Source organism: Streptomyces sp. NPDC006332 (assembly GCF_040612855.1).
Taxonomy (GTDB): Bacteria; Actinomycetota; Actinomycetes; order Streptomycetales; family Streptomycetaceae; genus Streptomyces.
The window spans coordinates 56,149-153,590 of the sequence record NZ_JBEXRA010000020.1 but is presented as its reverse complement, the minus strand read 5'-3'; the positions used below and the strand labels follow the sequence as shown (position 1 = coordinate 153,590).

Genomic DNA, 97,442 nt, shown 5'->3' with positions numbered 1-97,442 from the left:
CCCCTCCCTATGGGGCCTGCCCGGTTAGCCACACCCGCCCCCCCCCCTGCGCGGGGTGGGGGCCCCCCCGGTTCCCCGGCCCGGGCCCACACCGCGTGCAACGGGTTCCCGCCACCGTTGCCCTGCAGGATCCGGGTGACACCGAAGCGCAGACGCTTGGGCGGCCCGTCCTCCTTCACGGGGCGTCGAAGACGGCGGGTGAACTCGCCCAAGGGGGCGGAATCCCCTCAGCACATCCGACACCCTCTGCCTCCACGCCGTTCGGCAGCCAGCCGACCGGTGATGACAGCGCCACCGGTCGTCACGGCCAGGGACATCTGGTTGCTCTGGCCGGACTTCGCCAGGGCGGCAACGTCAACCAGCAACTCGTCGGGCTGCGCATGAGGCGGGCCATGTTCGCCGGCCATCCGGCTGCTTGAGCGGTGACGCCACGGGGCAAGGAAGGTGCTCACGGCAGACCACAGTGTCCGCCGCGTCACGAGCCACAGCCGGCTGCTGCAAACCTTCGAGGGAGGCCAGGCCCGTGCCCTATCGGGTGCGTCGGCAAGGGCTGTGGTGGAACGGACGGCTGCGGCGACGGCAATCACCGTGATCATCACGGTCACCCTGGTCTCTGAATCGTCCATGCGCGTGCCCCTGGCTACCGAACCCCTCTGGCCCACCCCGCCACCTGCCAACCCCGCAGAGTCCCAGTGCTTGCCTGAAGGGGGTGGAGGACCAAAGTCGACGCATGACGGCACCTGCTGCCGTGAGCCCGTGTCAGGGGCCGTGCCGGTTCGCCACCAGCTGCTCGATCATCCTGGGATCGTCGAGGGCGGCGCCGGGCCTTCTGCCACGCTCGTCAACGGCCGACCTGGGGGCGTCACGGCTGGCAACGTCCGTGCCGGTCGGTGGTGTTCTCACGAGACGCAGTGTTGGCCGGTGCCGCCGACGGTAGCCGCGGTGCAGGCGGCGACGCCACGCCCAGCCCGACTGCCACACGGTGGCGGGTCACTGTGAGCGCCGGACAGAGCCTCGCAGCTGCTTGAACCATCCCTGGGGCCGGTCGAGGCGGACTACCTCATCTTCAAGCGCGCGGAAATCTGTACCCGCTGGAGTAGACATTCGGCGGCGGTGTAGTTACCGTTTCTCTCGTAGTCGAGATCGAGCGAGGCTCGGCAGAGATGAACTGCCGGGCAGTAGTACGCAGTTGCAGTTGGCATGACGGTGCGGTGGTGGAGTTCCGAAGCCAGAGTGGTCGCAGGACGGCGACGGGACTGACAACCGGACCGGGTGGCCCGCAGTGATCAGGGGCCGCCATAAGCGGCACCGCAGTGGCGGTGCCAGCAGTTCGCAGTTTCCGTCAGTGAGTAGTCGATCAAGAGGGAAGAACGGAGGAGCCGAGCGCCATCAGGATCGCCCGGGTGGAGTCTTTGACCCGGGTACCGCAGGACATCGATAGTGAGGTGGTCTCCGGTCGAGCAACCGCGATCCCCGCGCCCCCGACAACGTCTCGGTCGGGTCTGCGGAAACACAGGGCCGGCGCAGTATCAGGGCCGGCGGATGGTGTAGCAGTTCCTTCGGGGCCCTGGTGCCAGTACGGCGCCAGGGCCCCTCAACGCGTGCCACAGAACAGAGAGGTGCAATGACAGCAGACGACACATTCGGCCGTCTCGATGACGACGACTACCCCGCCTACACCCGCCTCATCACCCCACTGCGCTCCGCGGGCGGCCACCGCCGCTACTCCCGCTATCAGCTGCGTATCGCCGCCCGCGCCCGGGAACTCGTAGACCACGGCACCCCCATTGAGGCCGCCTGCCGCATCATCATCCTCGAAGACCAGCTCGAGGAAGCCCAGCGCCTCAACGCCGAAAATCACCGCGCCACCGAATCAGCGAAACCGACCGCAGCAGCATGAGATGAGCGTGCCCGCCCGCGTCGGCGGGCACCGCACGCACGGTCTGCCGTGCGGTGTGATCGTTTCCTGTGTGACGCGGCGTGTGGGCGTGTAGCGTTCTGTGTCAGCTGTCGTGGTTCGGAATTCCCCTGCCCGCGCCTTTGGTGTGGGCGTTTTGCTGTGCTGTGCCGCAGGAACCAGGGCGACCACCTCCGCTTTCCGCATGGAGCGGGAGGCGTTCATCGACTGGAAGGCGTCAGACATGGCGACGGGAACTGTGAAGTGGTTCAACGCGGAGAAGGGCTTCGGCTTCATCGCCCAGGACGGCGGCGGCCCGGACGTCTTCGCGCACTACTCCGCGATCAACTCCACAGGCTTTCGTGAGCTCCAGGAGGGCCAGGCCGTGACGTTCGACGTCACGCAGGGCCAGAAGGGTCCGCAGGCCGAGAACATCAACCTGGTCTGACCTCGCAAACCTGCCCGAGGGATCGCGCACACTGTGTCCGGTGAGCGCCACCCGTGCGGGCTTTGCCGCCCACCGGGCGCAGCGCCTGCTCTCGTGCCGGGCGTGCACACGATCAGAGGCCGCGCAGCCATTGCTGCGCGGCCCCTGATCTGTTGAGGCGGAGGATGGGGGATGCGAGCTCGGCCTCAACTTCCTGACCTCAGTTGCTTCGATCGTCGTCCGGTTCGGGTGCCGCATGCCCTGCGCCTCTGTTCGCGCAGATTGAAGCAGCGGACGGTCAGGTGCCCGTCCGGGCGTCGAGGAAGGCTTGCCGCCCAACCGGATCGTCCCATCTGCGGTCCGCATGCAGAACGCGCCAGGCGGTGAGCTCGAGATCTCGGAGCCACAACTCGCCGATGACCTGTGTCTTGAGGTCAGGCAAATGGTCGGACTCGGCGAGGGCTTGACCGATCACGTACCCGGCCGCTACGCGCTGGGGCGGAGTCATCTCATCGACGGCCGAGAGGATCTGCCTGGCCAGGGCGGTTCCCTCTCCGTCCAGAGAACGCAGCACCGGAGCCTCCATGTTGACGGGTAGCAGGTACGCGGTGCCCGAGACCGGTTTGCGATGACGATGTAAGCCAGGGCGTGCGCGGTCTCGGCCGAGCGCCCGTCCCTGGTCGCTGGTGTCGGTGTCCAGGTGGGTGGCTGCTGACTCCCGTGCCGGGCCGCGACGCCGGCAAGACCGTGACCGGTGCCGGGGACCCGGCTGCCGGGCCCCCGGACTCAGGCGTCGATGATGACGGGGATGATGAGGGGCTTGCGGCGGTGGGTTCGAAAGGCCCAGTTCGCCACTGCGCGGGCGACGAGTTGTTCGAGCTGGCGGGCGTCCCCGACGCCTTCCTCGGCCGCGGTGGCCAGGGTCTTCTCGATGACGGGGATGACCGGCTCGAAGGTGGTGTCGTCGTGGACGAAGCCCCGGGCCAGGAAGTCGGGGGCCTCGGCGAGGGCGCCGGTGTCCGCGTCGACGATCGCCACCACCGTGACCACGCCTTCCTCCGCGAGGGTGAGGCGGTCCTTGAGGGACGCTTCGGTGGCGCCGCCGACTTCCATGCCGTCCACGTAGACGTTGCCGGCGGGGACCTTGCCGGTGATGGACGCGCGCCCGTCGACGAGGTCGACGACGACGCCGTCCTCGGCGATGACGACCCGCTCGGGGTCGACGCCGGTACGGATGGCGAGGTCGCCGTTGGCCCGCAGATGGCGCCATTCGCCGTGCACGGGCATGACGTTGCGGGGCTTGACGATGTTGTAACAGTAGACGAGTTCGCCGGCGCTGGCGTGCCCGGAGACGTGCACCTTGGCGTTGCCCTTGTGGACCACATGGGCGCCCCACCGGGTGAGTCCGTTGATCACCCGGTAGATGGCGTTCTCGTTGCCGGGGATGAGGGAGCTGGCGAGCAGGACGGTGTCGCCCTTGCCGATGCGGATGAGGTGGTCGCGGTTGGCCATCCGCGACAGCGCGGCCATCGGCTCGCCCTGGGATCCGGTGCACACCAGGGTGATCTTGTGGTCCGGGAGCTTCTCCAGCTCCTTGGTGCTCACGACCAGCCCGGAGGGGACCTTCAGATAGCCCAGGTCACGGGCGATGCCCATGTTGCGGACCATCGAGCGGCCGACGAAGGCGACCTTGCGGCCGTGCTGGTGGGCGGCGTCCAGTACCTGCTGGATGCGGTGCACATGGCTGGCGAAGCTGGAGACGATGACGCGGCGCGGAGCGGTGCGCATCACCTGCTCGATCGCCGGGTTCAGCTCCCGCTCCGAGGTGGTGAAGCCGGGCACTTCGGCGTTGGTCGAGTCGGTGAGGAACAGGTCCACGCCCTCCTCGCCGAGGCGGGCGAAGGCGCGCAGATCGGTGATGCGGTCGTCGAGGGGGAACTGGTCCATCTTGAAGTCGCCGGTGTGCAGCACCATCCCGGCTTCGGTCCGGATCGCGACCGCGAGGCTGTCCGGGATGGAGTGGTTGACCGCCACGAACTCGCAGTCGAAGGGGCCGAAGCGCCGCCGGTCGCTCTCCCGTACCCGCACTGTGCGCGGCCGGATGCCGTGTTCCTTGAGCTTGGCCTCCAGGAACGCCAGTGTCAGCTTGGAGCCGACCACGGGGATGTCGGACCGCTCGCGCAGCAGGTACGGCACGCCCCCGATGTGGTCCTCGTGGCCGTGGGTGAGGACCACGGCCACGATGTCGTCCAGCCGGTCCCGGATCGAGGTGAAGTCCGGCAGGATCACGTCCACGCCGGGCTGGGTCTCCTCGGGGAACAGCACACCGCAGTCGACGACGAGCAGTTTGCCGGCATGCTCGAAGACGGTCATGTTGCGGCCGACTTCACCCAGGCCGCCCAGGGCGATGACTCGCAGCCCTCCTTCGGGAAGGGGAGGGGCGGCTTTAAGTTCGGGGTGCGGATGACTCATACCCTGACGGTACCCGTAGAGCGGGAGGGCATGATCCGTTGCCTGTCGCGGGCCGTCGCGCGGGATGCCAACCGGCTCACGCGGCTCGTGCGGGTTCTACTCGCTCGTCCTCGCTCCACCGGAGCTCGATAGAAGTCCACAACCTGGCCAGAACGGTATCCAGAGTCCCCCTTAGGGGCATCCGTGACAGGAATGGCGCTGCATACCCCCCACTGGCTGGCCTTCATCTGGCGGGGCTCCGTGATCGCCGAGGGCCCGGCCGACGCCGGGACGGCGAAAAACCTGGTGTGCGGGGCCGACGGAACCGGGTAACGTCTTGGGCATGTTCTTCCAGACGCCGATTCACGAGTGAGAGCGTGATGGGCCCTTGCTGACGTCCTTGGACGTCGCCGCGCCTGTCCCCCACCAATGAATCCGTAGATCACTTCACCTCTTTCCGGGAGAACCCGTGAGCAAGAACATCAACAACCCCGTGGGCATGGGCGGCGGCCAGCGCAAGAAGCTGTCCCGTGCCGAACGGCAGAACAACGGTCCGCACCGCAACCTCGACCGCCAAAATGCCGCCGACCAGAAGGCGGAGCTGGTGCGCAAGATGCGCGAGAAGGCAGGCGCAGCCGAGGGCGCCGGGCAGACGAGCGACGGCACCGCACAGAGCTGACGCACCGCCGCCGCAGGGCGGCACCGCACGGGGCAGGGCCCGGACCGCGACGCGCGGTCCGGGCCCTGCTGCCGTACCGGGCGCGGCCGGTGCCGCTCAGCTCTCGGCCGAGCACCCGCGTCTCAGCCGGCCACCCGGGGCAGCTGGTCCCGACGCTTCTTGGTGCTGTTTCGCCTGGTCAGCAGCGCACGCCTGGTACTCGGTCGTGCTGATGACGCTCTGTATCGTTCAGTCCTCTGTGGTCCGGACGGCAAGCGGGCACCACTGATCAGGGCGTGGGTCGCAAGGTGTAGTCGTCGGTGCAGGACTGGACCTGCGAGGTCGTGCCGCTGCCGAGGATTGGTCTTCGTGATGCCGGCGTCGAGGACGACGTGCTTGGTGGCGATGTTGGTGACGCAGTGATTGGTGGAGATGAATGTGGCGTCGCCGCCGGCGACCAGGTGAGGCTGGAGGTGGTACCCAACAGTTTCACCGAGTCGGCGGGCCAGGTTTGTAGTCGATGAGGTTGGTGGAGATCACGGTGTTGTCGCCGACGAGGTGGATCAGACCGTAGAGGTCGTCCTTGCCGTTGTCGGAAGTTGTCGGAAGTTGTCGGTCACGTCGAAGGCGTCCGCACCGTTGTTGACCGGGGCGCGTTCGAGGTGGACGAAGCCCATGCCGGTGACCTTGCACGCGTCGTTGTCGGACGCGAACCGGATGCCGACCTTGCCGTTGGTGTGGGAGTTCTGCGTCGGGGTGAAAGGTTTAGAGGTGAGTCACACCGAGCCTCGTCTGTGCCACCACACTTGATGCTGCGACGCGAGCCGCCTGGAGGCCGTGATCAAAAAGGAAAGCGTTGCCCGTAGCGGCTGAAGGAGGGTACGTGCCCAGAGGGCCCACTGCCGACACGGCCATGAGTACATGCCGGAGAACGTATACCTGGGCTCTCGTCGGCTGTCCGGCAGTGCGGAGCGAGGCAAGGCCCGCTACGTTCACCCCGGCGATGTGACATCTCGTGACAGATGAGAGGCTCAGGCGGGTGAGCGAGACACCACCGAACACCCTGCAATACCGATTCGACGGACCAGAAGACGCCCCAGTCCTGATCCTCGGTCCCTCACTGGGTACCACCTGGCACATGTGGGACCGCCAGGTCCCCGAGCTGACGAAGCAGTGGCGGGTCTTCCGGTTCGACCTGCCCGGCCACGGCGGCGCTCCCGCGTACCCGGCGGGCGCGGTGGGCGACCTCACCGCGCGGCTGCTCGCCACCCTCGACGGTCTCGGCGTGCACCGCTTCGGCTACGCGGGCTGCGCGCTCGGCGGCGCCGTCGGTATGGAGCTGGCCCTGCGCCATCCCGAGCGCCTCGCCTCGCTCGCGCTGATCGCGGCCTCGCCCCGCTTCGGCACGGCCGACGAGTTCCGCCAGCGCGGCGTGATCGTACGGACGAACGGGCTCGACCCGATCGCCCGGATGTCCCCCGATCGCTGGTTCACCGGCGGGTTCGCAGCGGCGCAGCCCGCGATCACCGAGTGGGCCGTGCAGATGGTGCGTACCACCGACCCCGGCTGTTACATCGCCGCCTGCGAGGCGCTCGCCTCGTTCGACGTGCGGGGCGAGCTCGCGCGCGTGGGCGTGCCCACCCTGGTCCTCGTCGGTTCGGACGACCAGGTCACCGGCCCCGCCGAGGCCCGCACCCTGGTCGCGGGCATCCCGGACGCCCGGCTGGCCGTCGTCCCCGGCGCTTCCCACCTGGTGCCGGTCGAGCAGCCGACCGCCGTCACCGACCTCCTGGTCAGACACTTCTCCACCGCCTGGCAGCCCGCCTTCGACTCCACCACCGGTATGACGGCGATCCAGGCCACCCCGGTAAAGCCGGTCCTGGCCGCCGCGCCGCCGCAGCCCGCACCGGTCGCCGAGATCGCCGCGGCCGTCGCGGGCCCCGAGGTCTTGGGCCGCCCCGACCCGTACGACGCCGGTCTGAAGGTGCGCCGCGAGGTGCTCGGCGACGCCCACGTGGACCGGGCCCTGGCACAGGCCGACGACTTCTCCGGCGACTTCCAGGAGTTCATCACCCGCTACGCCTGGGGCGAGATCTGGGACCGGCCCGGTCTGGACCGGCGCTCACGCAGCTGTGTCACCCTCACCGCCCTGGTCGCGGGCGGCCACCTCGACGAGCTCGCCTTCCACACCCGCGCCGCCCTGCGCAACGGTCTCACCCCCATCGAGATCAAGGAGGTGCTGATGCAGGCGGCCGTCTACTGCGGCGTCCCGGCGGCCAACAGCGCCTTCAAGGTGGCCCAGCAGGTCATCCGCGAGGAGACGACCCCCAGCGAGTGAGCCTGCCGCGAGTCCAGGACACGTCGGAGGCAGGATGGAAACCATGAAGCTCACGAAGAAGTCCCATGCCTGTGTCCGCCTCGAGAAGGACGGCCGGACACTCGTTCTCGACCCCGGCGGATTCAGCGAGCGGGACGCCGCGCTCGGCGCCGACGCCATCCTCGTCACGCACGAGCACCTCGACCACTTCGACGAGGAGCGACTGCGGGCCGCATTGGAAGCCGACCCGGCCGCCGAGATCTGGACCCTCCGGTCCGTCGCGGAGAAGATCTCCGCCGCTTTCCCCGGCCGCGTACACACGGTCGGCCACGGCGACACCTTCACCGCGGCCGGCTTCGACGTCCAGGTCCACGGAGAGCTGCACGCGGTCATCCACCCGGACATCCCACGCATCACCAACGTCGGCTACCTCGTCGACGGCGGCAAGGTCTTCCACCCCGGCGACGCGCTCACCGTCCCCGACCACGCCGTCGAGACGCTGATGCTCCCGGTCATGGCCCCCTGGAGCAAGATCTCCGAGGTCATCGACTACGTCCGCGAGGTCAAGCCGCGGCGCGCCTACGACATCCACGACGCCCTGCTCACCGACCTCGCCCGCCCCATCTACGACAACCAGATCGGCGCCCTCGGCGGCGCCGAACACCTGCGGCTGGCGCCGGGCGCATCGACGGACGTGTGACGGGCGGTCCCGCCAGCCCGGTCGGCCGGCGCCGACCGCGTTGTCAGACCCGCCCGGTAGGTTGTGAGACATGCGCATCGCGACCTGGAACGTGAACTCGATCACCGCCCGCCTGCCGAGGCTGCTGGCCTGGCTGGAGAGCAGCGGCACCGACGTGCTGTGCCTCCAGGAGGCCAAGGTCGCCGAGGCGCAGTTCCCGCTCGACCAGCTGCGCGAGCTGGGCTACGAGGCGGCGGTACACGCCACCGGCCGGTGGAACGGCGTGGCGGTGATCTCCCGCGTCGGCATCGAGGACGTGGTCAAGGGCCTGCCCGGCGACCCCGGCTACGACGGGGCGACCGAGGCCCGGGCCCTCTCCGCGACCTGCGGCCCGGTCCGCGTCTGGTCGGTGTACGTGCCGAACGGCCGTGAGGTGGACCACCCGCACTACGCCTACAAGCTCCAGTGGTTGGAGGCCCTGAAGGCGGCCGTCGCCGGGGACGCGGCCGGCGGCCGCCCCTTCGCGGTCATGGGCGACTACAACGTGGCGCCCACCGACGACGACGTCCATGACGTCGCCGCCTTCGAGGGCCTCACCCACGTCACCCCGGCCGAGCGCGCCGCCCTGGCCTCCCTGCGCGAGGCGGGCCTGTCCGACGTGGTCCCGCGCCCCCTGAAGTACGAGCACCCCTTCACGTACTGGGACTACCGCCAGCTCTGCTTCCCCAAGAACCGGGGGATGCGCATCGACCTGGTGTACGGCAACGAGCCGTTCGCCAAGGCGGTGAAGGACGCTTACGTGGACCGCGAGGAGCGCAAGGGCAAGGGGGCCTCCGACCACGCGCCGGTCGTGGTCGACCTCGACGTGTAGTCCGACAGCAGCCGCAGATCCACCGACTCCGCGAGCGCGGCCAACCCCGCATCGGACGGGTGCAGATGGTCGCCGCTGTCGTAGGCGGGCAGCATGTGGTTGGGGGAGGCGGGGTCGCGGACCACACCGTCGAAGTCCAGCACGCCGTCGAACACCCCGGCGTCCCGGATCCAGGCGTTGACCGCGACCCGCTCGGCGTCCACCGCCGCCGTGCACCGTGTGTGGCCCCCGCACGGCAGGAGCGTGGCTGCCAGCGTGCGCAGACCACGGGCGCGGCCCCGGTCCGTGAACTCCCGCAGCCCCGCGATCACCTGCTGGGCCGAGGCACCGCCCAGCACGTCGTTCACACCCTCGAACAGCACCGCCGTACGCGCCGACGTCTGGGCGTGGACATCGCGGTCGAACCGGTTCAGGGCGCTCACTCCGGCCGAGTCCGTGGCGACCCCGTCCCCGGGATAGCGGTCGGTCACCACACGGTTTCCTGAGATCCCCAGGTTCAGCACCCCGTAGCGGGGGACCACGCTCTGCCCCAGCAGCCGGGTGGCCAGCACATTGGGCCAGCGCCGGTTCGCGTCCACGGTGGACCGGTCCCCATCGGTGATCGAGTCCCCGACCAGCACCACCGACCCCGGCCCGCAGCCCACGTCCACCCCGGTCAGCAGGGGCCAGTTGGTCAGCGTCGAGGTGTACGCGGCGGCCGAACCGTCCGCCGTATGGTCGCCCGCGTCGCTCAGGTACGACCGCTGCCGTGCGAGCCGGTGCACGGGCGCCGCCGGCACCGTCCCGGGCAGATGGAAGCTCACCAGCAGGTTGGCGTCCGCCGGTACCGCGAAGACCAGCGGATCACTGAACGACTGTGCCCCGGCCGGGATCTCGACCCCCGCCGCGCCGTCGAAGGTCAGCCGCTCCGGCGCACCCCGCGCCGTCGCACCCGAGGCCTGCACCGCCACCGTGGCGCCACCGATCCGCACCGGAGCCGTCGCGAAGGTGTTGTCGAACCGCAGCCGCAGCCGTGGCCCGCCCACGGAGGTGTGCACGACCAGCCGCAGTGTCCGGTCCGTCCACGGGCCGAGGGCCTGGTAGCCGGTGGTCGCGGTCGCCCAACTCCCGGTCCACTCCGGTGTGGCGGCCCGTACCGACATCGCGAACACATGCAGGTCGGTCGCGTACGGCAGCTGCACCGAGACCACCTCGCGCCCCGCGACCAACGGCACCGTCACGACGTACAGCCGTGCCTTCTCGACGAGTTGGCCACCGGGTGTGTTGACGTGCGGCAGTGCCACCGCCTTGGTGGCGAGCGGTCCCCGGCGCCAGTCGGAGGCGGTCAGCCGGTACGGGGAGACGGTGCCGTCCGCGTACTCGACCGTGCCCGTGCCGCCTGTGTCGGCGCCGCCGGTGCCGGCCACCAGGAAGGCGAGCCCGTCGCCGTGCCCGTGCAGGCGGACGTCCTGCCCGGCGGCCCGCACGTTGTCCGGTACGCCCGGCCGCCACCGCGGCCAGGTCAGCCGCGCGCCCAGCACGGTGAGGGGGCGCCCCGGCGTCCAGCCGGCGGCCGTGAGGTCCTGGGCCGACAGGGAGGCGCCGAGGCCGTCGAAGTCCGCCTCGCAGGGACGGGCGTCATCACTGACCGCCGTCGTGTCGAACAGTTCCTCCAGCGGGAGAGGCCCCGCCGCGCCCGCCGGGGCAGCAGGCATCGAGCTCGTGGGCACGAGGACCGCGCACAGGGCGAGAACGGCCACCCACCACCGGATGCTTCGGCGCACGGCCGTCTCCTTGGCAGAGAAGAGCAGAGAGGGGCAGAGGTAGGAGAGACAGGAGGTAACAGAGAGTCCTGGTAGAACAAAAGTCGCATACCGAAACTAAAGAGACACCGGGTACATGTCAACGAGCCATGCGTCGAGTCGCGGCGAAGTCGACCGGAATCCAGGGTCCGCGCGCCTGTGGTGCGTACGGCAGGGTGAATGACACGCTGGGCATATGAAGATCCCTTTTCTGGGCAACAGGCACGCGAAACCCGGCGCCCGCGACCCCGAGGGCATCGCCGAACTCCTCTCCGAGTGTGAGCTGCTGCGCTCCCAGGCGTCCCGGGAGGGCGTCCAACTCGACGACACCGCGGCCTCGTTGGAGGCGCTGGATCAGCTGGTGCCGCGCTGGCGGGACGACGCGGAGGTCCTGCCCTGGCTCGGTAACGACGCCGGGCTCTATCTCGGAACGGTCATCGTACGGACCGTCCCGGGGGCCTCCTGGGATCTCCGGCCGGACGGTCAGCCCGTGATCCGACTCGCCTCGGGGCGTGAGTTCGACATCGTCGACTCCGGTCACGAGTGGGCGTCGAGCGGTGCGCCCGAGCTCTCCCAGCTGTACGCCGAAGTCGCTGAAGCGTGAATCTCTGGCCCACAGATCGACGTAAATACGGCTAATGCCCGAAAAGTGCGTGTCGTGCATTTACGTCGATCTTGCCCCGATAAGTTGCGGGACCTACGACACAGCTGAGAGTGGGTAGGGCTGGGCATGGCCGTCGATCCGTTGATCGAACTGTGTGACGTCTACAAGTACTACGGGGGGCCGCGTGTCCGGCAGGACATCCACCTCACCGTCGGCAAGGGGGAGGTGGTCGTTGTCATCGGCCCTTCGGGTTCGGGGAAGTCGAGGCTCCTCGCCCTGCACCGACCCGCGCGGTGAGCGTGCCAGGGGCGTCCTGTCCAAGATCCTCAAGCACTGAGCGGACGGCGTCCTTCCCCCCGGCGCCCCGCCGCATCCTCCCCGGCGGAGAGTTCCCCGACGCGGGTCGGCCCGGCGCGCCGAACCTGGACTACGATGTGCCGTTCATGCCCACGGTGTCGGTCTCGCCGGCCCGCGTCGGGATGTGTGCGTTGCTCTTCCGGTTCGCCGCCCGGCTGTCCCGGCGGGAGCGGCGCGGTCAGAGGACCGAGGTCGCGGCGGTCACCGCGGCCGGACCGGGGACGCTGCTGCCGGGTGGGGGTCCCCCCACGGCCCCGAAACCGTAGGGGGGTGGCAGCTCACAGAGCCCATACCCGGCCGGCGGCAGCCGGAGATCACTGCTCGCGCAGCGGGATCGACACGTACGACGGGTCGTTCACCGGCGAGGAGAAGGTCAGCTGTGCGCCGGACGGGTTGTGCTCGATGTAGAGCGGGTCGACCGTGTCGACCACCAGGGCCAGCCGGTGCCCTGCCGGGACGTCGTAGGCCGTGGAGAACAGCTCCAGGTCGACGTCGAACGGCTTCCCGGGCGTTCGCCCGTGGAAGGTGTACGGCGCGTTGCTGACCAGCTTGCCGAGGCCGAGCGGCCCCACGTCGTAGAGGTACGCGACGAGGGTGCCGCTCTCCTTGGTCGGGGTGAGAGTGGTGTGCAACTCGGCCGTTCCGCGCACCCGTTGCGTGCTCGGGTACTTCTCCGACTGCCATACGGCGGCCCAGCGGCGGGGGAGCAGGGGGATCGAGGCGACGGGGGGCAGCCGGGCCACCTGGTCGAGAATGCTGGACAGGAAGACGACCCCGCCGTCCGCGCCCGAGTCGACGTTCGTGTGCAGGGTGGTCGTGCCCGCGAGGGCGATCTTCTTCCGGGTCGCGCCGACCGACTTCCAGTCCGGGTAGCCCTCGTAGCCGCCCGTGGAACGGGACTTGAGCCGCACGGGCTGCTCGCGGTCGACGCCGTTGTCGGCGCCCTTGAGGTAGTGGTCGAACCAGCGCTCGGTGTCGCTCCAGACGTCGTTGGGCAGCCCGAACAGGCCGGTGATCTCGGCGGTGGCGTGGTCGCCGGGGCGCAGCTCCAGCCTCTTCGGGCCGGTCAGCTTCTCGTAGAAGTCCGCGTACTGGTTGGGCGGGAAAATGGTGTCGCCCCAGGCGTTGGCCATCATGACCGCGGTGTCGTTCTTGTTCAGCTGATCGACGTAGGTCACTGCTGAACGCTTCTTCCCCCAGGCGACGAGCTCGGGTTCCGCGGCCAGGTTCGAGGCGTAGAAGTCGTCGAAGATCTGCCGGAGTTCGGGGCTCTGACGCCCGGTGACCAGGCTCGCGCCGTCCAGCAGGGCGGACGCCTGGACGTGCTGGGTGCGGCCGGAGTAGATGGAGCCGACCAGGTCGGCCCAGCCACTGAGGGCGGCGACCGCCTTGACGCGCTGGTCGTGCGCGGCGGCCAGCAGGCTGATGCCGGCGCCGTACGAGACGCCCGCCATGCCGACCTTCCGCGGGTCTGCCGGTGTGTGGGCGAGCGCCCAGTCGATGACCTCGGACGCGTCCGCCACGTCGGGCGGGCCGGCCACTTCTATCTCGCCGCCCGACTGCCAGAAGCCGCGCACGTTGTAACTGACCACGATGTAGCCGGAGTTCGCGAGCTTCTGGGCCTGGGCGAGGTACTCGACCTGAGGCAGGCCCCAACTCGTGGGCAGGACGAGCAGCGGGTAGCGGCGGGTGCCGTCGGCGTCGGCGGGTGTGATGACGTTCGCCTTGAGGACCGTGCCGCCGTCCCCGGCGATGTCGACGAATCGGATGCCGGTCGCCGCCTGGGCGCCGGGGGCGAGCCCCAGGGAGCCGCCGGCGATCAGCGTCGCGGAGACGGCACCCGCGGCGGCGGTGCGCAGGGCCTTGCGGTGGCGATGTCCCACGGGTCACTCCCTCGTACGGTCACTCGTGTCAGTGCAAAGTGACCCGACAGTAACCTCGATTCCTTACCGCAAGTAACCCGTCGGTAAGTTACGTGGGAGTAACGATAGTTGGAATGTGTACGACCCTGGGGGAGCCCGCCCTAGGAGGCCCGGTGGGAGTTGCGCCCCATCGCCGGGGTCGGCAGCGGCGCCTGTGCCGCCCGTGTCACGTCCGCGACCAGTTCGACCACATCGGGGCCGTACGCCGAGGAGTTGACCACCTTCAGAAGCACCACGAAGGAGTTGTGGCCGTGCTTGCGGGCCAGCCGCTCGTGGTTGCGGGCGAGATAGCGGGTCGCGGCCTGGTTGGTGATCGCACGCTGGCCGCAGAACAGGAACACGGGCCGGGTCCGGCCCGGATCTCCCGCCGTGAGCCGGGCCAGCAGCACGTACTCGGTCAGGCCGGTCTCCATGCGATAGCGCTCGCTGCCGATCTGGAAGGCCGATCGGTCCGGGCCCGGATCCGGGTCGGTGTTCACCCGCACCCCGGGCAGCATGGCGTGCATATGGGCCGCCATGCGCCGATTCGACCCCGGCCCGCCCACACAGAACTCCGTCCGGTCGCCGAAGCCCTGCCGGGCGGCGTCCTGGGTTATCACCTCGGCGTGCGCGCCGCAGTCCTTGATGAGCGCGGCAAGCTCCAGGAGCGCGAACACGTCGAAGCGGTGCACCGCGAGGTCGGGGCTGCCCGCGTCGCGGTTGACGACCAGCAGGGACTCGGAGTTGTCGGGCAGCCCGAAGAAGGCCTGCTTGCGGCGGAGCTTGCGCTTCCACAGGTAGGTCCGGGCCAGCCAGCCGAGCGTGGCACTGATACCGGCGGCCACCACACCCAGGACGATGTTGCGCACGTCGTCATTCATGGGCGGGCATGCTATCCGGCGAACGCCAACCCGTGTTTCCAGAGCGGTCGACGTGCCTTCCTGACGGGGGCATGGCGATCGCATAGGCTGCGCGGACGGTCTCTTGCTGGAGGTTCGGATGCGTCGCCCTGTCGCACGGAAACTGTCGGTGCTGGCGGTCTCGGCCGCCGTGGTGTCGGTGGGGGCGGCGGCTCCGCCCGCCGCTTCCGGCGCACCCGTCGAGAAAGTCCCCGTGGCCGTCGGCTACGGCGGTGCCGTCTCGAGCGTCGACGCGGACGCCTCCGCGGCCGGCATCGAGGTCCTGAAGAACGGGGGCAACGCCGTCGACGCGGCCGTCGCCACCGCCGCCGCGCTCGGCGTCACCGAGCCGTACTCCTCGGGTGTCGGCGGAGGCGGCTACTTCGTCTACTACGACGCCAAGTCCCGTACCGTGCGCACCATCGACGGACGGGAGACGGCACCGCTCACTGCCGGGCCCGACCTCTTCCTGGAGAACGGCAAGCCGCTCGCCTTCGCGGACGCCGTCAGCAGCGGCCTGAGCGTCGGCACACCGGGCACGCCGGCCACCTGGCAGACGGCGCTCGACAAGTGGGGCAGCAGAAAGCTCGGGACGGTGCTCAAGCCCGCCGAGCGCATCGCCCGGGACGGATTCGTCGTCGACGACACCTTCCGCTCGCAGACCGCCTCCAACGAGACCCGGTTCCGCTACTTCCCGGACACCGCCAAGCTGTTCCTGCCCGGCGGGCGGCTGCCGGTCGTCGGCTCGACCTTCAAGAACCCCGATCTCGCCCGCACCTACGCCGAGTTGGGCAAGAAGGGCGTCGGCGCGATCTACCACGGCGACCTCGGCGACGACATCGTGGACACCGTGAACCACCCGCCGGTGGACCCGAGTTCGGGCTGGAACGCCCGCCCCGGCGACCTCTCGGAGAAGGACCTCGCCGCCTACCGCGCCAAGCTCCAGGCGCCAACGAAGACCTCGTACCGCGGCCTCGGCGTCTACTCGATCGCGCCCTCCTCCTCGGGCGGCACCACGGTCGGTGAGGCCCTCAACATCCTGGAGAACACGGACCTTTCCAAGGCGAGCGAGGTCCAGTACCTGCACCACTTCATCGAGGCGAGCCGGATCGCGTTCGCGGACCGGGGGCGCTGGGTCGGCGACCCCGCCTTCGAGGACGTACCGACGAAGGAGCTGCTGTCGCAGCGGTACGCCGACTCACGGGCGTGCCTCGTCAAGGACGACGCCGTGCTCACCAGCCCGGTCGCACCCGGCGACCCGCGCCACCCGGCCGCCTGCGGGGCAGGGGGTACGGCGGCGCCGACGACGTACGAGGGCGAGAACACCACCCATCTGACGGTGGCCGACAAGTGGGGGAACGTCGTCTCCTACACCCTCACCATCGAGCAGACCGGCGGCAGCGCGATCACCGTCCCGGGACGCGGGTTCATCCTGAACAACGAGCTGACGGACTTCTCCTTCGCCCCGGCCAACCCGGCCGTCCACGACCCGAACCTGCCGGGCCCCGGCAAGCGGCCACGCTCGTCGATCTCCCCGACCATCGTGCTCGACCGGCACAACAAGCCGGTGGTGGCGCTGGGTTCGCCCGGCGGCGCGACCATCATCACCACCGTCCTGCAGACGCTGACCGAGTTCCTCGACCGGGGACTCCCGCTCGTGGACGCGATCGCCGCGCCGCGCGCCAGCCAGCGCAACGCGGCCCAGACCGAACTCGAACCCGGCCTCTACGACAGCAAGCTGCGCGCGCGACTCGAAGCCATCGGGCACTCCTTCAAGCTGAACCCCGAGATCGGCGCCGCCACCGGCGTGCAGCGGCTGCCGAACGGGAAGTGGCTGGCCGCCGCCGAGACGGTACGGCGGGGCGGCGGCTCGGCGATGGTGGTACGCCCCACCAAGCGGTAAGGCCGGTCACAACTCGGGGGCGGGCGGCAGGTCCTCGGCACGGAACGCCAGCCGCCCGTCCGCCACGTCCACCGTCACCGTGCCGCCCTCGGCGACCCGGCCGTCGAGCAGCAACCGGGAGAGCTGGTTCTCCACCTCCCGCTGGATGGTGCGGCGCAGCGGCCGGGCGCCGTACTCCGGCTGGTAGCCACGCTCGGCGAGCCAGTCGACGGCCGGGTCGGTGAACTCGACCGCGACGCCCTGCGCGTGCAGCAGCCGACGCGTCTTCTCCAGCAACAGGTTGGTGATCTCCCGCAGTTGGCCGCCGGTGAGCTGACGGAAGACGACGATCTCGTCGATCCGGTTGAGGAACTCGGGCCGGAAGTGCTCCCGCAGCGGCCGCAGGATCTGCTCGCGCCGCGCCTCCTCGTCCGCCTCCGGGCCACCCGCGCCGAAGCCGATGCCGGCGCCGCGCCGGGTGATCGCCTCGGAACCGAGGTTGCTGGTCATCACGATGACCGTGTTGGTGAAGTCGACCGTGCGGCCCTGGGAGTCGGTCAGCCGTCCGTCGTCGAGGACCTGCAGCAGGATGTTGAAGACGTCCGGGTGCGCCTTCTCCACCTCGTCGAGCAGGAGCAGCGAGTACGGGTGCCTGCGTACCACCTCGGTGAGCTGGCCGGCTTCCTCGTGGCCGACGTACCCGGGCGGGGCGCCGACCAGGCGGCTGACGGTGTGCCGCTCCTGGTACTCGCTCATGTCCAGGCGGACCATGCGTTCCTCGCTGCCGAACAGGGCCTCGGCGAGGGTCCGCGCCAGCTCCGTCTTGCCGACGCCGGTCGGGCCGAGGAAGAGGAAGCTGCCGATCGGGCGGTCGGGGCTGGCGAGCCCGGCGCGGGAGCGCAGGACGGCGTCGGCGACCACGCGGACCGCCTCGTCCTGGCCGACGACCCGCTCGTGCAGGTGCTGCTCCAGGCCGAGCAGGCGGTGCTTCTCCTCCTCGGTGAGGCTGCTGACCGGGATGCCGGTCAGCCGCGACACGACTTCGGCGATGGCCTCGGCGGTGACCTTCAGGTCCATCCCCTCGTCGGCCTCGGTGCCGCCGTCGGCCTCGCCGATCCGCTGCTTCAACTCGCCGATCCGGTCACGCAGTTGGGTGGCCTGCTCGTACTGCTCGTCGGCGACCGCCTGGTCCTTGTCCCGGGTGAGCTGTTCGACCTCGCGCTCCATGGCGCGCACGTCCGTGCCCTTGGTCCGGGCCCGCAGCCGCACCCGGGCACCGGCCTGGTCGATGAGGTCGATCGCCTTGTCGGGCAGACGGCGGTCGGTGAGGTACCGGTCGGACAGCTCGACCGCGGCCACGAGGGCCTCGTCGGTGTAGCGGACCTGGTGGTGCGCCTCGTAGCGGTCGTGCAGACCGCGCAGGATCTCGATGGCGTCCGCGGCGCCGGGCTCGGCTACCAGGATCGGCTGGAAGCGGCGGGCCAGCGCCGCGTCCTTCTCGATCCGGCGGAACTCCTCCAGCGTGGTCGCGCCCACGATGTGCAGTTCACCGCGGGCCAGGGCGGGCTTGAGGATGTTCCCGGCGTCCATGGATCCGCCCTCGCCGCCGCCTCCGGCGCCGACGACGGTGTGCAGTTCGTCGATGAAGACGATCAACTCGTCGGAGTGGGCGCGGATCTCGCTCACGATCGCGTTCAGCCGCTCCTCGAAGTCCCCGCGATAGCGGGTGCCCGCGACCACACCCGTCAGGTCCAGGGCGAACACCCGCCGTCCGGCGAGCACATCGGGCACGTCACCGTCGACGATCCGCTGGGCGAGCCCCTCCACGATCGCTGTCTTGCCGACACCGGCGTCACCGATGAGCACCGGGTTGTTCTTGCCGCGCCGGGACAGCACCTCGATGGTCTGCTCGATCTCCTCCTCCCGGCCGATCACCGGGTCGATGCCGCCCTGCCGGGCCAGGTCGGTGAGGTCGCGGCCGTACTTGTCCAGCGTGGGCGTGCCGGTGGAGCGCGGCCGTTCGCGGCGGGCCTGACCGCCGTCCGGGGCCGGCTCGGGCGGCAGCCCGGAGGTCGCGAAGTGGGCCGAGTTGAGGATGTGCCCGGCGGCCGAGTCCGGGTTCGAGGCGAGGGCGGTCAGCACATGCTCGGGGCCGATGTAACCGGCGCCGCGCGTCCGGGCCAGGTCGTGCGCGTCCAGCAGGGCGCGCTTGGCGGCCGGGGTCAGGGACAGCGAGGTCGGCGGCGGGACCTCGCCGGGCGGGTGCTGGGCCGGTCCGGAGCGCTGGTCGATCTCCGTGGCGAGCGAGTCGGGATCCGCGCCGGCCCGGCTCAGCAGCGTCCGGGTGGGCTCCGCGGACAGCGCGGCCCGCAGCAGGTGCTGGGTGTCCAGGTCCCTGCTGCCGTGCTCGGCGGCGTACTGGGCGGCGCCCCGCACCAGCTCCCGAGCGGGCTGACTGAGCAGCCGCCCGATGTCGATCTGGCGTGGACCTTGGCGCGGCCCGCCGAAGAAGCGGGCGAGGAATTCTCCGAAGGGGTCATAGCCTTCTGAGCCGGTGAAGCCGCTGGTCATGGCCTTCCCATCCGGCGTCCCGACGGGGGGTGCCGCCCGGTTCGGGGCAAGCCCTGGAACTGGGGCAGGGCCCGGGACGCCCTCGCTGATCGACGTGCCGGACTCGGGTAACCCGAGTGGCAGCCGGTTACACCCCTGGGCGCGCCTTCGTAGAACACCCTCGCACGAACTAGGGGAGGGGGCACCTCCGCAGGCCCCCGGTGGACGGCCGTCCCGGGGTTCCCCCACCGATACGCGCCGAACGGGGCCGTGCCGCGTCGCGCCGCGCCGAGCGGCGTCGACCGGCACCGGGGGCGGAGTGGCAAAGGGCAGCCGGGGAAGGCGCCCCCGCTCTGTGACGCAGAGTGACCAGCCCGCGGCGACGGCCGGGCTCAGCGAGCCGTCAGGATCCGTGGCCCCGAGTCCGTGATGGCCACGGTGTGCTCCACGTGCGCCGCGCGCGAACCGTCGTTCGTCCGCAGGGTCCAGCCGTCGGGTGCCTCGTGGTAGCCGTCCGTACCGCCGCCGATGAGCATCGGCTCGATGGCGAGGGCCATGCCGTGTCGCAGTCGGAAGCCCCGCCCCGGCCGTCCCTCGTTCGGGACCGGGGGGTCCTCGTGCATGTGGCGGCCGATGCCGTGGCCGCCGAAGCCGTCCGGGATGCCGTATCCGCCGGCGCGGCACACGGTGCCGATCGCGTGCGCGATGTCGCCGATGCGGTTGCCGACCACCGCCGCCTCGATGCCGGCCGCGAGGGCCCGCTCGGCGGTCTCGATCAGCCGGAGGTCGGCCGGGCGCGGCGTGCCGACCACGAAGCTGATCGCGGAGTCACCTGCCCAGCCGCCCAGTTCGGCGCCGAAGTCGACGGACACCAGGTCGCCGTCGCGCAGCCGGTAGGCGGTCGGGATGCCGTGCACGATCGCGTCGTTCACCGAGGTGCAGGCGACGGCCGGGAAGGGGGTGGGAGCGAAGGACGGGCGATAACCGAGGAAGGGTGAGGTGGCACCCGCCCCGCGCAGCACCTCGTGCGCCAGCTCGTCCAGCTCCAGCAGCGAGACACCCACGTCGGCGGCCTGTCGTACGGCCGTCAGGGCACGCCCGACCACCTGGCCCGCCTCGTACATGGCATCGATCGATGAGTCCGTCTTCAGTTCCACCATGCCAATTACTATACCGGTATTAGAATGACGGCATGGTGCGCACCCCTCTCACTCCCGAAGAGCGCGAACGCGGCGAACGGTTCGGCAGGTTGCTGCGCGAGGCGCGCGGTGGCCGCAGCATGACCGAGGTCGCCGCGAGCGCCGGTATCTCCGCCGAGACGCTCCGCAAGATCGAGACCGGGCGAGCCCCGACGCCGGCCTTCTTCACAGTGGCCGCGCTTGCCCACGCGCTCGGCCTGTCCATGGACGACCTGGCGGCGCGGTGCGTGCCGGTGGAGGTGTGACAGGCGCCGGCCGGCAGTTCGCGGGGCGGGGTCCGGGCCGCCGCCCGTCGGCCCGGGCCCCGCGATGAGGCTCCTGCACGGTCCCGGAAAACTTCCCGTAGCGCGCCCGTAACACGGCTGGTGTTGCCTACCAACCGGAAGGGCTCCGGTCGGGCGGGAGTTGGGCGATGACTGTGGATCAACTCCCCAGGCAGGTGCGGGAGTTCGTGAACCACCTGGACGGTCTGCTGGCGCGCCTCGACCAGGGCGGCGGCTGGTGCGGGGTGTTCTGGCAGCGCGACCCCGACGGTATGCGGGCCTGCCTCGACGGGCGCGAGATGCCCCCGTGGGACGTCGTGGAGGCACTGCTGCAGGACCTCGCGGGGGCGTACGGCCCTCAGGTCGCCGCGGCGGAGACGGAACGGGCCCGTGCCCTGCACGCCGCCTCGCTCATCGCGTACGACGCCCGTCCCGGGGCCCGTGACGCCCTCGGTGACCGCTTCGACGTCATGCTCCGTGAGCAGCGGTACGCCGCCGACCGGCAGACGGAGCTGCGTCGGTCACTGGCCTCGGCCGCCACCCAGGAAGAGGCCGACGCCCTCCGTGTCGACCTCGCCTGGGCCCATGACGACCACGAACGCGCCACCCGCCGCTGCGCCGAACTCCGGTCCCGGATGGCGCGACTGGACCGACGTGCCACCGACCTGAGCATGCCGCGGCAGCGCGACCGCGATCGCGAGGTCGGGGCCGGGCCCGGCGCGGGCGGCGGGGCCCGGTCGGACACCGACGGTTTCTTCCGCTCCGCGGCCCGCACCCACGATGCCGAGCGGGCCGCGGAGCCCGCGTACGACCCCGATGTCCACGTCCCGCGACAGTCGGCCCCCGCCGAACCCTCCGCCCAGTGGCAGCCGACGCCCACCGACCACCCCACCCTCCAGCACCCCACAAACCCCCCTGCCGAACAGCACCCCGCCCCCAAGCAGCGCAAGCGGCGCCGGGGCGGTGCCCGGTTCGCCGGGGTGGTCGAGGAGGAGGCCGCCCCCGTCGTCGTACCGCCGACCGCCGTACCGGACCTTCCCGCCGCGCCCGTCGCGAGTGGCCGTACCCCGCGTGGGGCCCGGTTCGCCGGGGCCGCGCGGGCCGAGGCCCGGCCGGAGCCGCGGGTCGAGCCGCTGGACGCGGCAGGCGGGCGGGAAACGGCGCAGGTCGTGGAGCGGCTGGTGCGGCTGCGCGGTGCGGGCCGCAGCGGCGAGGCGCACGCGTTGCTCGCCGAGATCGCCCGTTGGCCGGCCGTCCGCTATCCGCTGCTCGCCGTCCAGATGGAGCGGGCCGGTCTGGGCGCCGACTGGACGAGCCTGCTGTGGGAGGCGGCCTCGCTGCCCGCCGAGCGGCTGGTCGCCGCCGCTGACGCGCTGGTCGCGGCCGGTCGCGGCACCGACGGACAGCAGATCCTGCGCCAGGGTGTGGCCCGGCCCGCCGACGAGATCGGGCAGGCGGTACTCGCGCTGTCCACCGAGGGTCGTCACCGGGAGGTGGGGGCGCTGCTCGACGCCTACGTCCGGGTCCGCACCCCGGAAGAGGCCGCCCGCAGCGCCGAGCCCGACCCGCGCACGCTGGTCCCGCTCCTCGTGCGGGCCGCCCGGGCTGTCTCGGAGGAGCGCCACTGGGACTTGGTGCACGCACTGCGCGTCGCCGGATTCACCGCCTGACCCTGCTCTGACGCGCACCTGACACTCGCGGCGGACTCCGCCCACCGGCCGAGCGGCTCACCCACAGGAGTGCGAAACGAGATCGACTCCGCGGGTTGACGACGATGGTCTTGGCAAGGCCCGCCGAGAGGCTTACGTTCGTCCCTCTATGGCCTGCGTCTACGGGCGTAGACGCTCTGGACGTCCCGTCGAAGGAGCAGCTCATGGCCAACGTCGTACGTGCCGCCCTGGTCCAGGCCACCTGGACCGGCGACACCGAGTCCATGGTGGCGAAACACGAGGAGCACGCCCGCGAGGCCGCCCGCCGGGGCGCCAAGGTCATCGGCTTCCAGGAGGTCTTCAACGCCCCCTACTTCTGTCAGGTCCAGGATCCGGAGCACTACCGCTGGGCCGAGGCGGTGCCCGACGGGCCTACCACCCGTCGTATGCGGGAACTCGCCCGCGAGACCGGCATGGTGATCGTGGTCCCCGTCTTCGAGGTCGAGCAGTCAGGCTTCTACTACAACACCGCGGCCGTGATCGACGCCGACGGCACCTTCCTCGGCAAGTACCGCAAGCACCACATCCCGCAGGTCAAGGGCTTCTGGGAGAAGTACTACTTCAAACCGGGCAACGTCGGCTGGCCGGTCTTCGACACCGCCGTCGGCAAGGTCGGCGTCTACATCTGCTACGACCGGCACTTCCCGGAAGGCTGGCGGCAACTCGGCCTGAACGGCGCCCAGTTGGTCTACAACCCGTCGGCCACCCACCGCGGGCTCTCCTCCCACCTGTGGCGACTGGAGCAGCCCGCCGCCGCGGTCGCCAACGAGTACTTCGTCGCCGCGATCAACCGGGTGGGCGTCGAGGAGTACGGGGACAACGACTTCTACGGGACCTCGTACTTCGTCGACCCGCGCGGACAGTTCGTGGGGGAGGCGGCCAGCGACAAGGAGGAGGAACTCGTCGTCCGGGACCTCGACTTCGACCTCATCGAAGAGGTCCGGCGGCAGTGGGCGTTCTACCGCGACCGCCGGCCCGACGCGTACGACGGGCTGGTGCGGCCATGACCAGGGACCTGCTCGGCCGTCATCGAAGCGTGCTGCCCGACTGGCTCGCCCTGTACTACGAGGACCCACTGGAGATCACCCACGGCGAGGGCCGCCACGTCTGGGACGCCGAGGGCAACAGGTACCTCGACTTCTTCGGCGGCATTCTGACGACGATGACCGCGCACGCCCTGCCCGAGGTCACCAAGGCGGTGACCGAGCAGGCCGGACGGATCATCCACTCCTCCACGCTCTACCTCAACCGGCCGATGGTCGAACTCGCGGAGCGGATCGCCAGGTTGAGCGGCATCCCGGACGCGCGCGTCTTCTTCACCACCTCCGGCACCGAGGCCAACGACACGGCCCTGATGCTGGCGACGACGTACCGCCGCAGCAACACCATCCTGGCGATGCGCAACAGCTACCACGGCCGCTCCTTCAGCGCCGTCGGCATCACCGGCAACCGCGGCTGGTCCCCGACCTCGCTCTCCCCCCTCCAGACCCTGTACGTCCACGGCGGCGTCCGCACCCGCGGTCCGTACGCGCACCTCGATGACGACGACTTCATCGCGGCCTGCGTGGACGACCTCGAGGACCTGCTCGGTCACACCCGCCCGCCCGCCGCCCTGATCGCCGAACCCGTGCAGGGCGTCGGCGGCTTCACCTCGCCCCCGGACGGCCTGTACGCCGCCTTCCGTGACGTGCTGCACCAGCGCGGCATCCTGTGGATCGCCGACGAGGTGCAGACCGGCTGGGGCCGCACCGGCGACCACTTCTGGGGCTGGCAGGCGCACGCCCAGAACGGCCCGCCCGACATCCTCACCTTCGCCAAGGGCATCGGCAACGGCATGTCCATCGGCGGGGTGGTGGCCCGCGCCGAGATCATGAACTGCCTGGACGCCAACAGCATCTCCACGTTCGGCGGCACCCAGATCACCATGGCGGCCGGTCTCGCCAACCTCACGTACCTGTTGGAACACGACCTCCAGGGCAACGCCCGACGGGTCGGCGGACTGCTCGTCGAGCGGTTGCGGGAGGCCGGGGCGCAGACTCCGGGCGTCCGGGAGGTGCGGGGCCGCGGACTGATGCTCGGCATCGAACTGGTGAGACCAGGCACCGACGAGGCCGACCCCGACGCGGCGGCCGCCGTGCTCGAAGCCGCCCGCGCGGGCGGGCTGCTCATCGGCAAGGGTGGCGGGCACAACACCAGCGCGCTGCGGGTCGCCCCACCGCTGTCCCTGACCGTCGCGGAGGCCGAGGAAGGCGCCGCGATCCTCGAAGACGCTCTGCGGAGCATCCACTAGTGCCTCGGCAGGCGACGTTTGCCCATCAAGGAGCCGCGAACGTTGCCTGTCGCGGCACCAGCAGCACCCACCAGCAGTACGTCGGACAAGGCCCGAACAAGGGAAGCCCGCCATGACCACCACCTGGGAGCCGTCCACGTCCCTGGAGCCGACCCTGTCGGTCCGGCAGGTCCTCACCCTGGAGCGGGTCCTCGCCGGGGAGCCCGAGGTGGTGGCCGGAGCGAGCCACCTCGACCGGGCCGTGCGCTGGGTGCACGTCGCCGAGGCCGCCGACGTCGGGGTGATGCTCAGCGGCGGTGAGATGGTGCTCACGACCGGGGTGCTGCTCGCCGGTGACGAGGGCGCGCAGGCCGAGTACGTGCAGTCCCTGCACCGCGCGGAGGCCGCCGCGGTGGTGCTGGGTCTGGGACGGGCGTTCCCGGCCGCGCCGGACGTGATGCGCCGGGCGGCCGAGCGGTGCGGACTGCCGATGGTGGTCCTGCACCGGCCCTTCCCCTTCGCCGAGTTGACCGAGGAGGTGCAGGCGCGCCTGATCCGGCGGAAGTTCGCGGCGGTCAGCATGTCCGAGGCCGTGCGGACCGCGCTCACCGGACTCATCACCGCGGGCGCGCCCCTGCAACGCCTGCTGGACGAGGTCGCCCAGCACAGCGGCTGCCCCCTCGTCGTCACCAATCTCGCCCACCGCGTCCTGGCCACCGCGGGGGAGCGGCCGGCGGTGGCCGACGTGCTGCGCGACTGGGAGCGCATCGCCCGGCAGGCCGGAGGCACCGAGGGCGACGGCTGGATCCGCGCCGAACTCGGTGGGCGCGGGGAGCGCTGGGGCCGGATCATGCTGTGCGGCTACCGCGGCGACCACGGCACCGGGCGGCTGCTCGCCGACCGTGCCGCCGAGGCCCTCGTCCTGCACCGCATGCTCGGCGGCACCTCCGCGCACACCTGGGAGGAGCAGTCCGCGCAGAGCCTGCTGACCGACCTGGTCAGCGGGGTCGTCCCCGCGCGGCAGCTGCTGCCCCGGGCCCGGGCGGCCGGACTGCCGGTCAACCGGCGCGCCTTCGTCCCGCTGGTCGTCCGGCACGGTGATCCGGCGCGCCTGGACCGGGTGCTGCGGCTGCTCGGGCTGTCCGGGATCGTCGCCGAGATCGCCGACGGCGCCACCGCGGTGCTGCTGAGCCTGGCCCCCGACCAGGACGCCACCGTACTGACGGCGAACCTCGCGGCCCGGGTGCGTACGGAGACGGGCGGGACGGTGATCGCCGCCGCCGACGCGCGCACCGACTGGGACGACGTCCCCGCCGGGCTGCGCGAGGCCCAGCACGTCGCCGACGCCGTGGCGGACTCGTCGGCGGTCCTGGACCTTCCCCCGGTGGTACGTCTCAAGGACGTCCATCTGCGGGGCCTGATCCGGCTGCTGCGCGACGACCCTGATGTGCAGTCCTTCGCGGAGCGGGAGCTGGACGGGCTGCTGTGCGCGGCGGGGGAGGACCTGCTCGCCGTCCTGCGCACCTACCTCGCCACCGGACGCAACAAGTCCCGCACCGCCCAGCTCCACCACGTCTCCCGCCCGGCCCTGTACCGCCGGCTGGAGGCGATACAGGCGCGGCTGGGCGTGGACCTCGACGACTTCGAACAGGCCGCCTCGGTGCACATAGCGCTCCTCGCGCACGACGCGCAACAGGGCTGACACAAGCATCGGCAGGCCACTCGGAAACAGCGGAGAAACACTGGACCACCTGGGAGAACGGCGGTGAAACATGCGCTCGCGACAGGGTGACACGGTGGCACGCCACAGGCCCGCAGACGTGACACCGTGCACCTCAAACCGCCCCAGCGGACTTCCTAAGCTCACCGCACACCGAGCGACCGGAGGTCCCGATGAGCACAGTGATCCGTGCCGCCCTCTTCCAGACCGCCTGGACCGGCGACAAGGAATCGATGATCCAGGTGCACGAGCAGGCGGCCCGCGACGCCGCCGCACAGGGTGCCCAAGTCCTGTGCTTCCAGGAGCTGTTCTACGGACCGTACTTCTGCCAGGTCCAGGACAAGGCGTTCTACGAGTACGCCGAACAGATCCCGGGCGGCCCGATCGTCAGGCGGTTCCAGGCGCTGGCCGAGGAGTTGGGCCTCGTCCTGATCCTGCCGATGTACGAGGAGGAGCAGCCCGGCGTCCTCTACAACACGGCCGCCGTGATCGACGCCGACGGCTCGTACCTCGGCAAGTACCGCAAGCACCACATCCCGCAGGTGCCGGGCTTCTGGGAGAAGTTCTACTTCCGTCCGGGCAACCTCGGCTGGCCGGTCTTCGACACCAAGGTCGGCAAGATCGGCGTGTACATCTGCTACGACCGTCACTTCCCCGAGGGCTGGCGGGCGCTGGGTCTGGCGGGCGCCGAGATCGTCTTCAACCCGTCGGCCACCTCGCGCGGTCTGTCCGCCTACCTGTGGCAGCTGGAGCAGCCTGCCGCGGCCGTCGCCAACGAGTACTTCGTCGGCGCGATCAACCGGGTGGGTGTCGAGGAGCTGGGCGACAACGACTTCTACGGCACGACGTACTTCGTCGACCCCGAGGCCCAGTTCGTCGGCGAGGTGGCGAGCGACAAGGAGACCGAACTCGTCGTCCGCGACCTGGATCTGGCCAAGCTGCGCGAGGTGCGCGACCGCTGGCAGTTCTACCGCGACCGCCGCCCGGACGCGTACGAGCCGCTGACGGCGCCGTAGTCGGGCGGTACCCGCGCCCCTTAGGGGCGCGGGGCTGTGCCCGACATGCGGCCTCCGCCGCGTGGGCGCGACCAGCCACAGACGACCCACAGATATCCGATCGCGTTCTGGAGAGGGACCATGAGCAGCCGTACCGTCATCCGGAATGGCCTCGTCATCACCGCGTCCGACGAGATCCACGCCGACATCCTGATCGAGGACGGCCGTATCGCCGCCCTCGCCGCCTCCGGAACGTCCGCCGCCGAGGCATGGACGGCCGAGCGCACCATCGACGCCACCGGGAAGTACGTCATCCCGGGCGGCGTCGACGCCCACACCCACATGGAGCTGCCGTTCGGCGGCACCTTCGCCTCCGACACCTTCGAGACCGGCACCCGGGCCGCCGCCTGGGGCGGTACCACGACGATCGTCGACTTCGCCGTGCAGAGCGTCGGCCACACCCTGCGCGAGGGCCTGGACGCCTGGCACGCCAAGGCCGAGGGCAACTGCGCGATCGACTACGGCTTCCACATGATCGTCTCCGATGTGCATGAGGAGACGCTCAAGGAGATGGACCTGCTGGTCGAGGAGGGTGTCACCTCCTTCAAGCAGTTCATGGCCTACCCCGGCGTCTTCTACAGCGACGACGGCCAGATCCTGCGCGCCATGCAACGCTCCGCCGACAACGGCGGCCTGATCATGATGCACGCGGAGAACGGCATCGCGATCGACGTGCTGGTGGAGCAGGCGCTGGCCCGCGGCGAGACCGATCCCCGCTACCACGGCGAGGTCCGCAAGTCGCTGCTGGAGGCGGAGGCCACCCACCGCGCCATCAAGCTCGCCCAGGTCGCCGGCGCGCCCCTGTACGTGGTGCACGTCTCGGCGATGGAAGCGGTCGCCGAGCTGGCCAGGGCGCGCGACGAGGGGCTCAGTGTCTTCGGCGAGACCTGCCCGCAGTACCTGTTCCTGTCCACGGACAACCTTGCCGAACCCGACTTCGAGGGCTCGAAGTACGTGTGCAGCACTCCGCTCAGGCCCAGGGAGCACCAGGCCAAGCTGTGGCAGGGCCTGCGCACCAACGACCTCCAGGTGGTCTCCACCGACCACTGCCCCTTCTGCTTCGTGGGCCAGAAGGAGCTCGGCCGGGGTGACTTCTCCAAGATCCCCAACGGTCTGCCCGGCGTGGAGAACCGTATGGACCTGCTCCATCAGGCCGTCGTCGACGGGCACATCTCGCGCCGCCGCTGGATCGAGATCGCCTGCGCGAACCCGGCCCGGATGTTCGGGATGTACCCGAAGAAGGGCACCATCGCGCCGGGCGCCGACGCCGACATCGTCATCTACGACCCGAACGCCGAGCAGGTCATGTCCGTCGACACGCACCACATGAACGTCGACTACTCGGCGTACGAGGGCAAGCGCGTCACCGGCCGTGTCGAGACGGTCCTCTCGCGCGGCGAACTCGTCATCACCGAGCGGGAGTACACCGGGCACGCCGGACATGGCACGTACACCCCCCGCTCCACCTGTCAGTACCTCAACTAGGAGTGGAGCACATGGACTTCGGACTCGTCCTGCAGACCGACCCGCCGGCCTCCAAGGTGATCAGCCTGATGAAGCGGGCCGAGCAGAGCGGCTTCACGTACGGCTGGACCTTCGACTCCGCCGTGCTCTGGCAGGAGCCGTTCGTGATCTACAGCCAGATCCTGGCGAACACGACCAGGTTGCGGGTCGGTCCCATGGTCACCAACCCGGGCACCCGCACCTGGGAGGTCACCGCCTCCACCTTCGCCACCCTCAACGACATGTTCGGCAACCGCACGGTCTGCGGCATCGGCCGCGGCGACTCCGCGATGCGGGTCGCGGGCCGCGCCCCGAACACCCTCGCCCGGATCAGCGAGGCCATGAAGGTCATCAGGGCTCTCGGCTCCGGGAAGGAGGCGGACCTCGGCGGTACGGTCGTCAGGTTCCCCTGGATCAAGGAAGGCGCCGAACTCCCCGTCTGGATGGCCGCGTACGGTCCCAAGGCGCTGAAGATGACCGGCGAGGAGGCCGACGGTTTCATCCTCCAGCTCTCCGACCTGTACCTGACCGAGTACATGGTGAAGGCCGTCAAGGACGCGGCCCGCGCCGCCGGCCGTGACCCGTCCGAGGTGAAGATCTGCGTCGCCGCCCCGGCGTACGTCACCGAGGACGACTCGCCCGAGGCGCTCGCCCACGCCCGCGAGCAGTGCCGCTGGTTCGGCGGGATGGTCGGCAACCACGTCGCCGACCTGGTGTCCAAGTACGGCGAACACTCCGCCGCCGTACCGGACGAACTCACCGAGTACATCAAGGCCCGAGAAGGGTACGACTACTCCCACCACGGGCGCGCCGACAACCCCGACACCGCGTTCGTACCGGACGAGATCGTCGACCGGTTCTGCGTCATCGGCCCGGCCGAGAAACACATCGAGAAGCTGAACGCCCTGCGTGAGCTGGGCGTCGACCAGTTCGCCGTCTACGACATGCACGACGCGCAGGAGAAGGTCATCGACGCGTACGGCACCACGGTCATCCCCGCCGTCAATGCCTGATCCGTCCTTCAGCATCAACTCCCCATCCCCCCACTCCAGTTCTCCCCTCCCCGCCTGTGGGGAGGGGGCCCGGAGCCCCCGCACGGCCTTTCCGGATCCGCCCCTCGTTTGATTGGCCTGCCCATGACCGACACCGCTCCCACGGCCATACCGCCGTCCGCCCAAGTCACCCTCGCCGACGGCCGGGTGGAGATCGCCCCGGGCGCCCCCGCCCCGAGCGGCCCCTTCGCCAACGAGGACCTGCTGCCGGTTCCGGTGGAGAAGCGCACCTGGACCACGTACAACTTCTCCGCGCTGTGGGTCGGCATGGCCCACAACACGGCCTCCTGGACCCTGGCCTCCGGTCTGATCGCCGTCGGCATGGACTGGAAGCAGGCGGTGTTCACCATCGCCCTGGCCAATGTGATCGTGCTGGTCCCGATGCTGCTCACCGGGCACGCGGGACCGAAGTACGGCATCCCCTTCCCGGTCTTCGCGCGCGCCTCCTTCGGGGTGCGGGGCGCCAACCTGCCCGCCGTCGTACGGGCGTTGGTGGCGTGCGGCTGGTTCGGCATCCAGACCTGGATCGGCGGTGAGGCGATCTACTTCCTCGCCGGGAAGCTGATCGGGAACGGCTGGAGCGACGCCGGAAAGGTCGGCGGTTACGCCTGGACGATGTGGCTGTCGTTCGCCATCTTCTGGGCGATCCAGGTCGCGATCATCTACCGGGGCATGGAGACGATCCGCCGCTTCGAGAACTGGGCGGCGCCGTTCGTCCTGGTCGGCGCGGTGGTCATGCTGATCTGGATGAGCGACAAGGCCGGCGGCTTTGGTCCGCTGCTGGACCAGCCGTCCAAGCTCGGCTGGGGCGGCGACTTCTGGAAGCTGTTCTGGCCGTCCCTCATGGGCATGATCGGTTTCTGGTCGACGCTGTCGCTGAACATCCCGGACTTCACGCGCTACGGGAAGTCGCAGAAGGCACAGACCTGGGGGCAAGCCCTCGGCCTCCCCACGACCATGACGTTGTTCGCGCTGCTGTCGGTGATGGTCACCTCCGGTTCGCAGGCGGTGTACGGCGAGACGATCTGGGACCCGGTGCAGCTCGCCGCCAAGACCGACAGCGTGGTGGGCCTGCTGTTCGCCCTGGTCACCGTGCTGGTGGCGACCCTGTCCGTGAACATCGCGGCCAACCTGGTCTCCCCGGCCTTCGACTTCTCCAACATCGCGCCCCGGAAGGTCAGTTTCCGGGCGGGCGCGCTCGTCACCTGTGTCCTCGGCGTGCTGATCTTCCCCTGGAAGCTCTACTCCGACCCGCAGGGCTACATCTTCACCTGGCTGGGCCTGGTCGGCGGCCTGCTCGGCACCGTCGCCGGCATCCTCATCGCCGACTACTGGATCCTGCGCCGCGGCAGGCTCGACCTGGCCGACCTGTACCGCACCGGCGGACGCTACTGGTACGAGGGCGGCTGGAACTGGCGGGCCGTCGTCGCGTTCGTGGTGGGCGGTGTCCTCGCCGTCGGCGGCGCCAGTTTCAAGCCGCTGATCGACGGGCGTCCCGTTCCCGCGCTGGAACCGCTCGCCGACTACGGCTGGGCGGTGGGCCTGGGCACCTCGATGGTGCTGTACGTGGTGCTGATGCTGGCGCGCGGCCGGGAGCGGCTGGAGACCTGAGCCACTTTCGCGACCCATCTCGCCAACCGCCGCTGGAGGACGGTCAGTTCTTCTGGCCGTCCTCCAGCGCGGCGACCGCCTCCTTGGCTGCCTTGATCGCGCCCCTGTTGATCTCGTCCGTACTGGGCGCCTTCTTGGTCTCGAAGTCGCTGCCGTTGTAAGTGATGGTCACCAGCGCGTTCGACGCGCGGATCACCACCATGCCCTCGCGGGTCTGCTGCTTGTCCTCGGTGGTGAGGTTCACCACCGAGTAGCCCGAGTCGCCCACACCGGGCACATCCCCGCCGCCGCTCTTGTCCGTCACCCTCTCCTGGTAGGACTTCTTGGCCGCGTCGTCCGACTCCATGAGCTCGTAGGAGACGTCCAGCCAGCGGTAGTCGTAGCCCTTGAGCGCGTTCCAGGAGCAGGTGCGGCGCACCTTGGTGTCCGTCGACGGGATCTCCCGGCCGGCCGTCTTCGCGCCCGGCACCAGCGACGTGATCGTCTTCTTGGCCACGCTGGTGCATGGCGCGGGCGCGGCCGCGTAGGCCTTCGAGGCCGCCGATGCCGACGGCGCGGCGGCGGACGGGGTCCCGGTCTTCGCGCTGTCCTTGTGCTCCGTGGCCGGCGTCGTGGCGAGCGGACCGGACGACAGGGCCCAGCCCGCCGCAGCGAGCACGACGACGGGGGACAGGCGTGCGGTCAGGGCGACCGGCAAGGGAAGAGAGGAACGCACGGCGCACATTTCGTGGGGGACGGTGCGGAGCGGGCCCGCACAGCGGACGGGACGTCAGTCTCACATGACTCCCGGTGTGACGGAAGTGCCGTCTCGCTCCGTGCCCGCACCGTCACCGCCCCCCGCTGCCGATGCGCCATATGTCCCTCTATGTCCGGGTGGTGGGGTGATAGAGCGCCGACTCGAGGCGGTCCACCGCCAAGAACGCCCCGTACGCCACCAGGCGCACCAGCGCGTCGTCGGTGTGCTCCGGCCGCCGCCAGGCCGCCACGTCCTCGTCCGTGATCCGGTACGGCGCCAGCGCGGCCAGCAGCGCGAGGCGCGCGCCGGGGCGCTCCCGACGGCCCGGGAACCCCGTCAGGGCGAGCGACGGATGAGCTCCGTCCCAGTCCCCCAGGACACCTTCCACGAGGTCGTGGTCATCGGTGTCGAGCAGGTCGGCGCCCCTCATGGACGCCCTGAGCAGCGCCGCGTACGCGAGCCCGACGGCCGTGCCGCCCGCCCACGCGGGAGCTTCGCCCGGGTCGACGCCGTCGAGCAGCGCCAGAGCCTCGCCGGGCCGGGCGGGGCGGCGTACGGTCCGGGCGAGCGTGCGGCCCGCGAGGCTGCGCACGGTTCTGAACCGCTGGGCGTTGCCCGGCAGCAGGTTCTCGGTCAGCAGGGCGGACACGATCCGGTTGATGAAGTGGAAGGCGAGAGCGGTGCCGACATAACCGGGGGCGTCCTCGTGCGGGAAGGGGTACGGCTCGGGGCCGAGGCCGCCCGGCACGCGGGTCCGCTCGCCCCACTCCAGCAGGCGCGCGTGCTCCTCGTTCGCCGGTCGCTGCCCGCGGGCGAGGCGTTCGGCGAGGGCGTGGTCGCCGGTGGCGTGCAACAGCATGGTGTGCGCGTCCACGCAGAAGGGGCACCTGTTGGCCAGCGACACACCTAACGCCGCCAACTCCTTTCCGGTGCGGCTGCCCGGGCCCGCGATCAGCGACTCGCGCATCAACGCCCAGGCGGACGCGAGGATCTCGGGGACGGGCGACAGGACCACGAAGGTGACGGGTCTGTCGATGCCGAAGTCGCGGGCGAGCTGCTCGTAGACCTCGGCGACGCGGCCGGTGGCCGACCTGGGCGGCAGGGGCTCGGTGTAGCGGAAGGGTGTGGGCATGGGCAGCAGCGTGCGCCACGGGGGTGGGCGCGGTCGTCGTACCGCCGAAGACAGCCGGCGCTGCGCCGACGGGGCGGCCCGAGGGCCCGGACTACTCCCTGGGGAGTAGTGGGGGAGTTGTCCACAGGGCTGATTCCGGTGTCCGTTCCCGGCGCTACTGTGCGTGGATGAGTGGGCACTTGGTCACACGCAGGAATCTCGCCGACGCCGCTTTGGCGGTCGTGGTCGGCGCGCTGGTCCTGACCACGGCCGCGTCCGACGCGGACACGACCGCCGTCGACTACGCCCTGATCGCGCTGGGTTCGGCGGCTCTGGCGTTCTACCGCCCGGCCCCCCTGGCCGTGCTCGCCGCGGCCACCGCGACCGGCGCGGCGTACGTCCTGCACGCCCACCCCGGGCTGCTCGCCGCCCTTCCCGTCCTCGCCGCCGTGCACGCGGCGTCCCGTGCGGATCACCGGGGTTGGGCCGCCGCCGCGAGCGGGGTGTACCTCGCGGCGTACGTGGCGACCGGGCCCACGACCGGGGAGATCGTGGAGAAGGCCGCGCTGTTCGCGGGCTGGTTCCTGTGCGCGGTGGTGACGGGCCTGGCCGACCGCAACTGGCAGGCCTACCTGCGCCAGACGGAACAACGCGCCCTGGAGGCCGAACGCACCAGGGAGGAGGCGGCCCTGCGCCGGGCCGGAGAGGAACGCCTGCGGATAGCCCGGGAGTTGCACGACTCCCTCACCCACAGCATCTCGATCGTCAAGCTCCAGGCCGGTGTCGCCGTGCACCTGGCCCGCAAGCGGGGCGAGGAGGTGCCGCCCGCACTGCTCGCCATCCAGGAGGCAGGCGGTGAGGCCATGCGTGAGCTGCGCGCCACGCTGGGGGTGCTGCGCACCGACGAACCACTCGGCACACCGGCCCTGCTCGTGGATCGCGCCCGGGCGGCGGGCCTCGCGGTCGAGCTGACGGTGAACGGGGACGAACGCGCCCTGTCGGCCGGCCTCGACCAGGCGGTGTACCGCATCGTCCAGGAGGCACTCACCAACGCCGCCCGGCACGCGGGAGGGGCCAAGGTGCGGGTGCAACTGGACTACGGGGAGGACGAGTTGACGATTCAAGTGGACGACGAGGGAGCAGCCGACCCGGCCCGCCCGCCGAAACCGGGCATCGGCCTCACCGGCATGCGAGAACGCGTCACGGCCCTGGGCGGCACGCTCCACACCGGCCCACGCACGGAGGGCGGCTTCTCGGTGCGGGCCGAACTGCCTCTTCGGGCGGCCGGATGATCCGGGTGGCACTCGTCGACGACCAGGCGCTGATGCGCGCCGGTTTCCGTGCCCTGCTGGACGCCGAGGACGGCATCGAGGTGGTCGGCGAGGCGGCGGACGGCGAACAGGGGGTGGCCCTGGTGCGGGCCCACACACCCGACATCGCGCTGATCGACGTCCAGATGCCGGTCATGACGGGCATCGAGGCGACCCGCCGTATCGCCACCGACCCCGCCCTCCGCACCGTCCGCGTCGTGATCCTCACCAACTACGGCCTCGACGAGTATGTCTTCGAGGCCCTGCGGGCGGGCGCGAGCGGCTTCCTGCTGAAGGACACCGAACCCGCCGACCTGCTCCAGGCCATCGAGGTGGTGGCCCGGGGCGAGGCCCTGCTCTCCCCGTCGGTCACCCGGGCCCTGATCGGCGAGTTCGTCTCCCGGCCCCCGGACCGGACCACCGCCCCCGGCCTGGAACACCTCACCCGCCGCGAACGCGAGGTCACCGCGCTGGCCGCCCGTGGCCTCAGCAACGAGGAGATCGCCGCACACATGGTCATCAGCCCGTTCACGGCCAAGACACACGTCAGCCGGGCGATGACCAAGCTGGGAGCCCGCGACCGGGCCCAACTGGTCGTGTTCGCCTACGAGTCGGGGCTGGTGACGGCACGCGGCACAGCACCTTGACGTGCGGGTGCCTGCTGGGCGATCGATAGCCTGCTGACAGTTCGACCGCCCGACCCCCAGCAACCACGAGGTGAGATGGTGTCCTTCACCACCCGGCCCACCCTCCAGGGCACCTTCGGCATGGTGTCCTCCACCCACTGGCTCGCCTCGCAGTCGGCGATGGCCGTACTGGAGGACGGTGGCAACGCCTACGACGCCGCCGTGGCGGGAGCGTTCGTGCTGCACGTCGTCGAACCGCATCTGAACGGGCCCGCCGGTGAGGTACCGATCCTGCTGGCGCCGGCCGGAGGCGAGGTGCGGGTGCTGTGCGGGCAGGGCGTCGCGCCGGCCGGGGCGAACGTCGCGCACTACCGGGGCCTCGGCCTGGATCTCGTCCCCGGGACGGGACCGCTCGCCGCCGCCGTCCCCGGCGCCTTCGACGCCTGGATGCTGCTCCTGAGGGACCACGGCACGAAACCGCTCGCGGACATCCTGAAGTACGCCATCGGTTACGCCGAACACGGCCACGCGCCCGTGGAGAACGTCGGCGCGACCGTCGAGACGGTACGGGAGCTGTTCGAGACGGAGTGGACCACCTCGGCGCACGTGTACCTGCCGGACGGCAAGGCGCCCCGGCCGGGGGAGCTGTTCCGCAACCCCGCCCTCGCCGCCACCTGGAAACGGCTGCTCGCCGAGGTCGCCGGGGCGGGGGACCGCACGGCGCAGATCGAGGCCGCGCGGGAGGTGTGGCGCACCGGCTTCATCGCTCAGGCGCTGGTACGGCAGGCCCGGCGGCCCACCATGGACACCAGCGGCGAGCGGCACACCGGTACCCTCACGGCCGCCGACCTGGCCGGCTGGTCCGCGACCTACGAGGCGCCGGCCACGTACGACTGGAACGGCTGGACCGTCTGCAAGGCGGGCCCCTGGAGCCAGGGACCGGTCCTGCTCCAGCAACTCGCGCTGCTGCCGCCCGAACTGCCCCGGTACGGGTCCGCGGACTACGTCCACCTGCTGATCGAGGGCTGCAAGCTCGCCATGGCGGACCGGGAGGCCTGGTACGGGGACGCGGCCGAGGTGCCGCTCGACGCACTGCTGTCGGACACGTACAACGCGCGGCGGCGGCAGCTGGTCGGGGAGAAGGCGTCGTACGAGTCGCGGCCCGGCAGCCCCGACGGCCGTGTCCCGCGGACCAGTGCCCACGCGCGCGCGGGCCGCGGCGGCGGGGCCGGGTTCGACCGGCTGGGCGCCGGGGAGCCGACGGTCGCGGTCCATGACGGGCCCGGCACCGGCGAGCCCACCGTCGCCAAACCTCCCACCTCCCCGGTGCCGGGCGAGCCCGAGTCCGAGGTCGCCGCCGACGGGCACACCCGGGGCGACACCTGCCACCTCGATGTCGTCGACCGCTGGGGCAACATGGTCGCCGCCACCCCCAGCGGCGGCTGGCTCCAGTCCAACCCCGTCGTGCCCGAGCTGGGCTTTCCGCTGGGCACCCGGTTGCAGATGACCTGGCTGGAGGAGGGCCTGCCGAACTCGCTCACCCCGGGCCGCCGCCCCCGCACCACCCTCACCCCCTCGATCGCGCTGCGCGACGGCATACCGGTGATGGCGTTCGGGACGCCCGGCGGGGACCAGCAGGACCAGTGGCAGCTGCACTTCTTCCTCGCGGTCGCACTGCGCGCCACCGTCCGCGGCGGACTCGATCTGCAGGGCGCGATCGACGCCCCGAACTGGCACAACGACAGTTTCCCCGGCTCCTTCTACCCGCGCGGCACGCGTCCGGGCAGCGTCACGGTGGAGGCCCGCATGGACCCGGACGTCGTGGCGGAACTCCGCGGACGCGGGCACGACGTGACGGTGGGCGCCCCGTGGTCGGAGGGACGCCTGTGCGCGGTCGCCCGGGACCCCGGGACCGGCGTGCTGTCGGCGGCCGCGAACCCGCGAGGCATGCAGGGGTACGCGGTCGGCCGCTGAACCGGCCGCCGATCTTGCCGGGTACGCCGAACCCCGGTATTCATGGTGATTCCACCCGTTGTGCACCGGGCCGGAGGGGATTGTCAGTGGCGCGTGCTCTCATGGAGCCATGATCGAAGACACGGAAACCATCGACGAGTTTCTCGCCCGGCATTCGACGGACGTGGAGGAGGCCCTCCGCAAGGCGGCCGCGGCCGAGATCATGCCGCGCTTCTGCCGGCTCGCCGCGCACGAGGTCGACCAGAAGAGCGGCCCGCACGACCTGGTGACGGACGCCGACCGCAATGCCGAGCTGTATCTCACCGAGGTGCTGGGCGCGCTGCTGCCCGGCTCGGTCGTGGTCGGCGAGGAGGCGGTGCACGCCGACCCCAGGTCCTACGAGGCGATACAGGGCGACACGCCGGTCTGGATCGTCGATCCCGTCGACGGCACCCGACAGTTTGTACGCGGCGACCCCGGCTTCTGCACCCTGATCGCGCTGGCCCGGCGCGGGGTCGTGCTCGCCTCGTGGACGTACGCCCCGGCCCGCGACCAGATGGCCACCGCCGTCCGCGGGCAGGGCGCGTACCTCGACGGCGAGCGGCTGACCTCCGGCACCCCGGAGCCAGGCAGTGACCTGCGGGTGGCCACCTCCCACCCGGACTACACCACCGACGCGGAGAAGCAGGCCCTCCTCGGGCTGCGGACCGCGGGCGTGGCACCGCGCGCCTGCGGCTCGGCCGGCCTGGAGTACCTGGCGGTCGCCCGGGGCGAGTTGGAGGCCACGGCGTTCACCTGGGAACTTGCCTGGGACCACGCGGCCGGCCTGCTCCTGGTGGAGGAGGCGGGCGGCACGCACCTGACGCGGGAAGGCGAGCCGTTCCGCATCACCGGCCACAACGCCCTCCCCTTCACCGCGGCCCGCGACGCGGCCACCGCCCGCCGGGTGGTGGAACTGCTGAGGGCATAGTGAGGACCCCTCAGCCGGCCGGTAGCCGGCCGGTAGCCGGCGGTCGCCGACGCGGAGGCAGGGGAGAGGCAGCGGTGGTCGTCGGTCACCGGACGAGCGGCCGTACACGGTCGACGAAGGCTCGGCGGCCCCGGGTGGTGCCCCGCGGCCCGGCGCTGTCGGGCCCACGTCATATCCTGATCCTCACAGGCCATCGGCTGACGAAGGAGTCCGAAGGTGCCGTCGATGCTCGATGCGGTCGTGGTGGGTGCGGGGCCGAACGGACTGACCGCTGCTGTGGAGCTGGCCCGCCGGGGCTTCTCCGTGGCCGTCTTCGAGGCCCGGGACACCGTCGGCGGGGGAGCCCGCACCGAGGAGCTCACGCTTCCCGGCTTCCGGCACGACCCCTGCTCGGCGGCCCACCCGCTCGGCATCAACTCGCCGGCCTTCCGCGCGATGCCCCTCCAGCGGTACGGCCTGGAGTGGCTGCACGCCGACCTGCCCATGGCACACCCCTTCACCGACGGCACCGCCGCCGTCCTGGCGCGGTCGGTCGGCGAGACGGCCGCCTCGTTCGGCCCGCGCGACGCCGGCACCTACCGCAGACTGGTCGAGCCCTTCCTGCCCAAGTGGGACACCCTGGCCAGGGACTTCATGTCGCTGCCGCTCACCGCGCTGCCCCGGGACCCGGTCACCCTCGCCCGCTTCGGTCTCGTCGGCCTGCCCCCGTCCACCTGGCTGACCCGCCGCTTCCGCGACGAGCGGGCCAGGACCCTGTTCGCCGGTCTCGTGGCCCATGTCATGGCCCCGCTGGGCGGCTTCGCCACCGGCGCGATCGGCCTGGTCTTCGCACTCGCCGCGCACGCCCGCGGCTGGCCCGTGGCGCGCGGCGGCTCCCAGTCCATCTCGGACGCGCTCGCCGCCTACCTCAAGGACCTGGGCGGCGCCATCCACACCGACTACGAGGTCAAGCGGCTCGACGACCTGCCGCCCGCCCGCGCGTACGTCTTCGACACCTCGCCCACCGCGCTCGCCCGCATCGCCGGCTTGGGCACCTACTACGAGGGCTATCGGTACGGCCCCGGCGTCTTCAAGATCGACTATGCGCTGGACGGCCCCGTGCCGTGGACCGCGCCGGAGCCGCACAGGGCCACCACCGTGCAGATCGGCGCGGACAGCGCCGAGATCGGCAGCGCCCTGCGCGCGGCGTCCCGGGAGGGCCGCGCACCCGACAAGCCATTCATGATCACCGTGCAGCCCAGTGTCGTCGACCCCGGCCGGGCCCCGGCCGGCAAGCACGTGTTCTGGGCGTACGGCCATGTCCCCAACGGCTGGACCGGAGACCTCACCGAGGCCATCGAACGCCAGCTGGAGCGGTTCGCCCCGGGCTTTCGCGACCGGGTCCTCGCCCGCGCGACCGCCGGACCACCCGAACTCGCCGCCCGCAACCCGAACTACGTCGGCGGCGACATCTCCTCCGGAGCGGTCTGCGGACTCCAGACCCTGCTGCGCCCCAGACTCTCCCTGTTCCCGTACGGCACCCCGCACCCCGCCGTCTTCATCTGCTCCTCGGCCACCCCGCCCGGGCCCGGTGTGCACGGCATGTCGGGCCACAACGCGGCGAAGGCCGTCTGGAGGAGGCTGCGCCAGACATGACCACCATCACCCTGGCGCAGGGCGACATCACCCGGCAGCGCGCCGACGCCATCGTCAACGCGGCCAACTCCTCGCTGCTCGGCGGGGGCGGCGTGGACGGCGCCATCCACCGCCGCGGCGGCCCCGCGATCCTGGCGGAGTGCCGCGCACTGCGCGCCTCGCCGTACGGCAGGGGCCTCGCCACCGGCCGCGCGGTCGCGACGACCGCGGGTGAGCTGGACGCCCGCTGGGTCATCCACACCGTCGGCCCGCGCTTCACCACCGAGGAGGACCGCTCGGAGTCGCTGGCCTCCTGCTACCGGGAGTCACTGCGGGTCGCGGACGAGCTGGGTGCTCGCACGGTCGCGTTCCCCGCAGTCTCCGCCGGCATCTACGGCTGGCCGGTGGAGGACGCCGCCCGCATCGCGGTGGAGACCGTGCGTGCCACGCCCACGGCGGTCGAGGAGGTCAGGTTCGTCCTCTTCGACGACCGGGCGTATGACGCATTCGCCGCGCGACTTGGCTGACGAAGTCGCGGTTCGGGGTTCCCGCTGGTGTCTGAGTTCCCAAAATCGTGGTGCCCGGTGTGTGGGCGTCCTCGACCGAGGCCCGGCGTCCACGGGTGAGCAGGCCGTCCCCGCGGCCGTGCTCCAGGATCTCGGCCACCAAAATTGTTCCGGTGCGGCTCGATGATGCTCCGGCAGTCGAGGAACTCGGATCAGCGGCTCGGATCAGCGGCTCGGATCAGCGGCTCGGATCAGCGGCTCGATCGGCGGCCGGATCGGCACGTTGTCGCGAAGCCGCTGTTCAGGCGGCGGCGGGGAGGGGCGCGGGCGCGGCCGCGGTCCGCAGGGGTGTCACGGTGGGCCGGATCAGACCGTTCTCGTAGGCGAAGGGCACCAGCTGCACGCGAGCGCGGGCGCCGGTCTTGGTGAGGATGTTGCTGACGTGGGACTTCACGGTGGTGGGGGCGATGTGCAGTCGCTCCGCGATCTCGGCGTTCGACCAGCCGGAGGCGACCGCGGTGAGCACGTCCCGCTCCCGCTCGGTGAGCGTGCCGATCCCGTGTGTCCGCTCGGGTGCCGCGGCGGGACGGAGGCTGCGGACGGCGTCGATGAGTTCGCGGGTCAGGCTGGGGGAGATGACCACGTCACCGACGGCCACGGCGTGCACGGCCGAGGCCAGCTCGTCGGGCGTGACGTCCGGGAGGACGAATCCGCCTGCCCCGGCGCGCATGGCGGCGTACGCGTCCGTGTCCTGGCCGGAGGGGCTCAGCAGGAGCACGCGGGACGAACGAGCGAGGCGGCGGACGGTCTCGATCCCGCCGGAGTCGAGGCCGGAGCCGTCCATGAGGACGACGTCCGGACGGAGCCGGTCGCTCGTCCGGATCGCCTCCGTCTCGTCGGCTGTTTCGCCGACGACGGTCAGACCGGGCCGGGACGACAGGAGCATGCGCAGACCGAGTCGTTGCAGGGACTGCTGATGCAAGACGAAGACGGTGACCATGCTCGCCCCTTCTGAACGAAACGGTTTCGTTCGCCTAGGGAAAGAGTAGCTCTCGCGCTTATCGAAACGGCGTCGTTTCTTGTGTGGCCTGCATCACATGCGAAGAGGGGGCGGCTCGCATCGGCCAAACAGGACCGAACAAAGTCCGACAAGATCATTGCTTCGGTTGTGTTCGAGTCCTAGGGTTTCCTGGCTGACGCACCCTCAGTCCGCGCACCCCCACCGTCGCACCGAGGAAGGCCCCGCCATGCCGCACCCGCACGTGCCCCACGCCGACCGACCGCTCGTCAGCCGTCGCCGTCTCCTGGAGGGGGGTGCCGCGGTGTTCGGTGCGCTCGCCCTCTCCGCGTCCCCCTCCCTCGCGCACGCGGCCGGCCGGCGCGCGCCGGCGGACGGCACCCCGGAGTGGAACGGCAACATGGCCGTCTTCCGGCTGGGCAGCGAGCCGCCGCACAGCACCCTCATGCCGTACCAGGACGTCAGGCAGGCCCTGGCCGCCGACCGCACCCGCTCGCCCTACCGCCTCAGCCTCGACGGCATGTGGAAGTTCGCCTACGCCGACCGTCCCGACGACCGCGACGTCGACTTCCACCGTACGGACCTCGACGACGGGGACTGGGACACCATCCCGGTCCCCTCCGCCTGGCAGCTGCACGGCTACGACCGCCCGATCTACATCAACATCACCTACCCGTGGTGGGGCCCCAACGGCCGGGGCGAGGAGGCACAGCCCCCGGCCGCCCCCACCCGCCACAACCCCGTCGGCCAGTACCGGCGCACCTTCACCGTCCCGCGCGACTGGGCCGGACGGCGGACGTTCCTGCACTTCGAGGGGGTCAAGTCCGCCCACTACGTGTGGATCAACGGGGAGTTGGTCGGCTACCACGAGGACTCCTACGACCCCGCCGAGTACGACATCACCCCTCACCTCAAGCCGGGCACCAACCAGATCGCGGTCGAGGTCTACCGCTACTCCGACGGCGACTGGCTGGAGGACCAGGACATGATCCGGCTGAGCGGCATCTTCCGCTCGGTCCACCTGTACTCCACGCCCGCCGTGCACCTGCGCGACTTCAAGCTGGACACCCCGCTCGGCGACGACTACAAGTCCGCCGAACTGTCGGTCACCGCGAGCGTGCGCGACTACGGCGGCAAGGGCGCCGGCCGGTACTCCGTCGAGACGCAGCTGTACGACGCGGGCGGACACCCGGTCTGGTCCCGCCCGTTGCAGCAGACCGTCGCTCTGGACTCCGGCGACGAGACGACCGTACAGGCAGCGAAGGCCGTGCCCGCGCCGCGCCTGTGGTCGGCCGAGCACCCGAACCTCTACACCGCGGTGCTGCGCCTGCGTGACCCGTCCGGCAAGGTGATCGAGACCCTCTCCCACCGGGTCGGCCTGCGGGAGTTCGCCCTCAAGGACGGGCTGATGCGCATCAACGGCAAGCCGGTCTCCTTCCGCGGCACCAACCGTCACGAGATGCATCCGGTGCACGGCTCGGCGCTCACCCGCGCGGACCTCGTCGAGGACATCGGCATCATCAAACGGCTGAACATCAACAGTGTCCGCACCTCGCACTACCCCAACAACCCGCTCTGGCTGGAACTCGCCGACGAGTACGGCCTGTACCTCGTGGACGAGACCAACCTGGAGACCCACGGCATCCGGGACGAGTACCCCGGCGACCACGCCGAGTGGACCAAGGCATGCGTGGCCCGCGCCCAGAGCATGGTCCACCGCGACAAGAACCACGCCTCGGTGGTCATCTGGTCGCTCGGCAACGAGGCGGGCGGCGGCAGCACCTTCAACGCCATGCACGACTGGATACGCTCCTACGACCCCACCCGCGTCATCCAGTACGAGGGCGACGACCGGCCGGGCATCAGTGACATCCGCTCCGAGATGTACGACAGCCCCTCGCGCGTCGAGGCACGGGCGAAGGACACCGGCGACACCCGGCCGTACGTGATGATCGAGTACTCCCACGCGATGGGGAACTCCAGCGGCAACTTCAAGAAGTACTGGGACGTCGTCCGCCGCTACGACGTCCTCCAGGGCGGCTGGATCTGGGACTTCGTCGACCAGGCCCTCACCTGGCCCACCCCGACCCGCAAGCTGCTCACCGAGTCCGGACCCCGCGCACTTCGCGGCGAGGTCATCGCCCCCAGCGGCGGTTTCGGCCGCGACATGGGCGTCTTCGGCGGCACCGTCTTCGCCCGCGACGCGAGCCTCGACCTCACCGGCTCGCTGACCCTGGAGGCCTGGGTCACCCCGCACTTCACCGGCGGCCACCAGCCGATCCTCGCCAAGGGCGACACCCAGTACGCCCTCAAGCAGTCGGACACCACCCTGGAGTTCTTCATTCACGGCGGCGGCCAGTGGGCCACCGCCAGTTGGGCGCTGCCGGACAACTGGACCGGCAGAGAACACCACGTCGCGGGAGTCTTCGACGCCCAGGCGGGCACCCTGACCCTCCACGTCGACGGCGCGGCCCGCGCCACCCTCACCACCACCCGGCGCCCTGCCGTCAACACGGCCCCGCTGTCCCTGGCCACCGACGTCGACAACCCGACCCGCGAGTTCAGCGGCACCATCCGCAGGGCACGCGTGTACGCGCGTGCCCTGAGCGCGAGCGAGCTGGCCTCCGACAGTCGTGGCCCTCGCGACGAGGGTGTGCGGTTCTGGTTCGACGCCGCCACCGTCCGCCTCACCGAGAAGCGGCCCTCCGAGAAGACGTTCCTCGCCTACGGCGGCGACTGGGGCGACAACCCCAACGACGGGGCGTTCTCCGGAGACGGCATCGTCACCGCCGACCGCGGCCACACCGGCAAGGCCGCCGAGGTCAAGCAGATCTACCAGGCGATCAACGCCGCCCCCACGTCCGGCGACGCGGTCACCTCGGGACGGGTCACCCTCACCAACGAGTACCTGTTCACCAACCTCCGCGAGTTCGACGGCCGTTGGTCGCTGCTGGCCGACGGCAAGGTCGTCCAGCGAGGCAGGCTGACCCGCGATCAGCTGGACGTCCCGGCGCTGACCAGCAAGGACATCACCGTCCCGGCGCGGGTGCCGACGCGTGGGGCGCCCGGCACGGAGTACTTCCTGCATCTCTCCTTCACCACGAAGGAGCCCACCAAGTGGGCCAAGGCCGGCTTCGAGGTCGCCAAGCAGCAACTCCCCGTCACCGCGAGCGGCCCCGCCGTGACGCCCGTACCGCTGGAGCGCGTACCGACGCTGCGCCACGAGGACGGCTCGAAGACCGTCACCGTCCGGGGCGAGGGATTCTCCGTCACCGTCGACAAGAGCAGCGGGACCATCACCTCGTACGAGGCCCACGGCGCCCGCCTGATCACCTCGGGGCCGGTGCCGAACTTCTGGCGGGCGCCCACCGACAACGACCGCGGCAACGGGCAGCACACCCGCAACCAGACCTGGCGCGACGCGGGCGCCCGGCGCGAGGTCACGGACGTCAAGGTGCGCGCCCTGCGTGACAGGGCCGTCGAGATCAAGGTCAGCGGCACTCTGCCGACGACCGTCGAGTCGACGTACACCACCACCTACACCGTCTTCGGCAACGGCGAGATCAAGGTGGACAACACCCTGCACCCGGGGGCGGCCTCACTGCCGTACATCCCCGAGGTCGGCACCCTGCTGTTCCTGCCGGGGCGACTGGAGCGCCTGCACTACTACGGCCGCGGTCCCGAGGAGAACATGTGGGACCGCAACAACGGCACCGACGTCGGCCTGTACTCCGGCACCGTCGCCGAACAGTGGACCTCCTACCTGCGCCCGCAGGAGAACGGCAACAAGACCGACGTCCGCTGGGCCGCGCTGACCGGCCCGGGCGGTGTCGGACTGCTGGTCAGCGGGGAGCCGCTGATCGAGGTCAGCGCCTCGCACCTGACCCCGGAGGACCTGTCGGTGGGGGCCCGCCACGACTACCAGCTCACGCCGCGCGACGAGGTCGTCCTGCGGGTGAACCACCGTCAGATGGGTGTCGGCGGCGACAACAGCTGGGGGGCGCACACCCACGACGAGTACAAGCTCCTCGCCAACCGTGACTACGCCTACACCTACCGGCTGCGCCCGCTGCGGGACGTCGGGAAGGCAACGGCGGCCTCGCGGCGGCCGACGGCGACCGAGTGACCGCGCGGCCGGCCCGGGACGCCGACGAGGCGGTGTCCCGGGCCGCCGTTACGCCCGCCCCGGCCGCCCGGCGGCCGGTCCCGCGGAACCACGGGGATCCGGCCGGGTCCTGGACAGCCGAGGTTGATGTCGGATTCTCGCCAGCCCTCACCCTCCCCGTGTCCGATGCTGGAGACATGCAGAGGGGAATGCACACCGACACCGAGCGCTGCGTGCGCGCCGTGCAGTCGAAGGACGCACGCTTCGACGGCTGGTTCTTCACCGCCGTCCTGACCACCCGCATCTACTGCCGACCCAGCTGCCCGGTCGTGCCGCCCAAACCCGAGAACATGACCTTCCACCCGAGCGCGGCGGCCTGCCAGCAGGCCGGCTTCCGGGCCTGCAAGCGCTGCCGCCCCGACACCAGCCCGGGCTCACCCGAGTGGAACCAGCGCGCCGACCTGGTGGCCCGGGCGATGCGGCTCGTCGCCGACGGCGTCGTGGACCGCGAGGGCGTGCCCGGACTCGCCGCCCGGCTCGGCTACAGCAGCCGGCAGATCGAACGTCAACTGCTCGCCGAACTGGGCGCGGGCCCGCTCGCCCTCGCCCGCGCGCAGCGCGCCCAGACCGCGCGCCTGCTCATCGAGACGACCCCGCTGCCGATGGCGGAGATCGCCTTCGCCGCCGGGTTCTCCTCCATCCGCACCTTCAACGACACCGTGCGCGAGGTCTTCGCCCTCTCCCCGAGCGACCTGCGCGCCCGGGTACCGAGGAAGAACACCCCGCTCGCTGACGGGGCGGCCGCCCCGGGCACCCCAGGGGCACTCACCCTCCGGCTCCCCTTCCGCGCCCCCCTCAACCCCGACAACCTCTTCGGTCACCTCGCGGCGACCGCCGTCCCGGGGGTGGAGGAATGGCGGGACGGCGCCTTCCGGCGCACGCTGCGACTGCCGTACGGCCACGGCATCGTGGCCCTCACGCCCCGGCCGGACCACATCGCCTGCCGACTCACCCTCAGTGACCTGCGGGATCTGACCGTCGCCATCAGCCGCTGCCGCCGGATGCTCGACCTGGACGCCGACCCGGTCGCGGTCGACGACCAGCTGCGCACCGACCCGGTCCTCGCGCCACTCGTCGACAAGGCACCAGGTAGGCGGGTCCCACGCACCGTCGACGAGGCGGAGTTCGCCGTACGCGCGGTGCTCGGCCAGCAGGTCTCCACGGCGGCGGCCCGCACCCACGCCGCCCGCCTGGTCACCGCGTACGGCGACCCGGTGGACGATCCGGAGGGGGGCCTCACCCACCTCTTCCCGTCCTCGGAGGCGCTCGCCGCCCTCGACCCCGAGTCACTCGCGATGCCACGCACCCGCCGCACCACCTTCACCACCCTGGTGGCCCAACTCGCCGACGGCACCCTCAACCTGGGGGTGGAGAGCGACTGGACCCGAACCCGCGCCCAACTCCTCGCGCTCCCGGGCTTCGGCCCCTGGACGGCCGACGTCATCGCGATGCGCGCCCTCGGCGACCCGGACGCCTTCCTCGCGACCGACCTCGGAATCCGCCGCGCCGCACAGGAGCTGGACCTGCCCTCGACGCCGGCGGCGCTCACGGCCCGCGCGGCGGCCTGGCGGCCCTGGCGGGCGTACGCGGTCCAGTACCTGTGGGCGACCGACAGCCACCCGATCAACTTCCTTCCCGGACAAGGACGTTCGTGATGAGCTCGACGAAGCAGCACACCGTGATCGACAGCCCCTACGGCCCTTTGACGCTCGTCGCCGACGACGGCGTCCTGTGCGGCCTCTACATGACCGACCAGCGCCACCGCCCCGCGGAGGAGACCTTCGGCACCCGCGCTGAGGCCCCCTTCGCCAAAGCCCCCTTCGCGGCGGCCGAGGAAGAACTGGAGGCCTATTTCGCGGGCGGGTTGAAGGAGTTCACCGTCGAACTCGGCCTGCGTGGAACCCCGTTCCAGCGCAGCGTCTGGGACCAGCTGCGGAAGATCCCGTACGGCGAGACCCGCACGTACGGCGAACTGGCCGACGCGCTCGGCAACCCCACCGCCTCTCGCGCGGTGGGGCTCGCCAACGGCAGGAACCCGGTCGGCATCATCGTGCCCTGCCACCGTGTCGTCGGCGCGAACGGCGGTCTCACCGGATACGGCGGCGGCCTGGACCGCAAGCAGCGCCTGCTGGACTTCGAGAGCGGAGCGGCGCTGTTCTAGACCCTATACAGGCCCTATACAGGCCCTGAGGTCAGGCCGGCCCGCTCAGCCCACCCGGTTCCCGTTCTCCAGCTCCGCCGTCCCCGAGCCCTCCGTCAGAACGTCGAGCGCGGACACGACGCGGCGCCCCAGGGAGCCCGGCAGGTACTCGGTGAGTTCCTCGCGCGGTACCAGCCGCCAGGACAGCAGTTCCTCCTCCTGGAGCCGGATCGCCTTGAACTCGTCCTCGGTGAGCACCCCACCGTCGTACAGGTACGCCACCAGCGGCGGCCGGCCCGTCCCGTGCACCCAGTCCACCGCGAGCAGCCGCCCGAGTTCCCGGTCCAGGCCGATCTCCTCCGCGGTCTCCCGGCGCGCGCCCTGGCGCGGGGTCTCACCGTCGTCGGACTCGATCGTGCCGCCGGGCAGCGCCCAGCCCTCACGGTAGTTGGGTTCGACGAGCAGCACCCGACCCTGAGCGTCACGGAAGAGGGCGGCGGCCCCGGCGAGCACCCGGGGGAGCCCCGCGATGTAGGCGGCGAAGTCTTGAGTGGTGGTCATCCGGAAAGGGTATCCAGCTTCCCCGCCCGCTCCGGTCAGCCGCGACCTCGGCCGCGGCGCCGGTCACGGCTCCGTCTGCGCCAACCGCAGCGTCCGCCGCGCCAGTTCACTGATCCGTGCCCCGTCGAAGCCGAACACCGCGCTGCGTACCGTGTCCTCCAGCGGATCCTTCCACTGCTCCGGGATGGCCTCGGCCCCGGTCAGCACCCCCGCCACCGAACCCGCGGTCGCGCCGTTGGAGTCGGTGTCCAGGCCACCGCGCACGGTGAGCGTGATGGTGCGGGTGAAGTCGCCGTCGCCGTACAGGAGCCCGGCGGTCAGGACGGCCGCGTTCGGGACGGTGTGGATCCAGCCGAGCCCCGCGGTCTCCTCGGCGACCGTGCTGAGCGTGTCCTCCCAGGGCATCCGGGTGGCGTGCAGCGACACGACACGGCGCACGGTCCGGGCCAGGCGGCTGTTCGCCGGGACCACCGTGAGTGCCTGGTCGACGGCCTGGCGCACCGTGCCGGCCGTGAACGCCGCCGCGATCAGCGCCGCCGCCCACATCGCGCCGTACACCCCGTTGCCGGTGTGGGACAGCACCGCGTCCCGGCGGGCCAGCGACGCCGCCCGGCGCGGCACACCCGGACAGGTCCAGCCGTAGATGTCCGCCCGGATGAGAGCCCCGATCCACTCCTGGTACGGATTGTCGTAGGTCGCGGTGAGCGGCGGTTTCAGCCCGTTGGCGAGGTTGCGGTACGCGGCCCGCTCGGCGGTGAAGGTCTGCCGGTACGGCAGCCGGAGCAGCCACAGCTCGCCGACCTGCTCCGTGCTGAACCCGAAGCCGTGGGTCTCCAGCAGGTCCAGGCCGAGGATGGCGTAGTCGACGTCGTCGTCCCGGCAGCTGCCGTGAATGCGGCCGCGGACGCACTGGCGCCACTCGGGGCGCAGCTCGATGCCCTCGCTCGCGCCGACGGGCTCGGGCAGGTAGTCGGTGAGCGGCAGGGCCGCCGCCTGTCGCAGATAGCGGTCGATGCGGTCCCGCGTCCACAGGTCGCCCTGCTCGACCGGCTTGCCGAGCATGTTGCCCGCGATCCGGCCGAGCCAGCCCCCGAGGACGCGGTCGGCAAGTTCTGGCTCGATGCCCACTGGGGTCATACCTACCGTCTACCCGGTTGTGGGGGCGTCCGCGCGCGGTTCGGGCGCCACGTCCCCGGCGTGTTCCGGGGACCGGTCGGTGCATGACGGCGGGGTCGTCCTGCGGTTAAGGTCACAGCGGCGCGACTGGCCTTGACGTGCGTGGGGCCTGAGGAGCAAGGGGAAGACACGGTGGCGGACGCTGCAGGGAACGACGCCCGGGCGACAGCGCGGGTGCTCATCGCCGCGGACAAGTTCAAGGGCTCACTGACGGCCGTACAGGTCGCCGAGCGGATCACGGCCGGGCTGCGCGAGGTTCGGCCTGACCTCGTGGTGGAGGCGCTGCCGGTGGCCGACGGCGGCGACGGAACCGTGGATGCGGCGGTCGCCGCCGGGTTCGACCGACGTGAGGTCCCCGTCGCGGGGCCGCTCGGCCAGGAGGTGACGGCCGCGTTCGCGCTGCGCGGGGACACGGCCGTCGTGGAGATGGCGGAGGCGAGCGGGCTGCAGCGGCTGCCCGCGGGTGTCTTCGCACCGCTGACGGCCTCCACGTACGGCTCCGGCGAACTGCTGCGGGCCGCGTTGGACGCGGGCGCGCGGACGATCGTGTTCGGGGTCGGCGGCAGTGCCACCACGGACGGCGGCGCCGGCATGCTGTCCGCGCTCGGCGCGCGGTTGCTGGACGCGGACGGGGAGCCGGTGCCCCCGGGCGGCGGCGGCCTCGCCGGCCTGGCCTCGGCCGACCTGTCCGGACTGGACCCGCGGCTCGCGTCCGTGGAGTTCGTGCTCGCGAGCGACGTCGACAACCCGCTGACCGGACCCAAGGGCGCACCGGCCGTCTACGGCCCGCAGAAGGGCGCCTCGCCGGACGACGTGGCGGCGCTGGACGAGGCACTCGCGCACTACGTGACGGTGCTGGAGCGGGCGGTCGGCGCGAAGGCCGCCGCGTACGCGGCCTCGCCGGGCGCCGGCGCGGCGGGCGGCATCGGCTACGGCGCGCTGCTCCTCGGAGCCCGCTTCCGGCCCGGTATACAGATCATGCTCGACGTCCTGGGCTTCGCGCCCGCGCTGGAGTACGCGACGCTGGTCATCACCGGCGAGGGATCCCTGGACGAGCAGACGCTGCACGGCAAGGCTCCCGCGGGCGTCGCCGCGGCGGCACGCGCCAAGGGCAAGGAGGTCGTCGCGGTGTGCGGTCGGCTCGCCCTGCCGCCGGAGGCGCTCGGCCGGGCCGGTTTCCGGCGGGTGTACCCGCTGACCGACGTCGAGCCGGACGTGGCGACCTGCATCACGGACGCGGGGCCGATCCTGCAACGGGTCGCGCAGCAGATCGCCCGCGACTTCCTGACCTGACCCCGGACAGGCGAAGGGCCCCGGACCATGCGGTCCGGGGCCCATGCGCGAGCGAGGTGGGTTACGGCTGTGCCGCCCGCGCCTCACGTCGGTTGCCACGGAAGTTGTTCACCCGGCGAGCCGTGGCGAACAGCGGGATAACCGCCCCCATGACCAACTGCAGCGCACAGCCTGTCTGAAGCAGCAGCTGTCCGCCCGGCGCGTCGAACGCCCAGGCCGCCAGCAGCCCCATGGACAGCACGATCCACGAGAGCATCGCCACCGCGAGGCGACCCCGCGGCTTCGGGTACTCCACCCGGCTCACCATCAGCCAGGCGGTACCCAGGATCGCGAGGAGCGTCGCCACGAAGGGCAGCTCAAGGAGCACGATCGAGACCACCGTCAGCGCCCCGAACGGCGACGGCATGCCCTGGAAGGTGCCGTCCTTCACCGTCACGCACGAGAATCTGGCCAGCCGCAGCACGACGGCCAGGAGCACCACGATCGCCCCCACCGCCGCCACCCGCTGGTACGCGCCGTCCGCCACCATGCCGTAGACAAGCACGAAGTACGCCGGCGCCAGGCCGAAGCTGATCAGGTCGGAGAGGTTGTCCAGCTCCGCGCCCATGGGGGAGGAGCGCAGCTTGCGCGCCACCAGGCCGTCGAACAGGTCGAAGACCGCCGCGCACAGCATCAGGATGACCGCCGTGGCCGCGCTGTTGCGCGCCATGCCGGACTCCTGGCTGCCGGTGAGGTCCGGGATCAGGATGCCGGTGGTGGTGAAGTACACGGCCATGAAGCCGCACGTGGCGTTGCCGAGGGTGAGGGTGTCCGCTATTGAGAGGCGGAGAGAGAGGGGCATCTCCTCCTCGTCGTCCACCTCGTCGGCCCCGGGCATCCAGCCCGCCTGGGTCTCGGGATCAATCACGGTCAATGCGAGTCACCCCAGCCACCGTCTTCTCGCCCACCTCTACCGCGACCTCCACGCCCTCGGGCAGGTAGATGTCGACACGCGAACCGAAACGGATCAGCCCGATCCGGTCACCCTGCTCGACCTTGGTGCCCTGAGGCACGTAGGGGACGATGCGACGGGCCACCGCGCCGGCGATCTGGATCATCTCGATGTCACCGAGTTCGGTGTCGAAGTGCCAGACGACGCGCTCGTTGTTCTCGCTCTCCTTGTTGAACGCCGGAACGAACCCACCCGGGATGTGCTCGACCGACGTCACCGTGCCGGAGAGCGGCGCCCGGTTGACATGGACGTTGAGCGGGCTCATGAAGATGGCGACGCGGGTGCGGCCGTCCTTCCACGGCATGATGCTCTGCACCACACCGTCGGCGGGCGAGATGACCCGGCCCTGGGTGATCTCGCGCTCGGGGTCGCGGAAGAACCACAGCATGCCCGCCGCGAGCGCGGTGGCGGGTACGGCGACGGCCTTGGCGGCGCCGGAGCGGCGCGCCCGGACCAGGCTGAGGGCTGCGGTGGCGACGGTCGGAAGAAGCCACGGCGATGCTCCGCGCGCCAGGCGTACGCCTGCCAGGCTGTCGCGAGGTGCAGAGGTTTGGCTGTGGGGCATGGATGACCTTCGTAGCGGATGATGCCGCACTGCAACGGGGGACGGCGGCTTTCCCGGGAGGATACCGGTCGCGGGCCACAACTGGGCAAGCCAGGAAGCCGAGTCGGCGGCTGAGGACCGTTGACGGGGTGTGATCTTCTTCTCGAAGAAAACACCCCCAACCGGGACATCTAGCTCTGGAGTCGATACTCTTCGAGCAGCCTGCGACCGATGATCATTTTTTGGATCTCGGCGGTACCTTCACCGATCAGCAGCATCGGAGCCTCACGGTAGAGGCGCTCGATCTCGTACTCCTTGGAGAAGCCGTAGCCGCCATGGATCCGGAATGCGTCCTCCACGACCTCCTTGCAGTATTCGGAGGCGAGGTACTTCGCCATCCCTGCCTCAAGGTCGTTACGTTCGCCGGAGTCCTTTTTGCGAGCCGCGTTCACCATCATCGCATGGGCGGCCTCGACCTTGGTAGCCATCTCGGCCAGTTTGAACTGGATGGCCTGGTGCTGGGCGATCGCCTTGCCGAAGGTGTGCCGCTGCTGGGCGTACGAGACACCCAGTTCGAAGGCACGCTGAGCGACGCCACAGCCACGTGCCGCCACGTTGACGCGGCCGACCTCCACGCCGTCCATCATTTGGTAAAAACCTCGGCCGGTGGTCCCGCCGAGCACCCGATCGGCCGAAACGCGCAGGCCATCCATGATCAGTTCGGTGGTGTCGACCCCCTTGTAGCCCATCTTGTCGATCTTCCCGGGGATGGTGAGGCCGGGGCGGACCTCCCCGAAGCCGGGCTCCTTCTCGACCAGGAAGGTCGTCATCGACTTGTGGGGCGCGGTCCCCTCCGGGTGTCCTTCGTCACTCCGGACGAGAACGGCGACCAGGCTCGACGTACCGCCGTTCGTGAGCCACATCTTCTGGCCGTTCAGGACGTAGTCGTCGCCGTCCTTGACCGCCTTGGACGTGATCGCCGAGACGTCCGAACCCAGTCCCGGCTCCGACATCGAGAAGGCGCCGCGGATGTCGCCGGCCGCCATCCTCGGCAGGAAGTGCTCCTTCTGCTCCCGCGTGCCGTGCTGCTTGAGCATGTACGCCACGATGAAGTGCGTGTTGATGATGCCGGACACCGACATCCAGCCCCGGGCGATCTCCTCCACGCACAGCGCGTACGTCAGGAGCGACTCGCCGAGACCGCCGTACTCCTCGGGGATCATCAGCCCGAACAGGCCCAGTTCCTTGAGCCCGTCCACGATCTGCTGCGGGTACTCGTCGCGGTGCTCCAGCTCGGTCGCGACCGGGATGATCTCCTTGTCCACGAAGTCGCGGACGGTGGACAGGATCTCCTGCTGGATGTCGGTCAGACCGGCGGTCTGGGCGAGTCGCGCCATGGCTACTTCTCCTGCTCCGTGAGCTGGGGCCGGCCGGGCTGCTCGCCGCCGCGCTCCTTGATGTACGTCTCGGTGGGCACCATCACCTTGCGGCGGAACACGCAGACCAGCGTGCCGTCCTGCTTGTAGCCCTTGGTCTCGACATGGACGATGCCGCGGTCGCCCTTCGACTTGGAGGGCCACTTGTCGAGCACGGTGGTCTGGCCGTAGATCGTGTCGCCGTGGAAGGTCGGCGCCACGTGCTTGAGCGACTCGATCTCCAGGTTGGCGATCGCCTTGCCGGAGACGTCCGGTACGGACATGCCGAGCAGCAGGGAGTAGATGTAGTTCCCGACGACGACGTTCTTGCCGAAGTCGGTCGTCTTCTCCGCGTAGTTGCTGTCCATGTGGAGCGGGTGGTGGTTCATGGTGAGGAGACAGAAGAGGTGGTCGTCGTACTCGGTGACCGTCTTGCCCGGCCAGTGCTTGTACGTCGCCCCGACCTCGAACTCCTCGTAGGTGCGTCCGAACTGCATGGCCGTCACGCCTCCGGGATCTCGAACGAGCTGGTGCGCCGCATGCCGGCGGCCCGGCCCTTGCCGGAGATGACCAGTGCCATCTTGCGGCTGGCCTCGTCGATCATCTCGTCGCCGAGCATCGCGGAGCCCTTCTTGCCGCCCGCCTCGGAGGTGTAGTAGTCGTACGCGTCCAGGATCAGCTCGGCGTGGTCGTAGTCCTCCTGCGAGGGCGAGAAGATCTCGTTGGACGCCTCGACCTGGCCCGGGTGCAGCACCCACTTGCCGTCGAAGCCGAGGGCGGCGGCGCGTCCGGCGACCTCGCGGTAGCCGTCGATGTTGCGGATCTGCAGGTAGGGGCCGTCGATCGCCTGGAGGTCGTTGGCGCGGGCGGCCATCAGGATCTTCATCAGGATGTAGTGGTAGGCGTCCGCCGGGTAGCCGGGCGGCTGCTCGCCCACGACCAGCGACTTCATGTTGATCGACGCCATGAAGTCCGCCGGGCCGAAGATGATGGTCTCCACCCGCGGGGAGGCCTGCGCGATCTCGTTGACGTTGTTCAGGCCCTGCGCGTTCTCGATCTGCGCCTCGATGCCGATGCGGCCGACCTCGAAGCCCATGGTCTTCTCGATCTGGGTCAGCAGCAGGTCGAGGGCCACGACCTGCTGGGCGTCCTGCACCTTCGGCAGCATGATGCAGTCGAGGTTGGGGCCGGCGCCCTCGACGACCGTGACGACATCCCGGTACGTCCACTCGGTCGTCCAGTCGTTGACGCGCACGACCCGTGTCTTGCCCGTCCAGTCGCCCTCGTTGAGGAACTTGACGATGGTGTGCCGCGCGTCGGGCTTGGCGAGCGGCGCGCACGCGTCCTCCAGGTCCAGGAAGACCTGGTCGGCGGGGAGGCCCTGCGCCTTCTCCAGGAAGCGGGGGTTGCTCCCGGGGACCGCGAGGCAGGAGCGTCGCGGACGCAGACGGTTGACGGGCGTTGTCATGCGGGGACCTCCAGGGGGTCGAGCTTGTTCGCTGTGCGGATCTCGTCGACGACGCGGCCGATGATTCCGGTGATGTCGAAGTCCTTCGGGGTGAACACCGCGGCCACTCCGGCTGCCCGCAGTTGCTCGGCGTCCCCATTCGGGATGATGCCACCGGCGATCAACGGAATGTCTGTGGCACCGGCCACACGCAGCCGTTCGAGCACATCCGGGACCAGCTGGGCGTGCGAGCCGGAGAGGATCGACAGGCCCACCGCGTGCACGTCCTCGGCCAGGGCGGCGTCCACGATCTGCTCGGGCGTGAGGCGTATGCCCTGGTAGATCACCTCGAAGCCGGCGTCACGGGCCCGCACGGCGATCTGCTCGGCGCCGTTGGAGTGCCCGTCCAGGCCGGGCTTGCCGACCAGGAAGCGCAGCTTGCCGACACCGAGGTCCTTGGCCGTGACGTCCACCTTTCGGCGCACCTCGGACAGGGCCGAGCCCTCCTCGGCGGGGATCGCCACCGGCGCCGACGAGACGCCGGTCGGGGCCCGGAACTCGCCGAACACCTCCCGCAGCGCCCCCGCCCACTCACCGGTGGTGACACCCGCGCGGGCGCACTCCAGGGTGGCCTCCATCAGGTTGTCGGTGCCCTTGGCGGCCTCCTTCAGCTTCTCCAGCGCCTTGCAGGGGCGCGGGTGGTTGAACGGCGGCTGGTAGCGGGTGTCGCGCCAGTGCTGGAGCGAGGCGATGACCCGGGCCTCGACGGCCGGGTCGACCGTGTGGATGGCCGTGTCGAGGTCGGCCGTCAGCGGGTTCGGTTCGGTCGTCTCGAAGATGTTGACGCCGATGATCTTCTCCTGGCCGGACTCGATACGGCCCCGGCGCTCGGCGTGCGAGGAGACCAGCTGCGACTTGAGGTAGCCGGACTCCACGGCGGCCATCGCGCCGCCCATCTCCTGGATCCGCTCGATCTCCGCGAGCGACTCCTCGACCAGCTCGCCCACCTTCGCCTCGATGACCTTCGAGCCCTCGAAGATGTCGTCGTACTCCAGCAGGTCGCTCTCGTGGGCCAGCACCTGCTGGATGCGCAGCGACCACTGCTGGTCCCAGGGCCGGGGCAGCCCCAGGGCCTCGTTCCAGGCGGGGAGCTGCACGGCACGCGCGCGGGCGTCCTTGGAGAGGGTCACGGCGAGCATCTCCAGCACGATCCGCTGGACGTTGTTCTCCGGCTGCGCCTCGGTCAGGCCGAGCGAGTTGACCTGGACGCCGTAGCGGAAGCGCCGGTGCTTGGGGTCCTCGATGCCGTACCGCTCACGGGTGATCTGGTCCCAGATGCGGCCGAAGGCGCGCATCTTGCACATCTCCTCGATGAAGCGGACCCCCGCGTTCACGAAGAAGGAGATGCGGCCGACCACGTCGCCCATGCGTTCCTGCGGCACCTGGCCGCTGTCCCGGACGGCGTCCAGCACCGCGATCGCCGTCGACATCGCGTACGCGATCTCCTGGACCGGAGTGGCGCCCGCCTCCTGCAGGTGGTAGCTGCAGATGTTGATCGGGTTCCACTTCGGCAGGTGGGAGACCGTGTACGCGATCATGTCCGTGGTCAGGCGGAGCGAGGGTCCCGGCGGGAAGACGTGCGTGCCCCGGGACAGGTACTCCTTGACGATGTCGTTCTGGGTCGTGCCCTGGAGTTTGGTGATGTCCGCACCGTGCTCCTCCGCGACGACCTGGTAGAGCGCCAGCAGCCACATGGCGGTGGCGTTGATCGTCATCGAGGTGTTCATCTGCTCCAGGGGGATGTCCTGGAGCAGCCGGCGCATGTCACCGACGTGCGCGATCGGCACGCCGACCCGGCCGACCTCGCCGCGGGCGAGGATGTGGTCGGAGTCGTAGCCGGTCTGCGTCGGCAGGTCGAACGCGACCGACAGGCCGGTCTGGCCCTTGGCGAGGTTGCGCCGGTACAGCTCGTTGGACGCCTCGGCCGTGGAGTGACCGGCGTACGTGCGCATGAGCCACGGCCGGTCCTTCTCCCGCCGCCCGTCGGCGGTCTGACGCTCAGTCATCTGTGCCTCCGCTGTTCTCAGATGTTCCGGAAGCGGTTGATGGCGTCGACGTGCTGGGCGCGCTTGTCCGCGTCGCGCACGCCGAGGCCCTCCTCGGGTGCCAGGCACAGGACGCCGACCTTGCCCTGGTGCACGTTGCGGTGCACGTCGTGGGCGGCCTGCCCGGTGTCCTCCAGGGAGTAGACCTTGGAGAGCGTCGGGTGGATCTTGCCCTTGGCGATGAGGCGGTTGGCTTCCCAGGCCTCGCGGTAGTTGGCGAAGTGCGAGCCGATGATCCGCTTCAGCGACATCCACAGGTAGCGGTTGTCGTACTCGTGCATGTAGCCCGAGGTCGAGGCGCAGGTGGTGATGGTGCCGCCCTTGCGGGTGACGAACACGGAGGCGCCGAAGGTCTCGCGGCCGGGGTGCTCGAAGACGATGTCGATGTCCTCGCCGCCGGTGAGTTCGCGGATGCGCTTGCCGAAGCGCTTCCACTCCTTGGGGTCCTGGGTGGTCTCGTCCTTCCAGAACTTGTAGTCCTCGGCGGTGCGGTCGATGATCGCCTCCGCGCCCATGGACCGGCAGATGGCGGCCTTCTGCTCGCTGGAGACGACACAGATCGGGTTGGCGCCGCCGGCCAGCGCGAACTGGGTGGCGTAGGAGCCGAGTCCGCCGCTGGCGCCCCAGATCAGCACGTTGTCGCCCTGCTTCATACCGGCGCCGTTGCGGGACACCAGCTGACGGTAGGCGGTGGAGTTGACCAGGCCCGGGGCGGCGGCCTCCTCCCACGACAGGTGGTCGGGCTTGGGCATCAGCTGGTTGGACTTGACGAGCGCGACCTCTGCCAGGCCGCCGAAGTTGGTCTCGAAGCCCCAGATGCGCTGCTCGGGGTCGAGCATGGTGTCGTTGTGGCCGTCGCTGGACTCCATCTCGACGGAGAGGCAGTGCGCGACGACCTCGTCACCGGGCCGCCAGGCGTTGACGCCCGGGCCGGTGCGCAGGACGACGCCCGCGAGGTCGGACCCGATGATGTGGTACGGCAGGTCGTGGCGCTTGGCCAGCTCGTTGGTGCGGCCGTAGCGCTCCAGGAACCCGAAGGTCGACAGCGGCTCGAAGATCGAGGTCCACACGGAGTTGTAGTTGACCGAGGAGGCCATCACGGCCACCAGGGCCTCGCCCGGGCCCAGCTCGGGCAGCGGCACCTCGTCCAGGTGCAGCGACTTGCGCGGGTCCTTCTCGCGGGTCTGCATGCCCGCGAACATCTCCGTCTCGTCCTTGTGCACGGTGATCGCTCGGTACGACTCCGGCAGCGGCAGAGCGGCGAAGTCTTCCGGCGTCGAGTCCGGTGACTGGATCGCGTCCAGGATGTCCTTAACGGTCACGGTGATGCCTCCGGCCTATGGCGTCTTGAGGGGAGACGCTGAGGGTTACGTCGGTGCTGCTGAGGGTGGGTGGAGAAGTGCCGTCGGTTCGGCGGTGGTGCTGTTCGGCAGCGCTTTGTGGCGCGGGAGGTTGCCTGTGACGCAGGCGTCCGGGCGGGCAGACCGTTGGTTTGCTGGGACAGCCGACGTACGAATGGTCTCTGCACGCCGGCCGCCCGGACACCTTCAACGTATGACACCGCGTGTCACCTCGCAAGGCACTGAGTGCCAGAACCTGCTCTCAGGTGAAATCTTTACGTAACAAATGAGCGATGATCGATCGAACGGGCCGCGAAAGGTGCCTGAAAAGCACCCCTGACATGGCAAAACGGCCACCCCGGAGGGTGGCCGTGATCACAGCGGTGTTGCGGGACCAGGCGGTCCGGGCGCCACTCAGCGGTCCCTGAGGGCCTCCTCGATGGTCCGCATGACCTGGTCGAGCGGGGCGTCCGTGCGGGCGACCGTCACCAGCACCTCGCCGTGCGTGGAGACCGTCGCGGCGGCGGGCTTGGCGGGCGTGCTGCGTCCGGCCCCGATGCCGGACCCGAACGTCTTCCGTACGATCGCGAAGGCGTGGTCCAGCTGTGCCTCGACGTCTCCCTGTCCGCCGGCCCGCAGCCAGCGGCGCAGCACGTGGTTGTGGGCGGTGACCACGGCGGACGCGGCGACCTCCGCCAGCAGCGGGTCGTCGTTGGCGTCGTCGTCGTGCGCGTGCTCGTCGAAGTGGCCGAGGAGGTAGCGGGTGAAGAGCCGCTCGTAGCGGGCGACGGACGCGATCTCCGCCTCGCGCAGGGTGGGTACCTCGCGCGTGAGGGTGTAGCGGGCGACCGAGATCTCCGGCCGGGCCGCGTACATCCGCATGACCTCCTTGATGCCGCGGCACACCGTGTCGAGCGGGTGCTCGTGCGCGGGGGCGGCGTTGAGGACGGCCTCGGCCCGGATCAGCGTGTCGTCGTGGTCCGGGAAGATCGCCTCTTCCTTGGAGCGGAAGTGACGGAAGAAGGTGCGGCGGGCCACCCCGGCCGCGGCCGCGATCTCGTCGACGGTGGTCGCCTCGTACCCCTTGGTCGCGAACAACTCCATCGCTGCGGCCGCCAGCTCTCGGCGCATCTTGAGCCGCTGGGCGGCGGCGCGGTTGCCCGCGGCACTCTCCGGCGCGTCGGGCGTGGCTGGGGTACGTGCGGACTTGGCGGGCTGGGACATGACCTGAACGTACTGCATGTGCGCAGCTTGCCGCGCACGTCCGGTGCTCCCCCCGCCCCGGACGGGCGGGGGAGTGCCGGGCCACGCGGACGGGGGAGGGCTGCCCGGGTCGAGCAGCCCGCCCCAGTCCGTACCGGTGTCCGGGTCCGTGTCGAACCGGTCGCCCGGCCGGTCAGCGGCGGGCATACTCGCGGAAGCCCCGGCCCGTCTTGCGGCCGAGGCAGCCCGCGGCCACCAGGTGCTCCAGGAGCGGCGCCGGGGCCAGCCCCGGGTCGCGGAACTCGCGGTGCAGGACCTTCTCGATGGCCAGCGAGACGTCGAGCCCGACGACGTCCAGGAGCTCGAAGGGGCCCATCGGGTAGCCGCCGCCCAGCTTCATCGCCGCGTCGATGTCGTCCAGGGACGCGTAGTGTTCCTGCACCATCTTGATCGCGTTGTTGAGGTATGGGAAGAGCAGCGCGTTCACGATGAAGCCCGCCCGGTCCCCGCAGTCGACCGCGTGCTTCTTGATCCCGGCGCAGACCTCGCGCACCGTCGAGTGGACGTCGTCGGCCGTCAGCACCGTACGGACCACCTCGACCAGCTTCATCGCCGGTGCCGGGTTGAAGAAGTGCATGCCGATCACGTCCTGCGGACGCGAGGTCGCCCGGGCGCAGGCGACGACCGGCAGGGAGGACGTCGTGGTGGCCAGCACCGCGCCCGGCTTGCAGACCTTGTCCAGCGTCGCGAACAGCTGCCGCTTGACCTCCAGGTCCTCGGCGACGGCCTCCACCGCCAGATCGACGTCGGCGAACGCGTCGTAGGAGCCGGCCGCGGTGATCCGGTCCAGGGTCTGCGCGGCGGCCTCCGCGGTCAGCCGGCCCTTGTCGACGGAGCGTGCGAGCGACTTGCCGATCCTGGCCTTGGCGGTCTGCGCCTTCTGCTCGCTGCGGGCCGCGAGCACGACCTGGTAACCGGCCTTGGCGAACACCTCGGCGATACCGGACGCCATCGTGCCGGAGCCCGCGACGCCGACGCTGCGGACCGTACGGCCGGGGGTGTCGAGGCTGCCGGACAGCGGTGTCAGGGCGTCCGGCACGACCGTGGCGCTGCCGGGAGCCTCGTACGCGTAGAAACCGCGGCCCGACTTGCGGCCGGTCAGACCCGCCTCGCTGAGCTGCTTGAGGATCGGGGCGGGGGCGTGCAGACGGTCGTGGGACTCGGCGTACATGGCCTCCAGGACGGTCCGGGCGGTGTCGACGCCGATCAGGTCGAGCAGCGCGAGCGGGCCCATGGGCAGCCCGCAGCCCAGCCGCATCGCGGCGTCGATGTCCTCGCGGGAGGCGTACTTCGCCTCGTACATCGCGGCGGCCTGGTTGAGGTAGCCGAACAGCAGCCCGTCGGCGACGAACCCGGGCCGGTCGCCGACCGCGACGGGTTCCTTGCCGAGCTCCAGCGCGAGGTCCGTGACCGCGGCGACGGCCTGCGGCGCGGTCAGCACCGACGAGACGACCTCGACCAGCTTCATCGCCGGCGCCGGGTTGAAGAAGTGCAGACCCAGCACGCGCTCGGGGCGGGCCGAGTCGGCGGCGAGCCGGGTGACGGACAGGGCGTTGGTGCCGGTGGCGAGAACCGTCTCGGGCCGCACGATCCGGTCGAGCTCACGGAAGATCTGGTGCTTGATCTCGTACGACTCCGGGACCACCTCGATGACCAGGTCGGCGTCGGCCGCCGCACCCAGATCGGTGGACGTCCGGACCCGGCCGAGCGCGTCGGCGCGCTCCTGCTCGGTCAGCCGGCCGCGCTCCACGGCGCGGGCGGTGGCGGTCTCCAGGGCGGCGACGGCCTTGGCGGTCGCCGCCTCGCTGATGTCGATGCCGACGACGTCGCGGCCGGCCTTGGCCAGGACCTCGGCGATGCCGGTGCCCATGGTGCCGAGGCCGACCACGGCGACGGTCTGCAACGGGGACAGAGGGGTGTCGGACAGGGGAGTGGCCATCGCGGACTCCAGGAAAGAGGTGACGACTGGGAGCGCGCCCGGTGCGCCGGGGGATCGCGGCCGAAGCCGGGAACCACGTGCACCGGGTGCGGAGAAGGAGTGCGGGTGTTGCCGGGCTGCTAGCGCACACGCCCGGTGCCGTGCTGACGGGCGTGCACACGCCCCACAACGGCGGAACCGACCGGCCCTGTCCCGGGGCCGGGTCGTAATCAGGTACGCGATGTACCGAACCGACTGCTCTCGCGGTGGCTGCGTCACCAGGCCACCGCGAACCGATCTACGAGTGGGTAACTCGCTCGTATGAGCTTAACCGGTGGGTAACGAGCGCGCCAGCCCCCGAGTTTGTGATGTAGGTCCCGGTCGCCCGGCAGCACCCCTAATCTCGGGTTCCATGGACGAAGAGTTGCGATCACTCACGGAACGCTTACGGCAGGAGGCAGGCGCGACGGCCGGTTACGACCGGCTGGTGGCGACCGAGGACCTCGACGACCTGGCGGAAGTGCTCACCGCTCCCGGACAGCCGCTGTGGGCCAGGGAACTGGCCGCCTTCCGGCTCGGGACGGCGGGCGACCGACGGGCCTTCGAATCCCTCGTCCTGTTCCTCAACCACCGCGACCCACCGCGCTGCGCCTCCGCCGCCCACGCCCTGGCCCGCCTGAGCGATCCCCGCACCGCCCGCGCGGCCGCCGCCCTGGCCACCAACGAACTGCGGGTCGCCTACGCCCTGCACCCGGTGCGCCTCCTGGTGCACCTGCGCGCCCCCGAGGCCGTGCCCGCGCTGATCACCACCCTGCAGCGACGGCTGCGCCCGCACGACCCGTACCGCAGGGTGGCACTCGCCTGCGTGGAGGGGCTCGGCACGCTCGGCGACCCCCGGGCCCGACCGGTCCTCAACGAGGCCCTGGCCCACCCGGTGCTCGCCGAGGCGGCCGTGCACGCGCTGGCCCGGATCCCCCGGCAGCGCCGATGAGACGTACGGCCCCGACGAGCGAGCCGACCAGGGCGCCTGAGCCGGGCGTCACGTCGAGGCGCGGACCACGAGTTCCGGGACCATCCACGCGCCTTCCCCCACGGCGGGTTCCTTGCCCTCCAGCATCTGCGCCACCTGCTCGACCGCCAGACGCCCCACCTGCCGTTTGTCGATGCTCAGGGTGGTCAGCGCGGGCTCGACCAGTTCGCCCAGGGACAGACCGTCGAAGCCGAGGACGGCCAGGTCGTGCGGCACCCGCCGACCCCGGCGGCGGGCGGCCCGCATGCCGCCGATGGCGACGAGGTCGTTGAAGCCGACGACGGCGGTCACGTCCGGATGCCGCTCGAGGAGCCGCTCGACGGCCCGCTCGCCCGCGGCCACATTGTGGTCGTCGCAGTGGGACAGCCAGTCCGGGCCCACCGCCAGCCCGTGCTCACGCGCCTCGGCCAGGAAGTACTCGCCCCGGGGGCTGCGCGTGCCGGGCACCGCGCAGTCCAGCATGCCGATCCGGCGGTGCCCCCGCTCCACCAGGTGCGCCATGGCGGCCCGCATACCGGTCGCGAAGTCGATGCCCACCGATCCGAAGCGGGTCTGGTCCGGGGCGCGTTCCAGGAGCACGATCGGCAGCCCGGCGGCGTACCGGGCGAGTACGTCGTCGGTGCTGTCGAAGTAGCCGACGATGGCGTCGGCCTGTCCGGACAGCAGGTCGAGTGCCTCCTCTTCCTCCTCGGCGTCGTGCCGGGACTCGAACACGGTGACGTTCCAGCCCTGCGGCTTGGCGACCTCCAGCACACCGGCGGCGACCTCGGGGAAGTACGGGTTGGCCAGGTCGGAGACGACCAGCCCGATGGTCACCGAGCCCGCCCGGCGCAGGCCCCGGGCGTGCCGGCTGGGCCGGTATCCGAGGCTGCGGACGGCGGCCAGCACGCGCTCCTTGGTCGCGGGATCGATCTCGCCCTTGTCGTTGATGGCACGCGAGACGGTCTGCCGGGACACCCCGGCCAGCCTGGCGACATCCAGGATCGTGGCCCGGCCGGGCCGCACGAGCGTGTGGTCAGCGGGTCGCTGCTGTTTGCCCGGCACCATGTCAACCGTCCTTAAACAGGTGTGCTCATCCCTGGTCTGAGATCCCACATTGTCAGCCGAGGGTGACGGCGAAGACGTGCACCCCCGGTTCTTCGGGATTTGTCCCCTCGCCGTAACGCGGCAGAGTGATCGACTCCAGCGTCCTCGCCGGGTCGAGCGGCGCCGCGCACCAGCCCACGCGGGCGGGCCTGTCGGCGCGGCCGTCGGGGCGGTTGTGGTACGGCATGGAGACGATGGTGTGCGCGCCTGCCGGGTAGTCCCCCTCGCCGAGGGTGTCGAGGGCCAGCAGCGGGATCTCCTGCCGACTGCCGTCGGTGTAGGTCGCCAGGCCCGGCCCGAAGCTGCGGTCGGCGGTGCCCAGGAGCAGGAAGCCGATCCGCGACCCCGAGCCGCTCATCGTGATGGTCTGCCCGTCGGCCCGTACGTTGTCAGGCTCCCCCGGGGCGGTGTCGGGCCACCGGAACTCGAGGCCCCCGTGCGCGACCGGGCCACCGGGGACGATGCCGGCCGCGGCCAGGGCCTGCGCGGACAGGCTGACGCCGGTGCCGCCCAGGTCGGCGATGCCGGGGGCGTCGTCGCTGCTGATCCCTCTGCTGTCGCGGGCCGCGGCGAAGGAGTCGTGGACGACGGGCGCGGGCACCGTCGGATCGAGCATGAGGGAGACGTCGGGCCGCACGGCTCCACGCGAGGCGAGGACACGGACCCGCAGACGGTGGGAGGTCAGGGGGCGGGGCAGGGACACCAGACGCTTGTGCCCCACGGTCGTGCCCGTCGCCACCCGCTCCCACGCGCCCGACAGCCACACGTCGACGGCGAAGGACTCGACGAGCTGCCCGTGCCGGATGTCCTCGCTCAGGCCCACCACGTTGAAGGTGCGCGGCTGCGGCAGCTCGACCAGGACGCTGTCGGGAACGTCCTCGCCGGTGTGCGCGTCGGCGGCGAGATCGACGCCGTACGCCTCGCGCAGGACGCGGCCGAACTCGGTGAGCCGTGCCAGGTCCGGGTCGGCGAACCGGCCGCGCCGGTCGGGCGGCACGTTGAGCAGCAGGACGGCGTTGCGGCCCACCGAGTGCCGGTACAGGTCCATCAGCCGGGGCAGCGACTTGACGGCGGTGTCCTGGGAGGCGTGGTGGAACCAGCCCGGCCGGATGGAGACGTCGACCTCGGCGGGATACCAGGCGAAGTGACCGGCCCGACGCATGGCCGCGGGCCCCGCGAGGTCGTGTTCCTCCTCAGCCACGGCGGTGGTGTGCCCGAACTCGGACGGCTCGTCGCGCATCGGGACGACGCTCCACTCGCTGTAACGGGCGTAGCCGCTCTCGTTGCCCACCCAGCGGACGTCGGGACCGCCGACCGCGCACGTGGCGTCGGGCGCCAGCGCGCGCACCATGGAGAACCACGTGTCGTGGTCGTAGTGCTGTTTGGTGGCGGTCGGATCGGCGCCGTCCAGCCACACCTCGCCCACCGGCCCGTGCTCCGTGAGCAGTTCGTACAGCTGGTTCAGGTAGTAGCGGTTGTAGTCGTCCACCACGTAGGTGAAGGAAGGCAGTTCCCCCGACTCGACGCGGGCCGCCCGGTCGTCGCCGGGCACCAGGGTCGGGATGACCGTCTCGACGGCGGGGCTGCCGTTGCCGTAGCAGCCGTCGGCGGCGTGCGTCTGGTGCAGGTCGGCGGGGGAGAGGTAGACGCCGAGGCCCAGTCCCACCGCGCGGGCGGCCTCGGCGAGTTCGCGGACGACGTCGCCCCGCCCCGCTCGCCAGGGCGTCGCCGCCACCGAGTGCGCGGTGTAGCGGCTGGGCCACAGGCAGAACCCGTCGTGATGCTTGGCGGTGAGGATCACCGACCGGAAACCGGCGTCCGCGAGGCTGCGCGCCCACTGTCCGCAGTCCAGCTCCACCGGGTCGAACAGGGACAGGTCGTCGGTGCCCGAGCCGCACTCCAGGCCGGTGAAGGTGTTGATGCCGAAGTGCACGAAGGCGACGAGTTCCTGCCGCTGCCAGGCGACCTGCCGGGGCGTCGGGCGGACCGTGGACGCCTTGCGGCGCAGCTCGTCGTCGCTGTCGCCGGGGTCGACGGCGACCCGGGGAAAGGGTTCGGAGGTCATGTGCTTACCAGATTCCCTCGGGCGCGCTCAGTGGGCGTGGTTGTCGTTGATCAGACGGACGAAGGTGCGCGGTGTGACCACCTCGGCCTGCGGTCCCAGTCCGTTCACCACGGTCTGCACGTCGGTCAGGGTCTTGGTCCAGCAGTGCACCAGGACCAGTGTGTAACCGTCGGCGGAGCCCGGCGCGGCGGGGCGTTTGTTGATGGCGTCGATGAGGTCGGGCTCCTCGGTCTGCCCCGCCCACAGGACGTTGCGCTGCGCGATCACCGGCTTGCCGTTGACCCATCTGATCCCGCCCTTCACGCCAGGGCCGAAGTAGAACAGGGCGTCGATGTTCGGCTGCCGCAGGTAGGGCGCCCACAGGTCGGAGCGCTTGAAGACCGGCTGGTCGTCGAGGATCTCGCAGATCCGCAGGTCCGCCTTGCCCATGTACTCGTTCAGGGTGACGGTGTGGGCGTCGAGCGCGTCGGCGGGCATGTGGCTCGGATAGGTGTATCCGCGACCGCTGGGACCGGCGATGAAGTTGTCCCAGGCCGGGCCGGCCGAGGCGTTCTCGTAGTACCAGCGCAGCGGGCCGGGGGCCAGGTCGACCAGGGAGGGGCTGATGCCGAAGCCCACGTCGAAGCTGCCGCGCACCGGGTTGGCGAAGTACTGCTGCAGCCCCCACAGGTTGAAGGCCACGTTGTCGCCGTCGCTGATGACGAAGGTGACGTAGTGCTTGTTCGCGGTCGCCGGTGCGGGTTCCGGCTTCTGGGACAGGCCCTCGGTGCTGTGGATGCCGCTCAGTACGGAGAGGTTGGGGGCCAGGTCGGACGGGATGGACGTGACGCCTTCCTCGGACGCCTGCTGGATCATCGCGGTCTCGTCGTTGCCGTATCCCATGAGCGTGGCGGCGGGCTCCAGGTCGCCCAGCACACCGGCCCGCCATTTGGTCACCCCGTCGTAGAAGGTGAACGAGTCGGTGAGGGCGATGTAGTCGCGCAGGTGGTAGTAGACGGTGGGGTTGAGTTCGGCCGCGATGTGGTCGGCGAAGAGGGTCTGGTACGTGCTGTACGCCCAGTGCTCGTCCTTGTCCGAGACGTCGAGCAGCATCCGCGTGACGCCGAGGGCCTGCACGGCGCTCTCCTGTGTCACGTCGACGATCAGGGCGTTCATCGGTCCGCCCAGCGACGACGCCACGTTGAGTGACGCCGGGTTGGCCGTCAGGTCGTACCGGATGTAGCCGCGCACGGTGCGCCGGAAGCGGGTCAGCAGCTGCTGCCAGGTGGGGTAGGCGTCGTCGAGGGCGATGCCGTAGGTGGTGTGCAGGAAGTTCTTCCAGATCGCGCCCGGTCCGCCCTCGTCGATGAAGATGCCTTCGGAGGAGGTCTTGGCGACCAGGCCCTGCAGCGAGGCCACCAGCACCCGGTCCGGGTTGGAGGTGAGGTTGGCGGACGGGATCACGTCCAGCGACCGCAGGGCGGTGCCCTTCGGCAGGGCGATTCCGGCCGGGGTCGTGGAGGTGGTCGAGGCGCCCTCCGCCGCGGTGGCGCCGGCGAGAGTGGGGACGGCGGCCAGGGCGGAGGCCGCGAGGGCCGACTTGCCGAGGGCTCTGCGGCTGATGTGCATGGTCATGCGGAAGCTCCGGACGGGTAGAGCCAGCAGTGCACCCACTGGCCGGTGGGGTGTTCGGTTCGGGCGGGGAAGGCCTGGCGGCAACTGTCGGTGGCGAAGGGGCAGCGGGGATGGAAGCGGCAACCCGGCGGCGGGGACGCGAGGTTCGGGGGCTCGCCGCTGTCCTCCACGTCGGTGAAGACGGAGCTCCCGCCGGGCGCGAGGGTCCGCGCCGGATCAGGCGAGGAGCTCAGCAGCAGCCGTGTGTACGGGTGCTGGGGATTCTGGATGACCTCTTCGGTCGGCCCGCCCTCGACCATCTGGCCGGCGTACATGACGTGGATCTCCTCCGCGAGGTACCGGGCGCCGGCGATGTCGTGCGTGATGTACAGCAGGGCCAGGTCCTCCTCGTCGCGCAGCCTGGCGAGCAGGTTGAGGATGTCCAGCCGCATCGACACGTCGAGCATCGAGATGGGTTCGTCCCCGAGGAGCACCCGGGGGCCGACCGCGAGCGCCCGGGCGATGGCCACCCGCTGGCGCTGACCGCCGGACAGCTCGTGCGGCAGTTTGCCGACGAAGTCCCGGGTGGGCGTCAGGCTGACCCGCTCCAGCAGGTCGAGCACCCGCTCCTCGATGTCACCGCGGCCTGCCCGGCCGTGGATGCGCAGGGCGCGCGCCAGGTTGTGGCGGACGGTGTGCATGGAGTTGAGGGAGGCGAACGGGTCCTGGAACACCATCTGGACCTCGGAGTAGTACTCCCGGGCCGCCCGGCCGCGACGCGGCCCGACCGGCTCACCGCGCAGCCGGATCTCACCGGAGGTCGGGGTGTACATCAGGGCGAACAACCGCGCCAGGGTCGTCTTGCCGCTGCCGCTCTCACCGACGAGGGCGACGATGCGTCCGCGTCGCAGTCGCAGCGACGCGTGTTCCAGCGCCTTGACGGTGGAGGTACGGCCGAGCCCGCCGCGCACCGTGAAGTGCATGGTCACGTCGTCCGCCTCGAGGACGGGCGGTTCCGGGACGACGTCGGATTCTTCGGGGTGCCGCCACGCGTCCACGCCGCCGTCAGTGTCCGAGAGCATCGTCGGTCCTCTCCTTTCGCGCGTGCCCCACGGTGGGGCCCCCGGAGTGCAGCAGGCAGGCGACCTCCTGGGCGCCGACCTGGCCCAGCACCGGCAGGACGCTGTCGCACAGCGCGAACCGCTGGGGGCACCGCGGGTGGAAGGCACACCCCGGCGGCGGGTGGCGCAGGTCCGGTGGCGAGCCCGGGATGCCGCTCAGTCGCCGGACCGGTTCCCGCAGCGGCGGGAAGGAGGCGCGCAGGCCCTCGGTGTAGGGGTGCCTGGGGTGGTGGTAGATGTCGGCGGCGGTGCCGATCTCGATGATGCGGCCCGCGTACATGATGGCGATCCGGTCGGCGAGCTCGACCAGCAGTGACAGGTCGTGGGTCACGAACACCACGGCGAAACCGAGCCGTGCGCGCAGCCGCAGGATGTTCGCCAGTATCTGACGCTGCATCACCACGTCGACGGCGGTGGTGGGTTCGTCCATGACGACGAGGTCGGCGCCGCAGGCGAGAGCGAGCGCTATGGTGGCGCGTTGCCGGGTGCCGCCGGACAGTTCGTGCGGGTAGCGGCCCGCCTGACCGGCGGTGAGGCCGACGAGGGTGAGGAGTTCCTCGGTGCGTTCGCGCGCCGCCTGCCGACTGAGCGTCCGGTCGTGTTCGCGCAGGACGTCGGTGAACTGGGCGCCGAGCCGGGCGACGGGGTTGAGGGCGTTCATGGCGCTCTGCAGGACGATGGCCATGTCCCGCCAGCGCAGCTTCCTGAGGTCGCGCTCACTCAGACCGACCAGGTCGACGGGGTCCGCCGCGCCCCGGGGACGGAACAGGATCTCGCCCGCCGTGGTCACCGCGGGGGGCCGTTCCAGCCGGGTGAGCGCGGTGATCAGGGTGGACTTGCCTGAGCCGGACTCACCCGCGACGCCGAGGATCTCGCCACGCCGGACGGAGAAGGACACGTCGTCGCAGGCACGTACGGAGCCCCGCTCGGAGACGTACTCGACGGTGAGTGCCCGGACGTCCAGCAGGGTTTCGCCGTGATCACCGGGCATGCGAGACCTCCTTGGCTCGGCTCGCTTCCCGCGCGCGCTTGACCAGGGATGGGTTGGCGCTGCGCAGACGGGGGTTGGAGATCTCGTCGACACCGAAGTTGATCAGGGCGACGGAGGCGCCGAGCAGCGCGATGCACAGGCCCGGCGGGGCGAACCACCACCACATGCCGCTGATGAGGGCGTTGCCCTGCTGAGCGTCGCTGATCATGATTCCCCAGCTGATGGTGGTGGGGTCGGAGACCCCGAGGAACGCCAGACCGGACTCGGCGAGCACACCACCGACGAAGCCGCCCAGGAACATGGCGGAGATCCAGCCGATCAGGTGCGGCAGGACCTCGACCGTCGCGAGCCGCCACCGGCTCTCACCGAGCATCCGCATGGCGAGGACGAACTCCCGGTTGCGCAGGCTCATGGCCTGGGCCCGCAGTGCCCGGGTGCCGCCCGCCCAGCCGAAGAGACCGATGATGATGCCGATGACCACCGGTCCGCCGCCTCGCGTGTAGCCGCTGATGACGAAGATCAGCGCGAAGCCGGGCATGGTGAGGAAGACGTTGGTCAGGCCGGTGAGGGCGGAGTCGACGATCCCACCGGCCAGCCCGGCCGTCACCCCGACGACGATGGCGATGAAGGTGCCGAGTGTGGACGCGACCAGTCCGGCGAGCATCGACTCACGGGTGCCGGAGACCATCTGGGCCAGCACGTCCTGACCGCTCGCGGTCGTTCCCAGCAGGTGCTTGGAACTCGGCGGAGAGCTCACGGCGTTGAGGTCCAGCACGGTGGGGCTCTGGTGGAGCAGCGCACTTGTCATCCACGGCCCGAACAGCGCGAGCAGGCAGAAAGCGGCGAAGACCGCCACACCGAGGCGTACTTTCCAGCCCTTCAGCAGTTTCTTGACCATGAGTCACCTCGATTCCCTGGTCCGGGGGTCCAGCAGGACGTACACCGAGTCCGCCACGAGGTTGGCGAGCAGCACGGTGAGGGTGATCAGCAGGAAGACGGCCTGCATGGTCGGGTAGTCGCGCTTGGAGACCGCGTCGAACAGCAGGAACCCCATGCCCGGGTAGGAGAACACGATCTCGGTGAGCAGGGCGCCGCCGACCAGCCCGCCGATGGCGAGGGCGAAGTTGGTGACGCTGGGGAGCATCGCGTTGCGCGCCGCGTAGACCAGCATGACCTTCCAGCCCGGCAGGCCCTTGGCCCGGGCGAGCAGCACGTAGTCCTCGCTCAGGGTGGTGACCATCATGTTGCGCTGGCCGAAGACCCAGCCGCCGAAGGCGGAGAAGACGATGGTGGCGACCGGAAGCATGCCGTAGTGCAGGGCGCCGGTCAGGAAAGGCAGGTTGAAGCCGGGCACGGTGTCCACCGAGTAGCCGCCGGACACCGGAGCCCAGCCGAGCTTCACGGCGAAGACCCACACCGCGAGCAGCGCGACCCAGAAGTACGGGATGACACCGATCACGGTCGACAGCGGGGTGACCACGGTGTCGAACCGGCGGCCGGGCCGCCAGCCGACGACGATGCCGAGACCGACACCGATGACGAAGGCGATCACCGTCGAGGCGCCCACCAGCAGAAGCGTCCATGGCAGTGCGGCGCTCACCAGGTCGATCACCGGAACGGGGTACTGGCTGATGGAGAGTCCGAGGTCGCCGTGGATGAGCTGCTCGAGGTAGCCGAGGTACTGGGAGAGCAGGGGCTTGTCGGGGTTCCCGAAGAGGAGTTGGATCGAGTGGACGGTCTCGGGCGGCGGTGTCTGCCCGTTGCGCACGGTCATCGCCTGGATGATCGCCTGCGCCGGGTCCCCCGGCATGAGCCGGGGAATGAAGAAGTTCAGGGTGATGGCGACCCAGGTGACGAAGAGGTAGAAGCCGAGCCGGCTGCCGAGCCAGGTCCAACTGGTGCGGCGGCGGCGTGCCGGGCGCCGGGCGGCCTCCCCGGCCCCGCCCTGTTGGGCGAGGCCGGTCTCGGAGGCGATCAGGGGGGAGGTCATGGGGATCTCCGCTCAGCCCTTGGTGGGCCTGAGGTGCAGCAGCGTGGTGATGAACTCGGTGCCGGAACCTGTGTTGGCGAGGTAGTCCGGGTTCGCGGCTTCCGGCCATCCACTCCAGTGCGCCGTGTTGGCCACGCCCGCAGCGCCGGAGGAGAAGAGCGGGATGGTCGGGGCCTGGTCCACGATGATCGCCTGGGCCTGCCTGCCGAGCTGCTTCAAGCGGGCCTGGTCCTTCGTTCCGGCCATCTGGGCCAGGATCTTGTCGTAGTCGGCGTCGCGGAACCGGATGGTGTTGTTGGCGGACATCGTGCCGATGGGGGAGGCCAGTGTGCCGTTCATCTGGTTCAGTGCGGTGTAGATGCCCTCACCGCTGGACATCCAGGTCGCCGCGAGATCGAAGTGGCCCTTGGAGATCTCGTCCCCGGTGTTCGAGCCGCCGCTGAGCCGGACGTCGATGCCGAGCGTCTGCTTGATCTGCTGGACGACGAGTTGGGCGATGGTCTTGATGAAGGGCGTGTCGCTGGGCGCCACGAAGGTGACCGGCAGCTGCTTGCCGTCCTTGACGAGTCGGCCGCCCTGGACCGTGTAACCACCGGCTTGGAGTGACGCCTTGGCAGCGGCCACGTCCTGCTTGCGTGGCGCGAGGTACTGGGGATCGATCCAGTCCTTGTACGTCTTGGTCGACAGGCCCGTGGGGCTGGCGGGCGGCTGTTGCAGCGGCAGTTTGCTGGACGACAGCTTCGCGATCGCGTCGCTGTCGACGGCCTGGGCGAAGGCGCGGCGTACGTGGACATCGCTGAAGGCGCCCTTGGCGTTGTTGAGCATCACGGACACCACCGAGCCGTCCCACGCCATGATGAAGCGGTGGTTCTTGGGGTCGGAGGCGACATAGCTCTTGGCGTCGATGTCGCAGGTGCAGAAGTCGATGCTGTTGTTCTGCAGCTGCGTCTGGATGTTGGCGCTGGTGGCGGCGGTGTACCTCAGGTTGCTCATCGCCGGCTTGCCGCCCCAGTAGTCGGCGCGTGCGGCCATCGTGACGGCCTGCGGGGAGAAGGTCTTCACGCTGAAGGGGCCGGTGCCCACGGGGCTCTTGTCCACGTAGGTGAGCGGATTGCGGCCCACCCACAGCTTGCGCTCGATGATGTTGACGTTCTTCAAGTCGCCGAGCTGCTGGTATGCCGCGGACTTCCAGGTGACCGCGACCGCGTCCGAGCCCACCGCCTTCACTGCCGAGTACGAGGCGCCGCCCAACTTGGGGTTCTTCAGCCGCAGGTCGAGGCTGTACACCACGTCGGCCGGCGTGAGCGCCCCGCCGTCGGAGAATTTCACGCCGGGCCGCAGGGTGAGGGTGGCGGTGCGGCCGCTGTCCGACCAGGCCCATGACTTCGCGAGCCACGGTATGAGCACACCGCCCTTGGCCCGGTTCGAGGCGACGAGCGGTTCGTAGATGATGTTCAGTCCGGGGCCGGTGTCCGACTGGCTGAACGGATTGAAGTTGTTGGTGAACGTGGGGGCGCTGTTGGGTGCCTCGACGGTGATCGTGCCCGCGTTCGCCGAGGACTGCTTGGTGGCGCCTTCTGAACAGGCGCCGAGCGACAGGGTCAGCCCGAGCACGACGGCACACAACGCACCCGGCCGCAGCCGCTTTCTCATGGTGTGGTTCCTTCCCGAGTTGCTTGGTTCTCGGCGCGCTCGTCGCGTCGCAGATGTGGCCTCTGGGGGAATGGGCCGACCGAAGCAGATACATCGGAGCTCTAGAGGGCGCAGCACGCGATGGGGGCGCGGCGCCGATAACGATCCCGGGATCGTTCACGGGCTCTGTTGCGACCGACTATGGGGGCGCACCGCCGGGATGTCAACACTCCTGTCAAGTTGTTTGTGAGCTGCTGAGAGAAGGCGATGTAAAGCGCCCTGCCGGTCGCCTCGGGCGATCTCCGTGGGGCTGGGTCACCGAAGGGCATTGACACGTGGCGACACGTACTGCAAGCCTCGAAAGATCCGATGGATTGGCGCTGCCGGCGCGGTGTACAAGGAGCATCAGTCATGCATGACGACAGAACCCTGATCGAGACGAGGCTCGCGAAAGCACTCGCGGAACGGATCAGTCCGGCAGTCCATCCACAGGCGGTGCCCCTGGAGGTCGAGGCCTGGAGCGCACCCGGCGAACCGGTCCCGGTGGCCGAGGGGCTTGCGGCACCGTACGAGCCGGTCGAGGCCGGCCAGGCGTGGGGCCGTCCCTGGGGGACCGTCTGGTTCCGGGTCCGGGGCACCGTGCCCGACACCTGGGCCGGACGCGCGGTCGAGGCCGTCATGGACCTCGGCTTCACCGGCGCCGTCGCCGGCTTCCAGGCGGAGGCGCTGGTCTACCGCCCGGACGCCACCGCCATCAAGTCCCTGAACCCGCGCACCACTTGGGTACGCGTCGCCGACAAGGCCGAGGGCGGCGAAGAGGTGCTGATGCACCTGGAGGCCTCCTCCAACCCGGAGATCGACGGCCCGGTCAGCCGGATGGGCGACTGGGACACCTCCGGCGACGACCCGATCTACCGGCTGCGCCGCATGGACCTGGCGGTGTTCGACACCGAGGTGTGGGAGCTCACCCAGGACTTCGAGGTGCTGCAGCAGCTGATGCTGCACCTGTCCACCGACGACCCGCGCCGCTGGGAGATCCTGCGCACCCTCGAACGCGCCGTCGACGTCCTCGACCTGGACGGCGACGTGAACCGGGCCGCGCCCCGGGCGCGCGCCGTGCTCGCCGACGCGCTGGCCAGACCGGCCCATGCCTCGGCGCACCGGATCAGCGCGATCGGACACGCCCACATCGACTCGGCATGGCTGTGGCCGTTGCGCGAGACGGTCCGCAAGGTCGCCCGGACCACGTCCAACGTCACCGACCTCATGGACCGCGACCCCGGGTTCCTCTTCGCGATGTCCCAGGCCCAGCAGCTCGCCTGGATCAAGGAACGACGGCCCGAGGTGTACGAGCGGGTCCGGGAGAAGGTGGCGAGCGGGCAGTTCCTGCCGGTCGGGGGCATGTGGGTGGAGGCCGACACCAACATGCCGGGCTCGGAGGCGATGGCCCGTCAGTTCACCCACGGCAAGCGGTTCTTCCTGGAGGAGTTCGGGATCGAGACCGACGAGGTCTGGCTGCCCGACTCCTTCGGCTACTCGGCCGCGATGCCGCAGCTGGTGCGCCTGTCGCGCTCCACCTACTTCCTGACGCAGAAGATCTCCTGGAGCCAGTTCAACAAGTTCCCGCACCACACCTTCTGGTGGGAGGGCATCGACGGCACCCGGGTCTTCACCCACTTCCCGCCGGTCGACACCTACAACGCCTCGTTCACCGGCGAGGAGATGGCGCACACGGTCCGCAACTTCCAGGACAAGGGCTCCGCCACCCGCTCCCTGGTGCCCTTCGGCTGGGGCGACGGCGGCGGAGGCCCCACCCGCGAGATGCTCGCCCGCGCCCGCCGCCTCGCCGACCTCGAAGGCGCACCCCGCGTCGAGATCGAGAAGCCGTCCACGTTCTTCGCCAAGGCCCAGGCCGACTACCCCAACGCCCCTGTCTGGCTGGGGGAGTTGTACCTGGAGCTGCACCGGGGCACCTACACGTCCGTCGCGACCACCAAGCGGGGCAACCGGCGCAGCGAGCACCTGCTGCGCGAGGCCGAGCTGTGGTCGGCCACGGCCACGCTCCGGACCGGGCTCGCCTACCCGTACGAGCGGCTGGACCGGCTGTGGAAGACGGTGCTGCTGCACCAGTTCCACGACATCCTGCCCGGGTCGTCGATCGCCTGGGTCAACCGGGAGGCGCGTACCACCTACCAGGACGTCATGTCCGAGCTGGAGACCGTCATCGGTGAGGCGCTGCGGGCGCTGGCCGGTGACACCTCGGCGGGCGGCACCGTCGTCTTCAACGCGGCGCCCCACGGACGTGACGGCGTGCCCGCGCTGGGCGCCACACCCACCACCACCCGCTCGGCAGGGGTGTCGCCCGCCACCCTCACGTCCGGCGACGGCGGTCATGTGCTGGACAACGGATTGGTGCGCGTCGTCATCGACGCCCGGGGGCTTGTCGTGTCTTCGCGGGACAGCGCCACCGGCCGGGAGGCGATCGCTCCCGGCGGCTACGGCAACCTGCTGCAACTCCACCCCGACCTGCCGAACAACGGGGACGCCTGGGACGTCGACCACTACTACCGGCACACCGTCACCGACCTGACGGACGTGGACGAGGTGACACCGCTCGAGAACGGACCGGAGGCCGTGAGCGTCAAAGTCGTCCGCCGCTTCCGTGACTCGCGCGTCGAGCAGACGCTGCGGCTCGCCGCCGGAGCCGCACGCCTCGACATCGACACCACCGTCGATTGGCGTGAGACGCGGACCATCCTCAAGGCCGCCTTCGCGCTCGACGTCCACACCGACCGGTCGTCCTGCGAGACGCAGTTCGGGCACGTCCACCGCCCCACGCACACCAACACCTCATGGGAAGCGGCCAAGTTCGAGATCTGCGCCCACCGGTGGATCCACGTCGGCGAACCCGATTACGGGGTCGCCGTCGTCAACGACTCGACCTACGGGCACGACGTCACCCGCTCCCGCCGCGACGAGGCCGACGGCGGGGACGGCGGCATCACCACGACCGTCCGGCTGTCGCTGCTGCGCGCGCCCACCTTCCCCGACCCCGACCCCGACCGCGGCGTCCACCGGTTCGGCTACGCGCTCGTGCCGGGCGCGGGCATCGCCGACGCCGTCCGCGAGGGATACCGCGTCAACCTTCCGGTGCGCGAGGTGCCCGGCGACGCGCCGGTCGCTCCGCTGGTGACCGTCGTCGGCGCCGCCGACGCCGCCGCCGACGCCGTCGTCGTGGAGGCGGTGAAGCTGGCCGACGACGGCTCCGGTGACGTCGTCGTCCGGCTGTACGAGGCGCACGGCGCGCGGGCGACGGCTGCCCTCACGCCCGGATTCACCGCCGTCCGGGTGGTGGAGACGGACCTGCTGGAGCGGCCGTGGGACGACGACTGGCCGCACCGGGCGGCCGTCACCTCCGTACGGGACGACGCGACGGTGGAGCTGTCGCTGCGACCGTTCCAGATCGTCACCCTGCGGTTCGTGCGCGCACCAAACTCCCCGGAGGAATCAGCATGACCCGCTCCCGCGCCCTCGCCCTCCCGTTGCGCCTGTGGGAGAGCCCCGACGTCAGCGGCTGGCGGCGACTGCCCCTGCACGCCGTCCCCCGCGCCGGCCAGGGCGAGTGCGTCGACCTCGACGGCCGCTGGCGCTTCCAGTTGCTGCCGGGCCCCGACGCCGAGCCGGGCGGCTCCTGGTCGCAGCTGGAGGTGCCGGGATGCTGGACCATGCAGGACTTCGACGACGTCCATGGCGTCGGCGACCTGCCGCAGTACACCAACTTCCGCATGCCCTGGCCCGAGCCGCCACCCCACCTGCCGCCCGTCAACCCCACCGGAGTGCACGAGCGTGAGATCCACGTCCCGGCGCACTGGGCGGGACGGCGGATCGTCCTGCACGTCGGTGCCGCCGAGAGCGCGCTGATCGCCCACATCAACGGGGAGCCCGTCGGGGCGGGCAAGGACGCACACCTGGCCAGCGAGTTCGACGTCACCGGTGCCGTGCGCACCGGGCAGTCCAACACCGTGCGGCTCACGGTCGTCAAATGGTCGGACGCGACCTATGTCGAGGACCAGGACCACTGGTGGCACGGCGGCATCACCCGCTCGGTGTTCCTGTACGCCACCGACCCGCTGTACCTCGCCGACCTCCGCGTGACGGCGGACCTGGCCGAGGGCGGCACCGGACGGCTGCGGGTCGAGGCCGACCCACGGCACACTGACGGTCTGCTCCCCGTGGGCTGGTACGTCTCCGGACAACTGGAGGGTCTGGACGAGCCGCTCACCGGGGTGGCCACCCCGCCCCACCCGAGCTCCCCCTGGCAGGGCCGGGCCTTGCTGACCGCGACGGTCCCACAGGTCCGCCCCTGGTCGGCCGAGACACCCGAGCTGTACGAGCTGACGGTACGGCTCCACCACCCCGACGGCACGATCGCCGACCAGGCCGGCTGCCGGGTCGGTTTCCGCACCGTCGAGATCCGCGGCCGGGACCTGCTGGTCAACGGCGAGCGGGTGTTCATCAGGGGAGTGAACCGGCACGACTTCCACCCGCTCACCGGCCGGGTCCTCGACGAGGCCGACCTGCGCGCGGACCTGACCGTCATCAAGCGCTTCGGCTTCAACGCCGTCCGCACCTCCCACTACCCCAACGACCCCGCGCTGCTCGACCTCGCCGACGAACTCGGCCTGTACGTGGTGGACGAGGCCGACATCGAGAGCCACGGCCACTACGACGAGATCGCCCACGAACCCGGCTACCGAGCCGCCTTCCTGGAACGGGTGGCGCGGATGGCGAGCCGGGACAAGAACCATCCGAGCGTCGTCATCTGGTCGCTGGGCAACGAGAGCGGCTACGGCCCGAACCACGACGCCGCCGCCGGCTGGCTGCGCCGCTACGATCCGACGCGCCCCCTGCAGTACGAGGGCGCGCTCGGCGCCGACTGGGCGCGGCCGGGAACCGCCACCGACATCATCTGCCCGATGTACGCGCCGATCGACACGATCGTCGCGCACGCCACCTCCGGCGATCAGACCAGACCGCTGATCCTGTGCGAGTACTCGCACGCCATGGGCAACAGCAACGGCTCCCTCGCCGACTGCTGGACGGCCATCGAGTCGACCCCCGGTCTGCAGGGCGGCTTCGTCTGGGAGTTCTGGGACCACGGCATCCTGCAGCGCGTCGCCGACCAGCCGGGCTCCGGCCGCCCGGCGGGCCCCGGCACCACCGGCGGATACGCGGCCGGGGTCACCGCACCCGGCTATCGCTGGGCGTACGGCGGCGACTTCGGCGACGACCCCCACGACGGCGCCTTCTGCGCGGACGGGCTGGTGCTGCCCGACCGCACACCCAAACCCGCGATGTACGAGCACCGGGAGATCGCCGCACCCGTCCGGCTGCGACGGCTCGACTCCGGCGACGTCCTGATCACCAATCACCAGCACTTCCGCGACCTGACGTGGCTGACGGGCGAGTGGCGGCTGGAGACCCCCGACGCGGACGCCGTCCGGGCCCCGGCGCGGCTGCCGCACCTCGGGCCGGGCGAGAGCGCGACGCTCCCCGTCCCAGCGGAGTTGCTCGCCCGGCTGCCCGACGCGACCGACGGCGAGGCATGGCTGACACTCCGCGTCCGCACCGCCGCCGACCAGGTGTGGGCGCCACGCGGCACCGAGGTGTGCGTCCCGCAGGTGCGGCTGCGCCGCGAGACCCGCGGACTTCTCGCCCGCGCCTCGGCGCGGGAGGAGCGATCGGCCGCGCCGGTGTGCGTGGACGACCAGGGCTTCCTCGTCCACCCTCGGCTGGCCGCCCCGCCCGTGCTCAGCCTGTGGCGGGCACCCACCGACAACGACCGGCTCGGCCGGGCCGCCGACCGCTGGGAGGAGCAGGGCCTGCCGTCCGCGGCGCGTTCCCTCACGGACATCAAGCGGGACGGTGAACGCGTCGTCGTCCGCGCGGAGTACCTCACGGCGGCCGGCCCGGTCCTCCACGAGCAGGTGCTCACCGCGCTCGCCGGCGGGGTGCTCCTGGTCGAGGAGACCGCGGTGATCCCCGAGGGGCTCGATGACCTGCCCCGGGTCGGGACGGTCTTCACCGCCGCCGCGGGACTCGACCGGGCCGAGTGGTTCGGCCACGGCCCGCAAGAGACGTACCCCGACCGGTACGCGGGCGGTCCCGTCGGCCACTACGGCGCACCGGTGCGGGAGTTGTTCACCCCCTACGTCAGGCCCCAGGAGAGCGGCGGCAGACACGGGGTGCGCTGGTTCTCCCTCACCGCGGACGACGACGGCGGCAACGGCCTCACCGTGCACCTGGACACACCCCGTCAGGTCGGACTCACCCACTTCACCGCCACCGACCTGGCCGCCGCGCGCCACCACGACGAACTCACCGCCCAGCCCTGCGTCACCGTCCACCTCGACGCCGCCCACCGGGGACTGGGCACCGCCTCCTGCGGCCCGGACACCCTGCCTGCCTACCTGGTAGGTCCGGGGACCTACCGATGGGCGTGGACTCTGCGCGCCGGGGAGGTCCCGGCCTGAGCCCCCGACGCGGGCGGCACGCCCGGCCGGTGGTGACGAAAGCCGCTGTGCGGCCATGACTGCGGCGGGGGCGATTGTGTCCAACGCCCCCGCCGGACCTTCACGGGATGCTCAGCCGCGGTAGCCGAGCAGGCCGTGCAGGGTCGAGCCGTGTGCCGACGGCGACGCCGCCATCGACGTGGCCGCGGCCGCGGTCAGCGGCTCGGGGTCGGGCAGCGCCCGGCAGACCGCGTCGGCCGCACCGTGACCGCGCGGCACGGTGCCGTCGGTCAGGTACGCGGACAGGTGCTTGTCCAGGCAGGTGTTCCCACTGAGCGTGATGCCGTGGTTCCCGCCGCCTTCCTCGACCACCAGGCTGGAGCCGGCCAGCTTCCGGTGGACCGTGACGCCGCCCTCGTAGGGAGTGGCCGCGTCGTTCGTCGCCTGGAAGAGCAGCACCGGCGGCAGCTTGCTGTTGGCGATGTTCACCGGCTTCAGCGACTTGGCCGGCCAGGACGCGCACGGTGCGTTGTACCAGGCGTTGTTCCAGGTCATGAACGGGGCCTTCTCGTACACCGCCCAGTTGTCCTTGCGCCACTGGTTCCAGTCGCGTGGCCAGGACGCGTCACGGCACTGCACCGCGGTGTAGATGCTGTAGCCGTTGTCCCCGGACGCGTCGATGGCGGCGAAGTTCTCGTACGCCTCCACCAGCGGGCCGGCGTCCTTGTCGTTCACGTACGCCGCGAACGCGTCGGCCAGATAGGGCCAGTAGCCGTTGTAGTAGCCGCCCGGGATGAAGGTGTCCTCCAGTTCGGAGGCACCCACCTTCCGGTCGGCCGGCTTCTTGGCCAGGGCCGCGCGCATCGCGTACCACTTGGCCTCGACCTTCTCCGGATCGGTGCCGAGCCGGTATGCGCTGTCGTTCCGGGCGATCCACGCCATGAGGGCCCGGTGACGGTCGTTGAAGGCGTAGTCCTGGGTGAGGTTGTCGTCGTACCAGACGCCGGTGGGGTCGACGATCGAGTCCAGGACCAGGCGCCGCACCCGGTCCGGATAGAGCTTCGCGTAGACCGCGCCGAGGTAGGTCCCGTAGGAGTAACCGAAGTAGTTGATCTTCTTCGCGCCGAGCGCCGCGCGGATCGAGTCCATGTCCCGTACGGCGCTGATCGTGTTGATGTACGGCAGCACGCGCGCGTACTTCTTGCCGCAGGCGGCGGCGAAGGACTTGGCGCGGGACAGGTTGGCCTTCTCGAGCGCGGGCGTGCTCGGCACCGAGTCCGGCCGCACCGGGTCGAAGTAGCCGGGCCTGCAGTCCAGCGCGGGCTTGCTCGCGCCCACTCCGCGCGGGTCGAAGCCGATGACGTCGTACTGCGCCGCGACGGCCTTGGGCAGCGCGGCCGCGACGAAGCCGGCCAGCGTCAGACCGCTGCCGCCGGGACCGCCGGGGTTGACCAGCAGCGGGCCCTGGTACTTCTTCGCGGTGTGCCTCACTCGCGACAGCGCGAGAGTGATCTGCTTCCCGTGCGGCTTCGCGTGGTCGAGCGGCACCTTGAGGGACGCGCACTGGAGCGTCGGGTAGTCGGTGGTGCCGCACTTCTTCCAGGTGGGTTTCGCGGCTGGAGCGGCTTGGGCGGCTCGAGCGGTTTCCGCGGAGCGCGGGGCACTCGCGTCGGCCGGCACGGCCGTGAAGGCCCCGGCCACGACGACGGCGACACCGCACAGCACGGCTGCGCGATTTCTCATGGAGTCCTCCCAGGACGGAGGGTCTTCGGACCGCGAGGGTCGCGGTCCCGCCGCATCGTCCCGGAAAGACGACCTGGAAGAACGCGTTCTGGCAATAGTTGACCCGATCGGGTCGCGCTATGCGCTCGGATGCTCTCAGATCAACGAAAGTTGGGTCGGTTCGGGCAGCTCGGGCTGTTCCGGCTCGGGCTGCCGGATCCGGCGCGGCATCCCCGCGCGCGTCGGACCGATGCCGTACTCCTCGGCCAGCTCATGGACCTGACGGGTGATCCGGCGCTGGTACCACTTCGGGGCGTAGGAGCCGTCCGCGTACAGCCGCTCGTAGCGCCGCACCAGATACGGGTGCTCCCGGGCCAGCCAGGCCATGAACCACTCGCGGGCACCGGGACGCAGATGCAGCACCAGCGGGGTGACCGAAGTCGCCCCGGACGCCGCGATCGCGCGCACGGTCTCCCGCAGCCGGGCCGGCTGGTCGCTCAGGAACGGGATCACCGGCGCCATCAGGACCCCGCACGGGATGCCGTGTTCACCCAGCGTCCGTACGACCTCCAGGCGCCGCTCCGGCGCCGGTGTACCCGGCTCGACGGTGTGCCAGAGCGCGGGGTCGGTGAAGCCGACCGAGACCGAGATGCCGACGTCGGTCACCTCGGACGCCCGGGTCAGCAGGTCCAGGTCGCGCAGGATCAGCGTGCCCTTCGTCAGGATGGAGAAGGGGTTGGCGTGGTCGCTCAGGGCGCCGATGATGCCCGGCATGAGGCCGTAGCGGCCCTCGGCGCGCTGGTAGCAGTCGACGTTCGTGCCCATCGCGATGTGCTCGCCCTGCCAGCGGCGGGAGCCGAGCTGGCGGCGCAGCAGGTCCGGCGCGTTCGTCTTGACCACGATCTGGGAGTCGAAGCCCAGGCCCGTGTCGAGGTCCAGATAGCTGTGGGTCTTGCGGGCGAAGCAGTACACGCACGCGTGCGAGCAGCCCCGGTACGGGTTGACCGTCCACTGGAAGGACATCCGCGAGACCGCGGGCACCCGGTTGATGATCGACCGGGCCCGGACCTCGTGGAAGGTGATCCCGCGGAACTCGGGGGTGTCGAAGGTGCGGGTGGTCACCGCGTCGGCGTCGAACAGCGTGGCGTCCGCCCGGCTGTGTTCGCCGGAGTCGGTGAGGTTCTCCCAGCGCATGAGGCCTCCTCGGTAGCACTGCTGCCCAGAATAGAACACCTGTTCGCGTGATCGTGCAAGGGTCGTTTCCGATCGCTTCGGGGACCCCGATTTGGGGGCCCGAGGGCCGGGGTGGTTGGCTTGCCCCAACCCCGAGCACTCAGGTCCTGGAGGAAGTCAATGGCGCAGGTCGAGGCCACTACGGAGCGGGTCGTCGCGGCGGACGCGGAGGACGTGTTCGACGCCCTCGCCGACTACACCGGCACGCGCGGGAAGCTGCTGCCCGAGCAGTTCAGTGAGTACGAGGTGCGCGAGGGCGGCGACGGTGAGGGCACCCTGGTGCACTGGCGGCTCCAGGCCACCAGCAAGCGCGTGCGCGACTGCCTTCTGGAGGTCAGCGAGCCCACCGACGGCGAGCTGGTCGAGAAGGACCGCAACTCCTCCATGGTCACCACCTGGCGGGTCACTCCGGCCGGCGAGGGCAAGTCGCGGGTCGTGGTCACCACCACCTGGCAGGGAGCCGGCGGGATCGGCGGCTTCTTCGAGAAGACCTTCGCGCCCAAGGGGCTCGGCCGGATCTACGACGCCGTGCTCGCCAAGCTGGCCACCGAGGTCGAGAAGTAGGTCCAATCGGCCACTCATGACGGGCGATTGGCCCCTCACCGGTTCGAGTGGAACTCCGATCGGACCGCCATGACGCCGTAACTCGTCGCACTTGTTCGTAGTTGTCGCTCACTGCGGGAATTGCGTGACAGGTGCGACGACGGGAACGGTTCGTGGGCGGAACGACTCTGGTGCAGGACCAACCGGTCACCACACCCCTCATCGACGACCCGCCCCCGACATCCGCCACCGCCACGCAACTCAGCCCACGACGCGTGCGGTTGGTGTTCTGTGCACTGATGCTCGCGCTGCTGCTCGCCGCGCTGGAGCAGATGATCGTCGCCACCGCGCTGCCGAAGATCGTCGGCGAACTGCACGGCCTCGACCGGATGTCCTGGGCGATCACCGCGTACCTCCTCACCGCCACCGTCGGACTGCCGGTCTACGGCAAGCTCGGCGACCTGTACGGCCGCAAGGGCGTCTTCCAGTTCGCGATCGTCGTCTTCGTCGTCGGTTCCGCGCTCGCGGGCCGGGCGCACACCATGGACCAGTTCATCGCGTTCCGCGCGGTCCAGGGCGCCGGCGCCGGCGGCCTCATGATCGGTGTGCAGGCGATCATCGCGGACATCGTTCCGGCCCGGCGACGCGGGCGCTACCTGGGCGCGGTCGGCGCCGCCTTCGGACTCGCCTCCGTCGCGGGCCCGCTCCTGGGCGGCTACTTCACCGACCAGCACGACTGGCGGTGGTGCCTCTACCTCAACGTGCCCTTCGGTCTCCTCACCCTGGCCGTCGTCACGGTCGTACTGAAGCTCCCGAAGCCCGTGACGACGGCACGCTTCGACGTCCTCGGCGCGCTGTCGCTCGCCGCGGCCTCCACCTGCCTGGTGCTGCTGACCAGTTGGGGCGGCACCGAGTACGCCTGGGACTCGCGCGTCATCCTGGGCCTCGGCGCGGGCGTGCCGGTCGCCACCCTGCTGTTCCTCGTCGTCGAGCATGTCGCGACCGAACCCCTCATCCCCCTCAGGCTGTTCAGGGACTCCGTGTTCGTCGTCACGAGCCTGATGGGCCTCGTGATCGGGATCGCCCTGTTCGGTGCCGCCAGCTATCTGCCGACCTTCCTGCAGATGGTCGACGGGGCCTCCGCCACCGAGTCCGGTCTGCTGATGCTCCCGATGACGGGCGGCATCGTCGGCGCCTCCGTCATCTCCGGGCAGCTCATCAGCCACACCGGGCGCTACAAGATCCACCCGATCATCGGTGCCGCGCTCACCGCGACCGGCATGTGGCTGCTGTCCCGCCTGGAGGCCGACACGCCCCGGCTGCACTACAGCGTCTGGATGGCCGTCCTCGGCGCCGGTATCGGCATGGTGATGCCGGTACTCGTCCTCGCCGTGCAGAACTCCGTACGCCCCGCCGACCTCGGCACCGCCACCAGCGCCACCAACTGCTTCCGGCAGATCGGCGGCAGCATCGGCGCCGCGGTGTTCGGCACCCTCTTCGCCGGCCGGCTCGCCGACGCCCTGCGCGAGAGCCTCCCCGCGAGCGCGAGCGCGGGTGCCGGGCTGCCCGACCCTGACTCCGTCACCCCGCAGCTCGTGCACACGCTGCCCCCGGCGCTGCGTGACGGCTACATCCGGGCCTACGCCGACGCCATGCCGAGGATCTTCCTCTACCTGGTACCGGTACTCGTCCTCGGCCTGCTCCTCGCCTTCTTCCTCAAGGAGAAGCCGCTGGTGTCGCTCGACGCCCCCGCCGCCCAGCCGGAGGCCGCGCAGCCGAACGCCACCGTCCCGCGGGCCCGCACCCGCCCTCCGGGCAAAGAGACCGGCGCCTCGCGTCGTTCGCCGTACGGTGCCTGCGCCCCCGTACGCGGCACCGTGCGGCGCCCCGACGGCACCGTCGTGCCGCATGCGGCGCTCACCCTGATCGACACCGACGGACAGCAGATGGGGCGGGGCGCGAGCGGCGAGGACGGCCGGTACGCGGTGTCACCGGCGCGCTCCGGCTCCTCCGTCCTGATCGCCGCGGCCGGTGGGCATCATCCGCAGGCGGTCCCGCTGACCGTCGGCGAGCGCCCCGTCGAACTGGACATCGTCCTCGGCGGCGCCGGACGCCTCGCCGGGTATGTGCTGACCGCGAACGGCACGCCCGTGCCCGGCGCCGCCGTCACCCTCACCGACGCGCGCGGCGAGGTCGTCGCCACCACCCGCAGCGGCGCCGAGGGCGGCTATGTCGTCACCGACCTGGTGGCCGGCGAGTACACCCTCGCCGTCGGCGCTCCCGGCTTCCGCCCGGCCGCGCTGCCCGTCACCGTCCAGGCCGCCGGCCAGACCCGGCAGGACGTCGAACTCGCCGGCGGCGCCGCGCTGCACGGCACCGTGCGGGCGGCCGACGGGCGCCCCGTCGAAGACGCGCGGGTGACGCTGCTGGAGGTGGGAGGCAGCGTCGTGGACACCCTCAACACCGGCCCGGACGGAACGTTCCGGTTCGTCGACCTGTCGTCCGGCGAGTACACCGTCATCGCCGCGGGTTACCCGCCGGTCGCCACCGTGCTCCAGGTCGCGGGCGCGGGACCCACCCAGCGCGATCTCAGGCTGGGGCACGAGGAATGACGACCCCTCGGTGACTCCACCATCCGCGAGCCGTCGTCCCAGCTCAGCGCGGGGCGGTCGGGGGCGCACGCCGGTGTGTTCCGGTGCCGCGGATTCCCGTATTGCCGCACTTGGTGACCGGCCGAGGCGTACGGTGGTGACGGCAGTACAGATCTTGCTCGAGCCGTGGGGAGAGAGGGCCTGGGCCGTGGACCGTGGCACCCACAGCGACACTCCTCCCGGCACCTCGGCTGGGACCGGCACGGCGAAGACCGCCGAGCCCGGACGGATCCCGCTGGCCGTGGTGGTGGTGGACCGTCGCGGCCGGGTGTCCCACTGGAGCACCGGCGCCCGACGCCTGTTCGCCGTGGCCGAACGGGAGGCGATCGGGCGGCCGGTCGTCGATCTGCTGCCCGTCTTCGGAGCGCTGCCCGAGGAGGACGCGCCCTATGGGCCGTACACGGCCGATGACAGCCCCGGCCCCGGCCTCGAACCGCCTCTGAACAAAGCGCCGACCTCTCCGACCGCGGGACGCGCCCGGCTCACCGTGCCCGGGAACGAGCACGAGGAGACCGGCAACTCCCCGCCCGGCAGGCGGCGGAGGGTCGATGTCCTGTGGTGGGCCTACCCCTTGGCCGGCCCCGGGCCGGAGCGGTTGCTCGTGCTCGCCGCGGACGCCGGCGGACTCCCTCACGGTGACGCCGACCGGGGCAGGGCCGTCGAGCGGATCGCACCCGCCTTCGCCCCGCGCACCGACTTCCCCGGCGCCGACGAGCTCGCCCGTCGGCTCCCCGAGATCCTGCCCGGTATGAGCGCGGAGGACAGTGCCCGCGTCGTCGCCCAGGTCCTCGAACTGGGTCACCCCTTCCTGGAGTTCAGCCCATACGACCGGGTGCCCGTGACCCCCGCCTGACCAGGGGACTGGCGCCACGGCCCGATCCGCTTCGGGCGTCGTGCGACGGACCTCGTGGCGTTCGCGGCGGGTCCACCCGGACCGCCGGCCGAACAGAGCCGGAGACCGACGAACAGCTTCCTGGCCCGTTCCCCCTCCGGCGCGTAACGTGACCGAGCATGAAGATCCTGATCAGCGCCGACATGGAGGGCGCCACCGGGGTGACCTGGCCGGCCGACGTGCTGCCGGGGACCCCGCAGTGGGAGCGGTGCCGCTCGATGTTCACCTCCGACGTCGACGCCGCAGTGCGGGGCTTCTTCGACGGCGGCGCCGACGAGGTCGTCGTCAACGAGGCCCACTGGACCATGCGCAACCTGCTCCTCGAACAGCTCGACGAGCGGGCCGAGATGCTCACCGGCCGCCACAAGTCGCTGTCCATGGTGGAGGGCGTGCAGCACGGCGACGTGGACGGCGTCGCCTTCGTCGGCTACCACGCGGGCGCCGGCATGGAGGGCGTCCTGGCGCACACCTACCTCGCCAACTCCGTCACCGGAGTCTGGCTGAACGGCGTACGGGCGAGCGAGGGACTGCTGAACGCCCATGTCGTCGCCGAGTACGGAGTGCCCGTCGTCCTGGTCACCGGCGACGACGTGGCCTGCGAGGACGCGCTCGGTTACGCCCCCGAGGCGCTGAAGGTCGCCGTCAAGGACCATGTGTCGCGGTACGCGGCCGTGTGCCGTACGCCCACCAGGACCGCCGCCGACATCCGCGCGGCGGCCAAGGCGGCCGCATCCCTGGCGGTCCGTCAGGAACCGGTGGACGGCGGGCCGTTCACCGTGGTTCTGGAGTTCGACGCCGCGCACCTGGCGATGGCCGCCACCGTCGTGCCGGGGGTGAGGGGCGTCGGCGAGCGGAAGGTGTCGTACACCAGTGACACCATGTATGAGGGGATCCGCACCTTCAAGGCGGTGACCACGATCGTCTCGGCCGCCGTGGAGGAGCAGTATGGCTGACCAGCAGGCCCTGGACGAGGTCGTCGGGTTCACCTCGGACCTCATCCGCCTCGACACCAGCAACCGGGGCGGCGGCGACTGCCGGGAGCGGCCCGCCGCCGAGTACGCCGCCGCGCGGCTCACCGAGGCGGGCCTCACGCCCACCCTGCTGGAGCGCACCAAGGGACGTACGAACGTGGTGGCGCGGATCGAGGGCACCGACCCGTCGGCCGACGCGCTGCTCCTGCACGGTCATCTGGACGTGGTGCCCGCCGAGGCCCGGGACTGGAGCGTGCACCCCTTCTCCGGGGAGATCCGCGACGGGGTCGTCTGGGGACGGGGCGCCGTCGACATGAAGAACATGGACGCGATGATCCTCGCCGTGCTGCGGGACTGGGCCCGGCACGGCGTGCGGCCCCGGCGGGACATCGTCGTCGCGTTCACCGCCGACGAGGAGGACAGCGCCGAGGACGGCTCCGGATTCCTCGCCGACGAGCACCCCGGGCTGTTCGAGGGCTGCACGGAGGGCGTCAGCGAGTCGGGTGCGTTCACCTTCCACGACGGCAGCGGGCGGGAGCTGTACCCGATCGCGGCCGGCGAGCGCGGCACCGGCTGGCTGAGGCTGACCGCACGCGGCCGCGCCGGACACGGCTCCAAGGTGAACCGGGAGAACGCCGTCACCCGGCTGGCCGCCGCCGTCACCCGGATCGGCGAGCACGAGTGGCCGCTGCGGCTCACCCCGACCGTGCGCGCCGCGCTCACCGAACTCGCCGCGCTGCACGGCATCGAGACGGACCTGACCGACGTGGACGGGCTGCTGGAGAAGCTCGGCCCGGCGGCGAAACTCGTCGAGTCCACGGTGCGCAACAGCGCCAACCCGACCATGCTGGACGCCGGTTACAAGCTCAACGTGATCCCGGGGGAGGCCGTGGCGTATGTGGACGGGCGCTTCCTGTTCGGCGCCGAGGACGAGTTCCGCGCCACCCTCGACCTGCTCACCGGGCCCGATGTGGAGTGGGAGTTCCAGCATCGGTCGGTCGCCCTCCAGGCGCCGGTGGACTCCGTGACGTACGCGCGGATGCGGGCCGCCGTTGAGGAGTTCGCGCCTCAGGGGCACGTGGTGCCGTACTGCATGTCCGGCGGGACCGACGGCAAGCAGTTCTCGCGACTCGGGATCACCGGCTACGGTTTCACCCCGCTGAAACTTCCCGAGGGCTACGACTACCAGGCCCTCTTCCACGGGGTCGACGAGCGCGTGCCCATCGAGGCGCTGCACTTCGGCGTCCGTGTCCTCGACCGCTTCCTGCGCACCGCCTAGACACCCGGGGGACGAAGTGCGGACGTTGGCCTACGGTTCCTGGCCCTCACCCATCGGCGCCGAGCTCGCCGCCGCGCACGACGGGCGACCCGAGTACGTGGGGTTCGTCGGCGACGAAGCCTGGTGGACGGAGCCCCGGCCCACCGAGGGCGGGCGGCGCACCCTGGTCAGGCGGCGCGCCGACGGTACCCAGGAGTCCGTACTGCCCGCTCCGTGGAACGTGCGCAGCCGGGTCATCGAGTACGGCGGACAGCCCTGGGCCGGCGCCGTGGTCGACGGCGAACAGCTCGTCGTCTTCGTGAACTTCGCCGACCAGCGCCTGTACCGGTTGCGGTCGGACGGCGAACCACTCCCGCTCACCCCGCTCTCCCCGGTCGGCGACGGACTGCGCTGGGCGCAACCGCGGTTGCGTCCCGAACGCGGTGAAGTGTGGTGCGTGCTGGAGGAGTTCACCGGCGAGGGCCCCGACGACATTCGACGGGTCCTGGCCGCCGTACCGCTGGACGGCTCGGCCGCCGAGGACCGGGCCGGCGTACGTGAACTCACCGACGACCGGCACCGTTTCGTCGCCGGGCCCCACCTGTCGCCCGGCGGGCGGCGGGCGGCCTGGCTGGCCTGGGACCACCCGCGGATGCCGTGGGACGGCACCGAACTCGTGGTCGCCGAGGTCGGCACGGACGGCACCTTCGGGCCGCCGCGGACCGTGGCGGGCGGACCGGCTGAGGCCATCGCGCAGGTGGAGTGGTCGGCGGACGGCGGTCTGCTGTACGCGAGCGACCGTAGCGGCTGGTGGAACCTGTACCGGGAGGGCGAGCCCTTCGGGCGGGCGGACCCCTCTCTCGCTGCGCTCGCCCCGCGCGAGGAGGAGTTCGGCGGGCCGCTGTGGAAGCTCGGATCCCGTTGGTTCGCCCCGCTGGAGGGCGGCCACATCGCCGTGGTGCACGGCTGCGGCGCCACCGCCCTCGGCATCCTCGACCCGGAGACCGGCGAAATCGTCGACACGGCCGGGCCCTGGACCGAGTTCGCGCCCGACCTCGCCGTGCGCGGACAGCAGGTCGTCGCCGTCGGGGCCAGCCCCCGCAGCGCGTACGAGGTGGTGGAGCTGGACGCCCGGCCCGGCCGGGCCCGGGTGATCGGCGCCCCGCACGACGACGCCGTGGACCCCGCGTTCTACCCCGAGCCGCAGATCCGCACCTTCACCGGCCCCGCCGGACGCGAGATCCACGCCCACATCTACCCGCCGCACCACCCCGGCTGCACCGCGCCCGACGAGGAACTGCCGCCGTACGTGGTGTGGGCGCACGGCGGACCCACCGGACGCGCGCCGCTCGTCCTCGACCTGGAGATCGCCTACTTCACCTCACGGGGCATCGGGGTCGCCGAGGTCAACTACGGCGGCTCCGCCGGATACGGCCGCCAGTACCGCGACCTGCTGCGGGAGCAGTGGGGTGTGGTGGACGTCGAGGACTGCGCGGCCGTCGCGCTGGCCCTGGCCGACGAGGGCACCGCGGACCGGGACCGGCTGGCGATCCGGGGCGGCAGCGCGGGCGGCTGGACCGCGGCCGCCTCGCTCGCCATGACCGACGTGTACGCCTGCGGCACGATCCTCTACCCGATCCTCGACCTGGTCGGGTGGGGCACCGGAGAGACCCACGACTTCGAGTCCCGTTACCTGGAGACCCTCATCGGGCCGTACGCCGAGGTCCCCGGCCGGTACACGGAACGCTCGCCCACCGAGCACGCCGACCGGATCACCGCCCCGTTCCTGCTGCTGCAGGGCCTGGACGACGTGATCTGCCCGCCCGTCCAGTGCGAGCGGTTCCTCGCCCGGATGGCCGGCCTGGGGGTACCGCACGCGTACCTCGCCTTCGAGGGTGAGGGGCACGGTTTCCGCCGGGCCGAGACCACGATCCGGGTACTGGAATCCGAACTCTCCCTGTACGCCCAGGTCTTCGGGCTGAACCCGCCCGGCGTCCCCGCATTGGAGCTCACCAGGTGAACGAACTCAGCCGGCCGTCACGGCTCGCCCCCGGCGCCCGCGTGGCCGTCGTCGCGCCCAGCGGACCGGTGCCCGAGGAGCGGCTGCAGTCCGGCCTCGACGTGCTGCGCGGCTGGGACCTCGACCCGGTGGTGGCACCGCATGTACTGGACCGGCACCGGGAGTTCGGCTACCTCGCGGGCACGGACGCCGACCGGGCCGCCGATCTGCAGAGCGCCTGGTGCGACCCCGCCGTGGACGCCGTGCTGTGCGCGCGGGGCGGGTACGGGGTGCAGCGGATGGTCGATCTGCTCGACTGGGAGGCGATGCGGGCGGCCGGACCGAAGGTGTTCGTCGGGTTCAGCGACATCACAGCCCTGCACGAGGCCTTCGCCCGCCGCCTGGGCCTGGTCACGCTGCACGGCCCGATGGCGGCCGGCATCGACTTCATCAAGAACGCCCGCGCCCAGGAACACCTCAGAGCCACCCTGTTCGCCCCTGAGACGGTCCGCACGATCACCTCCGGCGGCAGAGCCCTGGTGCCCGGCCGGGCGCGAGGTGTCACCCTCGGCGGCTGCCTGAGCCTGCTCGCCGCCGAACTCGCCACCCCGTACGCCAGGACCGGCGCGCACGGCGGACTGCTGTGCCTGGAGGACGTGGGCGAGGAGACGTACCGCCTGGACCGCTACCTCACCCAGCTCCTGCGCGCGGGCTGGCTCGACGGGGTGCGCGGGGTGCTGCTCGGATCCTGGGAGCGGTGCGAGGCGTACGACGACGTACGCGTGCTGCTCACCGACCGGCTCGGGAGCCTGGGCGTGCCCGTCGTGGAGGAGTTCGGGTTCGGGCACTGCGATGGGGCGTGGACGATCCCGTTCGGTGTCGCGGCCGAACTCGACGCCGACGCGGGCACGCTGACCTTGCGGGAGCCGGCGCTGCGTTGATGCCGCCGCACCGTGGCGTGCGCGGCCGGGGGACACCGGGACGCCGGATCCGCCGTCGGCGGGTGAGCGGGCCGTAGGGTGGCGGGGTGCCTCATCATGCGTCCCGCTATCTCGCCGAGGGCCCCCGGGTGGGCGTACGGCACTTCACCCAGGAGGACCGCGCCGAGTTCACCGCCCGGGTGCGGGAGAGCAGGGAGCTGCATCGCCCGTGGCTCTTCCCGCCGGACAGCGCGGGTGCGTACACCGCGTACGCGGGGCGGCTGATCGAGGATCCGACCAAGGCCGGGTTCCTGGTGTGCGAGAAGGACCCCGAGTCGGGCGACGTCGGCGCCATCGCCGGGTTCGTCAACATCAACAACATCGTCCAGGGCGGTTTCCAGTGCGGGACGCTGGGCTACGGGTCCTTCGCGCACGCCGCCGGGCGCGGACTGATGCGGGAGGGGCTCGACCTGGTGGTCGGGTTCGCGTTCGGGCGGATGCGGCTGCACCGGCTGGAGATCAACGTGCAGCCCGGGAACGCCGCCTCCATAGCGCTCGCCCGGGCCTGCGGGTTCCGGCTGGAGGGCTTCTCCCCGGACATGCTCTTCATCGACGGGGCCTGGCGGGACCACGAGCGGTGGGCGCTCACGGTGGAGATGCGGGATTCCGCGCGACCCCGGAGGGGAGGGCCTCGCCGGAAACGGTGACGGGGCCCCGGCATCCGGCGGGTACGAGGTCCTAGAGGCTACGAGCCGCCGCGGTCCGCGTACTCGTACACCACCCCGTCCGGATGCATCGCGATCAGGTTGCGGCCTCCCGGCGTCGCGAGCGGGCCCGCGACGATGCGGGCGCCCAGTTCCGTCAGCACCCGGTGGGTTTCGTCGACGTCCTTGACGGCGATCGTCGCGGCGACCTTGCGCAGCACCTCCAGCTGCGCCTCGGGCCCGCTCATCAGCAGGAAGCAGCCGACCGCGGCGACCTGGACGCCGCCGCGTTCGAAGCGGAGGGCCGTGCCGCCCGCGAGGCGCTCGTAGAAGGGGACCGCGGTCTCCAGGTCGTCGACGCAGATGCGCAGCGTGGCTCCCAGAATCTCCATGACGACGAGCCTAGTTGGCACGGCCCAGGGAGTGAGATCGCTTCACGTGATCTTTTCGCCACGGCCGCCCCGGCGCCACGGCCGCCCCGGCGTTACGCGCCGGTGGCCCGGGGTACCCGGCGGCAATGGACCGCTTGGATCATTTGGAGCATCTGGACAAGCATCTGGTCGATGAGCTGGCGCAGGTCGCGCGCGAGACGGTGCGGGACGAACTGCGTGAGCAGACGCGTAAGCAACGCCGTAGGGCCGTGCTGTACGCCGCGTCCGGCACCGTGGCCCTGTACGCGGGCGCGGCCTTCGCGCTCACGGTGGGGCTGGCGCTCGCCGTCGTGCTGCCGAGCTGGGCCGCCGCCCTGATCACCGCGGCGATCCTCAGCGCCGTGGCCTACGCGCTGCGCGCGGCCGCCCGGCCGACGGCGTCCTCCATGACCGGGCCGGCCCCCGCGCACGCCGCCGGATCCGCCGCGAGCGGCCGGCGGTCCACCGGCGGGATGCCACCCACGCCGCCACGTGCCGCGGACATGCCGTCGTACCCGCCGATGCCGCCCGTGGCGCCCCGGGTGGGCACCCGGGCCCCCGGCCCGGGCGAGTCGTGGTCCGCGCCGCCGCGCCCCGATGACAGCGACCCCGAGCAGCCGCACCACCGGGCGTGATGGCCGGTGCGCGACATTCGCAAGGGCCCGCTGTCGAAGGGCGCGTCGTCGAAGCGCCCGAGGACCGTCGTGGTGACCGGCGCCAGCGGCGGGGTGGGCCGGGCCACGGCCGTCGCCTTCGCCGCCCGGGGCGCCAGGGTCGCCCTGCTGGCCCGGGGGCGTGAGGGGCTCGCCGCCGCGGCGGACGACGTCCGGCGGGCCGGCGGTGAGGCGTTCGTCGTCTCCGTGGACATGGCCGACGCCAAGGCCGTGGAGAACGCCGCCCAGCAGGTCGACGACACGTTCGGACCCATCGACGTCTGGGTCAACAACGCCTTCAGCGGGGTCTTCGCCCCGTTCCCGGAGATCACCCCGGACGAGTTCCGGCGGGTGACCGAGGTGACCTATCTGGGCTGTGTGTACGGCACCCGGGCCGCGCTGCGCCACATGCTGCCGCGCGACCGGGGCACGATCGTGCAGGTCGGCTCCGCGCTCGCGTACCGCGGGATTCCGCTGCAGTCCGCCTACTGCGGGGCCAAACACGCCATCCAGGGCTTCAACGAGTCACTGCGCTGCGAGCTGCTGCACGAGGGCAGCGGCGTGCGTACCACGATGGTGCAGCTGCCGGGCCTCAACACCCCCCAGTTCGACTGGGTGCTGAACCGCATGCCCGGGCGGCCCCGGCCGGTCCCGCCCGTGTACCAGCCCGAGGTGGCGGCACGGGCGATCGTGCACGCCGCGTCCCACGCGCGGCGACGCGAGTACTGGGTCGGCGGATCGACCGTGGCCACCCTGCTCGCCAACGCGGTCGCCCCCGGCGTACTGGACCGGTACCTGGCCCGGACCGGGTTCGCCGCCCAGCAGGCCGACCGTCAGGGCGAGCGCGACGGAGGCGGGCAGCCCGGCCGCTCCGGCAACCTGTGGGCACCGGCCGACGGACCGCACGGACGGGACTTCGGGGCGCACGGCCGTTTCGACGACGAGGCCGTGTCGCACAGCCCCCAGGACTGGGTGTCGCGCAACCGGTCACGGGTGGGAGCGGGGGCGCTGGCCGCGGCGGGCCTGGGCGCCCTGGTGACCGCCGGACTGCGCCGTGGCCTCGGCCACGACCGCCCGACGGCCCCTTGAGGCACCCGCTCGCCTTCACCGGACCCCAGGAGTGCAGGCCCCCAGGAGTTCAGGGGAGTTCAGGAGTCCTGCTGGAGCTGGGGCAGCACCTTCGTACGGTAGAAGTCGAAGAAGCCGCGCAGGTCGGGGCCGATCTGGTTGACGTAGACCGCGTCGAAGCCCGCGTCGGCGAACTGTTTCAGCTCCGCGACGTGCTCCTCCACGTCGTCGCCGCACACCCGGTTCTCACGGACCATGTCCTCGGTGACCAGCGTCTGCGCCTGCTCGAAGTGTTTGGGGGAGGGCAGCACCTGGCTCAGCTCCCCGGGCAGCTGCTCGTTGGCCCACAGTCGGTGGACGGTCCGTACCGCCTCGTCCTTGTCGGTGTCGTAGCAGACCTTGGTGCCGCCGCTGACGAGCTTGCCGCCGCCTCCGCCCTTGCGGTACTGCTCCACCATCGACTCTTCCGGCATCATCGTGATGAAGCCGTCGCCGACCCGGGCCGCCAGCTTGGTCGCCGCCGGACCGAAGCCGGAGATGTCGATCGGGACGGGCTCGTCGGGGACGGTGTACAGGCGCGCGTTCTCCACCGTGTAGTGCGGGCCGTGGTGGTTGACCTCCTCGCCGGTGAACAGGCGGCGCATGATCTGGATGGCCTCCTCCAGCATCTCCAGGCGGACGTGGGCGGGCGGCCAGGCGTCCCCGAGGATGTGCTCGTTGAGCGCCTCGCCGGAGCCGACGCCGAGCCGGAAGCGGCCGTCGGTCATCACCGCGCTGGTCGCCGCCGCCTGCGCCACCACCGCCGGATGGGTGCGCACCGTCGGACAGGTCACCGCCGTCTCGATCGGCAGCGACACCGCCTCGGACAGCGCGCCGATCACCGACCACACGAAGGGGCTCTGGCCCTGCGCGTCGTTCCACGGGTGGTAGTGGTCGGAGATCCACAGCGACTGGAACCCGGCCTGTTCGGCCATCCGCGCCTGCTCGATGAGCTCCGCGGGACCGTACTGCTCGCACGAGAGGAAATAGCCGTACTCGGGCATGGGGGATGTGCCTCCACGGGATGAGCGGGTGGTTCGCCGACCCGAGTACCCGGCGGTCAGGGCGGAAACCGGGCCCCAGCGGCGCCGGCCGAGGGCCGGGCGGACGTTTGGGTGCCCTGGCCGGGGGGACGCGGAAGTCTCCCGAGGTACGCGACAGCCCCGGAGGCGAACCGTGAGTCGACCCCGCATTGTGATCGTCGGTGCCGGCTTCGCCGGGTACCGGACGGCCCGAGAGCTTTCCCGGATGTCCCGCGGCAAGGCCGACATCACCCTGCTGAACCCGACCGACTACTTCCTTTATCTGCCCCTGCTGCCCCAGGTCGCGGCCGGGATCCTGGAACCGCGCCGGGTCACCGTCTCCCTCTCCGACACCCTGCGGCACGTCCGCCTGGTGCTCGGCGAGGCCGACGGCATCGACCTGGACAACCGGACCGTGCACTACGCCGACCCCGAGGGCGGCGAGGGCACGCTGTCGTACGACCGGCTGGTGCTGGCCGTCGGCAGCGTCAACAAGCTGCTCCCCATCCCCGGGGTGGCCGAGCACGCGCACGGCTTCCGCGGGCTGCCCGAGGCGCTGTACCTGCGCGACCACGTGACCCGGCAGGTGGAACTGGCCGCGGCAGCCGACGACCCGAAGAGCTGTGCCGCGCGCACCACCTTCGTGGTGGTCGGCGCCGGCTACACCGGCACCGAGGTCGCCGCGCACGGGCAGCTGTACACCGACGCGCAGGTGCGCGAGCACCCCCTGCGGGAAGGCGTACGGCCGCGCTGGATCCTCCTCGACGTGGCGCCGCGGGTGCTGCCCGAGCTGGACGAGCACCTGTCCCGCACCGCCGACCGCACGCTGCGGGAACGCGGCGTGGAGGTACGTATGGGGACCTCCGTGAAGGAGGCCACCTCCGACGGGGTCCTGCTCACCGACGGCGAGTTCGTGCCGACCCGGACGCTCGTGTGGTGCGTAGGCGTACGGCCCGATCCGCTCGTCGAGGGCACCGGGCAGCCGATGGAGCGCGGGCGTCTGATCGTCGACCCCTATCTGCGGCTCCCGGGCCGTCCCGAGGTGTTCGCCTGCGGGGACGCGGCCGCCGTACCGGATCTGAACACTCCCGGTGAGTACACCCCGATGACCGCGCAGCACGCCTGGCGGCACGGCAAGGTCGCGGCCCGCAACGTCGCCGCCTCGCTGGGCGTCGGCACCCTGCGTCCCTACCAGCACAAGGACCTGGGGTTCGTCGTGGACCTGGGTGGCGCGAAGGCCGCCGCCAACCCCCTCGGCATCCCCTTGTCGGGGCCCGTGGCCGGGGCGGTCACCCGCGGCTACCACCTCGCGGCGATGCCCGGCAACCGCGTCCGGGTCGCCGCAGACTGGCTGCTGGAGTCCGTACTCCCGCGCCAGGCCGTCCAGTTGGGCCTCGTACGGTCCTGGTCGGTGCCGCTGGACACGGCCTCCCCGGAGCTGGCCCGGGTGCCGGGCGGACCGAGCGAGTCCCGGACACGG

Annotated in this window: 74 protein-coding genes and 3 pseudogenes (1 of these 77 running past the window's edge); 42 read left to right on the top strand and 35 right to left on the bottom strand. The window is 71.0% G+C overall.

Annotated elements, in window-relative coordinates:
- Positions 1-119 precede the first annotated feature (119 nt).
- A pseudogene (locus tag ABZ027_RS20065) lies at positions 120-407 on the bottom strand (hypothetical protein); the annotation flags it as partial.
- A gap of 1,217 nt (positions 408-1,624) precedes the next feature.
- On the opposite strand from ABZ027_RS20065, the gene ABZ027_RS20060 reads away from it, so the two are divergent.
- On the top strand, positions 1,625-1,900 hold the full coding sequence (locus ABZ027_RS20060; RefSeq protein WP_356770043.1) for a MerR family transcriptional regulator: 276 nt from the start codon (positions 1,625-1,627) through the stop codon (positions 1,898-1,900).
- Between the two features lie 241 nt (positions 1,901-2,141).
- Entirely contained in the window at positions 2,142-2,345 is a 204-nt protein-coding gene (locus tag ABZ027_RS20055) for a cold-shock protein (protein ID WP_055495910.1), read from the top strand.
- Positions 2,346-2,622: 277 nt separating this feature from the next.
- Here the strand turns inward: ABZ027_RS20055 and ABZ027_RS20050 are convergent, their stop codons facing one another.
- Both ABZ027_RS20050 and ABZ027_RS20045 read right to left on the bottom strand, forming a co-directional pair.
- Positions 2,623-2,898, bottom strand: coding sequence for a hypothetical protein (locus tag ABZ027_RS20050; RefSeq protein WP_356770041.1), 276 nt, complete (start codon positions 2,896-2,898; stop codon positions 2,623-2,625).
- A gap of 212 nt (positions 2,899-3,110) precedes the next feature.
- Positions 3,111-4,796 (bottom strand): ribonuclease J, encoded by a 1,686-nt coding sequence (locus ABZ027_RS20045; RefSeq protein ID WP_356770039.1) that lies wholly within the window; start codon positions 4,794-4,796, stop codon positions 3,111-3,113.
- A gap of 448 nt (positions 4,797-5,244) precedes the next feature.
- On the opposite strand from ABZ027_RS20045, the gene ABZ027_RS20040 reads away from it, so the two are divergent.
- Positions 5,245-5,454: a DUF6243 family protein gene (locus tag ABZ027_RS20040; protein ID WP_356770037.1), complete on the top strand. Its 210-nt coding sequence runs from the start codon at positions 5,245-5,247 to the stop codon at positions 5,452-5,454.
- A gap of 122 nt (positions 5,455-5,576) precedes the next feature.
- Here the strand turns inward: ABZ027_RS20040 and ABZ027_RS20035 are convergent, their stop codons facing one another.
- On the bottom strand, positions 5,577-5,867 hold the full coding sequence (locus ABZ027_RS20035; RefSeq protein WP_356770069.1) for a hypothetical protein: 291 nt from the start codon (positions 5,865-5,867) through the stop codon (positions 5,577-5,579).
- A gap of 605 nt (positions 5,868-6,472) precedes the next feature.
- Between ABZ027_RS20035 and pcaC the strand changes: the two genes are divergently transcribed.
- From pcaC to ABZ027_RS20020, 3 genes are all read left to right on the top strand, one after another.
- Positions 6,473-7,771 (top strand): 4-carboxymuconolactone decarboxylase, encoded by a 1,299-nt coding sequence (gene pcaC, locus ABZ027_RS20030; protein WP_356770035.1) that lies wholly within the window; start codon positions 6,473-6,475, stop codon positions 7,769-7,771.
- 43 nt (positions 7,772-7,814) lie between these two features.
- Positions 7,815-8,450 (top strand): MBL fold metallo-hydrolase, encoded by a 636-nt coding sequence (locus tag ABZ027_RS20025; RefSeq protein WP_356770033.1) that lies wholly within the window; start codon positions 7,815-7,817, stop codon positions 8,448-8,450.
- Between the two features lie 70 nt (positions 8,451-8,520).
- A complete protein-coding gene (locus tag ABZ027_RS20020; protein WP_356770031.1) occupies positions 8,521-9,300 on the top strand; it encodes an exodeoxyribonuclease III in 780 nt (259 codons plus the stop codon).
- Here the strand turns inward: ABZ027_RS20020 and ABZ027_RS20015 are convergent.
- The gene (locus tag ABZ027_RS20015; protein ID WP_356770067.1) at positions 9,225-10,994 is read right to left on the bottom strand and encodes an SGNH/GDSL hydrolase family protein; all 1,770 of its coding nucleotides are present in this window, start codon (positions 10,992-10,994) and stop codon (positions 9,225-9,227) included. The two genes, ABZ027_RS20020 and ABZ027_RS20015, sit on opposite strands and share 76 nt — an antisense overlap.
- A 283-nt stretch (positions 10,995-11,277) precedes the next feature.
- On the opposite strand from ABZ027_RS20015, the gene ABZ027_RS20010 reads away from it, so the two are divergent.
- Both ABZ027_RS20010 and ABZ027_RS20005 read left to right on the top strand, forming a co-directional pair.
- A complete protein-coding gene (locus ABZ027_RS20010; protein ID WP_356770029.1) occupies positions 11,278-11,685 on the top strand; it encodes a DUF6278 family protein in 408 nt (135 codons plus the stop codon).
- 126 nt (positions 11,686-11,811) lie between these two features.
- Positions 11,812-11,955, top strand: a pseudogene (locus tag ABZ027_RS20005) (ATP-binding cassette domain-containing protein); the annotation flags it as partial.
- A gap of 401 nt (positions 11,956-12,356) precedes the next feature.
- On the opposite strand, the gene ABZ027_RS20000 reads toward ABZ027_RS20005, so the two are convergent.
- Together ABZ027_RS20000 and ABZ027_RS19995 are read right to left on the bottom strand one after the other, a co-directional pair.
- Complete coding sequence (locus ABZ027_RS20000) at positions 12,357-13,925, bottom strand: alpha/beta fold hydrolase (RefSeq protein ID WP_356770027.1); 1,569 nt, start codon at positions 13,923-13,925, stop codon at positions 12,357-12,359.
- Between the two features lie 140 nt (positions 13,926-14,065).
- Positions 14,066-14,824, bottom strand: a complete 759-nt coding sequence (locus tag ABZ027_RS19995; RefSeq protein WP_356770025.1) for a hypothetical protein — start codon at positions 14,822-14,824, stop codon at positions 14,066-14,068.
- 118 nt (positions 14,825-14,942) lie between these two features.
- Between ABZ027_RS19995 and ggt the strand changes: the two genes are divergently transcribed.
- Positions 14,943-16,745 carry a gamma-glutamyltransferase gene (gene ggt / locus ABZ027_RS19990; protein ID WP_356770023.1) on the top strand — a complete coding sequence of 601 codons (1,803 nt, stop codon included), beginning with the start codon at positions 14,943-14,945 and terminating at the stop codon, positions 16,743-16,745.
- A 6-nt stretch (positions 16,746-16,751) separates the two neighbouring features.
- On the opposite strand, the gene ABZ027_RS19985 is transcribed toward ggt, so the two are convergent.
- Both ABZ027_RS19985 and map read right to left on the bottom strand, forming a co-directional pair.
- Complete coding sequence (locus ABZ027_RS19985) at positions 16,752-19,295, bottom strand: ATP-dependent Clp protease ATP-binding subunit (RefSeq protein WP_356770021.1); 2,544 nt, start codon at positions 19,293-19,295, stop codon at positions 16,752-16,754.
- 371 nt (positions 19,296-19,666) lie between these two features.
- Positions 19,667-20,434 (bottom strand): type I methionyl aminopeptidase, encoded by a 768-nt coding sequence (map, locus tag ABZ027_RS19980; protein ID WP_356770019.1) that lies wholly within the window; start codon positions 20,432-20,434, stop codon positions 19,667-19,669.
- Between the two features lie 32 nt (positions 20,435-20,466).
- Between map and ABZ027_RS19975 the strand changes: the two genes are divergently transcribed.
- The 9 genes from ABZ027_RS19975 to ABZ027_RS19935 all read left to right on the top strand — a co-directional run bounded on the left by ABZ027_RS19975 (position 20,467) and on the right by ABZ027_RS19935 (position 31,655).
- A complete protein-coding gene (locus ABZ027_RS19975; protein WP_356770017.1) occupies positions 20,467-20,718 on the top strand; it encodes a helix-turn-helix transcriptional regulator in 252 nt (83 codons plus the stop codon).
- 167 nt (positions 20,719-20,885) lie between these two features.
- Complete coding sequence (locus ABZ027_RS19970) at positions 20,886-22,406, top strand: hypothetical protein (RefSeq protein ID WP_356770015.1); 1,521 nt, start codon at positions 20,886-20,888, stop codon at positions 22,404-22,406.
- 203 nt (positions 22,407-22,609) lie between these two features.
- A complete protein-coding gene (locus ABZ027_RS19965) occupies positions 22,610-23,452 on the top strand; it encodes a nitrilase-related carbon-nitrogen hydrolase (protein WP_356770013.1) in 843 nt (280 codons plus the stop codon).
- Complete coding sequence (locus ABZ027_RS19960; RefSeq protein ID WP_356770011.1) at positions 23,449-24,735, top strand: aspartate aminotransferase family protein; 1,287 nt, start codon at positions 23,449-23,451, stop codon at positions 24,733-24,735. The genes ABZ027_RS19965 and ABZ027_RS19960 overlap by 4 nt, the downstream gene beginning before the upstream one ends.
- A gap of 112 nt (positions 24,736-24,847) precedes the next feature.
- Entirely contained in the window at positions 24,848-26,416 is a 1,569-nt protein-coding gene (locus tag ABZ027_RS19955) for a PucR family transcriptional regulator (RefSeq protein ID WP_356770009.1), read from the top strand.
- Between the two features lie 191 nt (positions 26,417-26,607).
- Complete coding sequence (locus ABZ027_RS19950; protein WP_356770007.1) at positions 26,608-27,450, top strand: nitrilase-related carbon-nitrogen hydrolase; 843 nt, start codon at positions 26,608-26,610, stop codon at positions 27,448-27,450.
- 120 nt (positions 27,451-27,570) lie between these two features.
- On the top strand, positions 27,571-28,974 hold the full coding sequence (gene hydA, locus ABZ027_RS19945) for a dihydropyrimidinase (RefSeq protein WP_356770005.1): 1,404 nt from the start codon (positions 27,571-27,573) through the stop codon (positions 28,972-28,974).
- A gap of 11 nt (positions 28,975-28,985) precedes the next feature.
- The gene (locus ABZ027_RS19940) at positions 28,986-30,005 is read left to right on the top strand and encodes a TIGR03842 family LLM class F420-dependent oxidoreductase (RefSeq protein ID WP_356770003.1); all 1,020 of its coding nucleotides are present in this window, start codon (positions 28,986-28,988) and stop codon (positions 30,003-30,005) included.
- A 123-nt stretch (positions 30,006-30,128) separates the two neighbouring features.
- Complete coding sequence (locus ABZ027_RS19935) at positions 30,129-31,655, top strand: NCS1 family nucleobase:cation symporter-1 (protein ID WP_356770001.1); 1,527 nt, start codon at positions 30,129-30,131, stop codon at positions 31,653-31,655.
- Positions 31,656-31,698: 43 nt separating this feature from the next.
- Here ABZ027_RS19935 and ABZ027_RS19930 read toward each other — a convergent pair whose 3' ends face one another.
- Both ABZ027_RS19930 and ABZ027_RS19925 read right to left on the bottom strand, forming a co-directional pair.
- Positions 31,699-32,379: a hypothetical protein gene (locus tag ABZ027_RS19930; RefSeq protein WP_356769999.1), complete on the bottom strand. Its 681-nt coding sequence runs from the start codon at positions 32,377-32,379 to the stop codon at positions 31,699-31,701.
- A gap of 139 nt (positions 32,380-32,518) precedes the next feature.
- Positions 32,519-33,523 (bottom strand): carboxymuconolactone decarboxylase family protein, encoded by a 1,005-nt coding sequence (locus tag ABZ027_RS19925; protein WP_356769997.1) that lies wholly within the window; start codon positions 33,521-33,523, stop codon positions 32,519-32,521.
- Between the two features lie 167 nt (positions 33,524-33,690).
- Between ABZ027_RS19925 and ABZ027_RS19920 the strand changes: the two genes are divergently transcribed.
- The 6 genes from ABZ027_RS19920 (at position 33,691) to ABZ027_RS19895 (ending at position 40,502) form a co-directional block, all read left to right on the top strand.
- Entirely contained in the window at positions 33,691-34,794 is a 1,104-nt protein-coding gene (locus tag ABZ027_RS19920; protein WP_356769995.1) for a sensor histidine kinase, read from the top strand.
- The gene (locus ABZ027_RS19915) at positions 34,791-35,459 is read left to right on the top strand and encodes a response regulator transcription factor (protein ID WP_356769993.1); all 669 of its coding nucleotides are present in this window, start codon (positions 34,791-34,793) and stop codon (positions 35,457-35,459) included. Before ABZ027_RS19920 ends, ABZ027_RS19915 begins: the two co-directional genes overlap by 4 nt.
- Positions 35,460-35,579: 120 nt before the next feature.
- Positions 35,580-37,412, top strand: a complete 1,833-nt coding sequence (locus ABZ027_RS19910) for a gamma-glutamyltransferase (protein WP_356770065.1) — start codon at positions 35,580-35,582, stop codon at positions 37,410-37,412.
- Between the two features lie 109 nt (positions 37,413-37,521).
- Positions 37,522-38,361, top strand: coding sequence for an inositol monophosphatase family protein (locus ABZ027_RS19905; protein ID WP_356769991.1), 840 nt, complete (start codon positions 37,522-37,524; stop codon positions 38,359-38,361).
- A 225-nt stretch (positions 38,362-38,586) separates the two neighbouring features.
- Positions 38,587-39,996 carry an NAD(P)/FAD-dependent oxidoreductase gene (locus ABZ027_RS19900; protein ID WP_356769989.1) on the top strand — a complete coding sequence of 470 codons (1,410 nt, stop codon included), beginning with the start codon at positions 38,587-38,589 and terminating at the stop codon, positions 39,994-39,996.
- Positions 39,993-40,502, top strand: a complete 510-nt coding sequence (locus ABZ027_RS19895; protein WP_356769987.1) for an O-acetyl-ADP-ribose deacetylase — start codon at positions 39,993-39,995, stop codon at positions 40,500-40,502. The genes ABZ027_RS19900 and ABZ027_RS19895 overlap by 4 nt, the downstream gene beginning before the upstream one ends.
- Positions 40,503-40,782: 280 nt before the next feature.
- On the opposite strand, the gene ABZ027_RS19890 is transcribed toward ABZ027_RS19895, so the two are convergent.
- A complete protein-coding gene (locus ABZ027_RS19890; protein ID WP_356769985.1) occupies positions 40,783-41,481 on the bottom strand; it encodes a response regulator transcription factor in 699 nt (232 codons plus the stop codon).
- Positions 41,482-41,728: 247 nt separating this feature from the next.
- On the opposite strand from ABZ027_RS19890, the gene ABZ027_RS19885 reads away from it, so the two are divergent.
- The 3 genes from ABZ027_RS19885 to ABZ027_RS19875 all read left to right on the top strand — a co-directional run bounded on the left by ABZ027_RS19885 (position 41,729) and on the right by ABZ027_RS19875 (position 47,825).
- Positions 41,729-45,625, top strand: coding sequence for a glycoside hydrolase family 2 TIM barrel-domain containing protein (locus ABZ027_RS19885; RefSeq protein ID WP_356769983.1), 3,897 nt, complete (start codon positions 41,729-41,731; stop codon positions 45,623-45,625).
- 176 nt (positions 45,626-45,801) lie between these two features.
- A complete protein-coding gene (locus ABZ027_RS19880; RefSeq protein WP_356769981.1) occupies positions 45,802-47,319 on the top strand; it encodes an AlkA N-terminal domain-containing protein in 1,518 nt (505 codons plus the stop codon).
- Positions 47,319-47,825 carry a methylated-DNA--[protein]-cysteine S-methyltransferase gene (locus tag ABZ027_RS19875; RefSeq protein WP_356769979.1) on the top strand — a complete coding sequence of 169 codons (507 nt, stop codon included), beginning with the start codon at positions 47,319-47,321 and terminating at the stop codon, positions 47,823-47,825. The genes ABZ027_RS19880 and ABZ027_RS19875 overlap by 1 nt, the downstream gene beginning before the upstream one ends.
- A gap of 45 nt (positions 47,826-47,870) precedes the next feature.
- Here ABZ027_RS19875 and ABZ027_RS19870 read toward each other — a convergent pair whose 3' ends face one another.
- Together ABZ027_RS19870 and ABZ027_RS19865 are read right to left on the bottom strand one after the other, a co-directional pair.
- Positions 47,871-48,365 carry an NUDIX hydrolase gene (locus ABZ027_RS19870; protein ID WP_356769978.1) on the bottom strand — a complete coding sequence of 165 codons (495 nt, stop codon included), beginning with the start codon at positions 48,363-48,365 and terminating at the stop codon, positions 47,871-47,873.
- 63 nt (positions 48,366-48,428) lie between these two features.
- The gene (locus ABZ027_RS19865; RefSeq protein WP_356769976.1) at positions 48,429-49,502 is read right to left on the bottom strand and encodes an ADP-ribosylglycohydrolase family protein; all 1,074 of its coding nucleotides are present in this window, start codon (positions 49,500-49,502) and stop codon (positions 48,429-48,431) included.
- Positions 49,503-49,715: 213 nt separating this feature from the next.
- Between ABZ027_RS19865 and ABZ027_RS19860 the strand changes: the two genes are divergently transcribed.
- Positions 49,716-50,834, top strand: coding sequence for a glycerate kinase (locus tag ABZ027_RS19860; protein ID WP_356770063.1), 1,119 nt, complete (start codon positions 49,716-49,718; stop codon positions 50,832-50,834).
- Between the two features lie 61 nt (positions 50,835-50,895).
- Here ABZ027_RS19860 and pssA read toward each other — a convergent pair whose 3' ends face one another.
- From pssA to ABZ027_RS19815, 9 genes are all read right to left on the bottom strand, one after another.
- The gene (gene pssA, locus ABZ027_RS19855; RefSeq protein WP_356770061.1) at positions 50,896-51,711 is read right to left on the bottom strand and encodes a CDP-diacylglycerol--serine O-phosphatidyltransferase; all 816 of its coding nucleotides are present in this window, start codon (positions 51,709-51,711) and stop codon (positions 50,896-50,898) included.
- A gap of 22 nt (positions 51,712-51,733) precedes the next feature.
- On the bottom strand, positions 51,734-52,390 hold the full coding sequence (locus ABZ027_RS19850) for a phosphatidylserine decarboxylase (protein ID WP_356769974.1): 657 nt from the start codon (positions 52,388-52,390) through the stop codon (positions 51,734-51,736).
- Between the two features lie 170 nt (positions 52,391-52,560).
- Complete coding sequence (locus ABZ027_RS19845) at positions 52,561-53,766, bottom strand: acyl-CoA dehydrogenase family protein (protein ID WP_356769972.1); 1,206 nt, start codon at positions 53,764-53,766, stop codon at positions 52,561-52,563.
- Between the two features lie 2 nt (positions 53,767-53,768).
- The gene (locus ABZ027_RS19840) at positions 53,769-54,281 is read right to left on the bottom strand and encodes a MaoC family dehydratase (protein WP_356769970.1); all 513 of its coding nucleotides are present in this window, start codon (positions 54,279-54,281) and stop codon (positions 53,769-53,771) included.
- A gap of 5 nt (positions 54,282-54,286) precedes the next feature.
- The gene (locus ABZ027_RS19835) at positions 54,287-55,252 is read right to left on the bottom strand and encodes a CoA ester lyase (RefSeq protein WP_356769968.1); all 966 of its coding nucleotides are present in this window, start codon (positions 55,250-55,252) and stop codon (positions 54,287-54,289) included.
- A complete protein-coding gene (locus ABZ027_RS19830) occupies positions 55,249-57,297 on the bottom strand; it encodes a protein meaA (protein WP_356769966.1) in 2,049 nt (682 codons plus the stop codon). The genes ABZ027_RS19835 and ABZ027_RS19830 overlap by 4 nt, the downstream gene beginning before the upstream one ends.
- 17 nt (positions 57,298-57,314) lie before the next feature.
- On the bottom strand, positions 57,315-58,658 hold the full coding sequence (gene ccrA / locus ABZ027_RS19825) for a crotonyl-CoA carboxylase/reductase (RefSeq protein ID WP_356769964.1): 1,344 nt from the start codon (positions 58,656-58,658) through the stop codon (positions 57,315-57,317).
- A 432-nt stretch (positions 58,659-59,090) separates the two neighbouring features.
- Positions 59,091-59,900 (bottom strand): TetR family transcriptional regulator, encoded by an 810-nt coding sequence (locus ABZ027_RS19820; RefSeq protein WP_356770059.1) that lies wholly within the window; start codon positions 59,898-59,900, stop codon positions 59,091-59,093.
- A gap of 172 nt (positions 59,901-60,072) precedes the next feature.
- Complete coding sequence (locus ABZ027_RS19815) at positions 60,073-61,878, bottom strand: 3-hydroxyacyl-CoA dehydrogenase family protein (RefSeq protein ID WP_356769962.1); 1,806 nt, start codon at positions 61,876-61,878, stop codon at positions 60,073-60,075.
- A gap of 391 nt (positions 61,879-62,269) precedes the next feature.
- On the opposite strand from ABZ027_RS19815, the gene ABZ027_RS19810 reads away from it, so the two are divergent.
- Positions 62,270-62,848 (top strand): adenylosuccinate lyase, encoded by a 579-nt coding sequence (locus ABZ027_RS19810; protein ID WP_356769960.1) that lies wholly within the window; start codon positions 62,270-62,272, stop codon positions 62,846-62,848.
- Positions 62,849-62,896: 48 nt separating this feature from the next.
- On the opposite strand, the gene ABZ027_RS19805 is transcribed toward ABZ027_RS19810, so the two are convergent.
- The 8 genes from ABZ027_RS19805 to ABZ027_RS19770 form a co-directional block, all read right to left on the bottom strand.
- The gene (locus tag ABZ027_RS19805; protein WP_356769958.1) at positions 62,897-63,934 is read right to left on the bottom strand and encodes a LacI family DNA-binding transcriptional regulator; all 1,038 of its coding nucleotides are present in this window, start codon (positions 63,932-63,934) and stop codon (positions 62,897-62,899) included.
- Positions 63,935-63,986: 52 nt separating this feature from the next.
- A complete protein-coding gene (locus ABZ027_RS19800) occupies positions 63,987-66,038 on the bottom strand; it encodes an alpha-L-fucosidase (protein ID WP_356769956.1) in 2,052 nt (683 codons plus the stop codon).
- Positions 66,039-66,065: 27 nt separating this feature from the next.
- Positions 66,066-67,652 (bottom strand): GxGYxYP domain-containing protein, encoded by a 1,587-nt coding sequence (locus ABZ027_RS19795; protein WP_356769954.1) that lies wholly within the window; start codon positions 67,650-67,652, stop codon positions 66,066-66,068.
- Positions 67,649-68,614: an ABC transporter ATP-binding protein gene (locus ABZ027_RS19790; protein ID WP_356770057.1), complete on the bottom strand. Its 966-nt coding sequence runs from the start codon at positions 68,612-68,614 to the stop codon at positions 67,649-67,651. Before ABZ027_RS19790 ends, ABZ027_RS19795 begins: the two co-directional genes overlap by 4 nt.
- Before the next feature lie 82 nt (positions 68,615-68,696).
- Positions 68,697-69,743, bottom strand: a complete 1,047-nt coding sequence (locus ABZ027_RS19785; RefSeq protein WP_356769953.1) for an ABC transporter ATP-binding protein — start codon at positions 69,741-69,743, stop codon at positions 68,697-68,699.
- Positions 69,733-70,641 (bottom strand): ABC transporter permease, encoded by a 909-nt coding sequence (locus ABZ027_RS19780; RefSeq protein WP_356769951.1) that lies wholly within the window; start codon positions 70,639-70,641, stop codon positions 69,733-69,735. Before ABZ027_RS19780 ends, ABZ027_RS19785 begins: the two co-directional genes overlap by 11 nt.
- Positions 70,642-70,644: 3 nt before the next feature.
- Positions 70,645-71,733: an ABC transporter permease gene (locus ABZ027_RS19775; RefSeq protein ID WP_356769949.1), complete on the bottom strand. Its 1,089-nt coding sequence runs from the start codon at positions 71,731-71,733 to the stop codon at positions 70,645-70,647.
- A 12-nt stretch (positions 71,734-71,745) separates the two neighbouring features.
- On the bottom strand, positions 71,746-73,386 hold the full coding sequence (locus tag ABZ027_RS19770; protein ID WP_356769947.1) for an ABC transporter substrate-binding protein: 1,641 nt from the start codon (positions 73,384-73,386) through the stop codon (positions 71,746-71,748).
- A gap of 390 nt (positions 73,387-73,776) precedes the next feature.
- Between ABZ027_RS19770 and ABZ027_RS19765 the strand changes: the two genes are divergently transcribed.
- Complete coding sequence (locus tag ABZ027_RS19765) at positions 73,777-76,881, top strand: glycoside hydrolase family 38 C-terminal domain-containing protein (RefSeq protein WP_356769945.1); 3,105 nt, start codon at positions 73,777-73,779, stop codon at positions 76,879-76,881.
- Positions 76,878-79,898 (top strand): glycoside hydrolase family 2 TIM barrel-domain containing protein, encoded by a 3,021-nt coding sequence (locus tag ABZ027_RS19760; protein ID WP_356769943.1) that lies wholly within the window; start codon positions 76,878-76,880, stop codon positions 79,896-79,898. Before ABZ027_RS19765 ends, ABZ027_RS19760 begins: the two co-directional genes overlap by 4 nt.
- 111 nt (positions 79,899-80,009) lie before the next feature.
- Here the strand turns inward: ABZ027_RS19760 and ABZ027_RS19755 are convergent, their stop codons facing one another.
- Together ABZ027_RS19755 and ABZ027_RS19750 are read right to left on the bottom strand one after the other, a co-directional pair.
- Positions 80,010-81,620 (bottom strand): alpha/beta hydrolase, encoded by a 1,611-nt coding sequence (locus ABZ027_RS19755; protein WP_356769942.1) that lies wholly within the window; start codon positions 81,618-81,620, stop codon positions 80,010-80,012.
- A 135-nt stretch (positions 81,621-81,755) separates the two neighbouring features.
- A complete protein-coding gene (locus ABZ027_RS19750; RefSeq protein ID WP_356769940.1) occupies positions 81,756-82,793 on the bottom strand; it encodes an Rv2578c family radical SAM protein in 1,038 nt (345 codons plus the stop codon).
- 159 nt (positions 82,794-82,952) lie between these two features.
- On the opposite strand from ABZ027_RS19750, the gene ABZ027_RS19745 reads away from it, so the two are divergent.
- From ABZ027_RS19745 to ABZ027_RS19710, 8 genes and pseudogenes are all read left to right on the top strand, one after another.
- On the top strand, positions 82,953-83,396 hold the full coding sequence (locus ABZ027_RS19745; protein WP_356769938.1) for an SRPBCC family protein: 444 nt from the start codon (positions 82,953-82,955) through the stop codon (positions 83,394-83,396).
- Positions 83,397-83,548: 152 nt separating this feature from the next.
- On the top strand, positions 83,549-85,987 hold the full coding sequence (locus tag ABZ027_RS19740; RefSeq protein ID WP_356769936.1) for an MFS transporter: 2,439 nt from the start codon (positions 83,549-83,551) through the stop codon (positions 85,985-85,987).
- Between the two features lie 187 nt (positions 85,988-86,174).
- A pseudogene (locus ABZ027_RS19735) lies at positions 86,175-86,873 on the top strand (PAS domain-containing protein); the annotation flags it as partial.
- Between the two features lie 164 nt (positions 86,874-87,037).
- Entirely contained in the window at positions 87,038-87,871 is an 834-nt protein-coding gene (locus tag ABZ027_RS19730) for a M55 family metallopeptidase (protein WP_356769934.1), read from the top strand.
- Complete coding sequence (locus ABZ027_RS19725) at positions 87,864-89,168, top strand: M20/M25/M40 family metallo-hydrolase (protein ID WP_356769932.1); 1,305 nt, start codon at positions 87,864-87,866, stop codon at positions 89,166-89,168. The genes ABZ027_RS19730 and ABZ027_RS19725 overlap by 8 nt, the downstream gene beginning before the upstream one ends.
- A gap of 16 nt (positions 89,169-89,184) precedes the next feature.
- Positions 89,185-91,167: a prolyl oligopeptidase family serine peptidase gene (locus ABZ027_RS19720; protein ID WP_356769930.1), complete on the top strand. Its 1,983-nt coding sequence runs from the start codon at positions 89,185-89,187 to the stop codon at positions 91,165-91,167.
- Positions 91,164-92,087 carry an LD-carboxypeptidase gene (locus tag ABZ027_RS19715; protein WP_356769928.1) on the top strand — a complete coding sequence of 308 codons (924 nt, stop codon included), beginning with the start codon at positions 91,164-91,166 and terminating at the stop codon, positions 92,085-92,087. The genes ABZ027_RS19720 and ABZ027_RS19715 overlap by 4 nt, the downstream gene beginning before the upstream one ends.
- Positions 92,088-92,173: 86 nt before the next feature.
- Positions 92,174-92,773: a GNAT family protein gene (locus ABZ027_RS19710; protein WP_356769926.1), complete on the top strand. Its 600-nt coding sequence runs from the start codon at positions 92,174-92,176 to the stop codon at positions 92,771-92,773.
- A 38-nt stretch (positions 92,774-92,811) separates the two neighbouring features.
- Here ABZ027_RS19710 and ABZ027_RS19705 read toward each other — a convergent pair whose 3' ends face one another.
- Positions 92,812-93,162 carry a VOC family protein gene (locus ABZ027_RS19705; protein WP_356769924.1) on the bottom strand — a complete coding sequence of 117 codons (351 nt, stop codon included), beginning with the start codon at positions 93,160-93,162 and terminating at the stop codon, positions 92,812-92,814.
- A 125-nt stretch (positions 93,163-93,287) separates the two neighbouring features.
- On the opposite strand from ABZ027_RS19705, the gene ABZ027_RS19700 reads away from it, so the two are divergent.
- Together ABZ027_RS19700 and ABZ027_RS19695 are read left to right on the top strand one after the other, a co-directional pair.
- Positions 93,288-93,815 (top strand): phage holin family protein, encoded by a 528-nt coding sequence (locus ABZ027_RS19700; protein WP_356769922.1) that lies wholly within the window; start codon positions 93,288-93,290, stop codon positions 93,813-93,815.
- Positions 93,816-93,830: 15 nt separating this feature from the next.
- Complete coding sequence (locus ABZ027_RS19695) at positions 93,831-94,922, top strand: SDR family oxidoreductase (protein ID WP_356770055.1); 1,092 nt, start codon at positions 93,831-93,833, stop codon at positions 94,920-94,922.
- Between the two features lie 59 nt (positions 94,923-94,981).
- Here ABZ027_RS19695 and ABZ027_RS19690 read toward each other — a convergent pair whose 3' ends face one another.
- Positions 94,982-95,944, bottom strand: a complete 963-nt coding sequence (locus ABZ027_RS19690; protein ID WP_356769920.1) for an LLM class F420-dependent oxidoreductase — start codon at positions 95,942-95,944, stop codon at positions 94,982-94,984.
- 172 nt (positions 95,945-96,116) lie between these two features.
- Here ABZ027_RS19690 and ABZ027_RS19685 point away from each other — a divergent pair, with 172 nt between their 5' ends.
- Positions 96,117-97,442, top strand: partial view of an FAD-dependent oxidoreductase gene (locus ABZ027_RS19685; protein WP_356769919.1) — the 5' portion only. 459 nt of this gene lie beyond the right edge of the window; only the first 1,326 of its 1,785 coding nucleotides appear in the window; the start codon lies at positions 96,117-96,119; its stop codon lies beyond the right edge, outside the window.

Coding starts and splice junctions, on each gene's coding strand:
- ABZ027_RS19690 (WP_356769920.1), bottom strand. CDS start 95,944: ATGCCCGAGTACGGCTATTTCCTCTCGTGCGAGCAGTACGGTCCCGCG.
- ABZ027_RS19865 (WP_356769976.1), bottom strand. CDS start 49,502: ATGACCCCAGTGGGCATCGAGCCAGAACTTGCCGACCGCGTCCTCGGG.
- ABZ027_RS19810 (WP_356769960.1), top strand. CDS start 62,270: ATGGACGAAGAGTTGCGATCACTCACGGAACGCTTACGGCAGGAGGCA.
- ABZ027_RS19725 (WP_356769932.1), top strand. CDS start 87,864: ATGGCTGACCAGCAGGCCCTGGACGAGGTCGTCGGGTTCACCTCGGAC.
- ABZ027_RS19790 (WP_356770057.1), bottom strand. CDS start 68,614: ATGCACTTCACGGTGCGCGGCGGGCTCGGCCGTACCTCCACCGTCAAG.
- ABZ027_RS19940 (WP_356770003.1), top strand. CDS start 28,986: ATGGACTTCGGACTCGTCCTGCAGACCGACCCGCCGGCCTCCAAGGTG.
- ABZ027_RS19900 (WP_356769989.1), top strand. CDS start 38,587: ATGCTCGATGCGGTCGTGGTGGGTGCGGGGCCGAACGGACTGACCGCT.
- ABZ027_RS19950 (WP_356770007.1), top strand. CDS start 26,608: ATGAGCACAGTGATCCGTGCCGCCCTCTTCCAGACCGCCTGGACCGGC.
- ABZ027_RS19845 (WP_356769972.1), bottom strand. CDS start 53,766: ATGGCGCGACTCGCCCAGACCGCCGGTCTGACCGACATCCAGCAGGAG.
- ABZ027_RS20010 (WP_356770029.1), top strand. CDS start 11,278: ATGAAGATCCCTTTTCTGGGCAACAGGCACGCGAAACCCGGCGCCCGC.
- ABZ027_RS19800 (WP_356769956.1), bottom strand. CDS start 66,038: ATGACCTCCGAACCCTTTCCCCGGGTCGCCGTCGACCCCGGCGACAGC.
- ABZ027_RS19700 (WP_356769922.1), top strand. CDS start 93,288: ATGGACCGCTTGGATCATTTGGAGCATCTGGACAAGCATCTGGTCGAT.
- hydA (WP_356770005.1), top strand. CDS start 27,571: ATGAGCAGCCGTACCGTCATCCGGAATGGCCTCGTCATCACCGCGTCC.
- ABZ027_RS19705 (WP_356769924.1), bottom strand. CDS start 93,162: ATGGAGATTCTGGGAGCCACGCTGCGCATCTGCGTCGACGACCTGGAG.
- ABZ027_RS19910 (WP_356770065.1), top strand. CDS start 35,580: ATGGTGTCCTCCACCCACTGGCTCGCCTCGCAGTCGGCGATGGCCGTA.
- ABZ027_RS19795 (WP_356769954.1), bottom strand. CDS start 67,652: ATGACCATGCACATCAGCCGCAGAGCCCTCGGCAAGTCGGCCCTCGCG.
- ABZ027_RS19965 (WP_356770013.1), top strand. CDS start 22,610: ATGGCCAACGTCGTACGTGCCGCCCTGGTCCAGGCCACCTGGACCGGC.
- ABZ027_RS19975 (WP_356770017.1), top strand. CDS start 20,467: ATGGTGCGCACCCCTCTCACTCCCGAAGAGCGCGAACGCGGCGAACGG.
- ggt (WP_356770023.1), top strand. CDS start 14,943: ATGCGTCGCCCTGTCGCACGGAAACTGTCGGTGCTGGCGGTCTCGGCC.
- ABZ027_RS19930 (WP_356769999.1), bottom strand. CDS start 32,379: ATGTGCGCCGTGCGTTCCTCTCTTCCCTTGCCGGTCGCCCTGACCGCA.
- ABZ027_RS20055 (WP_055495910.1), top strand. CDS start 2,142: ATGGCGACGGGAACTGTGAAGTGGTTCAACGCGGAGAAGGGCTTCGGC.
- ABZ027_RS19850 (WP_356769974.1), bottom strand. CDS start 52,390: ATGCCCCACAGCCAAACCTCTGCACCTCGCGACAGCCTGGCAGGCGTA.
- ABZ027_RS19755 (WP_356769942.1), bottom strand. CDS start 81,620: ATGAGAAATCGCGCAGCCGTGCTGTGCGGTGTCGCCGTCGTCGTGGCC.
- ABZ027_RS19895 (WP_356769987.1), top strand. CDS start 39,993: ATGACCACCATCACCCTGGCGCAGGGCGACATCACCCGGCAGCGCGCC.
- ABZ027_RS19785 (WP_356769953.1), bottom strand. CDS start 69,743: ATGCCCGGTGATCACGGCGAAACCCTGCTGGACGTCCGGGCACTCACC.
- pssA (WP_356770061.1), bottom strand. CDS start 51,711: ATGCCCGGGGCCGACGAGGTGGACGACGAGGAGGAGATGCCCCTCTCT.
- ABZ027_RS19925 (WP_356769997.1), bottom strand. CDS start 33,523: ATGCCCACACCCTTCCGCTACACCGAGCCCCTGCCGCCCAGGTCGGCC.
- ABZ027_RS20060 (WP_356770043.1), top strand. CDS start 1,625: ATGACAGCAGACGACACATTCGGCCGTCTCGATGACGACGACTACCCC.
- ABZ027_RS19960 (WP_356770011.1), top strand. CDS start 23,449: ATGACCAGGGACCTGCTCGGCCGTCATCGAAGCGTGCTGCCCGACTGG.
- ABZ027_RS19985 (WP_356770021.1), bottom strand. CDS start 19,295: ATGACCAGCGGCTTCACCGGCTCAGAAGGCTATGACCCCTTCGGAGAA.
- ABZ027_RS19745 (WP_356769938.1), top strand. CDS start 82,953: ATGGCGCAGGTCGAGGCCACTACGGAGCGGGTCGTCGCGGCGGACGCG.
- ABZ027_RS20015 (WP_356770067.1), bottom strand. CDS start 10,994: ATGCCTGCTGCCCCGGCGGGCGCGGCGGGGCCTCTCCCGCTGGAGGAA.
- ABZ027_RS19885 (WP_356769983.1), top strand. CDS start 41,729: ATGCCGCACCCGCACGTGCCCCACGCCGACCGACCGCTCGTCAGCCGT.
- ABZ027_RS19815 (WP_356769962.1), bottom strand. CDS start 61,878: ATGGCCACTCCCCTGTCCGACACCCCTCTGTCCCCGTTGCAGACCGTC.
- ABZ027_RS19835 (WP_356769968.1), bottom strand. CDS start 55,252: ATGACAACGCCCGTCAACCGTCTGCGTCCGCGACGCTCCTGCCTCGCG.
- ABZ027_RS19765 (WP_356769945.1), top strand. CDS start 73,777: ATGCATGACGACAGAACCCTGATCGAGACGAGGCTCGCGAAAGCACTC.
- ABZ027_RS19840 (WP_356769970.1), bottom strand. CDS start 54,281: ATGCAGTTCGGACGCACCTACGAGGAGTTCGAGGTCGGGGCGACGTAC.
- ABZ027_RS19905 (WP_356769991.1), top strand. CDS start 37,522: ATGATCGAAGACACGGAAACCATCGACGAGTTTCTCGCCCGGCATTCG.
- ABZ027_RS19995 (WP_356770025.1), bottom strand. CDS start 14,824: ATGAATGACGACGTGCGCAACATCGTCCTGGGTGTGGTGGCCGCCGGT.
- ABZ027_RS20020 (WP_356770031.1), top strand. CDS start 8,521: ATGCGCATCGCGACCTGGAACGTGAACTCGATCACCGCCCGCCTGCCG.
- ABZ027_RS19880 (WP_356769981.1), top strand. CDS start 45,802: ATGCAGAGGGGAATGCACACCGACACCGAGCGCTGCGTGCGCGCCGTG.
- ABZ027_RS19730 (WP_356769934.1), top strand. CDS start 87,038: ATGAAGATCCTGATCAGCGCCGACATGGAGGGCGCCACCGGGGTGACC.
- ABZ027_RS19830 (WP_356769966.1), bottom strand. CDS start 57,297: ATGACTGAGCGTCAGACCGCCGACGGGCGGCGGGAGAAGGACCGGCCG.
- ABZ027_RS19935 (WP_356770001.1), top strand. CDS start 30,129: ATGACCGACACCGCTCCCACGGCCATACCGCCGTCCGCCCAAGTCACC.
- ABZ027_RS19750 (WP_356769940.1), bottom strand. CDS start 82,793: ATGCGCTGGGAGAACCTCACCGACTCCGGCGAACACAGCCGGGCGGAC.
- ABZ027_RS19805 (WP_356769958.1), bottom strand. CDS start 63,934: ATGGTGCCGGGCAAACAGCAGCGACCCGCTGACCACACGCTCGTGCGG.
- ABZ027_RS20025 (WP_356770033.1), top strand. CDS start 7,815: ATGAAGCTCACGAAGAAGTCCCATGCCTGTGTCCGCCTCGAGAAGGAC.
- ABZ027_RS19920 (WP_356769995.1), top strand. CDS start 33,691: ATGAGTGGGCACTTGGTCACACGCAGGAATCTCGCCGACGCCGCTTTG.
- ABZ027_RS19870 (WP_356769978.1), bottom strand. CDS start 48,365: ATGACCACCACTCAAGACTTCGCCGCCTACATCGCGGGGCTCCCCCGG.
- ABZ027_RS19915 (WP_356769993.1), top strand. CDS start 34,791: ATGATCCGGGTGGCACTCGTCGACGACCAGGCGCTGATGCGCGCCGGT.
- ABZ027_RS19955 (WP_356770009.1), top strand. CDS start 24,848: ATGACCACCACCTGGGAGCCGTCCACGTCCCTGGAGCCGACCCTGTCG.
- ABZ027_RS19890 (WP_356769985.1), bottom strand. CDS start 41,481: ATGGTCACCGTCTTCGTCTTGCATCAGCAGTCCCTGCAACGACTCGGT.
- ABZ027_RS19970 (WP_356770015.1), top strand. CDS start 20,886: ATGACTGTGGATCAACTCCCCAGGCAGGTGCGGGAGTTCGTGAACCAC.
- ABZ027_RS19775 (WP_356769949.1), bottom strand. CDS start 71,733: ATGACCTCCCCCCTGATCGCCTCCGAGACCGGCCTCGCCCAACAGGGC.
- map (WP_356770019.1), bottom strand. CDS start 20,434: ATGGTGGAACTGAAGACGGACTCATCGATCGATGCCATGTACGAGGCG.
- ABZ027_RS19780 (WP_356769951.1), bottom strand. CDS start 70,641: ATGGTCAAGAAACTGCTGAAGGGCTGGAAAGTACGCCTCGGTGTGGCG.
- ABZ027_RS20045 (WP_356770039.1), bottom strand. CDS start 4,796: ATGAGTCATCCGCACCCCGAACTTAAAGCCGCCCCTCCCCTTCCCGAA.
- ABZ027_RS19760 (WP_356769943.1), top strand. CDS start 76,878: ATGACCCGCTCCCGCGCCCTCGCCCTCCCGTTGCGCCTGTGGGAGAGC.
- ABZ027_RS19875 (WP_356769979.1), top strand. CDS start 47,319: ATGAGCTCGACGAAGCAGCACACCGTGATCGACAGCCCCTACGGCCCT.
- ABZ027_RS19820 (WP_356770059.1), bottom strand. CDS start 59,900: ATGTCCCAGCCCGCCAAGTCCGCACGTACCCCAGCCACGCCCGACGCG.
- ABZ027_RS19770 (WP_356769947.1), bottom strand. CDS start 73,386: ATGAGAAAGCGGCTGCGGCCGGGTGCGTTGTGTGCCGTCGTGCTCGGG.